This is a genomic window from Gottfriedia acidiceleris (assembly GCF_050457485.1).
GTDB classification, from domain to species: Bacteria; Bacillota; Bacilli; order Bacillales; family Bacillaceae_G; genus Gottfriedia; species Gottfriedia acidiceleris_D.
The window spans coordinates 1-115,343 of record NZ_JBCMJM010000012.1 but is presented as its reverse complement, the minus strand read 5'-3'; the positions used below and the strand labels follow the sequence as shown (position 1 = coordinate 115,343).

Sequence of the window (115,343 nt, the reverse complement as noted above, 5' to 3'; positions counted from 1 at the left end):
TTCAATATAAGTAATATTACAATCTATATTTTTACTCAATTCATTAACAGTTCTTTCTAAATCTGCTAATTCTTTTTTTGTAGATAATAAAAAGATAATATCCTTACTTTTGCCAATGATCTTGTTAAAAAGTTTTTCTGTAAACTCTAAACTATTAATTGAGCCTTTTAACTTTAGTTCGTCATAAAAATGACAAATAAAAATAGTATCATATTGCTCATTCTCTAATAAAAATTGCTCTTCATCCAAAAAGACGACCCTTGCATTTCTTCCGATTGAAAAGATTTTTTCTTCACTTATTAAATCACTTTCATTTCCTTTTTCCATCACAACGGCTGAAACATCGTTATATTCCATTAGTTGGCAAACCAACTCATATCCTATAAATCCACTGGATCCAATTACAGCACACTTTTTCATTATTAACCTCCTTCTTTTAGGAAATTTATTCAAAAAAAATATAGAGACTACAAAACATCCTGATATTTTTTTAAAAACCTTATTAAGTTTCTTCCACAGTCAAATTTTTTCTCTTCTAATGAAATCAAAATCGAAATCGGTAAATTATTTTTATGTCGCTCTTCTTCTAAAAGTCTAATATCGCTTTTCCATTTATAATGATTTCTTGTTGTGGTGTAAATTTTAATTGGTGAGATTGTTTCATAAAAAAAACATTCTCTATCTATAACCATATATATATCCGACGCTTTATATGCTCTTAAAATTTCATGAACTGTTCTTTTATAGAACAATTTATTTTCTCTTTCTAAATCTAATTCATTTTTTATATTTAACGAAGGATTTAATAATGAAATACTTCTGACTTTTCCCTTTAAGAGACCAAGTAATTTACAAACGACTAATGCACCAGTACCTTCCCCAATTATATGAATTGATGGATTCAAAATTTCTTTTCTCATAACTGAATGATATAAGCTTTCTGCTAAATCGACAGCGTCATCAGAACCCCAATTTTTTCCATATAAATTTGAAGTGAATACTGTGTACCCTTCATCTGTTAAAGTTGATAATAACTTTCTTTTATCAAAATGCTGCAATAAGCAACTATGTGCATTATCTACGTAATGAGTATTCCCACCGATATAGAGTACTCCGAAACCATTCGGTCTAATAGGTAGATGAATAACTGCATATTGATCCTCTTGTTTAAAAAATCTCTCAGTTACAGGCATTCCTATCACCTTATTATTAATGTAGTATTTTTGGGGAATTATAAAATAGGTATAAAAAATTCTTAAGTTACTTTTTTTAATTAAAACTTTTTAATTATAACTTCAATTATCAAATTTCTAGGTATATAATATGATAAGAACTAACTAGATAGGAGTGATTAGAGTGCGTTTTATTATGACATTGTTCTGGAGCTTTGTTTTATGCCAAATGGGAGCTTACGTTTTAAGTTCAATGACTGGCGGAGAGTATAATTTCACAACTGCTTCAGTTATGGCTGTAGTATTATCTTTAGCTATTTCAGTTCTTAGCGAAGCAATAATTCCTAACGAACCTGTTGCAAAACACCACTAAAATCTATATATAACATATGTTGTAGCACCCAAAAACGTTCAACTTGGTATATACATATGTCATCATTTATAGATTTAGATAATTTATAAAATACTAAAATTTTGATAAATACATTCAATATTTTGTATATTGTAAAAGCATAAAAGAGCGCCCTCGATCAATTAATCGAAAGCGCTTTTTTTATACCTCTTTTGTTTTTTATTATGTTTACTCTTCTATGATCCACAATTATTTAAATTTAGATTTATATGTCCATTTTCTGTTATGGTTTTGTGTATCTGGAAAAACTTCTCCTGCCTGAAGTTTAATTTGTTTTGGGCGAGTTACGTTACTTCCTGTTTCACCGATTTCTACGTATACCCCATTATTTGGTGCTTTGTCGCCTGGTCGAAATTGATGTGCTTGTCCCATAATCCATTCCTCCTTCTTTTTAGGTTCTTATTGTTCCTCTAAAAAGAAAGTTTTTTCTTTTAAAAAGATGGTATTATTAGTAATAATTGGCTTTTTATCCAATAATATTTTTTCTTAAAAAGATTAACATTAAAAAATAAAAGGTGATGAATATGAAAACAAAACACTTAATTGCACTAGATTTAGACGGCACCTTATTAACGGATGAAAAAACAATATCCGAACGTACTTTAAAAGTGATCCAACAGTTAAAGAATCAGGGTCACGAAGTATGCATTTCAACTGGTAGACCTTTTAGAGCTAGTAAAATGTATTATGACCAATTAAAACTTACAACTCCAATTGTAAACTTTAATGGTGCTTATGTTCATCACCCTCTAGATGATTCATGGGGAGTTTATCACGAATCATTACCTTTAGAAGTTGCAAAAGAGGTAATTAGTTCTTGTAGAGAGTATGAATTAAAAAATATGTATGCTGAAGTAATGGACGATGTATACGCGGATAAACACGAAGAGGAGATCCTCCCACTTTTCCACTACTTAAAAGAAGATATAATCCACGGAGATTTAGTGATAAATCTTTCTCAAGCGCCAACATGTCTTCTAATCGATAGTGAAGAGTCTCATGTTGCAAGTATTCGTGAACACCTTTCAAATGTCCACGCTGAAGTAATTGATCACCGTCGCTGGGCAGCACCTCATCATATAATCGAAATAGTTAAAGCTGGTATGAATAAGGCAATAGGTCTACAAAAAGTAGCATCTTTCTATAATATTCCTCGAAAAAACATTATAGCTTTTGGGGATGAGGACAATGATTTGGAAATGATTGAATATGCTGGTCATGGTGTTGCTATGGATAACGCAATTCATCAATTAAAGAATATTGCAAATCACACAACATTATCTAATCAAGATGATGGAATCGCGATTTTCCTTGAAGATTTTTTCAACTTAAAATAATAATTCTTCTTTGTCATTAATTTCAAAGATAACTAATAATAACCACTTATAACAATTTGCTAAATGAGCATTCTATTAAGGACTTCACCAAAGGGATTATCCACTTTTTGATATTGATCAATTACTATTGGAAATTCTTGAGAAGTCAAAAACAAAAAGCTTTCCTAATTTAGGAGGGAATCATAATGGGCAAAAGTAATAAGTCTAAGCGCTTTATTCAACAAAGTTCTGATTCTGTTACAAAGTACTCTGAAAAATTCCCTTACCACTTTACATTAGCTGAAGCAGAAGAGCGAAAAGCTAATAATAGACAAAACTTTAATGCTTAATTTAAAGCATTAAAAACAAAAAACAACCATTGGAATACTCCTTTGGTTGTTTTTTTACTAATTATAGTTCTCGGTTTCTGCTAGTTCTTTATTTACTGAAGAAGTTTTTGGTAAGAAACTATTTGGGTAACAGGTTTAATTTCTCCATTAAGATTCTTCTCATTAACCTTTGATGCAACGATATTTGCAGTTATTTCATAATTCCCATATGGAAGGTTTTTATTTGCAAAATTAACTTGCTCTTCCCAAACTTGTGTTTTTCCGCTAGGAACCGCAACATTTGTAATGACTTGTGCATATACCATTTCTCGGGAGGATTGATAAACTATTTGTCCACTTTCATCTTTAATTGTAAAATCAACTGTTTGTGATGAAGGGAATGTAAAATTTGCAGGGATTTTATTTTCATTACTTAATGAATATTTCATTTTTACAAGCCCGTTAGCTTCTGTAATTTCAAGTGTTGGTGAAAGCTTTTCAACGTCAATCTCATTACTTTGACCTACAGTTTGTTTTGTACTTGGTGTTGGTTTTATTTCCTTGTCACTCTTTGCACCACAACCAGAAAGAAGTAGTGAACAAGCTAGTAAGAGAATCGATCTCTTTTTCAAAATAATCTCCACCTTTTTAGTATCCTTCCCCTAAATTATACCAAAAATCTGAGAAATTACTTTAACAAAATATTAGTGATTAAATCACCTTCTCTTAAAAAAATTAAGTTCCTACTATTGCCACCTAATACATTTCCAATCATATTCCATTTTCTATTAATCATTAAAATTGTCTATAAAAAATAATAGAGCTTTATCAATGACATATGTACTCCTTACCCATAATTGAAAGGGAATTAATATGATGCACACTATTTTTCATTCATTTATACTAATTTTAGTTAGCATTTTACTTTTAAGAATAGCTGGAAGAAAATCATTTTCACAAATGACCTTGCCTCAAACGATTGTTATGATTTCGATTGGTACAATTATCGTTACTCCAATTATTGAAAAGGGCTTAACAAAAACAATTGTTGCTGCCACAGTTTTTGTATTAACTCTAATTGTATTAGTATATTTGCAGATGAAATCGAATACTCTTGAAAAATTTTTTACAAGAAAATCAAAAATCGTAGTAGAAAACGGGAAGTTGAATGTTAAAAATTTAAAAAAGTTACGTTTAACGGTTGATCAATTTGAATTGCGTATTCGAAATGAAGGAATAAATAAATTTGATGATATTAAGTTTGCTACAATTGAACCAAATGGCCTCTTAGGATTCGAATTAACTGAGGATGCAAAACCATTAACAATTAGAGAGATTAAACACTAATGGAGTCGTACGGATTTCAACTTAACAAAAATATTTTAAGCGAGAATACTCAAAGTTCTGCTTCAATTTTTAATGAATTAAAAGGAAAACAAAAACCCGAAAATCCTAAATTGAAATAATTCAAAAAAAGACTAGCAAAATTAAACTTAACTTTTTGCTAGTCTTTTTCTATTTAAATCTTTCTAAATTCCCCTAAAACATCAACGGTTTGTACCACATTCGTAAAAGCTTTAGGATCTACCCTTTTTATAATTCTTTCCAAATCATATAATTCATAACGAGATAAAACAATCATTAAAATATCTTTATCTTGTTTAGTAAATGCTCCAGTAGCATTCATTTGTGTAATTCCTCGGACAAGTTTCGCATGAATTTCTTTTCTAAGCTCTTCACCTTTTGTAGTGATAATCATTGCCGTTAGCTTAACATGACTTGTATGAACACTATCGATCACACGAGTAGTAACATATAAATTGATTAAAGTATAAAGAGCTTTTTCCATTCCATATAGCTGGCCAGCTGTAATGATAATAATTGCATTAAACAAAAAGAAATAAGTTCCAACCGGTTTCCCTTTTGATTTCGAAAGAACTAAGGCGATAATATCTAATCCACCTGTAGATCCGCCAAATTTTAATGTCATTCCAATTCCGATCGCAGCAATTAAACCACCAAAGACTGCATTAAGAAGAATATCATCAGAAAAAATCGGTTTAACAGGTAAGATTTCCAAAAATAATGTCATGATCCCTACACTAAAGAAACTAAAAAACGTAAAGGAACGTCCAACTTTTTTCCATGCTAAGACGATAACAGGAATATTTAATAACGCTAAAAGAATCCCCGTCGTTGCAGTAAACGGAGTGTAGTCAGTAATAATATTTGAAAGTAACTGCGCTAGACCTGCAAAACCACTTGAATAAACATTAGCAGGGATTAAAAAACAATTCATTGCAAATGCATTTAAGAAACCACCAATCATTACTACAACCAGCTTAAATAAAAGCTCTTTATTTCTTTCCACCAACTCTGCTTCCTCCTCAAAAAAATAAAACTTCTCTCTATATTAAAAAATTTGCCTCTGTAAAAACATCATAGTTGTTTAACAAAAGCCAAAATGTAAAAACGAACACACATACATAATTAAGGTAATAAAGGCAAACCTAACATTATCATTTCTTATAAAGGAGCTTAAATATGCCTACTAGTGATAATGACAAAAAAGCAAAAGATAATAACGCTATAAGAGAAAAGAAAAATGCACAAGAAAGTAAAAATGCACAAGCTGGTAAGAAATCTTTTTCTAAAAGTGTCGATCATCTTTAATATTTAAAAAACGTTTTAAACGATTCAAAAAACATGTAGAATTTCATCCAATAGTTTAAGTATATTTAAATCTTTCTGAAAGACAATAAGAACTTTCTAAACTTGAAAAAGCCTTATTATTAATAAGATTCAAAAAATAAAACTGTTCAACTTTTCCATTAATTTTGGTAAAAGTCGAACAGTTTTTTATGATTGTTTTAATAAAATTCCATTCTTAAAACTTCCTAAATTCACCAAATACATCAATTGTTTGAACGATATTTGTAAACGCCTTTTCATCAACGGATTTAATGACTTTCGATAGATAATATAGCTCATACCTTGATAGTACCATCATTAAAATTTGTTTATCTTGATTCGTAAAGGCACCTTTTGCATTAATCGCAGTAATTCCTCGCACTAGCTTCGAATGGATTTCTTTACGCAACTCGTCACCTTTTGTTGTTACAATAAAGGCAGTTACTTTAATATGACTAGTATGAATTGCATCAATGAATCTAGACGTTACGTATAGGTTAATTAGTGTATAAAGTGCTTTCTCCATTCCATATATATAGCCCGCTGTTAAGATAATTAACGCATTAAACAGGAAGAAATAGGTACCAACTGGTTTTCCTTTCGAACGTGATAATACTAGTGCAACAATATCTAATCCACCTGTTGAAGCACCAAACTTTAATGTATATCCAATCCCAACGGCAACAATTAATCCACCAAATACTGCGTTTAGTAAAATATCTTTTGAGAATAAAGGCGTTACTGGGATTACTTCTAAAAATAACGTCGTGATTCCAACGCTTAAAATCGTAAAATAAGTAAAAGATGGACCTATTTTTTTCCATGCTAATATGATGACAGGGATATTTAATATTGCAAGTAAAATACCAGTAGAAGCCGAAAAAGGTGTAAAATCATTTAATAAATTAGTAAGTAACTGAGCTAAACCAGAAAAACCACTAGAATAAACACTGACAGGAATTAAAAAACAATTCATAGCAAATGCATTCATAAATGCACCAAATATTACTACAAGAACTTTTATTAACAATTCTTTTTTGTCATTCACCTACAAGCCTCCTAAACATTCATATGTTTAGTATGCCTGTAAATTGTAAAAAAATAGCAAAAAACCACTTCACCTAGTGAAATGGTTTCAAAATCTAATTATTGCTCTTTCTTCTCAAAAAGTTCTTTTGCGTATGTCCAACCGTCTTCTTGATAGATTTTATTTTCCTTTAATAATCTTCCCATCGCTCGTTTGAATGAAGCCTTACTAATTTTAAATCTTACTTTAATATCCTCTGCGTCACTCTTATCCCAGTAAGGCATTGCCCCACCACGACTCATCATATATTCATAAATCTCATTTGCTTCTTGATCTAATCCTTCATGCACCCTTGGTAAAAGTGATACGTTAATACTTCCATCATCTTTAATATCAATAATACGTCCACTTACTCTTTCACCAATGCGAGGTTCAGTTTTTCTCTGTGATTCATGGATAAAACCTATGAAGCGTTCATCAGTTAAAATATAAGAACCCACTCTTAAAGTACGATAAATGATTCCTGTAACATTTTTATTAAGCATACTAGGTTCAGCCGGTACAGAGAACTCTCTCATGACTGGTTCAGTAGCAATTTTAATTAATAGCCTACCTTTGTTTGTTTGCTTTAAGGTACAAAAAATTTCATCGCCTTCTTCAGGCCAAACTTCTTGAAGAGGTGGAAGATCACCTTTTTCTAAAAGAATATCTTTTGAAATGCCGATGTTTACAAAAACACCCACTCCATCAAGTTTATCGACTACTTTTGCAAATCCATAACCTTCTGTTGTAATGAATGGCATTTCCATCGTTGCAGAAAGTCTACCTTTAGAATCATGATATAAAAATACAGTTACTTCTTGATCTATTTCAACTTCACCAGATGCCTCATTTTTATGTAAAAATACTTCTTCTTGATCTTGGACAAGCATATACCCAATATCTGTTTCTCGACTGCAAACTAAAGTTACAATCTCTCCTGCTTGTAAACTCATTCTTTGTTACATCCTCTCTAAACTTCCAAACTAAAAATTATTATATCATGCATAATGAAAGTTTGTTACTTCGTCTATCATACACTATAATACTAGTATTAACGAAATGGAGGGATTCTATCTATGTCAAAAGAAAGTTCATTTGATATTGTTTCAAAAGTAGACTTACCAGAAGTCTCGAATGCGATTCAACTTGCTACAAAAGAAATCGCAACTCGTTATGACTTTAAAGGAAGCAAGAGCTCAATTACATTAGAAAAAGAGGAACTAGTTTTAGTTTCTGATGACGATTATAAGTTAGAGCAATTAAAAGACGTATTAATTAATAAATTAATTAAACGCAATGTTCCTATTAAAAATCTAGACTACAGTAAAGTTGAAGGTGCTTCCGGTGGTACTGTAAGACAAAGAGCTAAATTAGTTCAAGGTATTGATAAAGATAATGCAAAAAAGATCAATACAATCATTAAAAATAGTGGATTAAAAGTAAAATCACAAATTCAAGATGATCAAATCCGTGTAACTGCTAAAAGTAGAGATGATTTACAAGCAATTATCGCTGCTGTAAAAGGTGCAGATTTATCAATTGATGTTCAATTTTTGAATTACCGATAAATATATACATAATGAAAAGAGGATGAAACTAGTCATCCTCTTTTTTAACTTTTATAACTTTAATTAGCTACTAACTAAAGTTAATCTTTCATTTTTTACACATGTACCACGGACTACTATTTTATATGGAACGATAATACTTTTTTCAGTACCATCTGGTTCTTCAATTTTTGTAATAATATTTTTTGCTGCTTCATTGCCTAATTGATAAATATTAATATCTACTGATGTTAATGGTGGATTTGCTAATTCTGCAAAAATTGCATTATTAAAGCTAATAATTGAAATGTTTTTCGGGACTGAAATGTTATGTTCGCTTAATACACTTATAATTCCTAATGCTAATACATCATCAGTTACAACAATTGCAGTCGGAAGTTCCTTTAGTTCTAGCAATTGATTTACTGCTTTTCTTCCACCGTCTCTCGTAAATGATGTAAATATAATTTCTTCTTCATTTACTGAAAGCCCGTTTAATTGCATTGAATCTTGGAATCCACGTAAACGGTTTTGAGTTACTAGAAGACTACTTTCTCCTCCAACAAACGCAATTTGTCTATGTCCATGATCAATTAAATAATTCGTTACATCTCTAGCAGCTGCATAATTATCGTTATCAATATATGTTATATCATCAATTGAATGATAAGGCTTTCCTACTAAAACAAAAGGAAAGTTATTTTCGTTCAAATAATCAATAATTTTATCATTTTCCTTAGAGTAAAGCAGAATAATTCCATCTACTCTTCTACCTCTAATTGTTTTAATCACAGTTTGCTCAACTTCATCTTCATTGTTTCCTGTTATAAAATAAAGAGAGTAATCTTTTTGATTCGAATACGCTGTTACACCTCTAATTACTTCTGCAAAAAAAGGATTATGAAATGATGTATCTAGTGCTGGTGGCAAAACTAATCCAATAGATTTCGTAGATCGATTAGCCAATGACCTTGCATTTAAATTTGGATGATAATTTAGTTCATCCATAACTTTTCTAACTTTTCTTTTTGTTTTTTCACTTATTCTTGGGTTGTTTGAGATAACTCGAGACACCGTTGAAGGCGCTACATTCGCTTTCTTCGCAACATCCTTTATTGTAATAGTCATTTTAATTCCCCTTATTTACGAATGAATGTAAACGTTATCATTTCTTCTTTAGATGTAGACTCTATTAAAAAAATTATTGAGTCTTGATACAATCCACATCTTCCTTCACAAGTCGATGTCCCTGGAATCTAGTGGATTTAAGCTTATTCTAATTTGCTTAGAATACTAAAAAAGACAGCCATCTTCTCAAGTATTCTAAGCTCAACTAACTAGTATTTATTTCTCTTCATTATGACGTCTTCTTGCAAACCATAAAAAGATGATAAATGCTACAAAAATAGATGGAATTGCAATAATCACTCCAATGTTTAAACTAGTTTTAGGTGCAACTGCATAAACATTTGAAGATTCTCTTTTAAGGACGATATCAAATCCTTTTTTATTTGGACGAACTAAATCATCACTTAACATCCCTCTTAGTTCATTAGATTTTTTAACGACATCAAAATCTAAATGAACCTTTTGATCAAGAGAAGTATTATTTATTGCTATGATTGTAGTTTCATCATTGTAATGTCTCTTAATTAAAGTCATACCTTTAGAATCATCATAAAGTACTTCAAAATCACCATCAGAAAGTGACGGTAAAGTTCTTCTTAATTCAGTCAGTTTTTTAATATATTTTGAAAAATCTTCATCAGTACGGAAATCCATTCCTTTTCGATTATCAGGGATGTTTCCACCATTTAGTGCAATTTCTGTCCCGTAATACGTCAACGGAATCCCTGGTGTTGTAAATAAATATGCAAGTGCCAACTTTAATCTTGAAGGTGGATACTGCCCTTTTGATACAGCTACTGAAACAAAACGCTTAGTCATTTCATCATCTACATAGTTAATCATTAATGTCGAGCCTAACTGCTTACTTAAATCCGCTTGTTGTTTCATTATGTCAGTTAATGATTGATTTTGTGAAGAAAACGTATTTGCTAAATCAGCTACTGAATCAACATTATAAATTCCATTAAAACCTAAATTTTTATATTTATTTAGGTCTATATCACTTGAAGCATTTAAATCAGCAAATAAAATGAAATTTGGATTTTTCTTTTTTATTTCTTTGTTAAATGATTCCCAAAATGAAACAGGTACATTATTTACTTCTTGTAAATTATATCCGTCAAAATTACCTTGATCCATCCAATACTTAGCTGTTTCGATTAAGTAATTAGCTACTTCATTGTTTTCTTGATTAAAATCAGGTAACCCATTTATCCATTTCTTTTCTGAACTTGTACTATTTTCAGGATTAAACCAATCCGTTTTTTTAGCAAGTTCACTATTTGGCGAAGCATTATTTGCAACAAAATCAATATAAACTTTTATATTACGTTTATGTGCTTCCTTTACCAACTTCTTAAGATCTTTATTTGTTCCGAACCTTGGATCAATTTTTCTAAAATTAACGACCGAGAATCCATCATATGAATTTGCGTCATTCTCAAAAATAGGTGAAATAGAAATAGCATTATATCCAAAATCCTTAAGATAATCTAATTTTTGGGTAATACCATCTAAATCCCCACCCTGAGATTTATTTAAATCTTTCGGGTCTGTATTTTTATCATTCATAGGATTACCATCAAAAAAACGATCAACTAAAATTCGATAAATCATTTCTTTTCTTAGATCAGTTGTATTTTTTTCTGCAAAACTAATACTTGGTAACGTACTAAAAAATAGTACAAACACTAGTATTAAAAAACCAAATCGCCTCATTTTTTCTCCCCCTGCAAGACACTCGCATGTACAAAAATTTCACTCTCTACATTATTTTGCAAAATATTACAATGAAATTCAAATGTTAAATTAAATTTCATAAAAATGGAAGCGATTGCACACACTATTTAATTATACTGTTACTAAATTAGATAGCAAGTTAATTCCTTATAGACATTAATAATAAAATTTTACTAAAAATAAAGGGTGGGATCATGCAAATTGAATCAATATATCATCAGCCATATGATCAATATGCTTTTTCAATAGATGATAAAACCTATCGTTTAAGAATTCGAACCAAAAAAGGTGATTGTACAGAAATTATTTTTTATTTCGGGGATCCATTCAAATTTAGTGATTCAGGTTGGCAAATTGAATCATCACTCTCCATGTATCTTGCATTTTCCACAGAACTATTCGACTACTGGGAAGTAAATGTAATCCCTCCAAATAAACGAATGAAATATCAATTTCTTTTAAAAAATGAGCAAGATTCTCTATTTTATGGTGAGGGCGGATTTTCAAACAATTTTAACCCTAATGATCAGTCAAACTGTTTTACATTGCCATTTCTTCATAAAAATAATTTAATATCACCTCCGAGTTGGATTAATGATACGATTTGGTATCAAATTTTCCCCGATCGATTTGCTAGTGGGAATAACAAGAATAATCCTATCAATTCGACTCCTTGGGGCTCTACTTTACCAACGAGTTCAAGCTATTTTGGTGGTGATTTAGAAGGTGTTATTCAAAAAATAGATTATCTTAAAAATTTAGGAATATCCGGAATTTATTTAACTCCTATTTTTGAAGCAAATTCAAATCATAAATATAATACAATCAATTATTTTAGAATAGATCCTACTTTTGGAGATGAAAAAGTCTTAAAAACATTAATCGAAAGATGTCATGAAAATAATATTCGAGTAATGCTTGATGCAGTATTTAACCATACAAGTGCATCCTTTCCACCATTTCAAGACGCATTGCAAAACGGAAGGGAATCCGCCTTTTTTGAGTGGTTTCACTTTTTTAAAGATGTACAAAACAATTTAGCGTATGAAACTTTTTCTTTTGTAAAGGAAATGCCAAAACTAAATACAGAAAATAAAGAAGTACAGAATTTTTTATTAGAAATAGGTTCTTATTGGATAAAAGAATTTAATATAGATGGTTGGCGTTTAGATGTAGCGAACGAAATCGATCATTATTTTTGGAAACTATTTAATAAAAAAATGAAGGAACTAAAAAATGATTTGTTTATTGTAGGTGAGATTTGGCACCATGCAATGCCATGGCTAAGAGGCGACGAATTCGATTCTGTTATGAATTATCCTCTAATGAAATCACTTTTTGCTTATTTCGGGTATCAATCAATTTCAAAGATACAATTCCAATATTCGATTAACGATTTAATAGCTCAATATCCATTACCTGTAATCAAAGCACTCTTCAATGTATTAGGTTCACATGATACACCAAGAATACTGACTCAATGTAATCAAAATGAAAAACGAGTGATACTATTATATGTCTTTTTATTTACCTTCTTTGGAACTCCATGTATCTACTACGGGGATGAAATTGGTCTACAAGGTGGAAATGACCCCGAATGCCGAAGCTGTATGCTTTGGGACAAATCAAAATATAATTTAAGTATCTTTAATTCAATAAAAAAATTGATTTCTTTAAGAAAAAAATACTCAGTTTTAGAAAATGACGGTGAGTTTAATTGGGTACAAGCTGAACAGCCCGACATTGTTATGTATGAAAGAAAGAATAATCAATTTCATTTTTTTATCATAATTAATAACTCCAGCGAAAAACAAACAGTTCAAGTACCAATAAATTTAAGTAAGAAAAGAATTACAAATGTATGGAATGGCGAACAGTTTGCAACTGAGTCTGATTCAATTGGTGTTGATTTACTTGAGACCGACTTTTTAATTTTACAAATAGAAGATACAGACTCTTTTAGTTGAGTCTGTATCTTCATGCTGTTGAAAAACAACCCTGTCAATTAAATTACCAAATTTTCGTAAAAGGAGTTTAATGATGTTGATTTCCACTACAGNNCGCTTATCCCATAGGAGTCGAACACCCTTTCGTTCCAATCAACTTATTCATCAAAAAAAGTCCGCAATAAATCCTAATCAAATAGCCTTTACTTAGAGTAACTTAACTAGTGTATATTAATCAGCTTGTATGTCAATTAAATCGAATTTGTTTGTCTAAAAATTAGCTCATAATATTTTTAACTTCTGAAAAAATCATTACTAGTATTATTGGAATCATGAAATTGCTCAAACATATTAACATTTAAAACCATTAATAAATCATCCAAAAAATGATAATTTCATCATTAAATAAATGTTATTTAATGTCCGTTTACCTTATTGACCATTTTATATTTCAACACTCTGAAGATACAGACTCATTTTGGGTCTGTATTTTTATTCATCCAGTTACGTTATGTTAGATTTTCTAACAAATTAGATATATGTTAGCGTTTTCATTATAATTTTATATATTTTTTTGGAATTTTCGTGAAATTATTATTGAATTTTGCATATATTCTGAATATGATAACTTATATAACATTTAATGTTATAAAAACTAACATTAAAGAAATGGGGAATGAAGATGAATGGTATTCAAGCTGCGGATAGTGTATTTCTTTTTATTTCAACAGTTTTAGTCATGATTATGACACCTGGTTTGGCACTTTTTTACGGCGGTATGGTTAAAAGTAAAAACGTATTAAGTACTACAATGCATAGCTATTCTGCTATGGCAATCGTATCAATCCAGTGGGTGTTAATTGGCTACTCTTTAGCATTCGGTCCAGATTTTAATCATTTGATTGGTAACTTTTCTTGGGCAGCATTAAAGGATGTTGGTTTTACTCCAAATGATAACTACAGCGCAACAGTCCCTCATAATCTTTTCATGATGTTCCAGCTAATGTTTGCAATTTTAACTCCTGCTCTTATATCAGGTGCCTTCGCTGAACGCATGAAATTTTCAGCATTTCTATTATTTACACTTTTATGGACAACATTTGTTTACGATCCATTAGCTCACTGGGTTTGGGGCGTGGATGGTTGGCTTCGTAATCTAGGTGCTTTAGACTTCGCTGGTGGAACAGTTGTCCATATTTCCTCCGGTGTTTCAGGTTTAGTTCTGGCTCTACTTCTTGGCAAAAGACGAGATTTCGGATCTACATCACCTCACCATTTACCACTAACTGTATTAGGCGCAGGACTATTATGGTTTGGGTGGTTCGGTTTTAATGTCGGTAGTGCCTTAACATTAAATGATGTGGCATTAACTGCATTCATTAATACAAATACTGCGGCTGCTGCAGCTTCAGTTGCTTGGGTGCTAGTGGAATGGTACGTAAATAAAAAACCTACTATTTTAGGTGGAGTTAGTGGTGCCGTAGCTGGATTAGTTGCAATTACACCTGCTTGCGGATTCGTCACACCTCTCTCATCAATCGTAATTGGATTTTTAGGTGGAGTCATATGCTTTTTAGCAGTAACATACTTAAAATATAAATTCGGATATGACGATGCTTTAGACGCATTCGGTTGTCACGGAATCGGAGGGACATGGGGAGCTATTGCAACAGGTTTATTCGCCACAAAATCAGTAAATAGTGCTGGTGCAAACGGACTTTTTTACGGTGACATATCACTTCTTTGGAAACAACTACTCGCTATCTTAGCAACCTATCTTTTTGCAGGAGTTATTACCTTTTTAATTGTGAAAGTTATAGGCTTTTTCATCCGCATCCGCGTCGATCAAGAGGAAGAAAACCTCGGCCTTGACTTAAGCATACACGGAGAAAAAGCATATCATGACGCAAGTATTTAAGGAGGGAAAAAAATGACTGCAAAATTAACGAAAATTGAAATCATTACTCGGCCAGATAAATTTGATGTTTTAAAAGATGCCCTTTCAAAGGTAGGAATCACTGGAATGACCGTAACGAACGTTTTAGGATGCGGAATGCAATCAGGCTATACGGAAGTGTATCGAGGAAAAAAACGAACGATCAATTTACATGAAAAAATAAAAGTTGAAATAGTCGTATGTGATGTACCTGTTCAAGCTGTTATTGATGAGGCAAAAAGAGTGTTAAAAACAGGAAAACCTGGGGATGGAAAAATATTTGTATACCCTATTGAAAACGCGATAAAAATCCGCACTGGAGAAGAAGGAAGAGACGCTTTACAAAACGATTATTAGATTTTTAAAACCTAGTCGTTAAATATGACTAGGTTTTTTATTTCTTAGTTCATGATATTCATTTGATACCGCTACTCCAAGAATTTTGTAGATATGGATGGTGGCTAAAATTTTTATTGAGTATTAGATTTTTTGTAAAAATAGCATTGATTTTTAATATAGGTGATTGGGCTTTTTCATTGCAATTATCAAGTTTTTAATAGCGCATTCTGACTTTTTAATTACAGCTCTTCCCTTTTATTTGCAGTTCCACTCTGCTATTTAACATACAAAAAAAGAGGTGAAAAAGATCACCCCTATAATTTAAGCTTTCACATTAATATTGAATTTTTTAAACCAAACATGAATTTGATATAAGTGAGCTAATAACTGAGGTCCAGACATTAATTGTCCGTACCATGGAACTTGAAATGCTTTTCCTTCACTTTCAACTAAACTATTTAATTGCTCTTTATCAAGAAACTCGTAAAGAGCTGAGCTTTTATCTTTTAAAGCTTCTTTTAATTTTTGAACAACTAATTTTGTATATACCGGGTTATGCGTCTTTGGATACGGGCTTTTTTTGCGGTATAAGATATCATCTGGTAACAGACCTTCAAGAGACTTTCTTAAAATGCCTTTTTCACGGTCTCCATACATTTTAAGCTCCCAAGGGATATTCCATACATATTCGACAAGTCGGTGATCTGCAAAAGGAACACGCACTTCAAGGCTCGCTCCCATACTCATCCGATCTTTTCGATCTAATAATTGCGCCATAAACCATTGACGATTTAAATAAAACAGTTGTCTTCTTTTAGCTTCTAATGGACTTTCTCCTTCAAGGATTGGCGTTTCTTTTACAGTCTCATTGTATCGATCTTGAACGTACTGAGCTAAATTCAACTTCTTACTCCATTCGTCTTTTAAAAGCTTTTGACGAAGTTCTGTTGATCTCATCCAAGGAAATGCTGGTCTGTTCAAATCATCTTCTCTGTGAAACCAAGGATATCCACCAAAAATTTCATCAGCACATTCTCCTGATAAACCTACTACAAAGTTCTGTTTAATTTTTTGACAGAACCATAATAATGAAGAATCGACATCCGCCATTCCTGGAAGATCACGACACTCTGTAGCCTCTTCTAAATATTGAACTAGTTCTTCGTTTGTAATGACACATCTTTGATGATTCGTATTAAATGTTGAGGACATTAACTCAATCCAAGGTGCATCTGAATTTGGTTGGAATACACTTGATGTAAAATATTTATCATTTTCCTCATAATCGATTGAATATGTGGTTAATTGTCCTTTTCCTTCTTTAGCGTAATGATTAGCAGCGATTGCTGTAATCGTACTAGAATCCACTCCACCTGATAAAAACGTACATAAAGGCACATCGGAAACCAATTGCCTTACGATTGCATCTTCAACATAAAAACGTACTTTTTCAATCGTTTCATCAACTGAGTCTGTGTGTATATCGCTTTTAACATCCCAATATTTCCATATTTTAAGTCCATTTCTTGAGAATGTCATAGCATGACCACCACGGAGTTCTTTAATTCCATCAAAAACACCATTTCCAGGCGTACGAGATGGACCAAGTCCAAATACTTCTGAGAGCCCTTCTTCAGTTAATTCAGCCTTTACCCCAGGATTTGCTAAAATTGCCTTTACTTCTGAAGCGAATAATAATCTTTTATAGTCCTCTTTATAAAATAAAGGTTTAACTCCTAAACGGTCTCTTGCAATGAATAGACTTTCCTTTTCTTCATCCCAGATTGCAAAAGCAAATATTCCATTAAATTTGTCTACACATGCTTCCTTCCACTCAATATAGCTTGTTAGTAGAACCTCAGTATCTGAATGACCTTGAAACGTGTAGCCTCTCTTTAAAAGTTCTTTTCTAATATCCTCAGTATTATATAACTCACCATTGTAGCAAAGCGTATACGTGAAGTTACCTTTCGTCTTACGCATTGGTTGTTTTCCACCTGCTGGATCAACTACAACTAATCTTTTGTGGCCAAAGCTACAATGATTCGACGTCCAAATATTCGTATCATCTGGACCTCGTTTAGACAATGTTTCAGCCATTTTTTTTGTCATTGAATTTACATTGGACAAGTCCTTTTGAAAATCTGCCCACCCAGTTATACCGCACATGTTTTTTTCTCCTTTCTGGGCTATTTCCCTATAAAACTAAAGTTAATTCTATATCGTATTATTCTTTTTAAAAATAGGTGCGTTAATCCTCAAAAAAAGTTTGTAACTTATCAATATTTGTCCATACGTTTTTTAAATTTTTGCATAGTTATAAAATAGTTAAGTTATGTCAATAAATGAAAAAAGTAGCAGCTTTATTAAAATCGAAATAAACGCAGCTATTATGATTTATAAACCCTAATACCGGTCGGAAAATAGAGTAAAATTTTTAATCCATTTAAACAATATTCGAGATTCAAAAAAAGGTTCGAACGAAAAAAAGATTCTATTAGATACTTAATTTTATGATTCAATAAAATGTCCAAATCACTACTTTTCACTTGAACCTATGTAATTAAACAATGAACAGCAGAACGCTTGTAACTGGAGGTTACTTAATGCAATTTAAGCACCGATCACAATTATTTCAAAAGCAACCTCGCGCTTTTACTATTGGAGCAATTGAAGAAATAAATGATGAATGGGTCTTTTTCGATGATGAAACTGATGAGGCATTTTTACTTGAGGATCTTATCGATGAAGATTTTGAAGTTTCTATAAATGAAGAGTGGGTTCCTGCTTCTTTAAAAAATGGTAATTTTCTTATTCAGTATTCCAAAAAGAAAAAATTACAAAATGGCGATATCCTTCGTATTCAAAGAAAGCTTTTATATAGCTTCGATTCACTATTGAAAAATTTGACCGATGAATCATTTTATACTTTAGCGTACCTACTAAATACGCATAGTTTTTCCCTATACGATTGCTTGTACTGTCACAACTTCCTTTCATTTCAACCTGAAGGTTCACCTTCAGAAGGAGTAAATTTCATTGTATTTGATAATGGAGAACTTGTTTGTTCAGTATATCACCAATTTAGAATTTCATCTGAAGAACAAAACCATCGATTTGAACTTACGAAAGCAACAGGTAACCGCTACCTATTAACTCAACTTTCATAAATACAAAAAAACTGTCACAAGAAATTTGTGACAGTTTTTTTATTAAGCAAAGAAGTGAAAACCTTGTGGTAATCTAAATCCTAAATATAATAAAGCTAAAATAAATACTGTAAAAATAGTTGCAGGAATAACCATTTTACGGTGTTTCTTAGAAGACACTGTGAAATATTCAAACACACCTAACATAAGAATACCAAGTGTCATTTTTACGTTATAAAGCATCATCATATTAGACGGCATATTTTCTTTATTTGAAATATGAATAAATAAATACAGTCCAGTTCCTAAAATAACGAAGTATAAAAGACGTAAAATCATATGAGCAACTTTCACATTCCAACCATTTTTGTATCCGTGCCCAACAAATAAAGCTAAAATAATAGCGATTACCCACGATGTAATATGTAAGTGAATCATTTCATTTCCTCCCAAATATATATTCTAAATAATCATAACATAAGTGCTTGAATAAGGAAAAATGTAGATGAAATGGAAATGGAAAAGATTTAAAAAAATTCACAAATTGTTCAAAATATAACCTATGATTTTATACCTATTAACCGTTATGAAAAGCATGGCTTAATATTCATTTTTAAAAATCATAAATTATATTAATCTAGGATTGTAATCTACTGTCGAAAATAAATTCAATATCATCTATAGCTCCTTACAATTCGACACTCCGTATAGTTTATCCTACAAAAACCTTTCAATTTCCACTATCCGAAGATGGAATGCAGATGAATATTGTAGTATTTTGTAAGTTTTACACTTCTTTTAGCGAATGTCTTCTCATATGAAAATGATTTTGTATAATAGCATTACATACATCGTGAGACCTAGACATAATTCCCTATTCTTGAACAAAGTTGGTGACTAAATTGCTGCTTCATGTTATAGAGAAAAAACGGGCCCGAATGGTATATTATGCGGGACGATATGGCTTTACGAACAAGAAAACAGTTTTATGTAGCCAGGAATTGGACAGGCTAATGAATATGATCTCGACCTTTACCTCTTCTAAAAGGAGAGCCTAATAGCTAGCATGCGATTAGTTTATTCTAATTGCAGCTAGTATTTTTTTTATTTCCCCTTCACCCTTTTCTTCCTATTATAAAAATTAATACTTCTTAACAATACATAGTCTACAATCACATTTTAGGTTAAATGGCCATATAATACATAATCATAAAAAGAACAAAGGGTGTACAGTCATGCCTGCTTATGTTGGAGTAATTAATATTGTCAGTATCGGTAGTAGTGGTGTAGTTAACGTGGGTGACGCATATAATATCATACCTAAAAGTAATGCTCAAACGTATGCCGGTGCTGGTTCGTTTAATACAGGTGATAATGTTACAGTTTATAACAACAAAAGTATTTCGAACGTATATGATCAAGATCAAGTTGATCAACCAATGGTTGGCAATATGTAAAGGAGGATGTCGTTTGAATATATATATACATCAAACAATTATTATTAATCAGCTAAAAACCGGTGGGATCGTAAACTCATCTGTTTTTCAAATTGGAACAACAGGAAATATAAATGCTAGAACGATTACGAATAATACTGGAGATTATTTAGAGCCAGCACCACCAATTACTGAACCAGGTCAAATCGTTCAAACTTCGCAAACGACATAATTTTATTCCTGTAGCAAATTGAAAGCGAGGGAATTCTATGAATCAACTAGAATTAAGACAGACTCAAATTGAGCAATTACTATATGAGCAGTCCCAAATAATTGAGGAATTAAAAGCTAAAATAGCTCATCTTGAAGTCACTGTTATTGAACTTTCTCAAAGACCTGAGACAAAGATTGATAAGATTGAATATAAATTTGACCAATTAAAAGTAGAAAATTTAAATGGTACGTTAACAATTGGCTTGAATCCACTTCAAGCTCCAACATTCGATGATTTAACAGTGGAAAACCAACAAATTGATATTAAACCTGACAATAATATAAAAGCTTTGAAATCATATATAGCAGATCGAATCAATTTCCATTTAAAAGAAGAAGCACTAGAAACCATTCTCCAATTAGAAACAGAGCTTAGAGTTGCAGTAGATGATTATTATCGCCAAATGATGATCGATGATATTCGGAATCAAATGGATATTAGGATTCCTTACTACATTGATTTATATAAAAATAAACCCAACTTCGCTGATAATCCTCTCCAATATTCAGAAGAAGTCGTTTTACACATGTTAAATGATATCCGAACTGCCTATAGTGCCTTTTTACAAAACTTACCGCATAATATCGGAAAGGAGAATAAAGGATGAATTTAAATGTAACAAATTGCAATTTACAAGTTGAAGACATAAAATTTACAGCTATTTCATCATCTTCATTATTTCTAATTGGAGATGCTCATAACATTTCACTATCTTCTATATTTGACACTCCACCAGAATCATTAATTATTGGACCATTTGTACCTTTATCTGTAAGTTAATGTTTAAAATTGATCCAAGATTTCGTTTAGCCGCAGTGGAACGGTACGATGTAAATACAGTCCTATTTTCAAGTGTTTTACAGTTTGGGGATGCATTTTCAATCAATGCAGAATCAAATGCTCTTGCATTACAAGAAGAAGGAAACATTTTAGCCGATCCAAACAGAGATGTATTTGAAATTTATCCTATTTATAAAGTAATTCCAACACATCTTCCATATATACCGAATGTGAAATTAAATCGAGTAAATCTTAACCCCACAATCCAGGTTGGTTCGATTAATTATAATGGGATAAGTTCGGCAAGTGCTTCCGTTATTGGTTCAGTTCATAGCGCTACAATGCTAGCACGGGTTCATCAAATACGACATTTCACATCATCACCTACTATACATTACCAAACGCCAGGCATTAGTCATGCTCAACCTACTTTTTCTCAACTTATGCAACCACTTATAGGCCAGCAAGTACAACCAATCCAATCAGATGTTCTTGTTCAGCCAACAGTACCAGTTTCACCGGCTGTAACAGCACACGCGGTAGCACCTGTAGCACCTGTAGTTCCGGTACACACAGTAGTACCAAGCGTGCCTTCAGTACCTGTAGTAACAAGACAAAAAAAAGAAACATCAGAAACAAAAATAAACGATTAAGTAAGGAGGATATTTCATGCCAACATTTCTTGGTGCAATTGTCATCACAAGCAATGAAGGAAATATAAATACAGGAGATCTTAATAATATCTCACCAAAAACGCAAACAAAATCATATTTCGGCTCAGGCTCAGGTAATACTGGGTTTATACCAGCAACAATAAGTGGTGCAAGTGCAACTAATACGTTAGATGCTGATTTAGTAGATCAAAATGAAGTAGCGACTCTATAATACACAAAAAAGCGATGCCTTAAGCATCGCTTTTTTCTATAACTCTACAATATGACCACCATCGAAAAAGTATAAATATTTAGCTTTAACTAGTTTATCCATCCCCGCCTCAATTGCCTTTGAATAAAGATCGAGTTGAACACCATATCTTCTAATTGCTTCTTGCTTCAAGGCATCGCTTGTTGCAAATGCATCAGTTCGATCGGTTTTATAATCAATTAATATAACATCGTCTCCATCAATTAAAAGTAAGTCAATGATCCCTTGGATTAATACAACTTCCTCTTCATCTTCCCAATCTTTATAAATTTCATTTGTTGAAACACCATAACTAAATGGTACTTCACGCAGATTTTGATTTGAGTTTGCCACTAATTGACCAAGCTGTGATTGACAGAATTCAAAAATCTCCAAGCTATTTACAGCTTTCCCTTGCTCTTGGGTAATTAATTCTTTTAAAACCATGCTACTTATTTGTTCTACGATTTCTTCATGAGTTGAAACAAATTGATAATCTAAATTTTGCATAACAGCATGGGTAGCGGTTCCTTTTTCAGCTGAGTTCATTTTTTGTTCTGACATAAATTTCGGTCTTTCAAGTGGAAAATCTTTTGTTTTAGTCGCTGTAAAACTTTGACTATATGGATCTTCCTCTTGCATTTTTCTTTTTAATTCGGTAACAGATTGTTTTGGTCGGTACAGAGTTGATTGTCTATGATGATATTGCCAGTTTAATTGATTCTCTAGTTTTTCATGAAGCTCGTCATTGTTAATTTGAATCGGTTCCTTTGACTGAAAAGCTTGGAATACTTCGACTTTATTATTTTCTACTTCCTCAGCTTCCAATGATTGAATTGTAGAAGCATCTACAATTGAATAATTCCAGCGACATGGGTAAAACTGAATTTCATTTTCTGTATGCCACAAATCATCTTCGAGTCTAATTGCATTACTAGAATCATGACGAATGATTGAAGGTCCAATCCAATCAAGATAACTTTTGGCACCACTAATAACATTTAAGGGCAGTAGCCATTCTTTATGGTTTTCAACTTCCTTCCAACTTTCGATCATTTTTTGCGCATCATTTACTTTACCTACTAAAATAAGCTTTTCTCTTGCCCGAGTTAATGCAACATAAAGAATTCGTAACTCTTCGGAAATTAACTCTTCATGTTCCTTGCGCTTGATTGTTTCCTTCAAAAGAGTTGAATTAGTCGTGCGATACGCAGGATGTACAAAATTCATACCTAGACCTAATTCCTTTTGTAAAATGAATTTCGCCCTTAAATCCTGCATATTAAATTGCTTAGATGAATTCACGACAAACACGACAGGATACTCTAATCCCTTACTTTTATGGATTGTCATCATTTGAACGACATTTTCTTGATCACTTAAAATACGAACCTCATCTAGCTTTTCATCTCTTTCTTGCATACGATCTAAAAATCTTAAAAACTGAAATAGACTTCTATAATTTGATTCTTCTAATGCTTTAGCACGATCAAATATCGTGATTAAATTTGCTTGCCTTTGTTTACCACCTGGTAAGCCTCCGACAAAGTCATAGTATGTAGATTCCTTTAATACCTTCCAAATAAAGATTGAAAGTGTCTCCCTTTTAACGAGTCGTTTCCATTCCTTTATTTGTGTAAAGAAATTTACTAATTTAATTGAAAGCTGTTTATGACGGTTTTCATAATTATTTAGATAATCTTGACATGCATCGTAAAAAGATCCATTTTTATGATTAAGTCTAATCAACGTTAATTCTGGTTCCGAAAGTCCAACAATTGGAGAACGTAGGACAGATGCAAGCGGAATATCTTGAATCGTATTATCGATTAGCTTTAGTAAATTTAAAAAGACGGCCACTTCAATTGTTTGAAATAAGTCCTTTGATTTCTCAGCATATAGCGGAATACCTAACGCTTTGCATTCTTCTATATACAAATCTGCATTTGATAATGAACGGCCTAAAATAGCAATATCATTATATTTTACAGGTCTCATTTCTCCAGTCTTTTCCGTTACTAAATATTCACTTTCGACTAAATCCTTTATTCTTCTTGCTACGTACCTTGCCTCAATTTGTTCAAGCTTTTCTTCAACAAGATCATCATTTTCTTGTTCACTGAACTCAGGTTCATTTTCTTCTTCATCCGAATTCGTTAATAAGATTAATTCAGCAGCGCAATCTGAGTATTCAGGATAGCTCGCACCTAGCTTTAGCATCGCATCTTCATCATACTCAATTCCACCAATTTCTCTTCCCATAATTTGTTGAAATATAAAATTGGTTGCATCTAATACTTCCGCTCTACTTCTAAAGTTTTTAGAAAGATCGATTCTTAAACCAGTTCTTTCATTTTTCTCTTTTTCATATAAATTGTATTTATTTATAAACAGCTGTGGTTCGGCTAATCGAAAGCGATAGATTGATTGCTTAACATCTCCAACCATAAAAAGATTGCCAGAAGCTCCCGAGCCTTTTGTGATTAATCTTAAAATCGATTCTTGTACATAGTTCGTATCTTGGTATTCATCAACTAATACTTCGTTAAACTTTTCTTGATAAACTCTTGCAACCGATGAAGGGACTAATACATCTTTTTCGTCTTTTTCCTTTAAAATATCAAGTGCATAGTGTTCTAAATCATTGAAATCTAAAATTCCATTTTCTAATTTTGCTTCTTTAAATAACACGATGAAACGATTAACAAGTTCAATTAACTTTTCAACTAGGGGCTTTAATTCACTTATTTGTTTTAATTGAACGTCAATACTTCGACTAAAATACTTATCTCTTATATCATCAATCTTCTTTTTAACATCTTTTCGGAAATTCGCTACTAATTCCTTTTTCTGTTGATCTCCCTCTGTCTTTTTAATAGTGGGCAATCGATTAAATACTATTTTTTGTAGACCGACATTAATTTCTTCCCATGATTTTTCTGAGGCATAAAATAAACATTCTAAATTACCATACTCCTCTTTAAACACATCAGCATACTTAATTGGACCATCAGGACTTTCAATTAAATATAATGCCTGTTTATAAGTATTTATACAAGCAATCAAATCATTTTGAATAAATTTCTTAAGCTCTTGAATAAAAGGGATCTCATCAACTGATTTACCCTCTACATTATATTGACGAATGAATGCATTTAAAAAATCACTTGGGTTTGGGTTAGAAATTGCATGACGATATAGCTTTAATATTAATTTTGGTAAATCATTATCATCTCGATCACTAGTATATCGATCAACTAAATCAAAGAAGACTAAATTAGATTCATCACTGTATTCTGACTCCATCAACTCTTCTAACACTTCATCCATCAGTAATTGAATCTCAATTTCTTCTGCAGTACGGAAGTTCGGATCTAACTCTACCATATAGTAATTTGATCGAATGACTTCCGTACAAAAAGAGTGAATAGTTGAGATTGAAGCTTTATTTAACAAAGAAGCTTGTTTCCTTAAATGATCAGATTCAGGATTATTTACAAGTTGTTTCTCTAACGCAATCCCGATCCTTTCTTTCATTTCCTGGGCACTTGCTTTTGTAAAAGTAACAACAAGTAATTCATCAACATTTATTGGGTTTTCATCACGAATGATTTTTTGAATAATTCGTTCAACAAGAACAGCCGTCTTTCCAGAACCAGCAGCAGCGGCTACAAGTATATCTGACCCTTCGAAATCGATCGCTTTTTGTTGGTCGACTGTCCATGTAGTTTTACTTGCGTTATTTTCTTCTTTACTCATCTTTATTCACCACCTCGATCATTTTTTGTAATGCTTCACTATCTTCTAAAGGAGGTAGAACACGATATTCATTTCCTTTTACATTCGCATCAAATTGACATACTGATTGATACGAACAATATGTACATGGTATTTTATCCTTTTGCTGATATGGATTTGCTTCTACAAAACCGTTGTATATTTGCTGACCAGCTTCCGTAAATTTTTGCTTTATATAATTCGTCATCATTGGGTATTGTTCAGGCTTTACCGTTTTTGAATATTTTGCCATGTACTCTCCGGTTTTTTTAAGCCTAATCGGCACAATTTTTGAAGAGCTTCCGTCTTGAATTAATGCTTCATCCATTAACGTATTACTTTCACGATTTTCTAAAAGTAATCCATTCATTTTAAACTTTTTAAAGATTTCATCCTGAATTTCATCGAGTTCGATATTATTTTTAACTTTAACAATCGGATTTTGTACATGGAAATAAAGAATACCAGCCGGGTCCGCGTGTTTTCCAAGTAATGTTGTTGAATTTGCTACAGCTATATCTAAATATGTTAGTAACTGTAAAGCAAGTCCGTAGTAAACATCTGATAATTTTAATTCCTTTTTGGTTGATTTATAATCCAAAATTCGTAAGTAATCGCCTTTTTCACTTGCTGCTTTGTCAATTCGGTCAATTCGGCCATTTAATACCATTCTTCTCTTCCCATCAATCGGAAGTTCATAAGAATTTAGCTGTTTACCTATACCAAATGGTACTTCTAAAGCAACAGGAACGAATTTACCTGCATGCTCTTGTTGACTTAAAATTGAGGATACTTTAGCAATAACATCCTTCATTTTTTTCTTTAAAAACATATAACGATTCGTACTTAGCAAAATCTCACGTTGAAACTTTGGCGAGATTTCATCTACTACTTTTGCTGCTAATTCATCACATTCTGAATTCGTTAAACTACTCCAGCTTTTCCCGGCCTGTAAAAGATTCTCTCCAATAATTGTTAAAGCACTGTGGAATAATTGACCCATATCAAATGATTCAAACTTATAAATTTCACGTTCTTGTAGCTTAAGACCATATCGTGCAAAATGGGCATACGCGCATTGATGGAAAAGCTCAATTCGCGAAACCGATCCACTCAATTCTTCCCCATATAATTCTGTACTTAAATCTTCTCCAAGATCTTTCGCAATATTGTTGTACATTACGCTACTTATCACTTTATACAGTTTATCTTTTGAATCAGAATTTTCTCGTAAGACATTATAAAGCGTCCACCATAAATCCATATTCGTTTCAGTTTCCTTAGTCGACCAAACTTGAAGCTGAGATACTAAATTTGTTAACGCTGTACCATAATTTGTAATAGATGTTAGCTGTTCTTCTACGGAACTAAATGTTAAGTCTCCACTTTCAAATCGTTGATGTATATTTGGAAAAATCGATTTTATCCTTTGAATGAGACTCGATGCGGCAAGACTTTTCCCATCATCACTTGCTAACGGATAACTAATGATTAACTCATGACTTGCTCGATTAATTCCAGTATAGATATTAAAATTTTCTACAAATAATTGGTGCTTACTTGTTGGTGCTACTTCCACACCAAATGATTGTAAAAACTCTCGGGCAGTATCGCCTAATAGTCCGTCTTCATTAGCCTTCCTTGGAATAACCCCTTCATTTACACCAATGATATATGCACACTTTACATTTTGTAATCTTGAATGATCAAAATCAGCTATGTTTACTTGATCTAATGATGCAGGAACATTCGCAAATTGAAGTGATTGAAAACCAGTTTGAAGAATTTCAAAAAATGTTTTACGAGACAGCTTTTCTTCTCCAATTAATTCAACGCACTCATCTAAAAGTTGAATAAACCCTTTCCAAACTTGCTCGTGATCTTTGCTTTCAATTAAATTGGATCGATTTTCAGCATCATCCTTTAAACGTTGAAGCTTCCTTGAAATATCTAGCGATTCAACAAATTCATACAATGCTACACACATTTCTCTCGCATTTTTTGCTTGCTTTAGATTGCTTTGAAATGCAAGTATTGGCTTTACTAATAAATCTCTTACTGAATTGATTAATGCCTCGAATTCTAATTCTTCATTTGTTATCCCTCTATCAATACCTTCAGTTGAGCGATACTTTCGATACTTCCATGGCTCTTCAATCGTCCACCTTTTTCCTTGCTTACCGTACGCTATGCAATAATTCTCAAATAACTCAAGCTGTTCACGATTCTTATCACGATTGCTTTCGAATGGATAAACTAATTCCGTTTTATACGCATTGAAAACTGATTCATATCTCCAATTTTTTTGAATGATATCGAAAGTAGCTTGTAAAAACGTAAATAATGGATGCGTTAGCATTGAACGCTTTTCTTCTATGAAAATGGGTATTTCGTACGCATGAAAAATAGTTGAAATCAAATGTGAATATGAATCTCCATTTCTTAAGAAAATGGCTATATCACGATATCGGTATCCTTGATCACGTACCTTATTAATAATATCTTTCGCAATCCCATTTACTTCAGCTCGACGATTAGATGCCGACATAATCTTAATTCCATCTGATTCGAACGAAGGCTTTACAGGTCTGTTATCAAAATTTGTTTCGAAATACGTCAAATCATTCGATTGATTTCTAAAGTTATGATGACAAATAACAGGTTGCTTTATTGTTTGCTTTGTATTTAAAGCAATCTCTTTAATTTGTTGATATAGAAGCGCTGGTTTATAAAATAAATTTAATTCATGTGGTAAAAAATCATCATATGGTCGGTCGATTGTTAGAGAGAAATTTACCTCACTACAATATCTCATTAACTCCTCAACTACATTTCGCTCTTGAGGTGCCAAGTCATAATATCCATCAATATAAATAATACTGTCTTTTATATAATCACTTTTAGGTAATTCTTGAATCAACAAATTTAAATAGTCTTCTGAATCAAGATACTTATCTTTCATATATGTATTAAAAGCATCAAACACTATTTGAATATCATTTATCTTTTGTTGAATAAAGATATGATCCTTTGATGAATCTTGCTCCATTTGTAAAATAACGGAAGATAATTCATCTGTAGAAACTTGAAAACCTTTAAACTCAGCAATAAGGCCCGTCAGTTCCTTATAAAATCCTTGTCGATCAGCAACCTGATGAAAAACTTTCAATTCTTCTTTCTTTTCCTCAATAATCTTTCTAAGAATCATAGAAATTCCAATTTCACCTATATGAATCCGACTGATTCCACCTGTTTCTTGTAAAACCTTCCAAGCTAATCGAGTAAAACTAAAAACTTGGGAATTAATAATTGCTTTTCTTTCCTGCCTTTTAACTAATTCATATTCCATCTGAAATGTCATTTGGTCAGGTACAATAAAGATGATATTTTTTGTTTCATTCTTTAATCTATCCGTAATTTCATTTAAAATGTGATGCGTTTTTCCACTTCCTGCACGTCCTAATATAAATTGAAACGACATATAACTCCCCCCTTAATGTATTAGAATAATGGTTATTGTTTAGTAAAAAAGTGTTTAAATGTGTACCTAATAAGAAAAGCCCCCATAAGGAGCTTATTTGTTAAAATTCGTATTCAAACTTGAAAGTGGCCAATAAAGTAGATCGACCTTCCCTACAATTTTATCAATTTTTACAAATCCAAACAAACGACTGTCATAACTTTTTGGTCGATTGTCCCCTTCAACAAAAACATAGCCTGGTGGAACTTTCGTTTTACCTGTTACTTCGTTTAAATTAAAATCAGGTGTAAAAGTTGTTCCTTTTAAAGAACTTTTGTAATCATTTAAATATGCTTCATTCCATTTTTTATCGTTAATATAAAGCTGATCATCCTTATATTCAATTGAATCTCCAGGTAAACCAATGACACGTTTAACATAATCTTCTTGCTTATTTGCATGAAATACAATTACGTCAAATCTGTTAATATCACCAATTTCATATCCAAATTTATTTATAACTAGTAAGTTTCCATCCTTTAAAGTTGGCATCATAGATTCTCCATCAACTACATATGTAGAAAATAAGAACGTTCTTACAATAAAAGCAATTGCGATCCCAATAATGATGGCTTTTCCCCAGTCTAATACTTCTTTTCTTAGCATAAAGTTGCTCTCTCCCTCCGTGAGTCATAATGCTTTATTGCTCATCAGATGATCGAGACGCACTCTTTTTCTCTGTTGTTTTATCTTTGATGTCCATACGTTTCTCAATCACTTTTCCAACAATCCATAATACGAAAATAAAAATTCCTATGTACAATGCTTTAATCGGTTTTTGAAACACTGAAGTTAAATCTTTCCCTAAATAACTAATCATCGCGATCATAGTAAATTTACCAAGTACTAACGCGATTAGAAATTGGGATATTTTAATACGGGACAAACCGGCTACTATATTTATTAAAAAAGATGGCGAAAACGGAAATGCAAACATAATAAAAATTGGACCAAATCCCCTTTTTTCAATCCACCCTATTGATGATTCTACTTTCTTATGCTTACTTACAAATGAAAAAAATCGTTTCTGACCAAATTTTCTAACAACATAGAATAGTAAAATGGAACCTAAGCAAGAACCAATCCATGAATATAAAAAACCTAATAAAGGACCAAATGCTGCTGCATTAGCAAATACAAAAATGACCAAAGGTAAAATTGGACAAATTGCTTCAATAAAAGGGATTGATATTCCAACTAGTGGACCATAATCTTTGTATTGTTGAATGAGATGTAAAAAATGTTCTTCTGTAAAAAAAGCCTTTAAGTCAAAAACGTTCATTTAAATATGAATCTCTCCTTAAGCCGTATTTCTAAATAGATATCCTTACTGTTAACATTATCACATATAACTATTTATTCAATAATAATAAATGATTCTAACTAGTATTTTTTGTAATAATTCAACTGATTATCTTATAAAATTTTTTTTACTAATTTGTTCCTAATGATACTTAATGTAATTCTAATAAACTATTTTTGAAATAAATAAAAAAACTACTTCACTGAATGGAAAAGTAGTTTTTTCATGCGTTGAAATAGAGTTTGTCGATTTTGAAGTGTTATCTTTTTCGCCTCAACACGAATTAGCTGTCCGTATTCATTTGTATAAGCCCAATATTCCCGTTTTCCAAATCCGATTTCTACGTTGACATTCGAGCGTCTATGTCCTGATATATCCCCGCCGTTTACTTCAATTAGACCTGTTACCTTTGAAGTGCTAGATGCAGGAACACTTTTGTTGGGTTCAATATTGCTCGTCGGTTTTTCTGTGTCACCATAAGATGAACTCTTCTTGGTTTGAACAGTCTTAGAAGCCGTGCTGGTTGGGTGGGGTCTGCACTTTTTTTGACGAAGTCTGTTCAGTGATTTTTCCGCAACCCACAGATTGGGGAAAATACAAAAATTTAAGGCATATAAATTTTGGAATAGTTTAACTATTAGTTATTTATACATGATATTATGAAAATGAAAGGTGGTGATATTGTGGTATGGTTTATTGTAATTGTAATAGTAATAATTGGTATAATACTTAAAATGAATAGCACTTCTAGCCATAACGAAGAAAAACATTCTCCTGAAGAAATCGTAGAAATTGCTGAATTCGAACTTAAATTCAGGTCAGAATTTGCAAAAAATAAAATGTTACTAAAGATTGGTAAGATAACAGATAGACAATCAATGGAATGGTCAAAAAATTTATTGGAAGAACACAGTGAAATTCAAAGAAGATACAATATAACAGAAGCAGAAATGTCTGAATACTATGAACTTGTATATTCTAAATCAAGCGTTTATCATAATTAAAATTATTTTAAATCCTTAGTAAAACTAGGGATTTTTTCATAGTCCCTAATTTCCGGACAAACAAATACAGATAGTAAAATCACAGTAAATAAATTCAAAAATATTCTTTTGTTCACACTTCTGCACACCTTCCTCATGTTTCTACTCTAGACAAACCATATTTAAACGATAACGCATTTTGATCTTTTGTTGGAATATATCTATCGTTGGTATTGAATCCTTATGTAACTAACCTGCCAGTTATTTGCATAAGAAATCTACAATCTACTTTAACAGCTCCTTCTTATTAAGAATCGAATGGACTAAATTTCGGAATTTCTCAATAATCTTTTCTTCTACAAATCTGTACAAATAAACCCCATAAAAAAACTACTTTACTAAATGTTAAGTAGTCAAATTTTAATCTTTTACTTTTATTTTTCGTGTATTGAAATTCCTTTTATATATGATGTAATTTCGTTATCAGGGATTAATTTATAAGATTTCTGTTGGGTATTTTCAGGATTGAGGCGATCTTCATAAATAGCCCTTAAATGTGCAGTTCGGTATAATTGGTTTTCAAATGAACCCCGAGATATTTCTAATGGAAGTTCAACACCATTGAAAAATTCAACAACTGATCGATTGTATTTACCGCCTCTGAAATTAGAAACATGATTGTAGGAGATCCAAGAACATTCTACTTTTAAAGAAGATGAAGTGGGGAAAAAGAAAATTTGATTCATTGAGCTAATCGCTATTGGTGGTTTGTGAGTGATGGAAATCATTTGTTTCGTTCCTTCACGCCTACCCCGGTAACTACTCCCGAAGTAAGCACAGCTTCTTTCAATAATTTCAATGGGTTTCATTAAAACATAAAAATTATCATCTGTTTCGAATACCTTTGAAATCACTACTAAATCGACCGTAAATTCTGGAATGATTGCCATTGTTGACTTATTAATCTCGTACTCATTTAATACTTTAACTTGTCCTTTCACATGATTCATCTTTACAACTCCTTCTGTTATTAGTATTGAAATGTTAAATTTTGTTGGCTTCAAGAACATTTTCTTAAATTAATTGAAGGCCAACAATTAAGTTTAACAAGATCAGATATAAAAATTTTTAACATGAAGTATAGTAGTTAACATTGATGTTAGAGAAATAATATCATAAAACATAATTTGTAAAATCATTTTTTAAATACTTTAACAAAAGTGTCATTGTTTACTAAATTTTAGGATAAAAGCCAATAGAAAAACCACCTTTCTCACAATTGAAAAAAGTGGTTTTTTACTAATTAATTAGATGAAAATTGTTGTTCTTCGGTAGAGCCTTTAAGAGCTGTTGTTGAAGAAGTTCCTCCAGTAATAATTTGAGCTACTTGATCAAAATATCCTGTTCCAACTTCACGTTGATGTCTTGTTGCAGTGTATCCATATTGTTCACTTGCAAATTCAGCTTGTTGAAGTTCTGAATATGCTCCCATTCCACGATCTTTGTAATTTCTAGCTAATTCAAACATGCCAAAGTTTAATGCGTGGAAACCAGCAAGGGTAACGAATTGGAATTTATAACCCATTGCTGCAATTTGTTGTTGGAATGTCTCGATTGTTTCGTCATCTAGTTTCTTCTTCCAGTTAAATGAAGGTGAACAGTTATAAGCTAATAATTTACCTGGGAATTTAGCATGAATAGCGTCTGCAAAACGTTTTGCATCTTCTAGGTTTGGCTCTGACGTCTCACACCAAACTAAGTCTGCATACGGTGCATAAGCAAGACCACGAGCAATTGCTTGATCTAACCCCGCTTTTGTACGATAAAAACCTTCAGGCGTTCTTTCACCTGTAATAAATTGTTTGTCGACGGGATCAATATCACTTGTAATTAAATCTGCTGCATCTGCATCAGTTCGTGCAACAATAAGGGTAGGAACTCCCATTACATCCGCTGCTAAACGAGCAGATATTAAGTTGCGAACCGCCGTTTGTGTTGGTAATAATACTTTCCCACCTAAATGGCCACATTTTTTCTCCGAAGACAATTGATCTTCAAAATGTACACCTGCCGCTCCTGCTTCAATCATACTTTTCATTAGTTCAAATACATTTAATTGTCCACCGAAGCCAGCCTCTGCATCTGCCATAATCGGTGCGAAGTAGTCGATTTCTTCTCCACCTTCAACATATTGAATTTGATCTGCACGTTGAAAAGCCTGATTAATTCGTTTTACAACTGCTGGTACAGAATTTGCCGGATATAAGCTTTGATCTGGGTACATTTGACCTGAAAGATTCGCATCGGCAGCAACTTGCCAACCACTTAAATAAATAGCCTTCAAACCTGCTTTTACTTGTTGAATTGCTTGATTTCCAGTTAATGCTCCTAGTGCATTAACATAGCTTTCTTCATTTAAAAGCTTCCATAATTTTTCCGCGCCTTTTTTTGCCAATGTTTGTTCAATATCAATTGATCCTCTTAATTTAATTACATCTTCAGCAGTGTATGTTCTTGTAATACCATTCCATCTAGAATCAAGTTCCCAGCTTTCTTGTAATTCAGCAATACGCTTTTCACGATTTTTCGTCATATTCAATTCCTCCTAATTTTATAAAAAGTTATATCCTTTTAAAGTCAGAAAGTCAGCAAATTCATCGTTGCTAATTAACTCATCAAATAATTCAATTGCTTCACTAAATCGTTTTGCTTGAAATTGTTCTTTCCCAATTTCTAGTTGAAGCTTCATCATTTCTTCATTTTTTAATGAATCCACTAATTGTAAAGTAATGTTTGTACCATCCTCTAAAACACCTTTTTCATGACGCACCCATTGCCAAATTTGCGCACGCGAAATTTCAGCAGTCGCAGCATCCTCCATTAAATTGTATAGTGGCACCGCACCTCGACCACTTATCCATGCTTCTATATATTGAATCGCAACTGTTATATTTGTTCTGAGACCTTGTTCAGTAATAACACCACTAGGAATCTCTAAAAGGTCCGCCTCAGTTACATTAACATCCTCACGTTTTCTATGAATCTGATTTGGTGTAGGCATAAATCGATTAAACTGTTCAAGAGCTACAGCTACTAAACCAGGATGAGCTACCCAAGTTCCATCGTGTCCATCCTTTGCTTCACGCTCTTTATCTTTTCTTACCTTTTCAAACGCAACTTCATTTCGCTCTTTATCATCTTTAATAGGAATTTGAGCTGCCATTCCTCCAATTGCCGGAGCATTTCTACGATGACAAGTTTGAATAACTTTTTGAGAATATGAACGCATAAAAGGTACTTCCATCGTCACAACAGATCGATCAGGTAAAATAATAGATTTGTCGTATCGCATCATTTTGATAAAACTAAAAATATAATCCCATCTGCCGCAATTAAATCCAGCTGAATGATCCTTTAATTCATAAAGTATCTCATCCATTTCAAATGAAGCAGCAATTGTTTCGATTAATACAGTTGCTTTAATAGTACCAACAGGTATATTCAATTCATTTTGAGCAAATAAAAACACATCATTCCATAATCTTGCTTCCAAATAACTTTCCATTTTTGGTAAATAAAAATAAGGTCCTGAGCCGTTTTTTATTGCTTGTTTCGCATTATGAAAGAAATAAAGTCCAAAATCTACTAAGCTACCAGACATATTTTCACCATTTACAGTGATATGTTTTTCTTCTAAATGCCAGCCTCTTGGTCGTACTAATAGTACAGCCGGCTTCTCTTTTAACTTATATGTTTTTCCATTTGAATGAAGTGAAATTGTTCGGTTCACAGCATCTCTTAAATTAACCTGACCCGAAATGATATTTTCCCAAGTTGGAGAAGTAGCATCTTCAAAATCAGCCATGAAAACAAACGCATCAGAATTCAATGCATTGATAATCATTTTCCGATCAACTGGTCCTGTTATCTCTACTCTTCGATCTTGTAAATCCGTTGGTATAGGTGCAATTGTCCATTCACTTTCACGAATGTGTTTTGTTTCCTCTAAAAATTGGAGCTTACCCCCATTTTGTAAAAAGCTCATTCTTTCTTTTCTGTTTAATAACAGCTGTTGTCTACGTTGATCAAATTTCAGATGTAATTGCTCTAAAAAACTTAATGCTTCGGTCGTAAGAATGTCAGTTGAACCCTCTACATGATTACCTAGAACTTTGATTTTTGAAAGCTCAGTTGTCATATGATCCCTCCATTCAGTTATATAACAGATATTGATTACTTATGTTATTATATAACAGTATATTCGGATTTGATATTAAATTCTGAAAATATTTCCAAAAGAATTTTCGACAGCTCAGCTATTTAAAGTATGGAAGTTTATTTCAATTAAATAAAAAAAACACCCTTAAGGATGTTTTTAGACGAGTGTCTATCTTATCTCGGTAGTCCACTGATACCCAAATTATTTTATATAAATCGAGAGGTCCCACCTATTTTCCATTTTCTGAGATTCTGCGACTTCAATTTGCGTACCATTGTCTTTAATAAAGTTTAGTAAAAGTATAATAAATTAATATGACACATTTATAGTAGTTGATCCTATTTACAATTAAGACATATGAAGAGCTTTTTTATAATACAAAAAAAGCTTGTAGATATTGGTACAATACCAATCAATCTACAAGCTACTTTTACCCTATTTATTATTGTTTCTTTTTTCAGCAGCTTCTAAATACTGCATTCTTTCCAACATTGTCGGATGATCATATCTAAACAATTTCACTAAAAATGGTGGATTTACTTGAGACAAACTGTTTTTGGATAACTTTTGAAATGCTATAATCCCTGCCTCCGGATCATGTGTTAGCTTAACTGCATATAAATCTGCTCTTTTCTCGGCAGTTCTTGAAAATGCATTTGAGATCGGATCAGAAATAAAGCCTACAATTCCACTAATGATCAAAAATAAGGTTAGGATGACGGCCATTTTTTCGGTTGAATGACTACTCCTACTCTTTGATAGTACATACTTCATTAATAAATGAATGATGTACAGACCGACTAAACTACCTGCTAGCATACCAAACATTGATTTATAGATATCTTTATGAACGTAATGTGACATTTCATGAGCCATGATGAACATAATTTCATCTTCTGTTAGCCCTTTAAGAGTTGTATCCCAAAGTACAATCCTAGCGTTTTTACCTATACCAGTAACATATGCATTATAAGTAGTTGTCTTAGTGGACATATTTACTTCATATACCCGATGTGCAGGAATATTTGCTTCTTTAGCTAGGGTAATAATTTTCTTTTCTAAATTTTTATCTTTTAATGGGTAAAAATCATTATATAAGGGATCAATTACTACAGGCTGAATAAACGTTAAGAAAATCGTAAAAGGAATACTTAATAGCCATGCAGTTAGCCACCATTTCTTTGGTTGTTTTTTGATTAACAAATACACAACATACATCACAAAAAACATCATTCCAAAATTTATCCAAAAACTAATCATTTCATCCTTCATCCACGCATTAAATGTTTGAACAGACAATCCGTATTTCGTCGATAATTTAAATCGATAGAAATCAATTGGAAATGAAACGATATATGTAGCGACCGATACAAAAAAGAAATATAAAAAAACTTGTATAAACTTAAATCTAGTCAATTTAGATAATGAGTCACCTAATCTTTCAATTGATCCACTTAATAATAAAAGTGATAATACAATCCAATCAATCGGTAAGGTAATAAAGTAAAGTACATTTTTTAAAGTGCTATAACTAGAGCTTAAATTAGCTTCCTTATGATTCATGAATGTATGTGGATCAACAAATGTTCCTTTATATTTTGAAGGTAGGTCAGAAGTCGTAAAAACATAAAAGTATAACAGGACTAAAATGATATAAACGAGATAGCCTAGACAGATGAATTTGGTTAATTTAGATTTAGTTGCTTTTTTCATAAAATCTCCCCCCATTCTATATTATCAACTTTGTCCAATTTTTTAGAACTTCAACCTATTATATTTTTTAAATACTTATTATCCGAAATGCAAAAAGAGAGAGCATCAAAAAGAGCTCTCTCCTCTATACTACGATTTATTGTGTAACTGAATCTTTCAATGCTCTTCTAAGTATTTTACCAGTTGCATTTTTTGGTAGCTCTGGAATGAACTCTATTGATCTTGGTACTTTATATTTTGCTAAGTGCGCCTTGCAGTATTCTGCCAAGGTCTCCACACTTAATGAAGGATTTTTTGAAACAACATAGGCTTTTACACTTTCTCCAAAATTATCATCTGGTAGCCCAATAACCGCACATTCAACAACATCTGGATGATTATAAATTACTTCTTCAACTTCACGAGGGTATACATTATAGCCACCAACAAGAATCAATTCTTTTTTACGATCGACTATATAGAAATAACCATCTTCATCAATTCTTGCTAGGTCACCAGTATATAACCAGCCATCGCGTATCGTCATTGCTGTTTCTTCAGGCATATTATAATAGCCTTTCATTATGTTTGGTCCGCGGACGATTAATTCACCTACTTCACCAACTGCTACTTCTTCACCAAGAGCATTTACAACTTTATTTTCTACATTGCTAATATTTGTCCCAATTGATCCTGCTTTTCTAGGACGATCTAATGGATTAAACGTCGTAACAGGTGACGCTTCTGATAATCCATAACCTTCAGAAATAATAACTTTAAATTTCTTCTCAAAATTCTCTAATAATGCAACCGGTAAAGAGGAACCACCTGAAACGCATAGTCGGATTGACTCAAAGTCTTCTGTTTTTCCTTCAGGGAATTGATATAAGAAATTATACATTGTTGGCACACCTGCAAATACAGTTGCTTTGTATGTACGAATAATATCAAATATTTCTTTTGGGCTAAATTTAGGCACTAAAATAACAGTAGCTCCATACATTAAAGGCGCGTTTAAAGCTACAGTTAAACAAAATACATGGAAAGCAGGTAAAGTTGCAATTACCTTTTCTGTATTTGAAAAGCTTAAGAAGTGTCCAGCATCCATTGCATTCGAATAAAGGTTTTTATGCGTTAACATAGCTCCCTTTGGTTTTCCTGTTGTACCAGAAGTATATAAAATGACTGCTAAATCATCATCATGTAATTCAGGTCCTTTGAAATCTATGTCTCCAATTCCAACTACATTTGTAAACGATTTCAATTTATTGTTCTCAAATTCATAAGGATTTTCTTGTTTTGTTTCACAAATAATGAAGTGATCGATATTAGGAAGAATCGGTGAAGCTTTTTCTACTAGTGGAAGAAATAAGTCTAAGGTGATAACTGCTTTTGCGTCGCCGTTTGTTAATATGTATACTAATTCATCTGGTGCATATAGAGGATTAACCGGTATTACAGCCGCTCCAACCTTCAACGCACCATATAGTGCTATAATAAAATGAGGAGAATTACCAACAACTAGAGCTACTTTATCTCCCTTTTCTATCCCTAATTTTGAGAGGCCACTCGCAAATTTTGTAATATAAGTATCTAGTGTTGAGTATGAAAATGTCTGCCCTTCAAAGATAATAGCAGAATGTTCAGGATGCCTTAAAGCTGATTGTGACAGTGTTTCAACTAAATTCAAGAAAAATTACCCCCTTTAAATATAAAAATTTAAAATATTCTAAATATATTATATTGCTAGAAAACAATTCTGACAAGTGAGAAAACTAGCACTTTTTAGACTTCTGATTTTTTAACAAACAAAAAAAGAGTAGTTTCCTACTCTTTTTTTAAAATAATAAACTCATAAATTCTTCTTTCGTTACATTACCAAAATAATGGGTAAAATTAACTTCATTTAACTTATTTTCAATCTCTTGTTGATCAAATTTACTACCAATCAGAAGCTGTTCTATATCAGATACATCTCCTACCCCAAAGAAGTCACCATAAATTTTAACATTCTCAATGATTCCTTTGTTTACATCTAAACGAAGATCAATCGAACCAGCCGCAAATCTTTTACTTTGTTGAATATTGCATTTAGGAGATTTTCCAAAATTCCAATCCCAATTACGGTATCTACTCTCAGCAAGTTCTTTAATATTTTTTATATCTTCATCTGTCCATTCGTATCGTTCTATTTTCCCATGTTCTTTAAAAATAGATTGTAAAATTAAATCTTTAAATTCTAAGATTGTTAAATCGTCTTTTAAAAATTCCTTAATATTTGCAACTCTACTTCGGACTGATTTAATTCCTTTAGATTGAATTTTTTCTAGCTTTACATTTAATGCATTTACAACTTCATCTATATCACTATCAAACAACAATGTACCGTGGCTAAACATTCTACCTCTAGTAGAAAATTGTGCATTACCTGAGATTTTTCTACCTTCTGCTAATATATCATTTCTTCCACTAAGATCAGCATTCACACCGAGTTCCTTTAGTGCCTCGATCACTGGCTCAGTAAACTTTCTAAAATTATGAAAGCTGTCACCATCATCTTTTGTAATAAAACTAAAGTTAAGATTCCCTAAATCATGATATACCGCTCCACCACCAGATAATCTTCGAACTACATGGATATTATGATCATTTACATATGAAGCATTAATCTCCTCGGCAGTATTTTGATTTTTACCAATAATGATTGATGGTTCATTAATATAAAATAAAAAGTATGTATTTTCAGGATCCAGGTTTTTTAGCGCATATTCTTCCATCGCTAAATTTAATGTTGGATCCGTTATTCCCCTATTATCTAAAAATAGCATGTGTATCCTCCTATAATTTCGATTTCCATTCAAAACCTGTATAAGCTAAATGAACAAGTCCATTATAATACTTTTGGGCTTCATTTATTAAATCTTTTGTATTTCCGCTATGAGGAAGATGTGATAATAATAATTCTTTTACATTTGCTTCATTTGCAATTGTTGCGGCATCTTTGCTGCTCATATGCCCCACTTTAGCACCATCTTGATTTTCATACATATTACAGTCACTAATAAGCAAATCCGCGTTGGAAGAAAAGGGTATGAAGTCTTCCATATAGCTTGAATCAGCTGTATAGACTACTGAGTGAGTTGCTGTTTCAATTCGCATTGCAAAACAATCTACCGGATGAACTGTCTTAATAAATCGAATAGTAAATGGACCTAGGTCGAGAGCTTCATTTGGATTATATTCATATCCTTTTGTTGCTTCTTTATATGTTAACGAATTAAATTTTACATTATCAAATTTATGTCCGTATATAGGTAAAGCAAACTTAACCTTTCCAGCATTTACAAGTTTGAAGTATTGTAGTACTCCTATATCTGCAATATGATCATGATGATAATGTGACAGGATTACAGCATTTAAGCTATTAGGATCTATGAAATTTTGTAATGTAGCTAATGCACCTGAACCACAATCAACCAATAGATTAAAATTTTTGGATTTAAATATATAACATGAAGTTGCTTCACCTTTACCTGGATAGCCTCCCCAATAACCAATAACGGTTACTTTCATAAAACAAACACACTCCTTTATACTTATTATTTCTATGAAAATTTAAATTTATAAGCTTGTCCTTACTGTTTTAAAAAAATAGGCGTTTAGATTATTTTAAAAAAATTGTACTAATACAGATTGACACAAAATACGTTGTAGTAATACAATACTAATAAGTTAACTAAAGGAGAGGGTAACATGCTTGTAAAAATGTCCGAATTTTTAAAACTATTACCAAAGAAATTATGTAAACACTGTAATTCGACGATTGAAGAACAACATGATTGCTACAGTAACACTTGTTCAAATTGTTTAAAAGATAGTTTTTAAGTGAAGTCTTTTAGGATCAGCAATTTTCTTAATGAAATTATTAAACATATTATTAGTACAGAGGCATAATAAAAAGAGCAACCTAAAAGTATCGATCTACTTTTTTGGTTGCTCTATTCTTTACTAATTGTTTTAAAAGCCTTAATAGCTTCGAACAGCTTGTTTTTCATGTGAGAACAAGTATTCAATTGTATCTGAAACTGCTTTTTCACCTTGATCTATACAGTCTGGTAAGCCGGACCCATAAAATGAGCAACCGATCACCGATACACCAGGCATTTCTTTTTGTAAATATTGTTCCATATTTTTCGTACGCTCTTTATGATTAATCGTATATTGAGGCATAGCATCTTTCCATCTTGAAACAATATAAAACTCTGGTTTTTCAGTTATATCCATCGTTTTTCTTAAATCTTCTAAAACAATTTCAACAAGTTCTTCATCGGTTTTATCGACTATTTCCTTATTGTAAGGTCGTCCAACGTAACAACGTAATAGAACTTTACCTTTTGGACATGCATGTGCCCATTTTTTATGAGTCCAAGTACAAGCTGTTATATTATAGTCATTATTACGTGAAACAACAAAGCCTGTACCATTTATATCCTTCTTAATTGCATGCTCTGGAAATGCAAGTGCAACATTCGCAACTGATGTAGAAGGAACTCTTTTGAAAGGCTCAAATACAGGTTTATTGTTAAATAGTTGTGGAATAAAACGATGAGGTACAGTAACGATAATTGAATCTGCTTCAATCTTTTCATTATTGCTAAGTACAATCTCATATTTTTTTCCAATTTTATTTATATTTACTACTTGTACACCTTTTAAAACTTCCTCTTGATCTAACTCTTCTTCAATTCGTTCAACAATTGTTTGAAGACCTGTACTTACAGTCTGGAAAATTCCTTTTCTAGGACCTTTTGATTTCTTCACAGGCATCTCTTTTTTCATTCCTAGAACAATACTTTGATGTTTTTGTTCAATTTGGAAGAATTGAGGGAACGTTGCCATTAAACTCATTTGGTCAATGTCACCTGAATAAATACCTGATAAAAGAGGTTCAATTAGATTCTCAACTACTTCATTACCAAGTCTTCTTCTAAAAAATTTACCTAGTGACATATCCCCTTGGACATGTGTTTTTGGTAATACAAAATCTAATCCTGCACGGATTTTTCCTGCTGGTGAAAATAGACCCGAAAAAATAAAAGGCTTGATTTGTGTAGGAATCCCCATGTTTGAACCTTCTGGCATACCATGTAATTTATTATGAGCTAATACATAGGATTTTCCAGAAGTGTTAAAAACGATTTGATCTTGGATACCTAAGTTTTCAGCTAATCGATATGCACTCTTTTTCCTTGCCAAAAATGAGTCAGGACCACGTTCAATAACAAATCCATCTTTTCTAATTGTTTGGATTTTTCCTCCAAGCCTTGATGAACCTTCAATTAATTGAATATCAATTGGAAGATTATTTTTTAATTTTTCTTGTTTTAAATAGTAGGCAGATGTCAATCCAGTAATACCGCCACCAATAATGACAACCTTCTTATTCACTTCTTTACCTCCTATTTCAAAACCATATTATTGTTCGTTTAATTTCCTTATTACAACCGTACTAAGCCCACTAATAAATAATGGATCTGTATTAGGCATCGGTGGACGAACATATGCTTTTTGAATTTCATCCGTTACTTGTTTACATTCTATATCATTGTCATACAGTACTTCTAAATGCTCACTTACAAATCCTAATGGTAAGTAGACGTAAGTTTCAAAATCATAATTTTCATCCAACTCACGTGTTAAATCTTGTACATCAGGTCCAAGCCAAGGGTCTGGTGTATTACCAGCACTTTGCCATCCTAGAAAATAATGACGAATATCAGATTGCTGAACGACTAACTCAGCAGTTTCCTTAAGTTGCTCGGGGTATGGATCTCCATAAGTAAGAATTTTTTCCGGTAAACTATGCGCTGAGAAAATAAATGCCGTTTTCACACGTTGCTCTTCATTCATTGGTTCAAGAATAGCTTCTACTTCACGAACCCAATATTGAATAAATCGTTCTTCTTTATACCAATCATCTACATGGATAATTTTTGGTCCATCAATTTTTTCTGAATGATTAGTAGCACGTTCGTTATATGACTTTACACTAAACGTAGAATAATGTGGTGCAAGTACGATACTCACTGCTTTTGTTATACCATCTTTTTTCATTTCATCTACTGCATCTTCAATGAATGGTTCAATATGCTTTAGTCCAATGTACATTTTGAATTCTACATTGTCTTGGATCTTATTTAAATCTTCTTCTAATGCTTTTGCTTGTTCAATTGTAATTTTTGCTAAAGGAGAGATTCCTCCAATTGCACGATATCGTTCTGTCAGTTCTTCTAGCGCCTCTTGTGAAGGCTTTCTACCTCTACGAATATCTGTATAATAACGCTCAATATCCGATTCTTTATATGGCGTGCCGTAAGCCATAACTAATAAACCGATTTTTTCTTTCATGTCATCACCATAGTCCTTTTATATTAAGCTTTAACCCTTGATGAATACTCATGTACAAAACTAGTTAATCGTTTAAGAGTATCAGGATTCACTTCAGGGAATACCCCATGACCTAAGTTGAAAATATGACCTGGATTTGCCATACCTTCATCTAATATTTCTTTCGCACGTTTCTCAATAACTTCCCATGGTGCTAATAAAAACGCAGGATCTAAATTACCTTGAAGTGTTTTCGTAATCCCTAAAGAGCGAGCTTCAGTAATAGAAGTTCTCCAATCAAGACCAATTACATCTACAGGCAGTTCATTCCATTCATGAATTAAATGGCTTGCTCCAATTCCAAACATAGTTGTTGGAATATGATCTGCTTTAAGTGCTGCAAAAATCTTTTCCATGCAAGGTTTAATATAAATGCGATAATCATTTGCATTCAAAGCACCAACCCATGAATCAAATAATTGAATTGCACTTGCCCCTGCTTTAACTTGTGCCTTTACGTATTTGATTGTCATGTCTGCTAAATGATCCATTAAAGCAAACCATGCTTCAGGCTCAGCGTACATAAATGATTTTGTTTTATTATAGTTTCTAGAAGGTCTACCTTCGATCATATAGCTAGCAACTGTAAAAGGTGCACCTGCAAATCCAATTAATGGAACAGAAAGAACCTCTGTTGTTAATAATTTAATCGTCTCATAAATATAAGGTAGTTGCTCTTCTGGATGAATTTCAGTTAACTTTTTTACATCTGCTAAAGAACGAATAGGATTGCTTATTACCGGTCCTACTCCTGATTGAATTTCTACGTCTACTCCAATTGCAGGAAGTGGCGACATAATATCTTTATATAAAATAGCTGCATCAACATTATATTGATCCACTGGTAGCGCTGTCACGTAAGCGCATAACTCAGGTTGATGAGTAATTTCAAATAAAGAATATTTTTCTTTTATTTTTCGGTATTCTGGCTGAGAACGCCCTGCTTGTCTCATATACCAAACTGGTGTATGCGTTACTTCTTCTCCTCTAATCGCTTTAAGAAATGTATCGTTAAAATCTTTTTTCATCCTTCAAAGTCTCCCTTTCACTTTTCCAAACTCTACTATTAAATATACTGATTGAACCATTAATTGTATAGAAAACTCGAATTTTGACACATAATGTTCACTGATTTTACAATTTTTCTCAATTAATAGGCCTATTTTACTACCAGACTTTTCCCATTAAAAATTATATCAAAATATGTCTAAAATATCGAATTAATAATCTTTATTTATTAATACTTTTTATAAAATAAAGGAGTTTTATCATTCTTTTTTTAATATTCGTTTAATCGTTATCTCATCGTTTAAACTTCTTAATCTCTTTACTATTCTTTTTTAAGAGATACAGTATTTATTTTTAATAGGAAATAAAAAACTCCCCTTCAAATCATTTGATAAGAAGGAGAGCCTTAAAATGTCTATTCCTTATTTCTTATGTTGGGTTTGACAAGTTTAGACCTATCACCTTCTTCTTTTGTTTGAGGATTGTACGGTACTACATAATAAGAAGGGACATTAAATACATTTACAAAAGAATCTTTGTACTCATCTAAACCAGTAACAGTATCTACTAATTTCTCTTTGCCATTCTTCACTCGATAGATTCGATATTGCTGTCTGTGGTCAGTAGGTGCATTCCAATTAATGACGACAGTGAATAATCCAAATGGAGAGAATGATACTTTTGATTGAACATTAGAAATAGGCTCTAAATTTATCGGTGATTCTAGATCGTCTATATTTTTTGGCTTTTTAAATTTGGTAGATGGTTCTCTTCCTGCTTCACTTAAAATCTTTTTAAATAAAATGGTTGGATATGTACTACCATTTCTTAAAAAATGTGTTGAATCTGTTTTATCATAGCCCATCCAAATTGCGCCTACAACGTCTGGTGTATAGCCTACAAACCAAGCATCTTTGTTTCCATTTGTTTGGCCAGGTATATTTGTAGATCCGGTTTTCCCAGCTAAATCGCCTGTAAAACTCCCTCTACTAGCTGTCCCTTCATTTACAACACCTTTTAGCATTTTTGTCATATACCAAGAGGTTTGTGATGAAAACACTTTATATTGCTTAATTTTCGCTTCGGCAACTAATTCATTGTTTCGATCATAAATTGCATTAATAACAAAAGGCTCTAATGCATCTCCATCATGATCAAAGGCACTATATGCTTTTACTAGCTCTAATGGTGTTAAACCAATCTTAAGTCCTCCAAGCGCCATACTTAAACCTTGATCGGGAATATTCAAATCCATTTTTTCTAAATACTCTTTTGCATTATCGATTCCAATATCATTTAATAACCAAACTGCCGGCACATTTGCTGACTGAATTAATGCATTAAACATCGAAATCGTTTTCGTATAAACTCCATTATAATTCTTCGGTTTATAGTCTCCTAACGCACTCTGTTCATTTGGTAATAAAGAATACGGATTGTAGTTTCCCGTTTCAAGCGCTGGCGAATAGACAAGTAAAGGCTTCATTGTTGAACCAGGCTGTCTTTTCACGTTAATACGATTTAAACCTTGAAAATAGTAATTCCTACCACCAATTGCCGCCTCTACACCGCCTGTTTCGGAGTTTATTAATACGAAGGCTCCTTCGGCATTTTGATCAGTTCCCGGAAAATAGTTTCCATTTTTAAAATATTTATAGGCGGTTAATTGTGTTTTTTTATGGATTGGAACGACAACTTTGTATCCACCATTTAAAAGTTGATCATAAGAAATGCCATATTTCTCTTTTGCTTCTTTTATAACCATATCAATATATGTAGCATATCCGTTTTCAAATTTTTGTTCCGTAATATGTAATACAGATGGTTTGCTTTTGGCTTTCTGATACTCAGATTCAGTTATATAATGCGTATCTAGCATTTTATAAAGAACAAGATTCCTACGTTCTAAAGATCGCTCTGGTTGTGAGACTGGATCATAATGTGATGGAGCTTTTAATAAGGCTGCTAACGAAGCACTTTCCTCAATAGACAAATTTTTAACATCTTTCCCGAAATAATATTTTGCCGCTCCGCCTATGCCATATACCCCGTGACCGAAATAAACCTGATTTAAATACATTTCTAGTATTTGATCTTTTGTATACTTTCTTTCTAGATTAATTGCTATAATTACTTCCTTTGTTTTTCTCATAAATGTTTTGTCGTTTGTCAAAAAAACATTCTTTGCAAGTTGTTGAGTAAGTGTACTCGCACCTTGTACTTTACTAAATGCTTTTATATCATTTACTATAGCCCGAAAGATTGATTGTGTATCAATTCCATGGTGCTTATAGAAACGTTCATCTTCAATTGAAACTACTGCTTGTTTAGTATAATCAGGTATATCACTAATTGAAACGATTTGATGATTTTCATTATATAGCTTTGATACAAAATTCCCCTCTAAATCTACCATTTCCGATGATGAATGGACGACTAACTTATCTTCATCTATAACATAATTACCTAAGAAAACGATTAGTAAAAATCCAACAAAGCTAATTAACAGGACACTTAACAGTCCTATTGCTAAATATCCCCATTTTTTCAATTATTTCACCTTCATTTCTCTTACCATATAACAAATAGTATATCCATTTATTCCCATGAATAAGTCATTATTTCCTTTTTTTCGATGTATATTTCCTTGGAAATACATTTTTCGCCATTTCTTAATTGAAGATAATTTTGAAGGATATCAATTACATTTCTTGAATAGGTTATATAGATAGTAAGTAGGAGGGTGAAATAATGTCAGATTTATTTTCTTTATTAGATTCATATTATCCGGAAATGGTATCTACACGTAGGTATCTACATGAAAATCCAGAGCTTTCATTTAAAGAATACGAGACAGCAAAATTCATTCAAAACTTTTATCAGCAATTAAATATTCCATTCAAATCAAATGTCGGTGGAAATGGTGTTGTTGCTACAATTAATGGTCGAAACCCTGGAAAAACAATCGCTTTACGAGCTGATTTTGACGCACTACCTATTCAAGATGAGAAAAATGTTCCTTACTCCTCAAAAGTACCAGGCGTTATGCATGCATGTGGTCATGATGGTCACACTGCTACACTATTATTTTTAGCAAAGGCACTTCATGAGCAAAAAGATTCATGGGATGGTAAGGTTGTCTTACTTCACCAACATGCAGAAGAATATGCTCCAGGTGGAGCAATTTCTATGATTGCTGATGGCTGTTTAGAAGGTGTTGATGAGGTTTATGGAACCCATTTGTGGGCAATTGAAGAATTAGGAACAATTGGTTATCGAAAAGGACCAATCATGGCAGCAGCTGATCGTTTTTCAATCACAATCCAAGGTCAAGGCGGTCATGGTGCAGAACCCCATCGAACAAAGGACAGTATTGTAATTGCTAGTCAGCTTGTGATGGCACTTCAACAAGTTGTTAGTCGGGAAACAAATCCAATTGACACAGTAGTGTTATCGATTGGAAGTTTCGAAGCAAAAAATGCTTTTAATGTAATCGCCGATCGAGCAACTTTAATAGGGACGGTTCGTACGTTCAAAAAGGAAACACAGGAAAAAGTAAAAAAACAAATAGCTAGAATCATTAAAGGAATTTGTCTAGCAAATGATGTTACATACGAATATAAGTACGATGATGGATATCCTCCAGTAGTAAATCATGAAAAAGAAACTGATTTATTAGTTAAAATAGCCGAATCCATTGATGAAGTTAGTCAATTAAAAGAAATGGACCCTAAAATGGGCGGTGAAGATTTCGCATACTACTTACAAAAAGTACCAGGAACGTTCTTCTTCACAGGAGCTAAACCTCCTCACGTTACAGAAGCATATCCTCATCACCATCCAAAATTTGATTTTGACGAAAAAGCTATGCTAATTGCAGCAAAAACACTAGGGTCTATGACATTAGCTTCATTAAAACAATCACAAAAATTAGTTGAGCAAAAATAAGAAAAAGGAGAACTTTTTAGTTCTCCTTTTAGTATGTAACTCCTTAAATCAGATCGTCCTTCTTCTTCATATACCTTAATCGATAAGCATTTTTAGCCGTTTCACCTAATTGTTCAAGAAGTTGATAATTTACATAAGCTCCAATCGGTGCTCCAATAATAGGGACTAATTGCAGAAGTTTTGCTAAATCGATATGATCTCGATATTCTAGTTGTAATTGCTCCCAATTGACTTGGGGATTCTCATCTACTTTATCTTCCCACTTTTCAATAACTTGAAATACTTTTTTCCGATGACTATCACTTGAAAAAGCAAGTTGAAAAATATACAGCATGAATTGTCTTTCAAGCTCATCTTTAGGTGAGTAACCATATATTTTTGCTGCCTCAACTAAAAATCTAATTTTTATGCCAAGTAATAATGGAAAATCGGCAAGACCGAGTAATATTCCACCCGCTCCTGTACCAGCACCTTCTACAGCTGAAATCTTTTTGTACTCGTTTAACTTTTTATCTAAGATTAAATCTCTTTCTCTAAGTGTTAATGCTTCATACTCTTCACCACTGCCATTAAAAACAGTAGACCCTCCCATAAATAAAACCATCATATTTTTAACGGTTTTTGTGAGCAAATCTTGGATTTGTTCTGGTAATAAAGATTGAAGCTTTAACTGAACTTTTTTTGCAGAAGTTTGAAAAACATTTGAATCGGACATTACTTTTTGTTTCCACCTAGATAGTTCGTACTGAATACGAAGTTCATAAGAATCCATTTTGTCCACCCTTTACAATTTTTGTGGCTTACTTAACCTTTTATGCACATAAAATTTAATTAACCACATTGAAAATAAAGTATACACAACGATTGCAATAATAAAGTTTAAAATTGACAAGCCATTTATTAAACTAATAATACTAAAAACTAGACTACATATTATCAGTAGTATATACAAAAGTGTCGAAATAGATTTTTTATTTTCTTCATTTGTATAAGGATAAATTTTCCACAACAAATGATAGTTATACTGTTTTAAAATTGACATATTCTGTAAGGAAATTACGTAAAGAAATAAAATGCCTATCAATATTTTCCCAATTGTAGTTGGCACCAAGTAAACTACAAATCCACCTACGAAAAGTTGTCTTAAAAACATACTTAAATAGTTACCATTTCGGATAAATGTACGAACTAGTAAATAATTCGCAGCATTTCTCATTTTAATTTTATTAATGATCGGATCGGCCCATTTTCTTCGCTTTACTTGTTGTTGAATAGATGGCACATCAGTAAACATATTCGCAAATCGATAAAAAGTCGCTAATCTTGAAGTATCAAGTTTAACATTTCTTTCCCATTGTACTCTTTTATTTTTACTACCTATTTGAATAGATAATGCATAAACAGCTAAAATTACGATCATTATTACAAGGAAAAAACTGCTCCATTTACTTAATAAACCATAAATAAATAAGAAAGTACCTAGCAACCTTAAACAATAATCAAAAACTCGATTTAAAACACCGCTATTTGTAAGGTGCAAGAGTGAAACAAAGAGATTGTATCCTTTTAATAAGAAAATTATGACCATAAAGACGATAAAACTTGTTGTTTGTCCTAGTGAAAATTTCTTATAAATTGGATAAATCACACCTAACATCATTATCATTAAATAAACTTGAACGATATACGTAATTAAAAAGGAGCGAATAAAGTAACTTTTCATCTTTTTTTCTAACGGTAGTAAATAATGTAAATCAGGTCCTTTAAAAAAAGTGGTTACTTGACCAGTTACTACAAGAAAACTAAAAAGAATAGCGATTAGTAAAATAACCGGAAAATCTGGAGAAATTGTTTTTAGCATTTGTTGATAATAATATGCTCCTCCTCCAAGCCCAAAAACAATTACAAATTTTATATGATCATTAAAAATATAACGACCATATTTACTCATTTCTTTTATGAAGCTCCTAAACCGTGCTAACCATAATTCTTTGATCGTACTCATATTTCTTTTTCCTTCGTTGCAAAAATATAAATTTCGTCTAATGAAGCATTTGGCATATTATATTGAGTTTGCAATTCGTTTAATGTACCTTTTGCAATAATTACTCCTTCATGCAAAATAATAAATGAATCACAATAAATTTGAGCAGTCGATAAAATATGAGTAGACATTAAAATGCCTGCTCCTTTTTCTTTTTCATTGTTCAAAATCTCAAGTAAATCATTTATCGCGATTGGATCTAGTCCTAAAAAAGGTTCATCTATTATGTATAGCTGAGGTTGGACAATAAGGGCACAAATGATCATTACTTTTTGTTTCATCCCTTTAGAGAATGTCGAGGGAAAATATTTTCTTTTGTCATATAATCTAAATGTTTTTAATAACTCGTCACTACGTTTTTTAAAATCCTTTTCAGGAATATTATATGCCAAGGCTGTAATTTCAAGATGTTCTTGTAAAGTTAATTCATCATAAATCATCGGCGTTTCAGGAACATATGATATGCTAGCACGATATGCAGTTGGATCTTTATCAAATGATTCACCATTAATTAATATATCACCTTTAGTTGGCTTCAAAAGTCCCAAAATATGTTTTATTGTCGTACTCTTACCGGCACCATTTAAACCGATTAACCCAACAAGCTCATTCCTATTAATCGTAAATGAGACATCTTTAATGACAGGCTGTCTAGTGTATCCACCTGTGACATCTTTTACATGCAATAAAGTCATTCTTTACAAATCCTTTCAAATGTACTTTTCCTATAAATTTTATTGTATCAAATAATAATGTTAACTTCCTTATTATCCTATTTATGGAATGCTAAAAAAAAATCCTTCTTTTTTTGAATACTATTTTAGGTTAAGGGTATTATAATTCTTGAAGGGAAAGCAACACACTTTCCAGTTCAAAATTTGAAATGAGGTGTGTGTTAAAGGAAATTTAATTTGCGTTCAAACCTAAGTCAGATAATTGTTTAAGTGAAATGAGGTATCTCCAAAGATTAACATCGTTGTCATATACAGCAATGCAAAAATCTAAGGAGATGGTGCGCTTGAACAGGATCTATAAAAACAAAGGTCATTAGTATACCAATTTGTAAATGAGGTGTCTCGAGCAGAACATATAATTTATTTATAGGTGTACCAATTTATTGAACATTAAAGCAAATGAGGTGTCTGTTAAAGACAATTTAACTTATTAACCTAAAATCATTTTCTAAAATCTTTCCCCTTCATCAAGGAGCAACTACTGGTTGCTCCTTGTTTTATGTTGAAAAACAATTTTTCAAATAAATTACTAAATTTCGTAAAAGGAGAACGATGACGATGATTTCCACCACAGGATATTCACTTTCCATAGGTCGAGATTCTTTATCCTGCTCATTAGGTACGTTCCTGTAGGGTCTAAGCCTTCACGCATATCCAATAGGAGTCGAGCAGTCGAACAACATCCGTTCCATTCAACTTATTCATATAAATATGTTTACATTAAAGCTACTACTTCCTTCTATTATCTATACTTTCATTTATCCATTTAACAAATTATTAAATTAACGCCCATTTCTTCAATCATGTCTTCTTTTCAAGTCCCTCTCTGTTTTCTAGCCTTTCCTCTCATCCTTTGATGCCTTTAAAATTTTCTTCTCCTATTAAGAATACTTTCTTTACCATAGGGCATCATAATTCTTGAAGGGAAAGCAACACACTTTCTAATTCAAAAATTTGAAATGAGGTGTGTGTTAAAGGTAATTTAATTTGCGTTCAAACCTGTGCAAGGTAACTGTTAAAGTGAAATTTCTCCCAAGATAAAGCATCGTTGTATAAACAGCAGTGAAAATATCAAAGGAGATGGTTAGCTTGAACATTATCACTTAAAAACAAAGGTTTTAGTATACCAATTTGTAAATGAGGTGTCTCGAGCAGAGCATATAAATTTATTTTAAGGTGTACCAATTTATTGAACATTTAAGCAAATGAGGTGTCTGTTAAAGACAATTTATAATTACTCCAATATTCTTTCCTCTTCATCAAGAAGCAACATAGGTTGCTTCTTGTTTTATGTTGGTGAAAAGAAGTTGTAAATTAAATAAATAATGGCATGTTGATCTCCATTCCTAGATACTCCACCTATTTTTCTTCCTTCGAGCGCTCCTCCTTCCCGTACCCCCTGTACTATACTTTTAATGATCATAATTAATTTAGTCTTAAACTGCTCTAATTGTTTTTATAGTTTTTGCATACTTTCTTTAATACAGGGCATCCTAATTTTTGAAGGGAAAGCAACACACTTTCCAGTTCAAAATTTGAAATGAGGTGTGTGTTAAAGGTAATTTAATTTGCGTTCAAACCTATAAAGGGTAGTTGTTGAAGTGAAATTTCTCCATAGATAAAACATCGTTGTATAAAACAGCAGTGAAAACATCAAAGGAGATGGTTAGCTTGAACATTATCACTTATAAACAAAGGTTTTAGTATACCAATTTGTAAATGAGGTGTCTCGACCAGAGCATATAAATTTCTAATACGGTGTGCCAATTTATTGAACATTAAAGCAAATGAGGTGTCTATTAAAGACAATTTATAATTACTCCAATATTCTTTCCCCTTCATCAAGAAGCAACATAGGTTGCTTCTTGTTTATTTTTTCCTATCCCCATTTTCCCTTTAATCTACGCCTATGTTAAAATAAGGAAAAAAGTGAAAGGAAGTATAAAAAATGGCACATGACGCTAATTGTATTTTCTGTAAAATTGTTGAAGGTAGCATTCCAGCTTCAAAAGTATATGAGGATGATGATATTTTAGCTTTTTTAGATTTAAGTCAAGTTACAAAAGGTCACACTTTAGTCATTCCAAAGGATCATGTTGAAAACATATTCGAAATGAGTGAAGAGACAGCTAGTACATACTTCCGAAAAGTACCGCACATTGCTAATGCAATGAAAGAAACTTTTAATGTCCAAGGTGTAAATATTTTAAATAATAGTGGTGAAGTTTCAGGTCAAACTGTATTTCATTATCATATGCATATTTTACCACGATACGGAAATAATGATGGCTTTGATGTAAAATGGCTTTCAAACCAAAATCAATACACAAATGAAACGCTTCAAGAGATTGCAAAATCTATCGAAAATAACATTATTAAAAAATAATAAAATCAGCCCATTTAAATACGAAAACAGGAGAATGAATTTCTCCTGTTTTTGTTTTTTTTATGTAAATTCCATCTAAAATCTGCATTTTATACTATATTTTTATAGATTTATATTATATATTTACTATATTACCAATAATGTTTTATCGACAATCACTCTATAGTTTAGTAAAAAATATTATATAAACATAATTTTTACGACCCATAACACTTAATTATAATATAAAAATGTAGAATTTTATCAACTACTTTGTGAAAATTTTTAAAAATTCTAACTAAAAGTTCTTTATTTCTTCACATATTATTGGCATAATAATAAATAGATAGTTAAATAGAAAAGAAGGTGAATTGATGAAAACTGAACAAAAATTATACACGATGAAAGAAGCTTTGATTTTTAGTCAAAGAATTGCCCAAATTTCTAAAGCATTATGGAAGTCAGTTGAAAAGGACTGGCAACAATGGATTAAGCCCTATGATTTAAATATCAATGAACATCATATTTTAATGATCGCCTTCCACTTAAAGGGTGCGTCTATTTCTGAAATTGCTAAATTTGGTGTAATGCACGTATCGACTGCTTTTAACTTCTCTAAAAAGCTAGAAGAACGTGGTTTATTAGTGTTTTCTAAAAAAGTAGAAGATAAACGTAATACGTATATTGAATTAACAGAAAAAGGTAAAGATATGCTATTAGAGATTCTAGGTGAATTTGATCCAGAGACAAATTCAGTTTTTCAAGGTACTTTACCATTAAAAGAATTTTATGGTAAATTTCCAGAAAATATGGAAATTATGGCTATTTTACGTAATATTTATGGAAAAGATTTTATGGATATATTTGAAACAACGTTAGGTAACATAGATAAAGAATTCATTGAAGAAGATAATCGTTTAATTAAGAAACCTTAATATCTTCTTTAAAGTTACAATTTCAGTTTATATGTCCTTGAAATTGTACAAATAAATAGAAGCGGGGCAAGATTAATTAAATCCTTCCGCTTTTTATTTCGGCCACTTTTGTTCAAATTTTCACATAAATACCTCTTTGAAACCTTCAGGCTCATTTCCTTTTCATTTATTTCTAAATTTCAATTAACAAAGCATAGGTATTTCATTAACTATTTTAATCTGGAATAAAAACTCAACCGGAGGTACAATACCTCCGGTCGAATATTTGTCTTATTTACAAATTAGATGCAAGCTGCTCCTACGATAATTAATAAGATGAACAATACAACGATTAACGCAAATCCTCCACCATGGAATCCTACGCCCATCATTCACACCTCCTTTTGCTACATATCTTATCTTATGCGTGTAGTAAAAAATGGTCTGGGCAAATGTATAAATAACCTTCATTTTTGAAGATTCATACTACTTATAAAAATGAACACCCAATAATGATTAACAAAATAAACAGGATCACGATTAATACAAATTCACGCGATGCTTTCCCCTCCATTTTTCCACCCTCCTAACAGTAATCCATAATAATATATAGACGAATGCCTTAAATGATTGGGCGAATGTCACGATTGACAAGTTTTTAATTTGCAGGATAAGCATGATTTTTAGGCAAAGCCAGGAGTTAAAATGTAAAAAAAATATCTACTTTCATTTATTACCTTACTCTCATAGTGCCTACATTTCATTTAAAACTAGTTCAAGTTTCCTTAAAATTAATTATATTTTAATTAAAAAGCATACCAAATTATTCTTTTTTTGGATAAACTTTGTCACATTGAAGAAAAATATGTTATATTAAGTGAAGTAATTTCCAGTAAAAGGTATGTCTAAATACAGGAAAAATTAAGATTTAAGCTCCATACTTTAATAAGTAAAATTTTTCTTTATAAGAAATCATTTTAAATTTTTATTAGGAGATGTTTAAATGAAAAAGTTAATCGTATCTGCAGTTTTAGCTACCTCAGTATTCGGACTAGCAGCATGTGGATCTGCTGGTATTAGTAACGATGTTGTTGCTACATCTAATGCGGGAGATATCACATCTAAAGACTTATATAACAAGATGAAGGATACAGCAGGATTAGCAATGCTTAAGCAAATGGCTATTGAAGATTATTTAAAGAAAAACTACAAAGTTAGTGATAAAGATGTTGACGCTAAGTTCAATGAGTATAAAACACAAAATGGTGACCAATTTAAAGCTTTCTTAGCTCAGTACGGATTTAAAGATGAAGCAGCATTTAAAGATCGTGTTAAAATCGATTTATTAACTGAAAAAGCTGCTGAAGCTTCAGTAACAAAAGCTGACCTTGCAAAATATAAACCAGAAATTAGAGCTAGTCATATTCTAGTAAAAGACGAAGCTACAGCTAAAAAAGTTGAAGAAGAATTAGCTAAAGGTGCAGATTTTGCAGCAGAAGCAAAAAAATATTCTACTGACACTGGTTCAAAAGATAAAGGCGGAGATTTAGGCTATTTTGGTGAAGGTGCTATGGTACCTGAATTCGAAGCAGCTGCTTATAAATTAAAAGTTGGAGAAATTAGCCAACCAGTTAAATCACAATTTGGATACCATGTTATTAAATTAACTGGTAAAAAGACTGCTAACGAAAAAGATGCTCGCAAAAAAATTGCTGAGTCTAAGCTAAGTCAAGAAAACTTCCAAGCATTCTCTGATGAACTTCTTAAAAAAGCTAAATTTAAAGTAAAAGATAAAGACTTAGAAAGTCAAGAGAAAAAATCATAAAAAAACCTGCCTAAATGGCAGGTTTTTTAATTGGATGAAATCTCAGAGTTAATAAGTAATTGCTCTCTTCGTTCTCTTTCTTCTTTAATTCTTTGTAAATAAATTTCTCCCTCTTTTTCAATGAATGCTTCATCAGCATCTCTTTCTTGTTTCGAGGTGTAAAGCACCATAAATCCACTTACAAAAATTCCTAAAATCACGATATACATCCAAAATGGTAAAATTGGCATTGATTTTCCTCCTTAGTAGACAAGCATTTGCTTCATTATATGGCTAATAAAGAGGAAGTATGATTAATTTAAAATTTTGGTTTGTAAAAACTACGATTTTCTAATGGGAAAATTCGCTCTGTATATTCTCCTGGTTCAACTCTTTCAAGTGCGCGGTCTAACATATTCATTTTTGCATCAATATTATCAATATAATGTAAAATTTCCGCTTCTTTAATTAAAGGTAGTTTTGGACTACCGTACTCATACTTACCATGATGACTTAAAATAAGATGCTGTAAAACAGTAACCTCTTCTCCCTCAATACCTAGTTCGATTGAGGCATTTCCAATTTCAATGGCCATAAGTGAGATATGACCTAACAAATTACCTTCGACAGTATACTTTGTTGAAACCGGACCAGATAATTCTCTTACTTTTCCTAAATCATGTAGTATGATTCCAGCATATAGTAAATCCTTATTGATCGAAGGATATAAATTCGCAATTGATTCACCTAATTTCAACATACAAAAAACATGGTATGCTAAACCAGAAACAAATTCATGGTGATTCTTAGTTGCCGCTGGATAATCAAGAAAATCCTCTTGATTTTTTAATACTAGATACTCTGTAAGCTTTTTAAGTTTTTCATTGGTCATATTATTAATATATGAAGTAATTTTCTCATATAATTCTTCTTTAGAAACTGGTGCTCTTGCGAAAAAATCTTCCGGATTAACTTCGTCTGTATCTTTAGTTGGGCGAATTTGGCGTAATTTAAGTTGAAGTTTTCCTCTATAATCGTGAAGCTCCCCTTCTACTTTTACAACTGTTCCTTCAACATACGCTTCTTCTTGCTCTGTAGAAATATCCCAAAGCTTCGCCTCAATATCTCCACTTTGATCTTGTAAAGTTAAAGATAAGAATGTTTTTTGATTACTTGCTACACCTTTAGTAACAGCTTTGACAAATAAAAATGTTACAAAACGTTCGCCAACTTCATGATCATATACTTTTTTATCCATAAGTACCTCCATATTGTATATGCTTCCTTAAGCTCTACTTAAGTAAATAGCTTAAAATATTTTGGAAAATTAATTTCACAAAATAAAAAAAGGAAAATCAAATTATGTATTAGTCATTTTACTTATCCTATTATACGTTAAAATAGATGCTTAGCCCAACAATGTTCATACAAAAAATTAAGACATATTCTAACAATTCTTAAAATCTATTCGAACCTACAAATGTCAAAATTTTAAATCTGCACTGAATTTTTTTATAATTCAAATTATTACTTTACACAGCTTTTCAATCTATGCCAAAATAGTAATATCGCAACTACTTTAGGGAGGTCTAGGACATGCCAACATATCGAATTACTGCTTTTGAAAAAAGTGGCGAATCAATTGTCGATGAACAATTTGAAGCTAATTCTGACTTAGAAGCAAAAAAAATTGGTACAGAAAAACTTACTACACTCGATGCACTTGATAAAACACACCGTTGCATTAACCAAACTGGTAAGCTTCTTTTATTTCATCCATAATAAAACAAGCTGCGAAAATTTATCGCAGCTTGTTTGTTTTTGATCTAAATTAGTGTTTAAAGTACCACTCAAAGTTTCAACATTTTCCAACTTCTGCTTGGCGCGGAACGGTCCTTTTAATGAAATAGCTGTCAGGAATTTCTCGACAGCCGTAGGATTACCTTTAAGTACATCCTATTTACATTTTATGAAGCAGGTTCAACTTTTGTAGCTTTATAGCCAGAGCCATCCCATATGAGATATACTCGATATTTTTGCGAGCCTTTTGTCTTTGCTGATACAGTCCCGACTGAGCCACCTGGGTTGCTTTTGTCACTTCCTAAAAACCATACAGTCATATTGCTTGAATCTATTCCAGCAGCAGAAGAGATTGTCTGTAGCATTGCCTGCCAGTCTTGAGAATTTCGATCATAGCTTGTAGCATGCTTCGCACCAGTTTGTGCACCCGTTTGTTCTGGTGTTTCCGGAGCAGTGCCATCTGAATCGTCATCATCAATTGTTTGAACCGTTGTTGACGTCTCTTTTACACCATTATCATCATTCTTTTCGCTATTTTTAGCCGATGCATAGTCACTTTTTTTAGATCCTGCCTTATTATCATTCGGCGAAAAAATGGAATACGAAATAAATGCTATTAGTATTAGTACGATTCCAATTGATCCAAATAAAATGAGTTTTGTTTTTTTTCTTTTCGCTCTTGAGGTTGTACGTGAATTGCTTTGAATCTTTTTCAATCTAACCACTCTCCCAAAACTGAGAATGTCAACATTCTACCACGAGTGGAGAAAAACTTATAGTCTTGTATTTTAAAATTAACCATTTCGTAAAACAACTGTTAAGTTTATCTTCATTGTCAGACACAATTTAACTAACAAAGACTAGTGCATAATAGAATATAAACAATCTAATTTTTAATGATTTATTCTTTTTTATATTAAAAACATAGGATTACAGAAAGAAAATAGCAGTGTGTTAGTCAATATTTATTAAAATATTATATCTACTATTTCAGGTTATTTAATTTTACTTTTGTTAATTTTGTTTGTACATCTTTTCTTTTCTTCTAATCAAAAAAATCGACCGAATCCAGTCGATTTCACAATCCTTATTTACCAGTAAAAACTGGCAGTCTCTTTTGTAAAAAGGCCTGTACACCTTCCTGATGATCTACTGTTTTTCTCATTGCACTTTGTCCTTCTTTTTCAAATAAAAGTACATTTTTTAAGGACTCTAAGTTACCGTTACTGTAGATTTGTTTTGTTTGGATCATCGCACTTACTGGTTTTTGAAGAATAGACTTCACACGTTCATTAATTTTTTGTTCAAAGTCCCCACTGATTACTTCATCAATTAAACCGATTTCTAGCGCTTGCGTTGCATTTAGTTTTTTACCTTCCCAAATCAGTTGCTTAGATTTTGTTTCACCTAGTCTTTTTTCTAAGAAATAATGTGCACCACCATCCGGAATTAAACCAATTCCGATAAAATTCATTGCCAATACACCTGATTCGTGAGCAAGAACGAAATCACTAGCAAGAGCAAAACTTAGTCCTATTCCAGCAGCTGGTCCATGAATCGCACTAATAACGATTTTAGGTAAAGTATATAATTTAACTACTACATCTGTAATTAAATCCATTACTGGACCAAAAGCAGACTCATCTGTGTTACTTAGCATTGATTTTAAATCTCCACCTGAAGAGAAACCTTTTCCATTTCCACATAGAACCACTACATCAACGTCTGAGCTAGCAATTTCATCCAGTACATCTCGAAATTGTCTGAATGTATCTTCATTCATTGCATTCAATACTTCAGGTCGATTAAATACAACAGTCGCAACTCGTCCCTCTTTTCTTAATAAAACATGTTCTGCCGTGTTTGAAATAGACATAAAAAAATCCCCCTTGTTTTCATGGTTAATTTAAACATTAAACATCGCAAGGGGAATATCCTTTATTTTTCATTAATTTGATTGATTACTTTTCGAAAATAACTCATCTAAAATCTTAATTTTTGCATTTGTATAATGCTCATAACCTTCATTATATGATTTAGGATCTTTTGCATTAGCAAAACGAGTTATTTGACGAGTTTCTGGATTTACAAACTTACTAGATGCACCACAACCTAAACCAATAATTGTTTGTTCTTCTTCCATAATTAAAATATTATACAAGCTTTCTTGACCATCAACAGAGTAACCAATGTTCTCAAGATTACCTAATATATTTTTTTGACGATATAAATAGTAAGGATGATATTTATGATTTTTTGTCCATACCGTTGCTTCATTCATCATTTGCTGCACTTCATCACGATCTGCAACTTTATATTTTTGTTTGTTTTGCGTCATTTCTGAGGCTCTTTTAAATGAAAGTGTATGAACAGTCAATGATTCAGGCATTAACTTTTCAGTTTCATCTAAAGTATATTGAAATTCTTTTAACCCTTCTCCAGGTAAACCAATAATCAAATCCATATTTATATTATTCATACCCATTTCACGTGCTAAATGGTACTTTGTTATTGTTTCATCCACAGTGTGATGTCTACCAATCGCTTTTAAAGTTTCTTGAATATAGGATTGTGGATTAATACTAATTCGATCAATATTCCATTTATTTAAAACATCTAATTTTTCGGGTGTAATTGTATCAGGTCTACCAGCCTCTACCGTAATTTCACGAACCTGCTTCATATTTGGAAATGATTCGTGCATCTTAGCATACAGTAAGTCCATTTCTTCTGCTGTAATACTAGTAGGTGTCCCTCCACCATAATAAATCGTAGTAATGTTAATTCCACGTTCCTTTAGAAATTCGCCGATTTTTTCCATTTCGTAATGTAATCCATATAAGAATGAATCGACTGCACCTTGTTTCCCTTGAATAGCATAAGCTGGGAATGTACAATAAGCACACTTAGTAGGGCAGTAAGGAATACCAATATAAAGACTAACTTCATTTTGCAAGTTATATAAATCTGGTATTACTTTTATTTGACGATCGACGATTGATTGCATTAATTCAATTTTTTCGTCATGGATTAAATAGTCATTTCGTAGCTCTTCATGCGCCACATTCTTTGACATACCAGATTTAAGTTTTGAATGAAGGAGCTTAGTTGGTCGTATACCAGTTAAGATTCCCCACTTTTGCTGAATTCCAGTATGCTCTTGTAGTAAGGATAAAAAGACAAAGTTAACTGCTTTCTTTTTAAATTTAAATGATTCTCGATCATCTTTACCATCTACATAGCTCGTATTTGCTTCGAAATTCGTACCTAACTTACCTGATACTTGTTTATTAACTTCATCTAGCACAAAACTTACTTCTATATCTGCACCTATTTTTTCTAACGATACATCACAGTCTTCAAAAAATAGTTGAGCTAATAGCTCTAACGGTCTTTGAAAACGAATATCCTCTAAGCCTTTAATATATATTTTCATTTTATTATCACCTTTTTAAGTTATCACTTAAGTATAAAATTAAAGAGTAACGAGGTCAATTATTTAAAATTCACTGAAAAAGCCTGGTTTTCGAAGAGAATTCTCTTGAAAGCCAGGCTTTTATTTATTTTTCGATTTTTAAATGTGTTTTTAAGAATGGCAGTGGGAATTGTTTCCTGAAATGCTCCTTGATCATATAAGGAACACCATTTTGATCATTTGATCTTGTAATCCAGTCTGCAACTTTTTTAATCTCTACAGGAGCATTTGACATAGCAACTCCTAAACCTGCATGCTCGATTAATGGTAAATCACTATAATTATCTCCGATTACAACCATTTCGTGATAAGAAATTCCTAGATGTTCACCTAATCGTTTTAAGCCTGAATATTTTGAAATTCCTTTTCGGACGATTTCAATTTTACGATCTTCATCGCATAAGTAATCAAGATGTGGATACTTTGCATCCAATTCTTTTTTCACTTTATTTTTCTCTACTTCATCAGAGAAATAACATTCGATTTTTAACGGTGATATTGAATTTTCCAGAATGCTATCTGAAAGTGATTCAACAAATTGGATTGGATAAAAGACAGGATCAGCATTTGATAAAACTGCTTTTGCCACTAAATTAGATTGTAATTTTTTTCGATTTCCAATTGAAAAATGTTCATGTGACAACCGAATATTACAATCATACTTTTCTAGTTTTTTAACGATTTCATAAGCTTCTTCCTCTTCAATTCTCTTTTCAAATAATGGTTCATCAAGCTTTGAAGAGATAAAGGCACCTGAGTGAGAGACCAAAAGGTTATTAACCTTAAGAGCTTTTGCGATTTTTTTTGTAGCTTGGAAATTTCTACTTGTATATAAGGTTACATAAATCCCTTTGTCTTGAACGTATTCAACAGCTTCTTTCGATTCTTTTGAGAGTTTTCCATTGGATTGCAATAAAGTACCATCTATATTAATTGCAAGTAACTTATAAATCACTTAATCTCCCCCATTTCGCGAAGAAATACCTTACTAGAATATATGACATGCTTCATTTAATTAGAACATTATAGGCTGTTATTATATCCATTCTTATACTAAAAAAGACTCCATTTAGTTGAAGTCTCTCTTATGGTAAAGAAGGGATTAAGAAAGGCAGGAAAAAGTAAAAGAATGAATGATCCTCTTCTTATCCTGCCTTTTAAATATTAAAATTAAAGTTCAAGTAAAGCTTTATAAAATTCTTCTAATGGACTCATGACAATTTTATTTACATCTTGGATGACTAGGTTTAGTCTTTGTTCCACTTGCATTAAGTTTGCAATTAAAGGATTTTGAGACACTCTTGCAACAATTTCTTGCCCTTTTGCATTTTCTTCAGGTGTAACTGCTTCACCTTGATACATTTTTTGTTGCATTGCCTTTTGGAAATTTTGAAATTCCATAAATAATGGTTTTGCATTTGGATCAGCTAATACTTGTGAGTATAGTGATTGTAAGTTTTTAAATTCTGGTTGCTCCTTAAAAGCGTTTTGTAGTGAGTATGCAATATCATAAATATTTACAGCCATGTTACTACCTCCTATAAACTTTTGTATCTCCACTATAGCAAACATTCTATTATATGTCAGTCTTTCTAAAACAAATCAAACTTTCTTCCCTAAAAATTTCCTAAAGGCATTCACCAACTAGGCGAATATCACATAGTATACAACGACAATTATTTTGGAAAGGAGGAGAATCATTGCAATCTTTTCCTAAAAATCAAGAACCCCAATCTTTTGTTGTAGTAACTGATTCGATAAATGAGGAGTCATTAAATCCGCTCGGTTCAATAACGACACTTTGTGAGGAACTATCAGAGTTATGCGGAGACTCTGATATTGATTTCTATGTAACTACATTTAAAAAGCTACTAACGAATGAATTAAAAGGATATAAGCGTTCAGAAAATGGCTGGACTTTAAAGAATGTACCTGCCCCTACCATCATTCATAATCGAATTCATTCAAGAAGACTTGAACGAACAAAAGAGTTTAAATTACTTAATTCTTCGCTAACAAGTCAACAAATACCTTTTTTTAATGCTCGCTTCTTAAATAAACTTGAAGTTTTTAAAGCTCTAATTGATTCAGCCTATATAAAGCCATACGTTCCATACACTGAGGAATGCTGCTCAGTCGAACAATTAGAGAATTTTATTCAAAAATATGAAACGGTTTTTATTAAACCAATTCACGGTAGCCAAGGTAGAAACATTTTTAAGGTTACAAAAGATAAAGATTTGTATCGTTTAAAAAACAGCCAAAATTCCGAAGTAGAAGTTGAATATAAATCAATTTCTCAATTATTTCATCCAATTAAACAGCAATTAAGTAAGCGGACTTTTATCATCCAAGAAGGCTTACCTTTAATCAGTAAGGATGATCGACTTGTTGATTTTAGATTTTTATGTCATAAAAATAAATTTAATAAATGGGAAGTAACTTCAACTGTAGCTAGGATTGGTCACCCTACGCAGTTTGTAAGTAATTTGGCCCGCGGAGGAGACCTTCAAAAAATTGATGAGTTTTTAAGTCAATATTTACCAAAGAAAGAGCGAATTCACTTTAAAAAATTATTGATTGAATTAGCCATCGAATGCTGTATATGTATAGACTCCTCCTTTGATGGATTATTCGCTGAGTTTGGAGTGGATCTCGCTATAGACAATCAATTTAACCCTTGGGTTATCGAAATAAATTCAAAGCCATCTAAGGATTTACATGTTTCAGACCCAATTCAAAAAATTAGACCTTCAACAAAAGCTATTTTTTCTCTTGTTCAATCATATTTATAAGTACAAGGAGTGAAAAGAATGAGAATAGGTTATTTATCTCTTAAAGAAAGACAAGAAGGTGAATACGTTCAGCATATGGCGAAAGAAGCAAGTAAACTTGGTTACGAATTCGTTCAATTTACCCCTTTTAATATTCAACCAGCTACTGAAGAAATTATGGGCTGGAAGTATATAGCAGAAACAGAACAATGGGAGAAAACAACATTTGAAATACCGAATTTTATTTATGATCGTTGTTTCTATTCCCCAAGTATTAAAAGTAAGCAGGCAAAGCCTATTGTTGACTGGCTAAAAAAACGTAAAGACATCACTTTTTTAGGATATGGACTGCCAGGAAAATGGGAAACTTATCAAGCTCTAGCAACTGATGAAAGTTTAAATCCATATATCCCTAAAACAAAGAAACTATTACACTTAGCTGTATTTTTTGAAGAACTTAGAAAAACGCGCAAGCTCGTCATTAAACCGATCCATGGTTCAAGAGGAATCAATATTTATTTTATTACGTTAAGTGCCTATTCAATTAGTGTTTCAACACAAAAACAAAAGGAAGTAATTGAAACTGTTTATGAAACACGAGATGAATTTTTTGAGTGGCTACAGCCGATTGTTGAATCAAAAGGATATGTTTATCAAAATTATCTAGACCTCCAAACAAAATCACATGAAGCATTTGATTTAAGGATCCTTTTACAAAAAAATGAAAAAGGTGAGTGGCAAGCTATTGGAAAAGGTGTTCGCATCGGTCAGCCTAATTCAATTGTTGCAAATTTAAGTGCGGGAAGTAATGCAGTTCCATTTGAAAAATGGATTACTCAATTTAATCAAAGAACTGCTTTAATATTACAGCAAGATATTGAAACAATATGCAAACAATTACCAGTCACCCTTGAAAAGAACTTTCTTCCATTATTTGAAATAGGTTTAGATTTAGGCATTGATTCAAATCAAGCCATCTGGATTTTAGATGTTAATTCAAAGCCTGGTAGAAAAGTTTTACTTCAAACCGACCCTTCTATCCAGCAAAAGCTTTACTCAGCACCAATTCAGTATTGTTTACATTTACAATCGAAATCTAAAAGTGAAAGAAGTGAAATTAAATAATGAATGAAGTTTATAAAATCGTTACTCATCGACAGAGTAAGAATCTAGTATGTATACCTGAAGAGCTTACTACTTCTAGAAATATTGAATATATTGCTTTTGGTCAAAAAAAATACCCTTGTCAACTAGTTACGATGAATACACTTCACAATATTATTTCGATATCAGAGCATTTAGTCGAAATGCTCTGTATACCTTTTGATGGTTCTATTGAGCCCATTATTATCGGAAATACATTACAGCTTGGGCCACTAGTCGGAATTTTCACCGCTGGCTTTACTGAGTCACTACTTCGCCCTATCGGTGATCGTAGCTTTATGTTTGCAAACTTAATTGCAGAAAATAATCAGAAAAATAGCTTTATATTTGTATTTGGTACTCACGGAATCGATTGGGAATCTGAAACCATTCAAGGTTATTTCTTTACAAATAAAAGATGGACCAAAGAAGTCGTTCCTTTTCCAACGGTTATTTATAATAGGTTACCTAATCGAAAAGTTGAGGTTCATAAATCAATTAAACGGGTACGTCATAAATTAGAAAAAGAATACAAAATCCCTTGGTTTAATCCTGGATTCTTCAATAAATGGGACTTATATGTAAAATTAAAAAATGAAGAATCAGTTGCACATTATCTCCCGAAAACAGTAAAGTTCCATAATTTTGACACGATTGAAGAATTATTATCGCAATACCAATTTGTATACGTTAAACCCGAAAATGGTAGCCTCGGTTCAAAAGTCATTTTAATTCGTTACCACCGAGAAGAAGGAATTTATTATTGTAGATATCGTGATTTTGAAACAAATAAACTTCAAAAATTCTCATCACTCCAATCTTTAATTAATCATGTTTTTCGTAGCACCAAGTTACATGACTTCATTGTACAACAAGGTATTTCACTAATTCGCTACGAGCATCAGCCTGTCGATTTTCGAGTTCATACAAACAAGGATGCTTTAGGAAAATGGCATGTAACGGTTATTGCCGCAAAAGTAGCAGGAAAAGGTAGCACAACTACTCACTTAAATAACGGTGGTCGAGTGAAAACTCTTGAAGAATTATTTGATCAGGAAAAAGCGAAAAGAATACATGATAAATTAACTACAGCAGCGTTAAAAATTAGTGAATCTTTAGATCGTCAAGTAGATGGTCATATCGGAGAAATTGGATTTGATATAGGTGTTGATAAGGATGAAAAAATTTGGCTTTTCGAAGCAAATTCTAAACCTGGAAGATCAATCTTTTCAAATCCTAGTTTCCAAGAAAATGACAAACAGATTAAAAAACTATTTTTGGAATATGCTACTCATCTTTCCAAAAAGGGTAATGAACTCGAGGTTTCAATGAAATGATCTCTGTTTTTTATCATCTTGATAAAAATACTTGGTCGCATGACCATAGTGAATCAAGATATTCCATAGGCCATAATCGGCTTACTATATTACCATCCCAAGACGATCGTTTAAATTCCATACAATTTCAGGTAAAAAAAACCGGAACACATTTAGGCCCTATTATCGGTATTTTAACAAACGAAGATCGGCTACCTTTTAGTGGAAATATTAAGACCTTTAAAAGAATTTGTAAGAAGGTATTAACTGATGGCGGTATACCTATCATATTAACCCCTACCGCCCTCTCTGGTAATTCGGTTAAATGTTATACGTTTTGTTTTAAAACAAAAAAATGGCTTAAGCTATATTCCCCATTACCAGACGTAATTTATAATCGCATCCCATCTGTACAGTACGAATCTAACGATGCTTATAAAAATTTCCGAGATAAAATCTCAGAACTAAACATTCCTTTTTTTAACGAATCATATCTCTCAAAAATACAAACAACGTCACTATTATCTTCAAACGACTTTTTAAAAAGTTATATACCAAAAACAGTCGATTTAACTAGCGAAAAAGATTTATATTTCTATTTAAAAAAATGGAAATTTCTATATATAAAGAAGCATAATTCTTCAAAGGGATTTGGCGTATTTAAGCTCTCCTTGAAAAGTGATAAAGAAGTCATAATCCGTAATGCATTTCATGTAGAATTGGTGAAATCAATTAGTGATTGTTGGAAATTTCTTTGTTCATTAAGCGAGGATTTTATTTGTCAACAAGGGATACTGAGCGAATTACCAGATGGAAGAAAGTTTGATCTACGAATTCTTGCACATAAAAATGAAAATAATTATATTCTTTCCGGTATCGGTGTAAGAGTAGGATCATTTAATGCTATTACAACTCATGTACCTAGAGGTGGTAGCATTATTACGATTGAAGAACTACCGATTGAATTAAATTTTTCATTATTACAAGAAATAGTCAGACAAACAGGAACTGCTTTAAATATGGACGATGCGCATTTTTATGAATTTTCAATGGATATCGGAATTCAAAACAATCATTACTATATTTTTGAAATTAACTCTAAACCAATGGTCTTTGACGAAATTGCGATAAAAGAACAAGGACTTGAAAACTTAATTCGACTATTTTATGAACTTTCGAATTTTAAACAGTAGTTACTCAGCTACTGTTCTTTTTTATTTTTTCCAACAGTGATAAACTAAAATGAAATAATGCGTCGGAAGGTAATGATTATGATCGATAAAATTAAGACATTATTTGGGAGTGAGTCTGTTTCAGTCACACCTGATGAAAGTACATATATGGATTATTCTTGGTTTTCTACTGAGAATCAAGAAATTTTCGGGATTAAAAAAAATACAATATCAGAGGAACAAAATAATCTATTGGAATGTCTTTTTACAAAATTAGAATCAGATGAAATTCTGATGCCATCTGCACAAAGCGAATGGTTTCAATATTTATTTTTCTGTAAAGGACATAATCCTTTCTCTTTCGAAACCGAGGTTTCTCTCCCTACTTCAATTCGTTTTATTCATTTTTATAGCAATCAGTTATTCTCTAGTAAAAATGAGTTTGAAGAAGCAATCAATGCATTCTTTCATAAAGAAGTAATAGTCGTTTGGAATTCTGCTAAGGAAGGCGTTATTATTGAAAAAATAATCGATCAACCATTTAACAAAGAATTTTTAGAACATATGCAAGAAATCATTGCAGCTGACTTGTACCATGATGTTACCTTTTTTGTAGGAAAACGCTATTCACCATTAGCGAATCTAAGTCTTTATTTTGATATTGAACATCAATGTTTTAAAAAAGCTTTATCCGTAAAAAAGCAAAAAAATATACTTTGGTTTTCAAAAGAAATGCTTTATTACATCCTTTCATTTTTACCAGATGATTTACAAAAGGAATTACCTAATTTATTTTTGAATGATATGAAAATTGATGATCCAATTCTTTCAACGGTAAAAATCTTTCTTCAACAAAATTTAAATGTTACTGCTACTTCAAAAAAAGCTTTTTTACATCGAAATACTGTCCAATATCGTCTTGATAAGTTTTCGGAACAAACCGGTATAGATTTAAAGCATTTTGAGGATGGACTAGTTATATTTTTAGCCATTCATCTACTTGAGATCGTGAATGAAAATTAATTAAAGCCTATTTTGTGCACCTTGTACAAAGTAGGCTATTTTTTTTGTGAACCTTTGCCATTGTTTAAAAACGTTTAAATGTTTACAATTTAATCAATGAAACCGATTACAAATAGTTGGAGGTAATACTAATGGCAGAATTAAAATTAGATCACATTTATAAAATTTATGATAATAACGTAACAGCTGTAAAAGATTTTAATCTTCATATTGAAGACAAAGAATTTATCGTATTCGTTGGTCCTTCTGGATGCGGTAAATCAACAACACTTCGAATGATCGCTGGTTTAGAAGATATTTCAAAAGGTGACTTCTTTATTGACGGCAAGCGTGTAAATGATGTTCAACCAAAAGATCGTGACATCGCAATGGTATTCCAAAACTACGCACTTTACCCACATATGACTGTATATGATAACATGGCTTTCGGATTAAAATTACGTAAGTTTGACAAAGCAGAAATTGATCGACGTGTAAAAGATGCTGCACGTATTTTAGGTCTTGAGGAATATTTAACTCGTAAACCAAAAGCTTTATCTGGTGGACAACGTCAACGTGTAGCTCTTGGTCGTGCAATTGTACGTGATGCAAAAGTATTCTTAATGGACGAGCCTTTATCAAACTTAGATGCTAAATTACGTGTTGCAATGCGTTCTGAGATTTCAAAATTACATCAACGTCTTCAAACGACAACGATTTATGTAACACACGATCAAACAGAAGCAATGACAATGGCAACACGTTTAGTAGTAATGAAAGATGGTATTATTCAACAAGTAGGTACACCAAAGGAAGTTTATGATCGCCCAGAAAACGTATTCGTTGGTGGATTTATTGGTTCACCTGCAATGAACTTTGTTTCTGGTAAAGTTGAAGATGGTCACTTTAACTTAGGTAGCAAAAAAGTTGCGATACCTGAAGGAAAAATGAAAACATTACGCGATAATGGATATGTTGGAAAAGAAGTTATTTTAGGTGTACGTCCTGAAGATTTACATGACGAACCAGTATTTATCGAAGCATCTCAAGGTACAGTTCTTGATTTAAAAATTGAAGTAGCTGAGCTTTTAGGAGCAGAATCAATGCTTTACACTAACTTTGAAGGTAATACATTAGTAGCAAGATTAGATGCACGTTCGACATTTACACATGGTCAAATAATTAAATTAGCAGTAGATATGAACAAAGTTCATTTCTTTGATAAAGAAACAGAATCTCGTATCCGATAATTCAATAATGAATTAAACATTAAAATAACGCGGTACCATTTTAATTGGTACTGCGTTATTTTATTTTCTCAATAATTTTAAGAAAACCTTCGTTACAATCTGGACAGTTAAACATATGAGTACAATACTGATTTGAATTATGCTCAGTTAATCCATCGGCTTTTGCTGAAATGTCATAATCTAAATATGGACTATATTTATCTTCGTAATCAACAGCTCTGCCTTTATCTTCACAATGATTTTCACAAATAGGACATTTTAATTTATAATGCTCAATTCCATTGCACAGTGGACAAATACCATCCATAAAAAACTCACTCCAATTCATTAAGAAAGGATGGAGATTAATCTCCATCCCTTATTGGCCATAGTTATTATTTTGTATAACCACCTAAGCTTTGTTCAGCCATTTGAACTAAACGTTTAGTGATTTCTCCTCCTACAGAACCGTTAGCACGAGCTGTAGAATCAGGACCTAAAGTTACTCCAAACTCAGAAGCGATTTCATACTTCATAGAATCTAATGCTTGTTGTGCACCATTTACTACTAAGCTGTTGTTGTTTGCCATGTTGTCTCACCTCCTTATGTAAGTGTAATGATAGTATGACTCTAATCGATTAACATATGTATGTTTAGCTAATGTAAATTTTGGAAAAAACAATTTAATTTATTTACCTCCTTTTTTACATAAAAAAAGCACTAGATCAACGTCTAGTACTAGTTTTTTACACTACTTTATAAAATATTTAATCTTGAATTACTGGATTAATTGTAAAAATTGTTTTGTTCTTGCATGCTTAGGATGCTCTAAAACGTCTTTAGGATGACCTTGTTCAACAATATAACCGCCGTCCATAAAAATGACTTCATCGGCAACATCACGTGCAAATTTCATTTCATGCGTAACGACAATCATAGTCATTCCCTCTTCTGCTAACTCCTTCATTACCTTTAGAACTTCTTGTACAAGCTCTGGATCTAATGCTGAAGTTGGTTCATCAAATAAAATGACTGTTGGTTCTAAGGCTAACGCTCTAGCAATCCCCACACGCTGTTGCTGACCACCTGAAAGTTGGTGTGGTAATAAATTTATTTTCTCTTCTAATCCTACTTTAATAAGTAGGTCAATTGCTTTCTTTTTGGCAACATCTTTTTTTATTTTTTGTACAGTTACTAGGCCTTCCATTACATTTTCTAACGCTGTTAAGTGAGGAAATAAATGATGTTGTTGAAAAACCATACCTGTTTTACTTCTTAAAGAAATAATTTCTTTTTTAGTAACCTTATTAGAAAAATCTAAAGTCTGTTCATCAATTGTTATTTTTCCATCAGTCGGATGCTCTAAAACATTAATACATCTTAAAAATGTAGTTTTCCCAGAACCAGAAGGGCCGATAATAGCAGTAACAGTACCTTTTTCTACATTTAAACTAACATCTTTTAATACTTCTAATTCCCCAAAACTTTTTTTAATATTTTCTAGTTTTATCATAAGTTCTTCCTCCATTACTTAGCAACATAGCGTTCAACTCGAGCTTCTAATCGACCTTGAATGACTGAAAGGAAGAAGCAAATTATCCAATAGATGAATGCAGCTTCTATATAGACAACTAAAAATTTATAGTTCGTTGCAGCTATTTCCTGGGCTGTTCTAAACATTTCAGTTACTAAAATTAATGAAGCCAAAGAAGTGTCTTTTACTAAACTAATAAAAGTATTTGATAACGGCGGTAAAGAAACTCTAGCCGCTTGAGGAATAATAATTCGTTTTAATGTTTGATTATATGTCATGCCGATTGAATAAGCAGCTTCCCATTGACCCTTATCAATCGACTGAATTGATCCTCTAATAATTTCAGATGCGTAAGCACCAACACTTAATGAAAAACCAATAATAGCAGAAATATAAGGTGATATTGTTACATGTATTGTAGGTAAACCATAAAAAATAATAAATAATTGTACTAAAAGAGGAGTCCCTCTAATGATTGAAACATAAAATTTTGCTACTCCATTTAAGAATTTATTACCTGACAGACGGAAAAGTGCGGTAATAAATGCTAATACAAGACCTACTACAAATGTAATAATTGTTAATGGAATAGTACCTATTAAAGCAGTTTTAACCATTGGAAGGAAAGAATCCTTCGCAATGGTTAAATTGTCAATCCACTCTGGACTGAGTATATTATTTAAGTCCATCTTTACCGAACCATTTTTGTACTATTTCATCATACTTCCCGTCTTTTTTCATATCTTCAAGTGCTTTGTTCACTGCTTTTACTAATGAATCATCATCTTTACGGAACATAAATCCACTGTTAGAAGCATCATTTTCTAAAGCAGCGATTTTTACTTTATTGTCGCCTGTTTCTTTTAAATAGTTTTGAATTGATAATTTATCGTTAATCGTAACATCAGCACGGCCTGTTTCAATTAATTGAATTGCTTGGCTAAAACCTTCTACTCCAACTAATTTAGCTCCATATTTTTTAGCTAAATCACCATAATTACTAGTTAAAGATTGAGCAGCATTTAAGCCTTTAATTCCATCAAATGAGTTAACTTTTGAATCTGATTTTACAACTAATGCACCTGATGATGTAATATATGGATCAGAGAAATAATATTTTTTCTCACGATCTGGTCTAATACCAACTTCATTTGCAATGATGTCAAAACGTTTTGCATCTAAACCTGCAAACATTGCATCCCATTGAGTTTCAAAATATTTTGGTTTTACTCCTAAACGTTTTGCAACTTCATTTGATAAATCAACATCAAAACCTGTTAATTTACCAGACTTATCATGGAACGTGAAAGGTGCGTATGTACCTTCAGTACCAATTTTTAACTCTCCGCTATCTTTCACTTGAGTTAATAAATCTTTTCCTTTTGCAGTTTCTTCTTTTTTATTTGTATTGCAGCCTGCCATAACACCTGCTGCTAAAAATAACGAACCTAATGTTAAACCAATTTTCTTAATATTCATTCTTTAATCTCCCTTAACCTTATCGGAATTGTTTGTTTTGAATTGTGTGTCTTAAATATATTGCATGTATTAAAAAATTACAACAAAAAAATCTTATATTTTTATTATTTTTCTTTTTGTCTTTTTAATTCTATTTTTATGATTGAAAATGAAAGTTGGAAAAACCGAGCGTCTAAGGAAAACAACTACTTATCATTATCCTAAAATTACCAAAATAAGAAAGTAAAAAACGTAGTCGACAAAGTACATATTGTCATGTGGATTTCTTTTAAGTCCAAACTGCATAACCAATTAAGTCCACAAACATAAAAAAACTCGGCTCCTAAGAACCGAGTTTACTTTGCAAATTTTGGTGGTTTATTTTTACAATTACACTTTGTATTCTTCTATTTTGAACTTCTTTAATGATGAAGGTTAAATTTTTATATTGAAGGAATTCTCCATTTTTTGGTATATGTTTAAAACTTTCAAATAACCATCCACCTAATGTTAAATATCTACTACTAGGTTTTTTTATGTTAAATCGATTAAAAAAACTCGATAAGTCAATTGCGGCTTGGAATTGGTATTCATTCTCATTTATTTGGAAAAAATCATCCTCTTGCTCGTCAAATTCATCTCTAATTTCGCCAACTAGTTCCTCTATTATATCTTCAAGCGTGACGATACCGGAAGTTCCTCCAAATTCATCCATAACAATAGCAAGATGTGCATTTTGTTTTTGAAGAATTTTTAGCACTGCAGAAATTTTCATTGTTTCCATAACAAAAATCGGCTCTCTAATCAGTTCATGAATATTAACTGTTTGTTTTTGTATTAATTGAGTTAAAAATTCCCTTTCAGAAATTACACCTATTATATGATCAATATCCTGCTCATAAACTGGGATTCTAGAATACCGTTCCTGTAAAAATAAATTACATATATAGTCCATAGATTCATTTATATCAATCGCTACCACATTTGTTCGGGGTGTCAAAATGTCATTTACTTTTTTTTCTTTAAAAGTGATTGTTCTTAAAAATAATTCATCTTCGTACAAGTTAAATTGATCTTCATCAACAACATCAAATAAATAAGTATGAGTTAAAAGATGTTTTTCTTTTGAATCTACATTTTTTCGATTCTTAGATTCCTTAAAAAAAAGTCGGTTAATAAAGTTTAAAAAATTTTTTATACCTTTACCCGAGGGAGCATCTGACAAGCACTTCACACCCCTATAACAAATTTTTAAATTATAAACTATCGACAATCCTTTACAAATATTTAATTTATATGTATTCAATAAAGGTAAAATTATGCAAAAAAAAGCCTCTTACTTTAGAAAAGTAGAGGGGGGAAAAATGAGGTATTGTACGAAACGATTAAAAAATAAGCTGATTGAAATAGTTAATAAAATAACTAGTAGAAGAATTAGAACCTCTGCTCAAATCAACCTTACAACCTTATTTTATAATAAAATGAAGTGTATTAGAGTTGTAAGTTGTTAACTTTTTGTGAATTATTGTACAAAGTATAACACTATAAGGTTTTAGTATTAATTTGTTTAAGAAACAAAAAAAGAAGGTATAAAAAATTATACCTTCTTTTTCATCTTATCTTTATAATTCTACTGCCTGAATTAACTCATTTTTTTTTATTTCAACTAATTTAACTTGGTGTGAATCTAATTCAACAACTTTGAATTCAAAGTCCTCAAATATGACAGATTCACCTTGTTGGATGTCGTGATTTTGAGTTAAGATCCACCCACCAATTGTATCAACATCATCTTCCTCAACATATAGACCGAATAAATCATTAATTTCAGTAATTAATACTTTTCCGTCTACAATCTTATGTGATTCTGAAATATGTTGAACTGCTGGTTTTTCATCATCATCATATTCGTCACGTATTTCCCCAACAATCTCCTCAAGGATATCTTCCATTGTTAATAATCCCGCTGTTCCACCATATTCATCATACAGTATTGCAAGTGGAATACGTTTCTTTTGCATTAACAATAATAAATCATGGATTGCGATTGTTTCAATTACCTGAATAACTGGGCGGGTATAGTTTGCGAAATCGTATGTTTTTTCAACTTTCCCATCAAGATAGCGAATAAAAAAGTCTTTTACATTAACCATACCTAATATATCATCTTTATCTTCACCAAAAACTGGGTAACGTGTATATTTTTCGTTTTTAATTATTTCAATTTGTTCTTCAATTGGGTCTTCTGCATATAAACCGATAATTTCAGTACGAGGGACCATAATTTCTTTTGCAAGTCGGTTATCGAATTCAAAAATATTATTTAAATATTTATACTCAGCCTGATTAATTTCTCCGCTTTCAAAGCTTTCTGATAAAATAATTCTCAATTCTTCCTCAGTATGAACTTCCTCTGATTCAGATGCTGGCTTAACTCCAAATAATCCTGTAAAAAACCTTGCAGAACTATTTAGTGCCCAAATAAATGGATAAGCTATTTTATAGAAAACAATAAGTGGAGTAGAAAGTATTAGTGTGATCGATTCAGCTTTTTGAATAGCAACCGTTTTAGGTGCTAGCTCACCAATTACAACGTGAATAAATGTCATAAATGAGAAAGCTAAAATAAACGAAATAGTGGTAGAGATTGTTCCGTTTAATCCAAGAAATTCTACGACTGGGTGTATAAGATGTTCAAACGTTGGTTCACCTAAATAACCTAATCCTAAAGCTGTAACCGTAATACCTAATTGACAAGCTGATAAATATTCATCCAAACTCGTCGTAACCTTTTTAGCAGCTACTGCACCTCGCTTTTTTTCGGCTACTAGTTGATCAATTCTACTTGATCTAACTTTCACTATTGCAAATTCTGCTGCTACGAAAAAAGCTGTAAGTGCGATTAAAACTGCAATCATAAACAAGTTAACTATGTCCAATGACGAACTCGAGTATATTACTCGAGTATTCACCTCCTGAGAATTTCAATCTACAAAAATATAAAATTATTATTTTACTTACTTAATAGATTACCATAATTTAGTAAAACATACATATTTTATAGCTTTAATAAATTGTTAAGTTTTAAAATTAATTTAGTCATTATTTTACAAAATGTTTCAATGTTTCAAATAACGGAAATGTATGATGTGACAATGAATCTACTAAAGCATTTTTTTCACAATCATTCATACCCGATATTACTGGTACTAATTGAGCTAATTTAGCTTCAAGCTCAATAATTTGATTTGATATTTGTTGAATTTGTTCAAAAACATAATTTTTTTGATTATAATTAGTTTGCAGTAAATCTTTTATCTCTTCTAAGGATATTCTCATTTTTTTACAATGTTCAATAAATCTGAGAGTCTCAATTGCCTCTGTGGAATAATATCGATAGTTTGATTCAGATCGTTTTGCTTCTAGTAACCCTAATTTTGTATAATAATCAATTGTTCTTTTTGAAACTTGAGCTATTTCAGCTAACTCACCAATGCGATACTCGATCCCAAGTGACAACCCTCCCCATTTTAAATAATATTACTATTATATAATTTAGAAAGTATACAGTCAAACGTTACAGTTCTACATAAATTTCGTTATATGTTATGTATAAAAATAAATATTATTATAAATTTTTTAGTAATCTTTGTTGTTTTTGGTGTTTGATTTCCGTTCCAGAATGCTCGCTTTCCATGGTGCGAAACCTGAGCCTCCTCGGCCAGCCTCCCCAAAAAATTAAGAAATAAACTTGGAGGTGTAATTTTGAAATTAAACGTTAACATAATTCAAAAGGTTCCATTTTTACAATCAGCAAATTCTATTTCGCAAGTAAAAAAGGGATTTTCATTTGAAGAAAAGTGGATGGTTAAAGGTAATATCGACGAGGATTTGTTTATTAAAATTTATGAATTTGATCGTACTGGTCATGCTAAATTGCTTAATTCATATCTTGAACACTTTTATGAAACAGGGTCAATTGTCCCAAAACCTGTACATTTAGTTGAAATTCCAGAAGAGGGCGTGACCATACATGCTGTCAAGTCTGTAGATGGAATTGATGGTGTGGAGTACTTGCAAACGATTTCTAAGAAACAACACTATAAATTAGGTATTCAAGCTGGAAATGAATTGCTTAAAATTCATTCTTTAACAAATCCAGACCAACATCAATCTTGGAAAGATATGAGACTTACTAAATACAATCGATACATAGATTTACTAATAGAATCTTCTATTTCATTTCCAGAACTTGATTTAATTCTTAATTTTGTTGAGGAAAACAAACACCTATTATTAAATCGACCAATTACATTTTTACACGATGATTTTCATCCATCAAATTTACTTTTTAAAGATGCGCAACTAAAAGCTGTTATTGATTTTGATCGATTTGAATAGGGAGATCCATACCATGATTTTCACAAGATTGCTCTTTTTACAAAAGATATAAGTACCCCGTTTGCAATAGGGCAAATTGATGGATATTTTTCAAACAATCCACCTGATGATTTTTGGACTCTGTATTCTTTATACGCTGCGATGATTATTCCATCAGATATAATTTGGTCTTATAAAACTACACCACATTTAGTTGATTCCATGTGGAAAAGGGTTCGAACGATATTAGATGACCATAATAATTTTAATGAAACAGTACCAAGATGGTATAACATTAAGAGTAGCCAATTTAAATAAGGCTACTCTCTTTTTGCTGATTTAGTCCTTTTGGATATCCTTTTCCATCGTATCGTTCATGATGGTATAAAACGATATCAAAGATGCCATTTTCATTAAAAATAGCAATATGCTTAATAATGTCATATCCAATCACAGGATGTTTTTTAATTGTATTATATTCATCCTCAGTTAATTTCTCATTCTTCAGTAATATATGCTCCGGAATTCCAATTTTACCAATATCATGTAATAGCCCCCCTTGATGGATGGCTGCACATAGCTTTTAGATAATTTCATTTTCTTTGCAATTTTATAAGCAATATTGGCAACACATTCTGAGTTATGTGCAGTGTAGTTGTCTCTGGAATCTAGTGCCTTTGATAGAGCTAATATTAACTCGATCGATCCAGTTTTAACTCTCTGATATTGTTTCATTAAACCGACTGATATGTACGTGATTAAGTAATATGTAAAAAAATAGCTAATAATATGCCATGTCTGGGGAATTAAATAGTATCTAGAAAGCACTATTATTGTAGAAACTAAGATGATAAACCAATTAGAACAGTTGTAAAAACCAAGCCAAATATTACAGTATCAAGCATGTACAGAAGGTAAAAACTATCATTTTTTTCAGAACAAATTAGATTAAATAATACACTCACCGCAAAAGAAATGTAAAAAGCATAACGAAATAAACTGGATCGTTAAACCATTTTGAAAACATTTAAACTCCCTTAAAAACAATATAATCATTTAAATTTTCCATAATCTTCTAAAACTATTCATTTTTAATTATTAATCAAATTATTAACCGACTTAATTTTTCATTTGTATTCATATAAACTTACTAATTTAAGTACTTCAATCAATTACATTCCCTTTTCATAAATGCGAAAATTAAAATTTTTTGTGAAATTTTTATTATTTTATTTCATCTTTTATTGACCAACGTATATCGGTGGTTTAAAGTTAGAATATTAAAAAAATAACTAGTGAGGATGATTTTTATGGAACGCGTTTTTAATTTCTCTGCTGGCCCATCTGTCTTGCCTGTTCCAGTATTGGAAAAGGTACAAAAAGAACTTGTTTCTTACGGTACTTCTGGTATGTCAGTTATGGAAATGAGTCATCGTTCGGCTGAGTTTGAAGGAATTATTAGGAAATGTGAAAGCTTATTGCGTGAACTTTTAGAAATTCCATCAAATTATAAAGTGTTATTTTTACAAGGTGGAGCATCAACTCAGTTTTCAATGATTCCATTGAACTTATTAAGAAAGTATAAAAAAGCTGCTTATATTAATACAGGAACTTGGTCAAAGAAAGCAATCTCCGAGGCGAAAAAATATGGAGATGTTGATGTTATTGCTTCTTCTGAGGATGAAAATTTTTCATATATTCCTAATTTAGAAGATTTAGCTCTTTTTGAACCTTACGATTATTTACATATTACAACGAATAACACAATTGAGGGGACAAAATACTCTACTTACCCTAAAACAAATTCTCCATTAGTTGCAGACTTTTCTTCAAATATTCTTTCTGAACCAATTGATGTCTCAAAATTTGGTTTAATATATGCTGGAGCACAAAAAAACATCGGTCCAGCAGGTTTAACAATTGTCATTATTAGAGATGATCTCATTGGGAATGCAGATAAAAATTGCCCAACAATGCTTGACTATAAAACACATGTAGAAGCTTCTTCACTTTATAATACACCTCCTACATTCAGCATTTATGTAGCGATGCTGGTTTTAGAATGGATTAAAGAATCAGGTGGTTTAAATCGTATTTATCAAACTAATCTTTTAAAATCTCAATTATTATATGATTTTATCGATCAATCTGACTTGTTCTCTTCACCAGTTAAGAAAGAGAGCAGATCACTTATGAATATTCCATTTACATCAACTTCTGATGAATTAAATAAGCAATTTCTTGCTCAGGCAAATTCTGCTGGCTTGGTGAATCTTGAAGGTCATCGATCAGTTGGGGGAATGCGAGCTAGCATTTATAATGCGATGCCATTAGAAGGCGTTGAGAAATTAGTTCATTTTATGAGTCAATTTGAAAAGAAAATAGTAGAGGAGATTGTAAGATGATAAAAATTCAAACATTAAATAATATTTCTGAGCACGGAATGAAAGAATTTCCTTTGGAAAATTATACGATTAACAATCAATTAAATGAACCGGATGGAATTCTTTTAAGAAGCCATAGTATGCATGAAATGAACATACCAAGCAGTGTTAAAGCAATCGCAAGGGCTGGCGCTGGTGTAAATAATATTCCTATTGATGAATGTACTTCAAGAGGAATTGTTGTATTTAATACGCCTGGTGCAAATGCAAATGCAGTTAAAGAACTAGTTCTGACAAGTTTATTCCTTTCTTCACGACGAATTATTGAAGGAATTGAGTGGACTCGTTCTTTATTTGGTGAAGAAAATGTTACCAAAATTGTAGAAGCTGGTAAAAAAGAATTTGCAGGAGCAGAGATTGCAGGAAAGAAATTAGGTATTATTGGTTTAGGAGCAATTGGTGCACTTGTAGCAAATGACGCTCTTGCGTTAGATATGGAAGTATATGGTTATGATCCTTATATATCAGTCGAAACTGCATGGCGATTATCTAGGAATGTACAACGAATCGATAATTTAGAACAGATTTTTTCAACATGCGATTATATAACAATCCATGTGCCTTTAACACCTGAAACAAAAGGATTTGTGAATGAAAAACTTTTATCAGGAATGAAAAAGGGAACAAGATTACTTAATTTTTCACGATCTGAATTAGTAGATGATGTTGCACTTGAATACGCGCTGAATAACGGGACTGTAGGAGTTTATGTAACAGATTTTCCAAATGAAAAAGTGATTGGTATGAAGAATGTCATTCCAATTCCTCATTTAGGAGCATCAACAACTGAATCAGAAGAAAACTGTGCCCGAATGGCAGCAAAACAATTAAAAAATTATTTGGAAACTGGTAATATTAAAAACTCTGTTAATTTTCCAAATGTAGAATTACCTTATACAGGGAAAAAACGTATTACGATTGCACATAAAAACATTCCAAATATGGTCGGTCAAATTACAGGATTACTAGCAAACTATCAAGTAAATATTGCTGATATGCTTAACCGAAGTAAAGGTGCTTTTGCTTATACAATGATTGACCTTGATGAAACAATCAATGGTCCAGTTGAACAGCTGTTAAGAGATATTGAGGGTGTTATTTCAGTAAGAATCATCTAACCTTCAGACTGTTGACAAGCGCTTGCAATCAGTCTGATAATCAATTTTTTTGAATTTTGATTAACACAATAAAGCGGTAGGTCTCATTACAAGAGTCCTACCGCTTTTTTCTTAATATTTATTCAAAACAATTTTCAATAATTGTCGCAACGCCTTCTCCGCCACCAATACATAGTGTTGCAAGACCGTACTGTGTCTCTCTTCTCTTCATTTCATGAATCAATGTAACTAGTATTCTAGTTCCACTTGCACCGATTGGATGTCCGAGTGCAATCGAGCCTCCATTTACATTAACAATATTTTCATCAAAACCGCATTCCTTCATGACAGAAATCGATTGCACAGCAAATGCTTCGTTTGCTTCAATTAAGCCTATTTCACTTAATTCAATCGATGATTTCTCAAGTGCTTTTTTAGCTGCAAATGCTGCTCCAATTCCCATTATGCTCGGATCAACGCCTGCACTACTATTTGCATTAATTTTTACTAATGGTTTAATACCTAGTTCTCTTGCTTTACTTTCACTCATTAATACAACCGCTGCTGCGCCATCATTTATACCAGAGGCATTTGCTGCTGTAACTGTTCCATTTTTTTCAAAGGCTGGTCTTAGTGATGAAATTTTCTCAACTGTAGCACCAAATTTTGGATATTCATCCTCCTTAAAGATGATTGGGTCCTTCTTCCTTTGTGGAATTTCAATCGCAACAATTTCATCTTCAAATTTACCGGCCTTAATTGCATTCTCGGCTTTTTGTTGGCTATTTACTGCAAACTCATCTTGTTTTTCTCTAGAAACTTCATAACGAACTGCTAAATTTTCAGCTGTGTTTCCCATGTGATAATCATTAAACGCACACCATAGTCCGTCTGCAATCATACTATCAACAATCTTTTGATCGCCCATTCTATATCCATCTCTTGCACCTTTAAGTAAATATGGTGCTTGACTCATATTTTCCATACCTCCAGCAACTATAATTTCAGCATCTCCTGCTATAATTGCTTGAGTCGCTAAATGGACTGATTTTAATCCAGAACCGCAAACTTTATTTATTGTCATTGCTGAGACAGTATTTGGGAGTCCTGCCTTTAATGCTGATTGTCTAGCTGGATTTTGACCTAAACCAGCTTGAAGTACATTTCCCATTATAACTTCATCAACTTGACTTTCTTGAATACCGGCTCTATTAATCGCTTCTTTAATAACTTTAGCGCCTAATTCTACTGCACTTACATCTTTCAATGTACCACTGAAACTTCCGATTGCAGTTCTAACAGCACTAACAATTACAACGTTCTCACTCATTTTATTTCCCCCTTTTTATTTCATCCTAATTAACCAAACGACATGAAATCTTTTAACTTTTTATGTTATAAGCTTTACATTTTTCATAAAAAGTTGACTTACTAATTTCTAATAATTTTGCAGCTTCAATTTTATTACCTTGAGATTCAATTAGAGCTCTCTTAATAGCTTCCTTTTCAGTCTCTTCAATCATTTCTTTTAAAGATTTTAAAGAATTTTGATGGTTTAATTGAGATGCATTTATTTCGAATTCGACTGTATTTTTTTGATTGGTTGGATTTTCATATAAATAAAGAGGTAATTGCTTTGGTGTAATCACTTTACCATTTAGGACATTTATGCATCTCTCAAGTACGTTTTCTAGTTCTCGAATATTTCCTGGCCAATGATGTGACTTAAGAATTTGAAAAACTTCATTTGAAATTTGAATTCCGTTTCGATGAAATTTCCTTTCGAGTTTTTTTATTAACGAATCTGCTATGAGAGGTAAATCATTTATCCTTGATCTAAGTGGAGGAATGTCAATTTTAATTACATTTAAGCGGTAATACAAATCCTGACGGAATTCTTTTAATACTACCATCTTTTCAAGATTTCGATGCGTAGCGGCAATGACTCTTACATCAATGGAAATAGGAGAACTTCCACCAACTCTTTCAATCTCTCTTTCTTGAAGTACTCGCAGTAATTTACTTTGCATATGCAAAGTCATATCACCAATCTCATCTAAGAAAATCGTTCCTCGGTTCGCAATCTCAAATTTTCCTTTTTTCCCGCCTCTTTTTGCACCTGTAAAAGCACCTTCTTCATAACCAAAAAGCTCTGATTCTAGTAAATGCTCTGGAATTGAAGCACAATTTACTCGTACAAATGGAAAGTTTCTTCTTGGACTAGCATCGTGAATTGCATGTGCAAACAATTCCTTACCTGTACCAGATTCCCCAAAAAGTAAGATTGCAGATGAACTTGCAGATACTTGCTCTGCCAAATTTTTTGCAGCGTTAAAGATTGGCGTATCACCAATTATTTGATTGAAGCTATATTTACTACCTAATTCTTTCTCAAATTTTCTTTTATAATAGTTTAATTCTTCTACTAAAGGTTCTACTTTTTTAGAATACTCAATCCAATCTTGCGCATTTCGGAACATTACCGTTCCGACAGCACCTACTAATTCATCACCTACATACAGTGGATAACGATTAGCTACCATTTCTGTATTTTTTATTGGATGGATCTCCGCTACCTCCGCCTGACCGGTCTTGGCGACTATATGCATTCTAGAGTTTTCAATTACTTCTTCTACTGGCATACCAATCACTTCATGAGCAGAACGCCCAACAAACTCACAATACGATTCGTTCATATACAAAACTTTTCCTTCACGGTTAACGACAACAATCCACTCAGTTGCAAGATTAATAATCTCGGAAATCCAATCAAAAGGCAGACTCTCTAACATACTATTCATACCAATCCTCGCTTAAAATAGCAGGAAGTAGAAAGGATAAGAGCAGGAATCTCCCCCTGCTCAAACAACCTTTCACTCTGATCCTACTGAACTGTATATCCTGCATCTATTACATTCGCTTGACCTGTAACCCCACCAGTATATTCACTAGCAAGAAATACTGTATAATTTGCAATTTCTTTTACTGTAAGTAATCTTTTTTGAGGTACTAATGGATAAATTACTTCTTCAATTACACTTCCAATTGGTACATTTCTTGATTTTGCTAAGTCAGCCAACTGGTTTTGAACTAAAGGTGTATCTACATAGCCTGGGCAGATTGCATTGACTGTAATACCGTCACTTGCACCTTCTAATGCAGCAACCTTTGTTAAACCAATAACGCCATGCTTTGCGGAATTATAAGCTGCTTTTCCAGCAAACCCTATTAACCCATTGATAGAAGCCATATTAATAATGCGCCCATACTTTTGCTTTTTCATAATAGGAAATACATGTTTGATACTAATAAAAGGTGCAGTTAACATGACCTTAATCAGTAATTCGAATTTTTCAGTAGGGAAATCCTCAATTGATGAAACGTATTGTAATCCAGCATTGTTTATTAAAATATGTAATTCACCAAATTGATCGATTACTTTATGAAACGTGTCAACTACTTGTTCTTCATTTGTAACATCACATGCATAACCGATCGCATTAAACCCTAGCTCTCGTAACGAAGTAGCTGACTTTTGAACATTTTCCTTATTTAAGTCGGTTAAGACAACTGTTGCTCCTTGCTCTGCAAAGGTTTTAGCAATTTCAAAACCAATTCCACTACCGGCACCAGTTATCAGTGCAACCTTCTCAGAAAGCATTTGCTGCATTTGTTTGCCTCCTTTTAAAGATTAGTTCACGTTATTTAATAGCTTCGGACTAATTGTAAATGTAGCCTCTGTTTTTTCAGTAATTTCCTGAATTGTTGCTCCACCAACACATTCTACTAAAACCATTCCATTTTCTGTAAAATCAAAAACTGCTAATTCAGTAATTAGTCTATTAACTACGCTTTTTCCAGTTAAAGGTAAAGTACATGCTTTTTTAACTTTACTTTCACCGTATTTATTTGCATGTTCCATCACTACGACGATTTTCTTAGCACCATTTACTAAGTCCATCGCACCGCCCATACCTTTTACCATTTTTCCTGGAATCATCCAGTTAGCAAGGTCACCAGTTTCTGAGACTTCCATCCCACCTAAAATAGCTAAATCAATATGGCCTCCTCTAATCATCGCAAAAGATTCAGCGCTATCAAAATAAGAAGCTCCTTTAGCCGCAGTTACTGTTTCTTTACCTGCGTTGATTAAGTCAGCATCTAGTTCAGTTTCTGTTGGGTATGGTCCAATACCTAGTAAACCATTTTCAGATTGCAGCATTACTTCAATGCCTTCTGGAAGATAGTTTGCTAATAAAGTAGGTAGTCCAATTCCAAGGTTTACATACATACCATCTTGAATTTCTTTAACCGCAGTTTGAATAATTAATTGACGAATATCTTTCATGTTATTAGCCTCCTATACTCCTGTAGTCATTCTACGTTCAATTCGTTTTTCGTATGTTTCACCGTGGAATACGTGTTGTACATAAATACTTGGCGTATGAATTGCATCAGCATCAAGTTCTCCAACCTCTACTACTTCTTCAACTTCTGCAATTGTGATTTTTCCTGCCATCGCTGCTAGTGGGTTAAAGTTACGAGCAGTTTTTCTAAAAATTAGATTCCCTTGCTTATCAGCTTTCCACGCTTTAACAAATGCAAAGTCTCCTACGATCCCTTCTTCTAATAAATAAGTTCTTCCATTAAATACTTTATGTTCTTTTCCTTCTGCGATTGGTGTACCTACACCTGTTGCTGTGTAGAATCCTGGGATTCCAGCACCGCCTGCACGAATACGTTCAGCTAGTGTCCCTTGAGGAACAAGTTCTACTTCAAGTTCTCCACTTAAGAACTGCTTTTCAAAAATTTTATTTTCTCCAACATATGAAGAAACCATTTTTTTAATTTGTTTATTTGCTAATAAAAGACCAAGACCCCAATCGTCCACTCCACAGTTATTACTTACGATTGTTAAATCCTTTGTCCCTTTATCTCTTAATGCTAAAATCATTTTTTCAGGAATACCGCAAAGTCCAAAGCCACCGACAATAATCGTAGCTCCATCATGAATTTGTGAAACAACCTCTTCAACTGAAGTAATTACCTTATTCTTGCCCATTATTTTGCTCCCTTCAAAAGTAAGATTAGTAGTTTAACATTCTTAAACAAGTCCTGTAAGTTTAAATACTGCAATGATTAAGAATACTGCAACTGTTTTAATAATTGTTATTGCAAAAATATCTTTATATGACTGGCGATGTGTTAAACCAGTTACAGCTAATAATGTGATGACTGCACCATTATGAGGCAAAGTATCCATACCACCCGATGCCATCGAAATAACACGATGCATTACTTCCGGCGGAATATTATATTTATTAATCGCCTCGATATATTTATCAGACATTGCACTGAGTGCAATACCCATACCACCTGATGCAGAACCTGTAATACCTGCTAAAGTTGTAGTTGTCACAGCTCCATTTACTAATGGATCCGTAAATGTATGAGAGATTCCTTTACTTACCATTCCAAATCCAGGTAAAGCAGAGATTACTCCACCAAAACCATATTCAGCACCAGTATTCATAGAAGCAAGTAGTGCTCCACCAATGCTTGCATTAATACCTGTCTTTAGATTTGTACGCATATTCTTATAGCCATAAATCATCGCAGAAAGAATCCCAATAACTAGAGCACATTCAACTGACCAAATACCAACAACTGCAGTTATATCAACAACCCCAAAAGATTCTAGTCCAATTGATTTAAAATCAAATCCATTTGGATACCATTTTGGGAACGAAACAACAAAAAATTTATTTGAAAATCCAACTAATAAAAGTGGAACAAATGCTAGAATCTGTTTTAAAACTGGTGTAGAAGTATTTGTCGTTAATGAAGGAACTTCTGTTTGAGTTTCATTTGCAGCAGCTAGTTCTCCATTAAATCCTAAATAACCTTCACCCGCTTTTTCTGCTTTTTTACGTCTTGATTCTAAGTACCAAAGACCGACTGCAAGTACAAAAACAGCAGCTAAAATACCTAGAAATGGTGCCGCATAAATATCTGTTTTGAAAAATGTAGTTGGAATAACATTTTGAATTTGCGGTGTACCTGGCAATGCATCCATCGTAAATGTAAACGCACCAAGTGCGATTGTTCCAGGAATTAATCGTTTTGGAATATTACCTTCACGGAATAAGTTTGCAGCAAATGGATAAATAGCAAACACAACAACAAACAAGCTTACTCCACTATATGTTAAAATAGCTCCCATTAATACAATCGCTAAAATCGCTCTTTTTGCTCCAACTAATTGAATAATTGTTTTTGCGATTGATTCAGCAATTCCGGACATTTCAACGACTTTACCAAAAATTGCACCAAGTAAAAATACAGGAAAATATAGTTTTATGAAACCAACCATTTTTTCCATAAAAATATTACTAAAGAATGGAAGAATATAGCTTGGTTCAGTTAAAAGTACTGCAAATAAAGCACAAATTGGTGCAAATAAAATAACAGAAAACCCACGATAAGCAACAAACATTAAAAGTCCTAATGCTAATAAAATAATTAAGATTTCCATAATAACCTCCTTGTTATCTTTACGTATTGGCACTTTTTGATAACGCTTTCATTCAAATTCATTTTTTAATTTGAATTCCACTATTTACTGTATTTTGCTCCTTTCAACAGATTGTTCTTCTGTTTTTAATACAAGCAAATAGTGTGCCAAGTTATTAACGGAAAGTTTTAAACTGGTTTGAATATTTTTAGGACCTTGTATTCACAATAAATATTTATTTTATAATACTAATAATATTAAGTTAATTTACAATTTTCAATATTTTTAATGTATTTTTTCCGAAATTTCGGAATTTCACTTCAATAAAATTCCGAAAACCTGGAAATTCCAGAAATTCGGAATTTTATTTTTGAACATTTTATGAACTTTTTATAGTTTACAATAATGATGAAGTAATTTTTTCATCCAATCATGTACCTCTATAAATTGAAACCCTTCTTTTTTAGCTTTCTCATTACTCAATGATTGATCGCTATAAGCATCAAATGGAGATTGATGTTCGACTGCACCATAAGAGTTAATAATAGCCTTTTTTCCAGTTTCCATTTCACAAATGTTTATAATTTCTTGAAATGTAATTTCACCATTAGAACACGCATTAAAAGGACCACTTTTAATCGATTCATTTTCCCCTAACCAAAGTAAAAACTCAGCGGTTTCATCAGAATCGATAAAGGTCATCTCTTTCTTTAAATCAGATATAATTATTTCTTCATTTCTTGAAACTTTATCAACATGGAAAAGTAATCTCTTCGTATAATCATCCTGTCCTAATACGATTGGGAATCTAGCCGCAAACACTGGAAAATTTGCTTCTTGATATAAAACAGCCTCACAAAGACGCTTCCCTTCCGCATATGAATATTCGTTATCTTTATTATACTCAATAGGATAATTATAAGGATCAAAGTCAGTTTCCACATGGTTTAATCCCGTATCATATACCGCTAAAGATGAAGTGAAAATATATCTTCCAACATGATTAGTTAATAGTTTAATAATTTCCTTCGCTTCATTTGGAGTATAACAAATATTATCATAAACAAGGTCCCATTTATGAGTACTTAAACTTGCTAATGTTTCAGGATTTCGTCGGTCGATTATAAATCTACTAACTCGATCTCCGAGGTCATCTTCTGTAAGTCCTCTCGTTGCAATCGAAACATCATAGCCTTTATCGATTAATTTATGAACAAGTCGTTTTCCGAAAAATCTTGTACCACCTAATACTAAAACCTTTTTCATTTTATAACCTCCAAACAAAAAAATACCCATATTACTAGTTCGCCATTAAACTTCAAAATACCTTTTTATATAGAAAACTTCTATTACTAAGTTCGTTTTTCTAGTAGTCTATTTATGCGATTTGGACGAAAAAAGAGAGCCTCATCCACAGAGGCTCCCCGTCTTTATTATTATTTGTTTAAAACGACTGTTTCAGTAGCAACACTCACATTTCCTGCTGCATCTTTTGCCGTTACAGAGATGACCAATCCAATGTAATCACCATACGATTTATGAGGTATTTCTAAACTGAAGTTTCCATTTTGATCTGCTTGTACTTCTGTCACTACATTGTTGAATTTTATAGCAACCGTTGCATTTGCTTCGGTTTTACCTGTAACTTTTTGATCTTTTTTCGTAACTGTATTAACGATTGGTGCGTCTGGTGCTGTACGATCTAATACAACAATCGATGCTGTTTCACTTTGGTTTCCAGTTGTATCATTTGCACTTACTGTTAATACACTGTCTGCTTTTTGTGGTTTAATTTGGATACTATAGTTTCCACTTGCATCCGTTTTTCCTGAACCTATTACAGTACTATTATTTTTCACAACAATATTGACATTAGCATTTGCTTTACCAGTAATTGTTGTATCATTATCATCAATTACATCAATAGTTGGTGTTAAAAGTAATGTAGTCATCTGAATAACATTTGAATAACCACCGTTAAGTGTACCATTCAACCCACCCATTACAACCAATCTAAAACGGTAGAATGTACTATCACTTAATCCTGTTACTTTCGCACTTGTTGAGCTAACTGTAATCGGTGTTTCCAGTTTTGCATCTGTCCAAGTATAGTTATCTGGCCACGTAATACCATCCTTGCTTGATTGTTGCTGAATTTTCACACCGCCCCATACTCCAGCAGGATCTACAGCTAGCCAGTTTAGTGTAACCGACGTACTATTTTTCGACGCAACTTTAAAAGTGTTTACATTGCTATATACTTTAGTCAAATTGAAGAAATCTGTTGCGTACATTTCTTTACCGTCAACTTTAATTACTTCTTTTGGTTTAGCAGTTACTTCTGGATTTTTTAGATAAATATTAGAAGCAACTTTCTGCATATCATTTTTATCGACAATGCCGTCTTTGTTAAAGTCTTCAATTAGGTAATTCGTATTATCCTGTTGACCCATTTTATCATATACTTGCTTTGCGTCTAGGACATCAATAATGCCATCGCCGTTAACATCTCCAGCTTTAGCTGTAGGTTGAGAACCTGCAACGTATTTAAGCTCTCCAATATCCTCGCCCCAAGTCGTTTTTGTACCTAGTTGTACTTTTAGGATGCTCTTTAAATATCCAGGTGCTTCGTACACAATATCGTATGAATCGTTTGAAAGCGGAATACCATGAATATCAATATAGTTATAGTCATCAATTGTACCTGGGTATTTGTTACCTTTAGAATCTTGCGCATAAGCACTTGTTACAAATTTCGAAATACCATTATTAGCGAATGGTGCTCCCACTCCCTCAAGACGCGCAAATGACGTTACATACGAATGTTTTTGCATAATCTGGAAGCTATTAATTTGGTTAAATGCCGGTATTTCTGTTTCCTTTGTTTCTCCTTGCTTTGTGTAGTTAAATGTTGTCGTATTTACGTCTGCATTTATTGTATTCCAGATGATGTTCCACTCATCGTTTACAACTTTGAATGTTACATCAAGGAATGGAATATCCCCACTAAAGCCTTCATCACCGCTTAAATGAGCGCCTACTTTTACTACATCTTGGCTGTTCGGTGTTTCAGGGTTTGGAGAAATTACTGGGTCGTCTACTTTTACAGTCATACCATGTACTGCTGCATATTCTTGGAATTTCTTATTGACCTTTACATCTACAAATTGAAGATAATCTTTGTAGAAACTAGCATCATATGAACCTGACATTAATTTTTCAACGTTATTCAAGCTTAATGTCATCGTAAGTGTATCATTTAAAGTTACTTTCTTTTTATCATAGGTAGGAACCATATATGGTGAACCTTCCTTAATAAAAGCATAATGATAAAATTCATTTAACAGATGGGCATTACCTGCTTTATCCATTGGGAACAAAGCAATGGTAGCTGGCCCTTTCTCTATATCTTGTTTTTCAATTGCAAATTTCCCATCTCCATTTGGATCAAGTGGAAAATCTCCGGTTGGGAAATATTTCTGGTTGTAATAATACCAAAGAGTATTAGCTGATTGTGAAATTCCAAGTGGTGCTAATTTACTTGTCCCTTCATCGTACACATTTGTATGAACCCAAAATCCATTATATGCTTCACCGTTCATCGTCTCTGTTGTGAAGTCTGAATCTTTTAATTCATACACGCCTGGAGCATGATCTTTAAATGAAAGTTTTGGTAAAGTATTATCAATCGTAAACAATTGTAGCGGTGTCTCGTATTTTGTTGTTCCGTCTACATCGATTGCTCTAAGTTTTGCATAATATTGACCTTCAGTTAATTTTCCATGAGGTGCATTTACATCAACTTTCTCATCTTTTGGATCACCAGCCCATGGATAATAATCTTGGGTAGCTATACCTACATTTATTTTTTGATCAAGTAATTTTGTTGCAGCATTAGTTTTTACCTCAAATGGAGTAGTTGTCCCAATTGGACGACCATCTTTGTCATAAAGAAATACTCTAACTGACTGCATAGGACTATTTAATATATATTGTAAATATGTTAGACCAGGTTGTTGCATAAACGGATGTGCTGGAATCCAACTAACTTGACTTGAAGCTGGGTTAACTATTGAATTATTTCCAATCCCTCTATCAACTACACGAACTGCGAATGGTAAACGATATTTCTCCTGTGGATTATCATGGTTTACAACATTCACATAACCTTCGTATCTGCCTGATTGAGCACTAGATGGAACACTAATAGTCGCTGTTAAATTTGAAGATGAACCAGCAGCAACTGAAACATTTTGTTCAGACGTCGTTATAGTTACATTATTTGTTACTGCATTAAGAACACCAGTTTTAGCCTTCGAATATTCGTAAGTAATATCAAATTGTTTTGATTGTGTTCCTTTATTTTTAATTATGAAATTTTTAGTGCCAGTATTCGAACCGGTTGCTTTTTTATAGATTGTACCAAAAACGAATGATCCTGTTTTATCATCAATCGGCTTATAACTTGCGCTTCCTGAATCATAGTTTAGCGTTTGGTTCAGAACTTCAAACGCCATATCTGAATGAACCGCTTCTTTCACATCGACTAATCCAGCTCCTACTTCGTATACTGAATAGTCATCTGTTAATTTATCAGCTGTATTCTGTAATGCCTCTTTTACATCAGAAGGTTTGTATTCTGGATGTGCTTGTAAAATAAGCGCTGCAATTCCTGCTACATGAGGAGATGCCATTGATGTACCAGAAATACGAGCGTAAGCTGACGAATAATCGATTCCATCTTCTGGGCTATGAACGTACTCTGGATAAGAAGAATAAACAGATACACCAGGTGCTACAATATCAGGTTTAACATCATAGCTTCCAGTCACTGGTCCTCTTGAGCTGAAACTTGCAAGATGAGTTCCTTCAGTGTTAATCGAACCTACACTTGTAACTTTAATAGAAGAAGTTGCAGCCGCAGCTTTTAAACGTTCTCCATCTGCTTTCGGAAGACGGTAAGTCGGTATTAGACCAACATCTTGTGCTAAATAATTGTCAATGTCACCGTCTATATTGTTATACATTACGACAGCCACTGCACCAGCATCTTTTGCATTTCTAATTTTTTCCGCTAGTGCATACGTTCCACGTTGAATTAATGCGACTTTGCCTTTTAAATCAATCTTTTGACCATTCGCATCTTTAAAATCATCAGCTCCACCTAAGCCAACATAGACAACAGGGTATGATTTGTCTACGAGCGTACTTACATCATCATTATATCCCATACCTAACATCTTCATATTAAATGATTCAGTTCCAACAGTAGCCGTTGCTGTAGGGATATTCATTGGAAAATCGCTAGCACCAACTGTAATTGCTAATGCAGCTGTTCCTGGAGAACCAAGTGTACCTTCTGATGGACCTGAGTTACCAGCTGAAATGACACAAGTTACACCAGCTAAAGTAGCATTATTTATTGCTATCGAAGTTGGATATAATGGGTCGTTTACTGTAGCACCAAGCGATAAATTAATGACGTTCATTCCATCTTTTACAGCTTTATCTATACCTCCTAGAATGGCATCTAAATATCCACTACCATATGGTCCTAATACACGATAACTATATAAGTCAACATCAGGAGCTACGCCTAACACCGGATATTTAACATTGTTTTTTCCTTGTCCTGCAATTGTTCCAGAAACGTGAGTTCCATGGTACGTAAAATATTCATGACCTTCAACAACTGGCGATCCAGCTTTTTTCCAATCATCTAAAGTCGTCTCCATTGGATCTGCATCATTATCAACAAAGTCCCAACCTTTTACTGTACTTAGGTCAATACTAGCTGGATCTACTCCATTTACTTTGCGATATCCTTTATATACGTCTATTAAATCTGGGTGGTTGTAATCAATACCTGTGTCGATTACTCCGACTTTAATTCCCTTACCTTTAATACCTTCTTTATGTAAGGGTTCAATACCTGGAAGTGGAATCGAATTCTCTTGAATTGTGTTCGGATAATCATTTGGACCTACTGTACTTTGTTGACTAACAGATGTTGAAGTTGATGTTGATTTTCCAGTAAAGTTTGTTGAAGTACTTTTGTCCGTACCACCTAGTTCACTTGGATCAAGCTTTACAACATCATCCTTAAAAACTTTACTTACTAAACCTGACTCTATTAATTGGTTCACATAAGTTCCTGGAAGTATCATTGATACTCCATTAAATGCGTTCTTATATTCATTTGTAATTTGAATTTCTGATTGATTAGTAGACTTAGATGAAGTGTTTTCATTAGGTGTGATTGAATAAGTACTAATAGCATTAGCTCCGGCTCTTGCTGGAACCATTTTTTCAACAAAATCTCTAAACAGTTTATGACTATCATTTACATCTTGAGTCGCTTCTTTTAATGATAGCTCATTGCCCGCTACTTGTTGTTGTAGGACTGCTACTTTTGCAGGAACCTGTTTAAATTGTACAATAACTCGTACTGGTGCAGCGTTGTTTACGTTGATTTTTGGATCGATTTTAATTTCACTTTCTGTACTGTAACTGTTCAGAACATTTATCTGTTCAGTCGTTAGTTTTGAAGCATTAGATTGATTACTTGTACTAGTTCCAGCAATAGTGTTTTGGACATTGTTTGCCGCCAAAACATTATAAGGAACCGCTGTAGAAAGTAATACACCACCAATTGTGGCACTTGCAAGCACTTTTCTAATTTTGTACTTTCCCAAGTTGTTGTCCCCCTTTAATTTTAGTCAGTTAATAAAACTATTTCTCTAAAACTATTAGAATCTTACAAATTTTCATAAGATTTAAACGTTACAAACATTTTACTAAAATCGACAAAACTCTTGTATTGGGGGAATTTCGCACTTTTTCCTTTGATATCCATTCTAAAAAACTTACAAAAACTACTTTAATTACTAAAAGTTTCTTTTATTACGTTGAATATACAGAAAATAATTAGGTTTTAAATTTGGGGGAATATGAGGATTTCATTAATTTTTTTTAACTATTTTTTTAACACTCCCAAATATTTACATTATTTTTAATCATTATTTAATAAAGTAAAAACAAAAAAGCTGTCGAAATTTTCCAAACAGCTTTAAAATTTTGTATTATATTAATAAAATAACTATCCAGAATAGTGATACATATTTTATATATTTTTAATTACTATATAATGAGTTTCAGGTCTAACACCTAATCTAAGTGGAATAGTCGTTGTTCCATAACCATTACTTATTATTTGGGTTATATTATTGCACACATGCGTTTTACCTTTTTCATAAGGACCATAACCAAAAATCCTTATTTGCCCTCCATGTGTATGACCACTTAAAACGAGAGATATCCCATGTTCTTTCTTTAAAAACTTCAAAATTCTTGGATTATGACTAACTACAAGTTTAAATGCATTTTGTTTAACACCTTGAAAGGCAAGGTCAAGATCCACCTTCCCAGTTTTCAAATCATCTACTCCAATTAATGCCCATTCTTTTTGTAAATGATTAACCGTAACAGATGAATTTTTCAATACAACTACATTCCATTTATTAAATATAGTCTCTAGTTCATTTTTTTCTATTTCGATATCATTATTTCCCCAAACAAAGTAGACCTTCCCAAGACTACTTAGCTTTTGAATATTTTGTTCTATTCTTTTAAGAGGTACTCCTTTCTCTAATAAATCTCCGCCAATTATGACCAAATCAACTTTGCTAGACATTCGCTTTATAATAGAAGAATTAATTTCTCTTCTATGAATATCTGAAATAAAAAATAGTCTAATTGGCTTTTCAAGTGGAGTATTTGAGAAAGAAAATTCATGTTTTCTTACTATATTCAGATGAGCCTCAATGAACATATAAACTAACAGCAGAAAACCTAGTAAGATACAAATGAAAAAATAAATCATACAGCCCTCCATTTCCAGCATTAAAAGAAATACCTACTCGCTGAGCTTTTCTAAAAAAGACTATTGCTTCTATTTCTTAATGTCCTTGATAATTCTCGCTAGATTACCTCATAGCGGTATGGCAGTTCCTCTACAGATGATCATTTTAGGTTTAACTTTTATGGTATTAACTCTCATTGTATTTTCAATTATAGCGATTTTTGCAGGCAGCTTGGGTGAAAAATTGTTACAAAATGAGAAATCATCTAAAATTATCAATCTAGCACAAGGCATTATTATTATAGGAATAGGTTTAGAACTATTTTTTATGGTTCGATAAAAGTGTACCCTTTTAAAATGACAATACAATGAAAAATGAGTACTTTAATTAGTACTCATTTTTCTATTTATAATATTTTTAACTCTCCAGCTTTAATTATATTTGCTTGTTTTAAGAATAAGTACATAATATATGAAACGATCCCAGGTACTAATACGTATGTAACAATCATCGGTATAATAACTGCACTTCCATAGGTAGCTAATAAATTCATTGGTGCAACAAGTGCACATAATCCTAAACCTGCAATTTCTTTTGGTGCTTCAATATGAAATAAGAATGCAGAAATCGGTCCAGCCACAGCACTTGCAACTATGGTTGGTATAAGTATCCTTATATTCCTAGTTACATTTGGCAGCTGTAATTTTGGCGTGATAATTAATAAACCAAGGATACTTCCTGGATCATTCTCTCGTGCAGAGATAACTGCTAATCCTACAAATTGTGCAGCACAACCCGCTAATGCAGCTCCTCCGGCTAATCCATCTAAATTCAATGCAATGGCTAATGCTGCAGAAGAAGCAGGTGAAACAATTAATATCCCCCACACTACTGCTAATACAATCGAAGCAATAATTGGCGAACCTTCAGTTGAACCTTTAATAAAATTCCCAACTGCTATTAAGATTGGTGAAATCCATTTTGATAAATATAATCCAACTAAACCTGAAATTAAGATGGCAAATAACGGCACAACCATTAAATCTAATTTCGTTTTCCCTTGAACGGCTTTTCCAATAAGGATTGCAACTAAAGCGGATAATAACGCTCCTACTGGTTCACCCATTTTAATGGTCATTGCAGTATCCACCATCAATAATGCCCCGGAACCGATTATTGCAGCAGCCATTGCAGAAAAAATGATTAACGTACTTGAACCCAATAAAACAGCTATACCTGCACCAATAGCAGGTGCCATTAATAACTTAGTCGAAAATCCAATCGTCATTAAAGATTCAAAATGAAAGATTTTCCCAATACTCTCAAGTAAAGAACCGATACCGATCATGACAAAAACAGCATGTGCTATACCTTCTGATGCTCTAAATATCCTACTTTTTTCTTGCGTGCTCATATGATACCTACCTTTTTTTAGTAACTACTTCTAGTATTTGCATAATGAATAGAAAATTATTAATAAATAGAAGCACAAAAAAACGTCCAAATAATTGGACGTTTTCAATTAGAAAATTATACCATATTTATTGAAAAGCTTAAACACTCTTCTGCCTTTGTAATTTGTTTCCAAACCTCATTCGTTGAAGTTCCACCTTCACTAATTCTTGCTTCCATAACTGTTTTTGGATTTAATGTATGATAAATATCTCCTTCAAACACTTCATTAATTCTCTTAAATTCCTCAAGTTTTAATTCCCCAAGAAATTTATGATTCTCTATAGCATATAGAACCGTTTTTCCAACGATTTCATGAGCTTGTCGGAATGGGATATTTTTTCGAACTAAGTAATCAGCAAGGTCAGTAGCATTTGAATAATCATTTTTAACAGCTTCGTACATACGTTTTTCGTTTACTTTCATCGTATCGATAATTCCCGAAAGTAATTGCAGGGCTCCTACGACTGTATAAACAGTATCGAACATACCTTCTTTATCTTCTTGCATGTCCTTGTTATATGCTAAAGGTAGTCCTTTTAAAACAGTTAATAACCCGATTAAACTGCCATAAACTCTGCCTGTTTTACCTCGAAGTAATTCTGGAACATCTGGATTTTTTTTCTGCGGCATAATACTAGAGCCGGTACAAAAAGCATCGTCTAATTCAATAAACTGAAATTCTTGACTAGACCAAATAACAAATTCCTCTGATAGTCTAGAAATATGTGTCATAAGTAATGACGAATCAGAAAGGAACTCTACGATAAAATCACGATCGCTTACTGCATCTAAACTATTATGATAAATATCGCTAAAACCAAGTAATTCAGCGGTACGTTGACGGTTAATTGGAAATGTAGTTCCAGCTAATGCACCCGCACCTAATGGTGAAATATCCACTCGTTTTAAACTATCTTTGAATCGACTTTTGTCACGCTCTAGCATCCAAAAATACGCAAGTAAATGATGTGCAAATGAAACAGGCTGTGCTCTTTGTAAGTGCGTATATCCAGGCATAATTGTATTTACATGCTTTTTTGCTTGCGTCACGATTTTATTTTGAACTTCTTCAATTAAATCAATAATGGAGGACGTATTATTTTTTAAAAAAAGGTGCATATCCGTTGCTACTTGATCATTTCGACTGCGTCCTGTATGTAGTTTTCCTGCTACAGGACCGATTTCTTCAATTAACATGCTTTCGATATTCATGTGAATATCTTCATTTTCAACGCTAAATTGAACCTCATTTTTCTCAACTTTTTTTAATATCTTATTTAAACCTTCTATTATTAGTTCAGCTTCACTGATTTCAATTATGCCACATTCTCCAAGCATCGTTGCATGTGCGATACTACCAGCGATATCTTCTTTAGCCATTATTTGATCAAATTCAATTGATGCCGTAAATTCTTCTACTAATTGATTTGTCTCCTTCGTAAAACGTCCGCCCCAAAGTTTTGACATAACTGCCTCCTTAATCCACTCTATATTTTATTTACTTAAAACTGTATTTTTCTGTGTAACTTCGCTATATACCTTTGTTGGTAATCCCCATAGTTTAATAAAGCCTACCGCTGCATTATGATCAAATAAATCACCCTTTGAATAGGTTGCAAGCTCTTCATTATATAAACTAGTTTCTGATTTTCTACCTACTACTGTATGAGTGCCCTTAAATAATTTCACACGAACAATACCGCTTACTGTTTCTTGTGTTGTATTTACAAACGCATCTAAAGCACCCATTAAAGGTGAATACCACAAGCCATCGTATAGCATTTTTGAAAATTGTTGTTCAATGCTTACTTTAAAATTTGTCACTTCACGAGGCAATGTAAGGAACTCTAATTCTTTATGAGCATTGATTAAGATTAGCGCTGCTGGATTTTCATATACTTCACGTGATTTTATACCTACTAATCTATTTTCAATATGGTCGATTCTTCCAACACCATGCTTTCCACCAAGTACATTTAATTGTTCAATTAGTTGAACTAGTTCAATAGGCTGACCGTTTAAGCTAACAGGTACACCTTTTGAAAATTCAATTTCAATATATTCAGGAACATCCGGAGTATTTTCAATAGCATTCGTCCAATCAAAAGCTTCTTCAGGTGCTTCATTCCATGGATTCTCTAATACACCTGCTTCACAAGCTCTTCCCCATATATTTGCATCAATTGAAAATGGATTATCTAAATCAACAGGAATTGGTACACCATTTTCATGTGCATATTGTATTTCCTCATCACGAGTCATGCCCCATTCACGAACGGGCGCCACTACTTTAAGATTCGGATCCAATGCCATTACTGAAACTTCGAAACGAACTTGATCGTTTCCTTTTCCAGTACAACCATGCGCTACTGCAACTGCACCTTCTTGCTTCGCTACATCGACTAATAATTTTGCAATTAAAGGTCTTGATAGAGCAGATGATAGTGGATACTTCCCTTCATATAATGCATTCGCTTTTAGAGCGGGGACAATATATTCATTTGCAAATAAGTCCTTAACATTGATCATATATGACTTAATTGCTCCTAAATTTAAAGCCTTTTGACGAACAGCTTCAACATCTTTTCCTTCACCTAGATCAAGACAAAGTGCAATCACATCGTAGTTATATTTCTCCTGTAACCATTTGATACAAACTGACGTATCTAAACCACCTGAATATGCTAAAACAATTTTTTCATTTCCCATGTTATTACCCCCGATTAGATTATTAAGAAATATAATAAATTTTTAGAATTATAAATTACCCATTAAGGCAACTAAGATTGCTTTTTGAGCGTGAAGTCGATTTTCAGCTTCATCAAATACTACCGAATGCTTACCATCAATTACTGAAGCAGTTACTTCTTCCCCTCTATGTGCAGGTAAGCAGTGCATGAATAAATAATCATCTTTAGCGTTTTCTAATAAGTGATCATTTACTTGATACGGGCTAAAATCTTTTAAGCGAATTTCAGCCTCTTCCTCTTGCCCCATACTGGTCCAAACATCCGTTATTACAACATCAGCTCTACTTACACCATCTACAGGGTTATTAACTACTTCAATAACACTTCCAGTTGTTTTTGCAACATGCTTCATCGATTGAATTACAACTTTATTCGGTTCATACCCAACGGGACATGCAATTGTTAAATAAACACCAAGCTTAGCTGCGCCTTCAATTAATGAATGACAGATGTTATTATTTCCGTCTCCTACATAAGCAATCTTCAAACCTTTTAATCTACCTTTATGCTCAAGAATTGTTAAGAAATCAGCCATGATTTGAGCAGGATGGTGCAGATTTGTTAATCCATTAATAACTGGAATTGACGAGTGTTCAGCAAACTCGCTCAACATATCATGAGTATTTGCTCGAATCATGACCCCATCTACATAACGAGAAAATACTTTCGATGTATCATGAACAGTTTCGCCTCTACCAATCTGTAAATCTTTACTACTCATAAAGATTGCATGACCACCTAATTGCATCATCGCAATTTCAAATGAAAGTCTCGTTCTAGTAGAATTCTTTTCAAAAATCATCCCTAGTACTTTGTCTTTTAAATACGGATGTGCCTCTCCCGCCTTTTGCATATTTTTCATCTCTAAAGATTTTTCAAGTAAGAATAATAATTCACTTGATGAAAACTCACTTATTGAAAGAAAATTTTTCCCTTTAAAATCCGACCATTTTACAGAGCTGAAATTTCCTTTTGTAACATTCCCTTTTGTCTTTTGAATATAACCATTTTTCTTTACATGATTTTCTTTCAATACTTTACTCATAAATCCATCCCCTTTTTTTAGAAGTTCAGATTCTTATATAATGAATGATTATACACAAATATAAATAATTATACAATTGGTTTTTTAGTTTTTTTTGGTAATTTTTTATAAATAATTTTAACGCATCACAAAAAACCTTATAAACACTCGTTTTATACTAATAAACAAGATAAAAAAAAACGGATAAAATAAAAAAAGATGAACTAACCAATCATATGTAATGATAGGTCAATCCACCTTTTTAAATATTTATTCATTTACCAAGAAATGACTTTAACATCCAAAGCATCTTTTCAATTTCAGCAATCTTACCTAGGAATAAATCAGCTGTTTCTTGATCATCACTTTCTTCAGCAATTGAGATTACATCACGCGATTCTTGTACAACTTTTTCATAGTCCTTAATCAGATCGGACACCATTTCTTCTGCAGAAAACGTATGATTACCTTCTTTAATCGTAGCCGTTTCTAAGTATTCACGAAGTGTAGCTATTGGTTTTGCGCCAATTGTTAAAATACGTTCTCCTAAATCGTCTACCATTACTTTTGCATCGTCATAATACAATTCAAATTTTTCATGTAGAGTAAAAAAATTCGGTCCTTTTACATACCAATGATAGTTATGTAATTTTACATATAACACATTCCAATTCGCCAGTTGTTGATTTAATAGACTTTCTAAATTTGCCAACTTCATTCACACTCCAATTTCTTTGTAACATACAAAGAAATTTTTCCCAAAAAGTGTGCAGTCTATTCTATTTTTCCCATGAATGTTCAATTGTAGTTCGAAATAGTTCGTTTAAGTTCTCAGTATTTACCTTGTTTGACTCAGAAATCCCCTTCACATACTCTTCAAAAAACTGAATTTTATTTTCAATAAAATCGTTTAATACTTTTTTTCTAGGCTCAAGATCTACTTCTTCACCTTGTTTTTTTCGGATTAATAACTTGTCTACTTCTTCTAAAAATTCCTGTTCTAACCCTTCCATCTCTAAAAGTTCATCAAACAAAATTGGGGGAATTTTATTGTATTTTTGGATCCATATACAAGCTAATAGTGGTCTTAATACATAAAAATACTTTTTAATCTTAACTTCTTCCCATTGCAAATAATCACGGTAATTCCCTTTGGCCATATGGAGATAATGGTAAATACATGCCTTTTTAGAAAGAATGTCATTACCGATTTTTCTTAATTCTACTGAAATCGTTAAATCATCATGATAAACAATTGGAGACCTTATCCATTCTAATAAGGCCGGGTTTGATTTTGCAAAAAGATTAAGTGCCTTTTTTATGTCCCACCCACTAAAATCAAGTAAATCATTGATAGGATATTCAATTACGTCACGTTTTTGGTCGATGCTTAAATACCAATCTTTTCGATGAACATAAACAAAACGTACATCATAATCGCTGTCTTTAGATGGAAATCCCCACGCTCTACTACCAGACTCAACTGCAAATAGTATTTTTACGTCATGTTCGGTTTCTATTTGTTTTAGTTTTTCTACAATTATTTCCTTCATATTTATCTCCTTACACCGCGTCATGAAATGCTATAGTATAACTAGTATAATAATAATTATTATATCTGCTCAAGGAGTTTCTTGAATTTATTATAAATTCGAACAGAAGGTTTAAAGTAGGCTCCGTATGACTTTTTAACGATATTTAAAGCTAAAACCGGATCATTAAATTCTGATTTTAAAATAAAAAAGACAGTTATAACTGCCCTTCAATTTAATAGTAATTTATATAGGTTGATATTGATTTTAACTTTTCTTCAAGCGAGGTAATATCTTCTGCTTTCAATTCCTCTAAGTAATTTACTTCTCCATCTTCACTATCAAAATGTAAATTATTATCATTTTTATTAAATGTAATAGATGTTCCGATCGGAACCCTATATTCATTTTCATTTTGAATTAACTCAAGTATTTCCATTTTAGGGTAAGTACTAAAATTATCATTAGTTACGAAAGATTTTATTTGATTAACTACTTCTGTGATTATCTCTAATTTTTCATCGCTATTCATCATTTATTCACCTCATTTTATATTTCCCAACTTTGGAGAAATTTTCTCTATAAAATAACTTGAAGGATGTTTCTCCAACTGTACATTAATATCTACTCCATCTTCTACTCTTGATTGTCTTAATTAAATTGCTCCAAATGGCATTTGTCAGATTTACTCCTTCGGTATATTATGAGAGAAAAATACAATGATTTAATTAGATTCCATCATTATTTTAACTAGTCTATCCGATAGGACGTGGCTTAAGTGGAAAACTTTATTTATGTTTTAAAACCAGTTCGATCAACTTTTTTACATGATTCAACGGAAGAAGAACGAAATATTGTATCAGAGCATTTTCATTATCTACAGAACTTAAATAAAGAAAAGACAGTATCATTAGCAGGAAGAACCGAACAAGCTGAATTTGGTATTGTCATCTTAAAAACAGAAAACTTACAGCACGCAAAAGAAATCATGCAAAATGATCCGGCTGTAAAAAAAAATGTAATGACTGCTGAACTATATCCATTTTTAATTGCATTAAATTAAATACAAAAAGTGCATCGAAAATTCTCGATGCACTTTTTATTGGTAATTACTTTATATTAAAAAATATATTTTCTAATTCTTTTAACGTAGTAGCTTTTTTAGCTACTTCAGACTTTTCTTGATAGAAACTAATATTACTAAAACGATGAAGTAATAAATAAGTCATTAATTCTTTTTGTAAGCCCTCGTTTAATTCGTTTTTCTTATAGCCATAGCTCTCTAGAAAAATTTTATTTAGTCCTTCAAATGGATAAAACATAAACGCTATTGGCCCAAGTAAATCATATTTTGAGTTTCCTACAAAGCAATCAGCAAAATCAATTAAACCAGTAAATTTCCACATACCATCCAATTTATTCATGATTAAATTAAATGGCGTGTATTCTCCTGTTAATAACACAATCTCCACATTTCCTTGCAATGTTTTATCATCTATATAGCTTGTTAATTGATTAAATAAATCATCATTCATTCCGTTATTTTTATGATGATTCTCTACTTGCTCTAATTGATTCGTAATAAAATGCTTCCAAAGATCATAATCATCTTGTTTTGTGGAGATCGTTGCGTCATGGATTTCACTTATGATTTTTCCTAAATCAAACGCAATTTGCTTTTTCTCCTCAAAAGTCAGGTCATCAAAGACATCAATTAAAAGAGTCCCTTTTAGTTCACTCATTACTAAATAGCTCCAGCCTTCAAATTGACCAGTTGAAATTAATTTAGGAACATCTACGGACAGAGTTCTCCTGTTTAAAAACTCAAGAACCTGCTTCTCCTTTATGAACTCGTCATTCACATAAGAAGGATATAATTTAATTACAATTTCACCATCTATACTAAAAACAATATTCCCACCGTACGAAAATCGAGTAAGCTTCTCATAATCGATCTTTTCTAACTCACAAATTTTACGAATCTTACCTTCCCAAAAACAATTTTTCTCGCGCATTATTTTATATTTTTCTTTTGTTATTTTATAAAGATAGGTCATCTATTCTACCTCAATTTTTAAATATTTCGTTTCTTAATTTTCCTTCTACGCAGAAAGATTTTGATTTAATACCGCTCTTTTTTTAATATTAAGTACAAATAATGTTGCAACTAAACAAAAGATACCTGCTGCAATAAAAATCGATTGGTAGGCATTTAACCAAGAATAAACTAAACCTCCACCATATGCTGCAGCTCCAGCACCTAATTGATGGGCGGTATAAATCCATCCATAGATTACCCCTACCTTCTCTTTCCCAAAATGATCCGTCGCTAGTTTAATAGTTGGAGGAACTGTAGCAATCCAATCCATCCCATAGAAAATGGCAAAAGCACTTAAATAAATGATTGAATTAGTAGATAAAGCAAAAGGAAGAATAAGTAATGATAATCCTCTTAAACCATAATACCAAAATAACAACCAACGATTATCAAAGCGATCGGAAATATATCCGGATAAAGTCGTTCCTATAATATTAAATATTCCCATGAACGCTAAAATACTAGCAGCCGTTACCTCTTTATATCCATAATCGATACAAAGTGAGATAAAATGAGTACCGATCAAACCACTAGTTGAAAAGCCACAAACGAAGAAACTTCCCGCCAATAACCAAAAAACTTTCGATTTAGCACCTAATTTTAACCCATCAAAAGCTGCCTTCACTGGATTTACATTTTTCGCTTGCTTCTGATTACTTTTTTCAGCCCCTAAAGGTAGAATCCCAACATCTGCTGGATCATTCTTCATAAAAATCCAAAGTAATACATAAATGAATACACCAAAAGAAAATATGGTTAAAACGGCATTTCTCCATGAATAATTTTCAACGATATAGGCCATAAGCGGCAAGAAAACAAGTTGACCGGCTGCTGAACTGGAGGTTAAAAGACCTAGCGCTAAACCACGCTTTTTTTCAAACCAAGTAGTGGCAACATACGCATTTAACACCGTCAAAAATGCCCCCGCACTTAAACCAATAATGATTCCCCAAATGATAAATAAATGCCAAATTCGTGTCATAATTGTTGTTAGTAAAATAGCAGCTAATAATGTTCCCATACCTACTAACAATACTTTTCTTACACTAAACTTTTGATATAAGCCAGCAATAAATGGACCAGAGAATCCAACAAGAGTTATACAAATCGCAAACGCACCAGAAATTGATGCTCTACTCCAACCAAATTCCTTTTCAAAAGGAATCATCATCACTCCAGACATCGTATTTGTTACTGCGGCAATAATGACGGATAAGAATGTAACAATTAAAATAATCCAAGCATAATGTATTTTTCCACTCTTCAATCAAACTCCTCCTTCATTATTAGACCATGATCTTTCTCTCATTTAATAACATTTTTTTAAGCTTATCTACACTACTAACAATTGCATTCGCTCCTGCATCAGTTAATTCCAATTCACTTCCATAACCATAAGTTACTCCAATTGCATCAATATTAGCGATTTTGGCACCCTTTATATCGTGAAGTCGGTCTCCAACCATTACCGAATCTTCCTTAGAAAGATTATTATTCATTTCAAAAATATACTCAATGATCTCGCCTTTATCGATTCTTGTGCCATCTAGTTCACTTCCAACAATTTGAATAAAATACTCATCGAGTTGGAAATGACTCAATATTTTCTTTGCGAAAATAGTTGGTTTTGAAGTTGCTACATATAATCTTTTTTTCTCTTTTTGCAAATCGCTTAGAAGTTCACGTATCCCATCATATACATTATTTTCAATCATACCACTCTGCGAAAAGTATTCGCGATAAAAACGAACTGCATTTAATATATCTTTTTCATTTAATTGGAAAATTTCAGAAAAAGATTGTTGAATCGGAGGCCCAATAAATTTTAAAAGCTCTGCTTCTAATGGAATAGCTATATTCAATTTCTGTAATGCATACTTTACCGAGTTCAAAATCCCTACTTTTGGATCCGTTAATGTACCATCTAAATCAAACAAGATTGTATTATAAGTCATTATTTTGTCCTCCATCATTATTACTCCACAAAAAAGCGTTAGCATTTTTAGCTAACGCAAATTTATCAATTTACTTTTTCCATTCATTTTTCAACATACTATAAACAGCAATATCATAAAACTTATCTCTAATTTGCTGAGCTTCCCTTTGAATACCTTCTTGTTTAAAACTTAAACGTTCAGGAATTGCCCTACTCTTTCCATTTTCAACAGCTGCTCTAATCACGACTCGATTCAGATTAAGTTCATCATAACAATATGAAACTAAACCTTCTACAGCACGAGTCATTATTCCCTTACCTTGTACATGTTCACTTAACCAATAGCCGATTTCAGTTGTTTGATTCGACCAATCTATATAATGTAATCCTACCATACCTACTAATTCATTTTTATAAAAAATGCCCGCTTCAAAACCATTATTATCTGCAAATTTTTGTAGCCACATAGGTATAATTGATTTTTGATAATCCTCGATCAATGGAATATTTTCAGCCCAAATCAACCATTCTTTTAAGGAATTTTGATTTCCCTTCAGTGCCTCTACTAATGTTGCTGCATATTTCGGTGTTAATAAATTGATTGATAAATCCTCACTAATTTGAACCTTAAACATGTCCATCCTCCTTTTTTTACTAAGACATTATTTCTAATTAGCTAATTACATTTCTTCAGATTTAGGAGAAGTATTGTAACCAAATCTAATTTCTGCTTTTATATTAATCTACTTTAATTCTCTACAAACGGATCTAAATCCTCTGACTTTCAAAAAAAATATTTTAATCCATTGTTCTCAAGACATAAAATCTACATTTTATTAGTTGTTTTTATATATATATTTTTGGAACAAGTTTCACAATTACTTGCCTAATTAATAGTTACATAGTATATTTTTTCAAAAGGAATATTAAAAACTTCTAATTATTTCTTAAAAATAAAAATCAATCTTGAGGTAATTTCATGCAAAACTGGATTATTGAAACAATGGATACATTTGGCTATTTAGGTATCTTTTTATTAATTGCATTAGAAAACATATTTCCTCCAATTCCTTCCGAAGTAATTTTAACGTTTGGTGGGTTCATGACTACTGAATCTTCACTATCTAAAATAGGTGTTATTTTCTTTTCAACTTTAGGATCAGTAATTGGAGCAATCATACTTTTTTGGATTGGTACATTACTAGATATAAATACGTTAGAAAAAATCGTAGAACGCTGGGGGCATTTTTTACGTTTAACTAAAAAGGATGTCCATAAAGCGGACGAATGGTTTTCAAAATACGGTGTTTGGACTGTCTTTTTCTGTAGACTGATTCCATTAATACGTAGTTTAATTTCTATACCAGCTGGAATGGCTAGAATGAATTTTTGGATCTTTTTGCTATTTACAACTTTAGGCTCATTAATATGGAATACAATTTTAGTTTTAGTTGGTGCATCAGTCGGTGCATCCTGGGAAAAGATTGTTGGGTATATGGATGTGTATTCAAGTATTATTTATGGATTTTTAGCGATTGGATTGGTCATTTTTATCTTCCTTTTTATCAAAAAAAGAAAACGTTCTGCCTAAATAAGAAGAAAAAAACTCAGACTAATTTCGTTTAGTCTGAGTTTTTTAGCTTTATTTATATCTAAGTACTCTCATCGAATTCAATACTGCCAATACAGTAACTCCAACATCTGAAATTACTGCTTCCCACATTGTAGCTATTCCGATTACACCTAGTAATAAGAAAAATCCTTTCACTGCTAAAGCAAAAAAGATGTTTTGCCATACTATTTGTCTTGTACGTTTAGCGATTTTAATTGCATCCACAATTTTTGAAGGTTCATCCGACATTAATACAACATCAGCAGCTTCGATCGCTGCATCGGAACCAATTCCTCCCATTGCTATACCTATATCTGCTTGTGCTAAAACTGGCGCATCATTAATACCGTCCCCAACAAATGCAATTTTTTCTTTCGATGATTTTATTTTTTCTATCAATTCAAGCTTTTCTACCTTCTGATGTGGAAGAAGCTCTGAATAAATATCATCTATTGCTAATTCTTTACCAATACTTTTCGCAACTGAGTTAGAATCACCGGTTAACATAACAGTCTTTTTAATTCCAACTTTTTTAAGCTCAAGTATCGCTTTTTTTGCATCATCTTTTAGTTGATCTGCAATGACAATTGATCCTATATAATGATTATTTTTTGCTAAATAAACTGTTGTGCCTACTTCTCTGGTTGGTTCATATAAAATTGAATGACTTTCCATTAGTCTTGAATTCCCTACTAACAGAGCATCTCCATTAATCGTAACGCTAATTCCATGTCCGGCAATTTCAGTATAGTTTGATAGCTTTGCTTCAACAATATCTTTACCATACTTTTGACGAATTGATAATGCGATTGGGTGAGTAGAATAAAACTCTCCATAAGCAGCTAATTCCAATAACTCCTCTTTCGAATGACCACGAGTAGGTATAATCGAGCTTACTTGGAATTGCCCTTTCGTCAACGTTCCAGTTTTATCAAACACAATATATTTCAAATCATTTAATGCTTCTAAATAATTACTTCCTTTTACTAATACTCCCGATTTTGATGCTGCTCCGATTCCTCCAAAAAATCCTAAAGGAATTGAAACAACTAGAGCACAAGGACATGAAATAACTAGGAAAATTAATGCTCGATATACCCAATCATAAAGTGTTTCACCTGGAATAAAAATTGGTGGAATGATTGCAATTATTGCTGCTGTGATTACAACTATAGGTGTATAAACCTTTGCAAATTTTGTAATAAAATTTTCAGTAGGAGCCTTTTTATTTGTTGCATTTTGAACAAGTTCTAATATTTTTGATACTGTCGATTCATTAAATTTCTTCGTGACTTCAATTTCAAGTAAACCTTGAACATTTATAAATCCACTTAATACTTCATCGCCCTCAAATATTTCTCTTGGTAATGACTCACCTGTTAATGCAGAAGTATCAACACTTGAAAATCCACTTTTTACAATTCCGTCTAACGGAACCCTTTCCCCAGGTTTAACGATGATCGTATCTCCAATTTGAATCTTTTCAGGAGATACTTGTTCAGTTTTATCACCATTTTTTAAATTAGCATAATCAGGACGTATATCCATTAATTTTGAAATCGAATTCCGTGATCGGTTTACTGCAATACTTTGGAACAATTCACCTAACTGATAAAATAGCATTACGGCAACAGCTTCAGGGTATTCTCCAATAATAAATGCACCAATTGTAGCTACTCCCATTAAAAAATTCTCATCAAATACTTGCCCTCTAAAAATATTACGAATCGCTTTTAAAACAACGTCCGCACCCGCTATTAAATAGGCAGCTATAAAAATAATCAATTGATAGAGCATAGGTACATTAAGTAATTGAGCTAAAATTAATAAAGTAGTACCGATCCCTAATTTAACAATAAGTTTCTTTGTTTCAGCATTCATTCCCTGCTGCTTCTCTTGCCCAAGTTTTGAATCCATTTTTGAAACAGGATTAATATGCGGTTCTAATACACGAATCTTATCTTTGGCGCTCTCGATAACTGATTCTTTTTGTTCTTCACTCGTCGTAATTGTCATCGTCAATGTTGCAAAATTTACTGAACATGCATCAACGCCTTCAAGTGTGGAAACTCCTTTTTCAATCTTCATTGCACAATTAGCGCAATCAAGACCTTCTAATTTTAATTCACTATTTACTTGTCTTTGTCCCCTACTCAACAAACTCAACTCCTCTCTTTAAGAAACACCTATTTTAATCCTCTAAAATATGTTCTAGTGCTTGGTTGAAAATTTGCGTAACATGCTCATCTGCTAACGAATAATAAACTACTTTACCTTCTTTACGATTTTTTACTAAATGCGCCTGTTTTAATACACGTAACTGATGTGATATAGATGATTGAGTCATTTCTAATAAATAAGCTAGGTCACATACACACATCTCAGATTGACTAAGTGCATGTAATATTCTCGTTCTCGTCTTATCTCCAAGAACTTTAAAAAGTTCTGCTACTCCTGTCAGTGTTTCAATATTTAACATGCTTTCTTTTACTGAAAGAATTATATCCTCATGCATAACCGTTTGTTGACAAGCTTCATCACAAACTTCGTCAACTTTCTTCTTTTCTTCAATCATAAACTGTCCTCCTATGAATACATGAACAATCATTCATATGTTTTCTATATGTATATTATATGAGTGATTGCTCATATGTGTCAAAATATTATTTGTAAAATTTAAAGGAATATTACATATGATAAAGAAATGATTAGTAATGCATACAAAAGGAGAAAATTTAATGACTCTAATCGGATATCTTTTTTGGGGAATTTGCTTAGTAGCCGTAATATTTACCTTTTTAATCGAAAAAAAATTAGGAACAACTCCTCCTTATAAAACTGAACATCAAGCATTATTTGAAGAAATTACGAAGATAGATCGAGCTTTAGTACAGGAATAAACTTTAAAAATACAAAAGTCAGACAGTTACCGGAATTTCTCAGTAACTCTCTGACTTTTAATTTTGTCTTATATCCTTATCCCTGTTCTTTTGGCATAGGGGTATTTGTCGGCTTGGCATATCCTTCTTTGTATTTATTATCAATGACTTTTCGAATTTCTAAAGGTGTTTTTCCTTCTTGCTGTAATTTCGCTGATTCAACTGCAATTTCCATACAGTTGACACACGAAGTTGCATGGCTATCCCACACGATTGAACCATCTTCTTTTACTTCATGAATAAAGCAATCTAAATTACTTTTATGTCCTACACTTTCACCGCAACCACAATAACACGGAATATTTTTAAGTAAATCAGCATGCTGTGCTGCCACCATATAAATTTGTTGAATCTGTTGTTCTTTATCGCCTAAAAACTTCGGCAAAGTTTCTTTATTGATTGTTTGTTCTCTAATATCGCTTGTTTGAATATGTTCGGCATGATTTTCATGTTTCTTTGTAGTATTCGTTTCAGCTTGTTGATTACTGCATCCTGTAAATAAAATGGAAATCATTAAAGCTGAAAGTACATTATGAATTGTTTTCCGTTTCATCTATTTCCTCCAATATATACACGTTAATCATATTTTAATAATTATTGGAGTGGAAAACAAATGATATTTAAATCTGATACCAATGATTGAACCTAACTATGAATAAAAAACTGAGTCGATCTGCGGTTGCAATAAACTTGTAAGTAAAAAGAAAAATCTTATCAAAAAACCAGCCCATGCAAAACGTCTATATTTTTCCCATCGATCCAGATTATCATTACGTTTACAGATCCACATTAAAATCCAGAATCCAAGTGGTAAAATTGGTATTTCAATACGGTATTGATCGAAATTCAAATTAATACTAAATACAAATAAACCAATAAGCATTGCAAGAATAGCCTTCCATACTTCAGGCTTCAAATCATTTGTCTTATAGACCCTATAAAATAAAATGCCAAGAGTAATATAATTTACTAGCGTAATAATGATGGTAGAAACAAAATGATATTCATCAAAATGGGTATTAACGTCCATTAGATTCTCCTTTTAGATAATTTGATGGTTTCTAATAATTATGACGGTCTTTACGATAATATTTAGTTAATTCACCATTTTCCTCATCAATTGATTCTAAAATTAAATTAAATCCTTTTTTCTCCAGGATTTTTACTGAATAGATGTTTTTTGCTTCAACAGAAGCTACTATAAAATTTAACTTTCTAAATGAAAAACAATAATCTTCTATTAAACTAGCAATTTCAAAACCAAAACCTTTTCCCCATTCTTCTTCAACTAATCGATAGCCTATTTCAAACTCATCCGCTTCATTTTTTATGACAGCACATGTTCCAATCAATTGATTAGTCTCATTTTTACAAACTGCCATCACTTCAAAATCAGCATTTTTCTCTTTATATATTTGAAGTATCTTATTTAATTCATTTTCAGTTTCTTCTAGTGTTTTGGGACGATTTGTTATGTATCTCATTACTTCCGCATTAGATTGAAGTTGGTGTAAATGCTCTAAGTCTTCCATTTTTAGCTTTCTTAAATATAGTCTATTTGATTTCATAATCATGGTTATCTCCCGTTTCTTTCTAATAAAAAGTCACCTATTAATATAGGTGACTTATCAAATTAACAAATACATGTTTTTTTCTTAACCCCAAGCTTTCCCCTAGCTTCGACCTTTTCAATATAATCAGTCGCTAGAGGTACCTTACAAGCAGTATCTCCTACGTCCACGTGTACTTTTCCAATCTTTTGACCAACCATCATTGCTTCAACTGTAAGACTTGGAACAAAACTACCTACTGAAATTACAAACCCATTCATTGTATAACGAACTCTATTTTTTGAAGTATGTATATTATTTTCAACATAATTAAGTAATTCACGAACTTCTTCCTTATCAATCTCTTCGTCTGGTGCAATTGATAAATAATGACTATAAGTACTCCATCCACAATTTTCAATCAATTCATCATCTGACTTCAACCATTCTCTAGCTAATTCGATTGCATACTGGCTTTCTGCTGCAACAGCACCTACAATACTTTCAGAAATCATATACCAGTGAGCTTCTTTCGCCCATTTTTGAAGTTGTTCTTTTGTCATTAATTTCGGATTGATTGATAAACCCGCTAAATACATCGCATCTGAATTTCCTGTATGAAAAAGTGATAATGCTAATTCTTGATCCTTTTTAACATATTTAACAAGCTTTTTCATATCACCAATTTTAACCCCAAAGAATGGTTCCTTTGCACCATGACGCAAAAAAGTTTTTTTCGTTTGCTCAGTTCCCATTTCCTCTAATGATTTCATAACTTCTTCTAATGTCATCATCTTCTGCCCCCTTAATAAAGGTTTGTTCCGTAACATCGTTGTCTAAAATGTATCCTATCATACATATCAAGGAAGGAAAGTATATAATGAACTATTTTTTTCTATTCATCATACTATTCAGTTTTACACTCTCAGCTTGTTCAAATAATCAGATCGTACATAAGGTTCATCAAAATAAAACAACAGTTGCAACTGCAAGTAATGAAGACTGGTCTTACACAGGAAAAACTGGACCAAATTATTGGAGTACAATCAATAAAAAATATGCACTTTGTTCAAATGGGAAACAGCAATCTCCAATTAATATTGATCAAGCTATAAAAAAATCACTTCCTTTAGGAATAAACTATCATAATGATCTTTTTAAAATAGAAAGGTCGGAGTACACGGTAAAATTCATTCCAGTTAATCACTCCAACTCAATTAATTTAAATGGAACAAACTATACATTACTACAATTTCATTTCCATACTCCAAGCGAGCATACAATAAATGGGAATCAAAGTGATTTAGAGATTCATTTTATAAATGAAAATAAAAATAAATCTATTATTACAATCGGAGTACTTGTTGATAGTGGGAGATTAAATAAAGAATTCCAAAAAATCCTAAATGCAAATCCTATAGATGAAGATCTTGGGGGAAAGGTTGTAAAAATAAGCTTGCAGTCATTTATTCCGTATACTAGTAAAAAATTTTCATACACTGGCTCTTTTACAACTCCTCCATGTACTGAAGGGATTAAATGGATAATCTTTAACAAACCTATACAATTTTCTGAAGAACAAATCCATTCTTATCAAAATTATTTCGAACCTAATAGCCGCCCCGTTCAGCCATTAAATGGTAGAGATTTATTTGAATCTTGGTAAACATAATGGGGTCATGAGGTACTATTATTGCTCGTTTTCGTAAATTCCTTCCTCATAACTGGTTCATGAGGTACTATAACTGCTCGGTTTCCAAAATTACTTCCTCATAACTGGTTCATGAGGTACTATCTTTGCTCGTTTGCGTAATTTACTTCCTCATAACTGGTTCATGAGGTGCTATTATTACTCGTTTTCGTAATTTACTTCCTCATAACAGCTTCATGAGGCACTATCTTTGCTCGGTTGCGTAATTTACTTCCTCATAACAGCTTCATGAGGCACTATCTTTGCTCGTTTGCGTAATTTACTTCCTCATAACTGGCTCATGAGGTACTATAACTGCTCGGTTTCCAAAATTACTTCCTCATAACTGGTTCATGAGGTACTATTATTGCTCGTTTTCGTAATTTACTTCCTCATAACAGCTTCATGAGGTACTATCTTTGCTCGTTTTCGTAATTTACTTCCTCATAACAGCTTCATGAGGTACTATCATTGCTCGTTTGCTTAATTTACTTCCTCATAACATCCTGTAGTGGAAATCAACATCACTCTACTCCTTTTACGAAAATTTGGTAATTTAATTGACAAGGTTGTTTTTCAAAAACATAAAAAAGTTATCCTACTTAAAGGATAACTTTTTTGTTTAAATCAT

At 32.3% G+C, this 115,343-nt stretch carries 111 protein-coding genes (1 of these 111 running past the window's edge); 38 read left to right on the top strand and 73 right to left on the bottom strand.

The features are described from left to right. Positions 1–420 carry the 5' portion of a hypothetical protein gene (locus ABEY15_RS13645; protein ID WP_429890649.1) on the bottom strand. It extends 387 nt beyond the left edge of the window, so 420 of the gene's 807 nt are visible here — the first part of the coding sequence; its start codon is at positions 418–420; the stop codon falls past the left edge of the window. A gap of 47 nt (positions 421–467) precedes the next feature. Then, positions 468–1,193: an alpha/beta hydrolase gene (locus ABEY15_RS13640; protein WP_429890648.1), complete on the bottom strand. Its 726-nt coding sequence runs from the start codon at positions 1,191–1,193 to the stop codon at positions 468–470. A gap of 163 nt (positions 1,194–1,356) precedes the next feature. Here ABEY15_RS13640 and ABEY15_RS13635 point away from each other — a divergent pair, with 163 nt between their 5' ends. Beyond that, positions 1,357–1,545: a YjzD family protein gene (locus ABEY15_RS13635; RefSeq protein ID WP_069032973.1), complete on the top strand. Its 189-nt coding sequence runs from the start codon at positions 1,357–1,359 to the stop codon at positions 1,543–1,545. 228 nt (positions 1,546–1,773) lie between these two features. On the opposite strand, the gene ABEY15_RS13630 is transcribed toward ABEY15_RS13635, so the two are convergent. After that, complete coding sequence (locus ABEY15_RS13630) at positions 1,774–1,956, bottom strand: YjzC family protein (RefSeq protein WP_056473610.1); 183 nt, start codon at positions 1,954–1,956, stop codon at positions 1,774–1,776. Positions 1,957–2,108: 152 nt separating this feature from the next. Here ABEY15_RS13630 and ABEY15_RS13625 point away from each other — a divergent pair, with 152 nt between their 5' ends. Then, positions 2,109–2,921, top strand: a complete 813-nt coding sequence (locus ABEY15_RS13625) for a Cof-type HAD-IIB family hydrolase (RefSeq protein WP_429890646.1) — start codon at positions 2,109–2,111, stop codon at positions 2,919–2,921. Between the two features lie 185 nt (positions 2,922–3,106). Beyond that, positions 3,107–3,250 carry a hypothetical protein gene (locus ABEY15_RS13620; protein WP_429890645.1) on the top strand — a complete coding sequence of 48 codons (144 nt, stop codon included), beginning with the start codon at positions 3,107–3,109 and terminating at the stop codon, positions 3,248–3,250. A gap of 92 nt (positions 3,251–3,342) precedes the next feature. On the opposite strand, the gene ABEY15_RS13615 is transcribed toward ABEY15_RS13620, so the two are convergent. Then, positions 3,343–3,861 carry a BsuPI-related putative proteinase inhibitor gene (locus ABEY15_RS13615; RefSeq protein WP_429890644.1) on the bottom strand — a complete coding sequence of 173 codons (519 nt, stop codon included), beginning with the start codon at positions 3,859–3,861 and terminating at the stop codon, positions 3,343–3,345. A gap of 241 nt (positions 3,862–4,102) precedes the next feature. Between ABEY15_RS13615 and ABEY15_RS13610 the strand changes: the two genes are divergently transcribed. Then, the gene (locus tag ABEY15_RS13610) at positions 4,103–4,576 is read left to right on the top strand and encodes a DUF421 domain-containing protein (RefSeq protein WP_429890643.1); all 474 of its coding nucleotides are present in this window, start codon (positions 4,103–4,105) and stop codon (positions 4,574–4,576) included. Between the two features lie 172 nt (positions 4,577–4,748). Here the strand turns inward: ABEY15_RS13610 and ABEY15_RS13605 are convergent, their stop codons facing one another. Next, a complete protein-coding gene (locus tag ABEY15_RS13605; RefSeq protein ID WP_429890768.1) occupies positions 4,749–5,558 on the bottom strand; it encodes a YitT family protein in 810 nt (269 codons plus the stop codon). Between the two features lie 215 nt (positions 5,559–5,773). Here ABEY15_RS13605 and ABEY15_RS13600 point away from each other — a divergent pair, with 215 nt between their 5' ends. Further along, positions 5,774–5,902 carry a DUF3941 domain-containing protein gene (locus ABEY15_RS13600; RefSeq protein WP_097973689.1) on the top strand — a complete coding sequence of 43 codons (129 nt, stop codon included), beginning with the start codon at positions 5,774–5,776 and terminating at the stop codon, positions 5,900–5,902. 214 nt (positions 5,903–6,116) lie between these two features. On the opposite strand, the gene ABEY15_RS13595 is transcribed toward ABEY15_RS13600, so the two are convergent. Together ABEY15_RS13595 and ABEY15_RS13590 are read right to left on the bottom strand one after the other, a co-directional pair. Continuing rightward, on the bottom strand, positions 6,117–6,968 hold the full coding sequence (locus ABEY15_RS13595; protein ID WP_429890642.1) for a YitT family protein: 852 nt from the start codon (positions 6,966–6,968) through the stop codon (positions 6,117–6,119). A 98-nt stretch (positions 6,969–7,066) separates the two neighbouring features. After that, complete coding sequence (locus ABEY15_RS13590) at positions 7,067–7,942, bottom strand: CvfB family protein (protein ID WP_429890641.1); 876 nt, start codon at positions 7,940–7,942, stop codon at positions 7,067–7,069. Between the two features lie 123 nt (positions 7,943–8,065). Between ABEY15_RS13590 and ABEY15_RS13585 the strand changes: the two genes are divergently transcribed. Continuing rightward, the gene (locus ABEY15_RS13585; RefSeq protein ID WP_069032968.1) at positions 8,066–8,557 is read left to right on the top strand and encodes a YajQ family cyclic di-GMP-binding protein; all 492 of its coding nucleotides are present in this window, start codon (positions 8,066–8,068) and stop codon (positions 8,555–8,557) included. Positions 8,558–8,620: 63 nt separating this feature from the next. Here ABEY15_RS13585 and ABEY15_RS13580 read toward each other — a convergent pair whose 3' ends face one another. Further along, positions 8,621–9,664, bottom strand: coding sequence for a LacI family DNA-binding transcriptional regulator (locus ABEY15_RS13580; protein ID WP_429890640.1), 1,044 nt, complete (start codon positions 9,662–9,664; stop codon positions 8,621–8,623). Between the two features lie 216 nt (positions 9,665–9,880). Continuing rightward, a complete protein-coding gene (locus ABEY15_RS13575) occupies positions 9,881–11,383 on the bottom strand; it encodes an alpha-amylase family glycosyl hydrolase (protein WP_429890639.1) in 1,503 nt (500 codons plus the stop codon). A gap of 215 nt (positions 11,384–11,598) precedes the next feature. Here ABEY15_RS13575 and ABEY15_RS13570 point away from each other — a divergent pair, with 215 nt between their 5' ends. From ABEY15_RS13570 to ABEY15_RS13560, 3 genes are all read left to right on the top strand, one after another. After that, positions 11,599–13,371, top strand: a complete 1,773-nt coding sequence (locus ABEY15_RS13570; RefSeq protein ID WP_429890638.1) for a glycoside hydrolase family 13 protein — start codon at positions 11,599–11,601, stop codon at positions 13,369–13,371. 670 nt (positions 13,372–14,041) lie between these two features. Next, positions 14,042–15,268 (top strand): ammonium transporter, encoded by a 1,227-nt coding sequence (locus ABEY15_RS13565; protein ID WP_098948512.1) that lies wholly within the window; start codon positions 14,042–14,044, stop codon positions 15,266–15,268. Between the two features lie 12 nt (positions 15,269–15,280). Then, positions 15,281–15,643 (top strand): P-II family nitrogen regulator, encoded by a 363-nt coding sequence (locus ABEY15_RS13560; RefSeq protein WP_069032963.1) that lies wholly within the window; start codon positions 15,281–15,283, stop codon positions 15,641–15,643. A 303-nt stretch (positions 15,644–15,946) separates the two neighbouring features. Here ABEY15_RS13560 and asnB read toward each other — a convergent pair whose 3' ends face one another. Then, positions 15,947–17,794, bottom strand: coding sequence for an asparagine synthase (glutamine-hydrolyzing) (gene asnB / locus ABEY15_RS13555; protein WP_429890636.1), 1,848 nt, complete (start codon positions 17,792–17,794; stop codon positions 15,947–15,949). A gap of 437 nt (positions 17,795–18,231) precedes the next feature. Between asnB and ABEY15_RS13550 the strand changes: the two genes are divergently transcribed. Further along, positions 18,232–18,795 carry a DUF2777 family protein gene (locus tag ABEY15_RS13550; RefSeq protein WP_176526030.1) on the top strand — a complete coding sequence of 188 codons (564 nt, stop codon included), beginning with the start codon at positions 18,232–18,234 and terminating at the stop codon, positions 18,793–18,795. A gap of 42 nt (positions 18,796–18,837) precedes the next feature. Here ABEY15_RS13550 and ABEY15_RS13545 read toward each other — a convergent pair whose 3' ends face one another. Then, positions 18,838–19,212: a DUF1516 family protein gene (locus ABEY15_RS13545; protein ID WP_429890635.1), complete on the bottom strand. Its 375-nt coding sequence runs from the start codon at positions 19,210–19,212 to the stop codon at positions 18,838–18,840. 464 nt (positions 19,213–19,676) lie between these two features. Here ABEY15_RS13545 and ABEY15_RS13540 point away from each other — a divergent pair, with 464 nt between their 5' ends. The 7 genes from ABEY15_RS13540 (at position 19,677) to ABEY15_RS13510 (ending at position 22,149) form a co-directional block, all read left to right on the top strand. Continuing rightward, a complete protein-coding gene (locus ABEY15_RS13540; RefSeq protein ID WP_088012099.1) occupies positions 19,677–19,832 on the top strand; it encodes an aspartyl-phosphate phosphatase Spo0E family protein in 156 nt (51 codons plus the stop codon). Between the two features lie 177 nt (positions 19,833–20,009). Then, positions 20,010–20,231, top strand: a complete 222-nt coding sequence (locus ABEY15_RS13535) for a spore germination protein (RefSeq protein ID WP_429890634.1) — start codon at positions 20,010–20,012, stop codon at positions 20,229–20,231. Positions 20,232–20,244: 13 nt separating this feature from the next. Then, entirely contained in the window at positions 20,245–20,442 is a 198-nt protein-coding gene (locus ABEY15_RS13530) for a spore germination protein GerPB (RefSeq protein WP_429890633.1), read from the top strand. 37 nt (positions 20,443–20,479) lie between these two features. Beyond that, on the top strand, positions 20,480–21,091 hold the full coding sequence (gerPC, locus tag ABEY15_RS13525) for a spore germination protein GerPC (protein ID WP_429890632.1): 612 nt from the start codon (positions 20,480–20,482) through the stop codon (positions 21,089–21,091). Beyond that, positions 21,088–21,264, top strand: coding sequence for a spore gernimation protein GerPD (locus ABEY15_RS13520; protein ID WP_429890630.1), 177 nt, complete (start codon positions 21,088–21,090; stop codon positions 21,262–21,264). The genes gerPC and ABEY15_RS13520 overlap by 4 nt, the downstream gene beginning before the upstream one ends. Then, the gene (locus tag ABEY15_RS13515; RefSeq protein ID WP_429890628.1) at positions 21,264–21,917 is read left to right on the top strand and encodes a spore germination protein GerPE; all 654 of its coding nucleotides are present in this window, start codon (positions 21,264–21,266) and stop codon (positions 21,915–21,917) included. Before ABEY15_RS13520 ends, ABEY15_RS13515 begins: the two co-directional genes overlap by 1 nt. Before the next feature lie 16 nt (positions 21,918–21,933). After that, positions 21,934–22,149, top strand: a complete 216-nt coding sequence (locus ABEY15_RS13510) for a spore germination protein (RefSeq protein WP_129690388.1) — start codon at positions 21,934–21,936, stop codon at positions 22,147–22,149. Between the two features lie 36 nt (positions 22,150–22,185). Here ABEY15_RS13510 and addA read toward each other — a convergent pair whose 3' ends face one another. The 4 genes from addA to ABEY15_RS13490 form a co-directional block, all read right to left on the bottom strand. After that, positions 22,186–25,926, bottom strand: coding sequence for a helicase-exonuclease AddAB subunit AddA (gene addA / locus ABEY15_RS13505; protein WP_429890627.1), 3,741 nt, complete (start codon positions 25,924–25,926; stop codon positions 22,186–22,188). Further along, entirely contained in the window at positions 25,919–29,425 is a 3,507-nt protein-coding gene (gene addB, locus ABEY15_RS13500; RefSeq protein ID WP_429890626.1) for a helicase-exonuclease AddAB subunit AddB, read from the bottom strand. The genes addA and addB overlap by 8 nt, the downstream gene beginning before the upstream one ends. 93 nt (positions 29,426–29,518) lie before the next feature. Continuing rightward, positions 29,519–30,070, bottom strand: a complete 552-nt coding sequence (gene lepB, locus ABEY15_RS13495; protein ID WP_429890625.1) for a signal peptidase I — start codon at positions 30,068–30,070, stop codon at positions 29,519–29,521. Positions 30,071–30,104: 34 nt separating this feature from the next. Beyond that, positions 30,105–30,746 carry a TVP38/TMEM64 family protein gene (locus tag ABEY15_RS13490; protein ID WP_429890623.1) on the bottom strand — a complete coding sequence of 214 codons (642 nt, stop codon included), beginning with the start codon at positions 30,744–30,746 and terminating at the stop codon, positions 30,105–30,107. A gap of 704 nt (positions 30,747–31,450) precedes the next feature. Between ABEY15_RS13490 and ABEY15_RS13485 the strand changes: the two genes are divergently transcribed. After that, positions 31,451–31,771, top strand: a complete 321-nt coding sequence (locus tag ABEY15_RS13485; RefSeq protein WP_429890621.1) for a hypothetical protein — start codon at positions 31,451–31,453, stop codon at positions 31,769–31,771. A 413-nt stretch (positions 31,772–32,184) separates the two neighbouring features. Here ABEY15_RS13485 and ABEY15_RS13480 read toward each other — a convergent pair whose 3' ends face one another. The 7 genes from ABEY15_RS13480 to ABEY15_RS13450 form a co-directional block, all read right to left on the bottom strand. Further along, on the bottom strand, positions 32,185–32,760 hold the full coding sequence (locus ABEY15_RS13480; RefSeq protein ID WP_429890620.1) for a competence protein ComK: 576 nt from the start codon (positions 32,758–32,760) through the stop codon (positions 32,185–32,187). Between the two features lie 293 nt (positions 32,761–33,053). Beyond that, positions 33,054–34,343 carry an isocitrate lyase gene (gene aceA / locus ABEY15_RS13475; protein ID WP_098234710.1) on the bottom strand — a complete coding sequence of 430 codons (1,290 nt, stop codon included), beginning with the start codon at positions 34,341–34,343 and terminating at the stop codon, positions 33,054–33,056. Positions 34,344–34,361: 18 nt separating this feature from the next. Continuing rightward, positions 34,362–35,948 carry a malate synthase A gene (gene aceB / locus ABEY15_RS13470; protein ID WP_429890618.1) on the bottom strand — a complete coding sequence of 529 codons (1,587 nt, stop codon included), beginning with the start codon at positions 35,946–35,948 and terminating at the stop codon, positions 34,362–34,364. 456 nt (positions 35,949–36,404) lie between these two features. Further along, positions 36,405–37,682, bottom strand: coding sequence for a M48 family metallopeptidase (locus tag ABEY15_RS13465; protein WP_429890617.1), 1,278 nt, complete (start codon positions 37,680–37,682; stop codon positions 36,405–36,407). 136 nt (positions 37,683–37,818) lie between these two features. Further along, positions 37,819–39,351, bottom strand: a complete 1,533-nt coding sequence (locus ABEY15_RS13460; protein ID WP_429890616.1) for a fatty acid--CoA ligase family protein — start codon at positions 39,349–39,351, stop codon at positions 37,819–37,821. Between the two features lie 148 nt (positions 39,352–39,499). Further along, the gene (locus ABEY15_RS13455; protein WP_429890614.1) at positions 39,500–40,489 is read right to left on the bottom strand and encodes a lipoate--protein ligase; all 990 of its coding nucleotides are present in this window, start codon (positions 40,487–40,489) and stop codon (positions 39,500–39,502) included. A gap of 10 nt (positions 40,490–40,499) precedes the next feature. Continuing rightward, positions 40,500–41,234: an MBL fold metallo-hydrolase gene (locus tag ABEY15_RS13450; protein ID WP_429890613.1), complete on the bottom strand. Its 735-nt coding sequence runs from the start codon at positions 41,232–41,234 to the stop codon at positions 40,500–40,502. Positions 41,235–41,414: 180 nt separating this feature from the next. On the opposite strand from ABEY15_RS13450, the gene yhfH reads away from it, so the two are divergent. Beyond that, positions 41,415–41,546 carry a protein YhfH gene (gene yhfH / locus ABEY15_RS13445; protein WP_084006798.1) on the top strand — a complete coding sequence of 44 codons (132 nt, stop codon included), beginning with the start codon at positions 41,415–41,417 and terminating at the stop codon, positions 41,544–41,546. A gap of 141 nt (positions 41,547–41,687) precedes the next feature. On the opposite strand, the gene hemY is transcribed toward yhfH, so the two are convergent. The 4 genes from hemY to ABEY15_RS13425 all read right to left on the bottom strand — a co-directional run bounded on the left by hemY (position 41,688) and on the right by ABEY15_RS13425 (position 47,667). After that, positions 41,688–43,109, bottom strand: a complete 1,422-nt coding sequence (gene hemY, locus ABEY15_RS13440; protein ID WP_429890612.1) for a protoporphyrinogen oxidase — start codon at positions 43,107–43,109, stop codon at positions 41,688–41,690. 27 nt (positions 43,110–43,136) lie between these two features. Next, positions 43,137–44,069: a ferrochelatase gene (hemH, locus tag ABEY15_RS13435; protein WP_429890611.1), complete on the bottom strand. Its 933-nt coding sequence runs from the start codon at positions 44,067–44,069 to the stop codon at positions 43,137–43,139. Between the two features lie 23 nt (positions 44,070–44,092). Then, the gene (hemE, locus tag ABEY15_RS13430; protein ID WP_429890610.1) at positions 44,093–45,136 is read right to left on the bottom strand and encodes a uroporphyrinogen decarboxylase; all 1,044 of its coding nucleotides are present in this window, start codon (positions 45,134–45,136) and stop codon (positions 44,093–44,095) included. 395 nt (positions 45,137–45,531) lie between these two features. Next, a complete protein-coding gene (locus ABEY15_RS13425) occupies positions 45,532–47,667 on the bottom strand; it encodes a transglycosylase domain-containing protein (protein WP_429890608.1) in 2,136 nt (711 codons plus the stop codon). A 197-nt stretch (positions 47,668–47,864) separates the two neighbouring features. Between ABEY15_RS13425 and ABEY15_RS13420 the strand changes: the two genes are divergently transcribed. Next, a complete protein-coding gene (locus ABEY15_RS13420; RefSeq protein ID WP_429890766.1) occupies positions 47,865–49,064 on the top strand; it encodes a M20 family metallopeptidase in 1,200 nt (399 codons plus the stop codon). A gap of 43 nt (positions 49,065–49,107) precedes the next feature. Here the strand turns inward: ABEY15_RS13420 and ABEY15_RS13415 are convergent, their stop codons facing one another. The 3 genes from ABEY15_RS13415 to ABEY15_RS13405 are packed head-to-tail and all read right to left on the bottom strand — an operon-like array spanning position 49,108 to position 51,803. After that, positions 49,108–49,836, bottom strand: a complete 729-nt coding sequence (locus ABEY15_RS13415) for an EcsC family protein (RefSeq protein ID WP_429890607.1) — start codon at positions 49,834–49,836, stop codon at positions 49,108–49,110. Between the two features lie 12 nt (positions 49,837–49,848). Further along, the gene (locus ABEY15_RS13410) at positions 49,849–51,069 is read right to left on the bottom strand and encodes an ABC transporter permease (RefSeq protein WP_429890606.1); all 1,221 of its coding nucleotides are present in this window, start codon (positions 51,067–51,069) and stop codon (positions 49,849–49,851) included. Beyond that, on the bottom strand, positions 51,066–51,803 hold the full coding sequence (locus ABEY15_RS13405) for an ABC transporter ATP-binding protein (RefSeq protein WP_429890605.1): 738 nt from the start codon (positions 51,801–51,803) through the stop codon (positions 51,066–51,068). Before ABEY15_RS13405 ends, ABEY15_RS13410 begins: the two co-directional genes overlap by 4 nt. A gap of 1,987 nt (positions 51,804–53,790) precedes the next feature. Here ABEY15_RS13405 and ABEY15_RS13400 point away from each other — a divergent pair. Next, on the top strand, positions 53,791–54,228 hold the full coding sequence (locus tag ABEY15_RS13400; protein ID WP_069033845.1) for an HIT family protein: 438 nt from the start codon (positions 53,791–53,793) through the stop codon (positions 54,226–54,228). A gap of 353 nt (positions 54,229–54,581) precedes the next feature. Next, positions 54,582–55,142, top strand: a complete 561-nt coding sequence (locus ABEY15_RS13395; protein WP_097973757.1) for an HTH-type transcriptional regulator Hpr — start codon at positions 54,582–54,584, stop codon at positions 55,140–55,142. A gap of 281 nt (positions 55,143–55,423) precedes the next feature. Here ABEY15_RS13395 and ABEY15_RS13390 read toward each other — a convergent pair whose 3' ends face one another. After that, positions 55,424–55,513 carry a YjcZ family sporulation protein gene (locus ABEY15_RS13390; RefSeq protein ID WP_097973758.1) on the bottom strand — a complete coding sequence of 30 codons (90 nt, stop codon included), beginning with the start codon at positions 55,511–55,513 and terminating at the stop codon, positions 55,424–55,426. 98 nt (positions 55,514–55,611) lie between these two features. Further along, positions 55,612–55,695, bottom strand: a complete 84-nt coding sequence (locus ABEY15_RS13385; RefSeq protein ID WP_098234279.1) for a YjcZ family sporulation protein — start codon at positions 55,693–55,695, stop codon at positions 55,612–55,614. Positions 55,696–56,124: 429 nt separating this feature from the next. Between ABEY15_RS13385 and ABEY15_RS13380 the strand changes: the two genes are divergently transcribed. Further along, positions 56,125–56,946, top strand: coding sequence for a peptidylprolyl isomerase (locus tag ABEY15_RS13380; RefSeq protein WP_429890603.1), 822 nt, complete (start codon positions 56,125–56,127; stop codon positions 56,944–56,946). Between the two features lie 26 nt (positions 56,947–56,972). On the opposite strand, the gene ABEY15_RS13375 is transcribed toward ABEY15_RS13380, so the two are convergent. Both ABEY15_RS13375 and yhaM read right to left on the bottom strand, forming a co-directional pair. After that, the gene (locus tag ABEY15_RS13375; RefSeq protein ID WP_056472082.1) at positions 56,973–57,176 is read right to left on the bottom strand and encodes a sporulation YhaL family protein; all 204 of its coding nucleotides are present in this window, start codon (positions 57,174–57,176) and stop codon (positions 56,973–56,975) included. A gap of 68 nt (positions 57,177–57,244) precedes the next feature. After that, on the bottom strand, positions 57,245–58,183 hold the full coding sequence (yhaM, locus tag ABEY15_RS13370; protein WP_429890601.1) for a 3'-5' exoribonuclease YhaM: 939 nt from the start codon (positions 58,181–58,183) through the stop codon (positions 57,245–57,247). A 338-nt stretch (positions 58,184–58,521) separates the two neighbouring features. Here yhaM and ABEY15_RS13365 point away from each other — a divergent pair, with 338 nt between their 5' ends. Beyond that, positions 58,522–58,707 carry a YhzD family protein gene (locus ABEY15_RS13365; RefSeq protein WP_429890599.1) on the top strand — a complete coding sequence of 62 codons (186 nt, stop codon included), beginning with the start codon at positions 58,522–58,524 and terminating at the stop codon, positions 58,705–58,707. 185 nt (positions 58,708–58,892) lie between these two features. On the opposite strand, the gene ABEY15_RS13360 is transcribed toward ABEY15_RS13365, so the two are convergent. The 5 genes from ABEY15_RS13360 to ABEY15_RS13340 all read right to left on the bottom strand — a co-directional run bounded on the left by ABEY15_RS13360 (position 58,893) and on the right by ABEY15_RS13340 (position 63,727). Beyond that, positions 58,893–59,441, bottom strand: a complete 549-nt coding sequence (locus tag ABEY15_RS13360) for a DUF1510 family protein (RefSeq protein WP_429890597.1) — start codon at positions 59,439–59,441, stop codon at positions 58,893–58,895. Positions 59,442–59,812: 371 nt separating this feature from the next. Beyond that, positions 59,813–60,601: an enoyl-CoA hydratase gene (locus ABEY15_RS13355; RefSeq protein ID WP_429890596.1), complete on the bottom strand. Its 789-nt coding sequence runs from the start codon at positions 60,599–60,601 to the stop codon at positions 59,813–59,815. A 72-nt stretch (positions 60,602–60,673) separates the two neighbouring features. Continuing rightward, a complete protein-coding gene (locus ABEY15_RS13350) occupies positions 60,674–62,161 on the bottom strand; it encodes a coproporphyrinogen III oxidase (protein WP_429890595.1) in 1,488 nt (495 codons plus the stop codon). Positions 62,162–62,285: 124 nt separating this feature from the next. Continuing rightward, positions 62,286–63,155 carry a Cof-type HAD-IIB family hydrolase gene (locus tag ABEY15_RS13345; RefSeq protein WP_429890594.1) on the bottom strand — a complete coding sequence of 290 codons (870 nt, stop codon included), beginning with the start codon at positions 63,153–63,155 and terminating at the stop codon, positions 62,286–62,288. A gap of 215 nt (positions 63,156–63,370) precedes the next feature. Beyond that, positions 63,371–63,727 carry a YlbF family regulator gene (locus ABEY15_RS13340; protein ID WP_097973772.1) on the bottom strand — a complete coding sequence of 119 codons (357 nt, stop codon included), beginning with the start codon at positions 63,725–63,727 and terminating at the stop codon, positions 63,371–63,373. Positions 63,728–63,900: 173 nt separating this feature from the next. Between ABEY15_RS13340 and ABEY15_RS13335 the strand changes: the two genes are divergently transcribed. The 6 genes from ABEY15_RS13335 (at position 63,901) to ABEY15_RS13310 (ending at position 70,857) form a co-directional block, all read left to right on the top strand. Then, positions 63,901–64,995 carry a YheC/YheD family protein gene (locus ABEY15_RS13335; protein ID WP_429890593.1) on the top strand — a complete coding sequence of 365 codons (1,095 nt, stop codon included), beginning with the start codon at positions 63,901–63,903 and terminating at the stop codon, positions 64,993–64,995. An 18-nt stretch (positions 64,996–65,013) separates the two neighbouring features. Further along, on the top strand, positions 65,014–66,099 hold the full coding sequence (locus ABEY15_RS13330) for a YheC/YheD family protein (protein WP_429890591.1): 1,086 nt from the start codon (positions 65,014–65,016) through the stop codon (positions 66,097–66,099). Further along, complete coding sequence (locus ABEY15_RS13325; protein WP_429890590.1) at positions 66,099–67,454, top strand: YheC/YheD family protein; 1,356 nt, start codon at positions 66,099–66,101, stop codon at positions 67,452–67,454. The genes ABEY15_RS13330 and ABEY15_RS13325 overlap by 1 nt, the downstream gene beginning before the upstream one ends. Beyond that, a complete protein-coding gene (locus ABEY15_RS13320; RefSeq protein ID WP_429890588.1) occupies positions 67,451–68,626 on the top strand; it encodes a YheC/YheD family protein in 1,176 nt (391 codons plus the stop codon). Before ABEY15_RS13325 ends, ABEY15_RS13320 begins: the two co-directional genes overlap by 4 nt. 78 nt (positions 68,627–68,704) lie before the next feature. Beyond that, a complete protein-coding gene (locus ABEY15_RS13315) occupies positions 68,705–69,628 on the top strand; it encodes a PucR family transcriptional regulator (RefSeq protein WP_429890587.1) in 924 nt (307 codons plus the stop codon). 131 nt (positions 69,629–69,759) lie between these two features. Next, on the top strand, positions 69,760–70,857 hold the full coding sequence (locus ABEY15_RS13310) for an ABC transporter ATP-binding protein (RefSeq protein ID WP_429890585.1): 1,098 nt from the start codon (positions 69,760–69,762) through the stop codon (positions 70,855–70,857). A gap of 55 nt (positions 70,858–70,912) precedes the next feature. On the opposite strand, the gene ABEY15_RS13305 is transcribed toward ABEY15_RS13310, so the two are convergent. The 8 genes from ABEY15_RS13305 to ABEY15_RS13270 all read right to left on the bottom strand — a co-directional run bounded on the left by ABEY15_RS13305 (position 70,913) and on the right by ABEY15_RS13270 (position 77,348). Then, positions 70,913–71,164: a hypothetical protein gene (locus ABEY15_RS13305; protein WP_056472046.1), complete on the bottom strand. Its 252-nt coding sequence runs from the start codon at positions 71,162–71,164 to the stop codon at positions 70,913–70,915. Between the two features lie 67 nt (positions 71,165–71,231). Then, a complete protein-coding gene (locus ABEY15_RS13300; RefSeq protein ID WP_088012142.1) occupies positions 71,232–71,426 on the bottom strand; it encodes an alpha/beta-type small acid-soluble spore protein in 195 nt (64 codons plus the stop codon). 189 nt (positions 71,427–71,615) lie between these two features. Then, entirely contained in the window at positions 71,616–72,350 is a 735-nt protein-coding gene (locus ABEY15_RS13295) for an amino acid ABC transporter ATP-binding protein (RefSeq protein WP_429890583.1), read from the bottom strand. Positions 72,351–72,364: 14 nt separating this feature from the next. Continuing rightward, on the bottom strand, positions 72,365–73,060 hold the full coding sequence (locus ABEY15_RS13290) for an amino acid ABC transporter permease (RefSeq protein ID WP_429890581.1): 696 nt from the start codon (positions 73,058–73,060) through the stop codon (positions 72,365–72,367). Next, positions 73,047–73,844, bottom strand: a complete 798-nt coding sequence (locus ABEY15_RS13285; RefSeq protein ID WP_429890764.1) for an amino acid ABC transporter substrate-binding protein — start codon at positions 73,842–73,844, stop codon at positions 73,047–73,049. The genes ABEY15_RS13290 and ABEY15_RS13285 overlap by 14 nt, the downstream gene beginning before the upstream one ends. A 328-nt stretch (positions 73,845–74,172) precedes the next feature. After that, complete coding sequence (locus tag ABEY15_RS13280; protein ID WP_429890580.1) at positions 74,173–75,054, bottom strand: hemolysin family protein; 882 nt, start codon at positions 75,052–75,054, stop codon at positions 74,173–74,175. A 397-nt stretch (positions 75,055–75,451) separates the two neighbouring features. Then, entirely contained in the window at positions 75,452–76,768 is a 1,317-nt protein-coding gene (locus tag ABEY15_RS13275; RefSeq protein ID WP_429890578.1) for a hemolysin family protein, read from the bottom strand. A 163-nt stretch (positions 76,769–76,931) separates the two neighbouring features. Then, positions 76,932–77,348: a MerR family transcriptional regulator gene (locus ABEY15_RS13270; protein WP_429890576.1), complete on the bottom strand. Its 417-nt coding sequence runs from the start codon at positions 77,346–77,348 to the stop codon at positions 76,932–76,934. Positions 77,349–77,594: 246 nt separating this feature from the next. Here ABEY15_RS13270 and ABEY15_RS13265 point away from each other — a divergent pair, with 246 nt between their 5' ends. Next, the gene (locus tag ABEY15_RS13265) at positions 77,595–78,230 is read left to right on the top strand and encodes an aminoglycoside phosphotransferase family protein (RefSeq protein ID WP_429890575.1); all 636 of its coding nucleotides are present in this window, start codon (positions 77,595–77,597) and stop codon (positions 78,228–78,230) included. 289 nt (positions 78,231–78,519) lie between these two features. On the opposite strand, the gene ABEY15_RS13260 is transcribed toward ABEY15_RS13265, so the two are convergent. Beyond that, a complete protein-coding gene (locus ABEY15_RS13260) occupies positions 78,520–78,777 on the bottom strand; it encodes an HD-GYP domain-containing protein (protein WP_429890762.1) in 258 nt (85 codons plus the stop codon). Positions 78,778–79,519: 742 nt separating this feature from the next. Here ABEY15_RS13260 and serC point away from each other — a divergent pair. Together serC and ABEY15_RS13250 are read left to right on the top strand one after the other, a co-directional pair. Next, complete coding sequence (serC, locus tag ABEY15_RS13255) at positions 79,520–80,614, top strand: 3-phosphoserine/phosphohydroxythreonine transaminase (protein WP_429890574.1); 1,095 nt, start codon at positions 79,520–79,522, stop codon at positions 80,612–80,614. Further along, positions 80,611–81,771, top strand: a complete 1,161-nt coding sequence (locus ABEY15_RS13250; protein WP_429890573.1) for a phosphoglycerate dehydrogenase — start codon at positions 80,611–80,613, stop codon at positions 81,769–81,771. The genes serC and ABEY15_RS13250 overlap by 4 nt, the downstream gene beginning before the upstream one ends. Positions 81,772–81,889: 118 nt before the next feature. Here the strand turns inward: ABEY15_RS13250 and ABEY15_RS13245 are convergent, their stop codons facing one another. The 9 genes from ABEY15_RS13245 to ABEY15_RS13205 form a co-directional block, all read right to left on the bottom strand. Beyond that, positions 81,890–83,080, bottom strand: coding sequence for an acetyl-CoA C-acetyltransferase (locus tag ABEY15_RS13245; RefSeq protein WP_429890571.1), 1,191 nt, complete (start codon positions 83,078–83,080; stop codon positions 81,890–81,892). A gap of 52 nt (positions 83,081–83,132) precedes the next feature. Next, on the bottom strand, positions 83,133–84,551 hold the full coding sequence (locus ABEY15_RS13240; RefSeq protein ID WP_429890569.1) for a sigma-54 interaction domain-containing protein: 1,419 nt from the start codon (positions 84,549–84,551) through the stop codon (positions 83,133–83,135). A gap of 83 nt (positions 84,552–84,634) precedes the next feature. After that, complete coding sequence (locus ABEY15_RS13235) at positions 84,635–85,411, bottom strand: 3-hydroxybutyrate dehydrogenase (protein ID WP_429890760.1); 777 nt, start codon at positions 85,409–85,411, stop codon at positions 84,635–84,637. A 30-nt stretch (positions 85,412–85,441) separates the two neighbouring features. After that, the gene (locus tag ABEY15_RS13230; protein WP_429890568.1) at positions 85,442–86,098 is read right to left on the bottom strand and encodes a 3-oxoacid CoA-transferase subunit B; all 657 of its coding nucleotides are present in this window, start codon (positions 86,096–86,098) and stop codon (positions 85,442–85,444) included. Positions 86,099–86,110: 12 nt separating this feature from the next. Then, the gene (locus ABEY15_RS13225; RefSeq protein ID WP_025568519.1) at positions 86,111–86,812 is read right to left on the bottom strand and encodes a CoA transferase subunit A; all 702 of its coding nucleotides are present in this window, start codon (positions 86,810–86,812) and stop codon (positions 86,111–86,113) included. A 42-nt stretch (positions 86,813–86,854) separates the two neighbouring features. Next, complete coding sequence (locus ABEY15_RS13220) at positions 86,855–88,285, bottom strand: GntP family permease (RefSeq protein ID WP_429890567.1); 1,431 nt, start codon at positions 88,283–88,285, stop codon at positions 86,855–86,857. A 369-nt stretch (positions 88,286–88,654) separates the two neighbouring features. Continuing rightward, on the bottom strand, positions 88,655–89,530 hold the full coding sequence (locus tag ABEY15_RS13215; protein WP_429890565.1) for an NAD-dependent epimerase/dehydratase family protein: 876 nt from the start codon (positions 89,528–89,530) through the stop codon (positions 88,655–88,657). A 170-nt stretch (positions 89,531–89,700) separates the two neighbouring features. Continuing rightward, the gene (locus tag ABEY15_RS13210; RefSeq protein ID WP_429890564.1) at positions 89,701–94,959 is read right to left on the bottom strand and encodes a S8 family serine peptidase; all 5,259 of its coding nucleotides are present in this window, start codon (positions 94,957–94,959) and stop codon (positions 89,701–89,703) included. Positions 94,960–95,387: 428 nt separating this feature from the next. Continuing rightward, positions 95,388–96,146, bottom strand: coding sequence for a metallophosphoesterase (locus tag ABEY15_RS13205; RefSeq protein WP_429890562.1), 759 nt, complete (start codon positions 96,144–96,146; stop codon positions 95,388–95,390). Between the two features lie 79 nt (positions 96,147–96,225). Here ABEY15_RS13205 and ABEY15_RS13200 point away from each other — a divergent pair, with 79 nt between their 5' ends. Continuing rightward, positions 96,226–96,465 (top strand): LysE family transporter, encoded by a 240-nt coding sequence (locus ABEY15_RS13200; protein ID WP_429890561.1) that lies wholly within the window; start codon positions 96,226–96,228, stop codon positions 96,463–96,465. Positions 96,466–96,532: 67 nt separating this feature from the next. Here ABEY15_RS13200 and ABEY15_RS13195 read toward each other — a convergent pair whose 3' ends face one another. The 7 genes from ABEY15_RS13195 to ABEY15_RS13165 all read right to left on the bottom strand — a co-directional run bounded on the left by ABEY15_RS13195 (position 96,533) and on the right by ABEY15_RS13165 (position 103,422). Continuing rightward, a complete protein-coding gene (locus ABEY15_RS13195) occupies positions 96,533–97,540 on the bottom strand; it encodes a PTS sugar transporter subunit IIC (protein ID WP_429890559.1) in 1,008 nt (335 codons plus the stop codon). A gap of 116 nt (positions 97,541–97,656) precedes the next feature. Continuing rightward, complete coding sequence (gene argH / locus ABEY15_RS13190) at positions 97,657–99,048, bottom strand: argininosuccinate lyase (RefSeq protein WP_429890558.1); 1,392 nt, start codon at positions 99,046–99,048, stop codon at positions 97,657–97,659. A 27-nt stretch (positions 99,049–99,075) separates the two neighbouring features. After that, positions 99,076–100,290: an argininosuccinate synthase gene (locus ABEY15_RS13185; protein WP_429890557.1), complete on the bottom strand. Its 1,215-nt coding sequence runs from the start codon at positions 100,288–100,290 to the stop codon at positions 99,076–99,078. Between the two features lie 48 nt (positions 100,291–100,338). Further along, positions 100,339–101,376 carry an ornithine carbamoyltransferase gene (gene argF, locus ABEY15_RS13180; RefSeq protein ID WP_429890555.1) on the bottom strand — a complete coding sequence of 346 codons (1,038 nt, stop codon included), beginning with the start codon at positions 101,374–101,376 and terminating at the stop codon, positions 100,339–100,341. Between the two features lie 253 nt (positions 101,377–101,629). Continuing rightward, complete coding sequence (locus ABEY15_RS13175) at positions 101,630–102,073, bottom strand: Dps family protein (protein WP_069033875.1); 444 nt, start codon at positions 102,071–102,073, stop codon at positions 101,630–101,632. Positions 102,074–102,134: 61 nt separating this feature from the next. Further along, entirely contained in the window at positions 102,135–102,908 is a 774-nt protein-coding gene (locus ABEY15_RS13170; protein WP_429890554.1) for a nucleotidyltransferase domain-containing protein, read from the bottom strand. 214 nt (positions 102,909–103,122) lie between these two features. After that, on the bottom strand, positions 103,123–103,422 hold the full coding sequence (locus ABEY15_RS13165) for a hypothetical protein (RefSeq protein ID WP_429890553.1): 300 nt from the start codon (positions 103,420–103,422) through the stop codon (positions 103,123–103,125). 243 nt (positions 103,423–103,665) lie between these two features. Between ABEY15_RS13165 and ABEY15_RS13160 the strand changes: the two genes are divergently transcribed. Next, positions 103,666–103,950, top strand: coding sequence for a YciI family protein (locus ABEY15_RS13160; RefSeq protein ID WP_429890552.1), 285 nt, complete (start codon positions 103,666–103,668; stop codon positions 103,948–103,950). Positions 103,951–103,996: 46 nt separating this feature from the next. Here ABEY15_RS13160 and ABEY15_RS13155 read toward each other — a convergent pair whose 3' ends face one another. The 4 genes from ABEY15_RS13155 to ABEY15_RS13140 form a co-directional block, all read right to left on the bottom strand. Beyond that, complete coding sequence (locus ABEY15_RS13155) at positions 103,997–104,944, bottom strand: aminoglycoside phosphotransferase family protein (protein ID WP_429890551.1); 948 nt, start codon at positions 104,942–104,944, stop codon at positions 103,997–103,999. 45 nt (positions 104,945–104,989) lie between these two features. Continuing rightward, positions 104,990–106,252: an MFS transporter gene (locus ABEY15_RS13150; RefSeq protein WP_429890550.1), complete on the bottom strand. Its 1,263-nt coding sequence runs from the start codon at positions 106,250–106,252 to the stop codon at positions 104,990–104,992. Positions 106,253–106,271: 19 nt separating this feature from the next. Next, on the bottom strand, positions 106,272–106,940 hold the full coding sequence (locus ABEY15_RS13145) for an HAD family hydrolase (RefSeq protein ID WP_429890548.1): 669 nt from the start codon (positions 106,938–106,940) through the stop codon (positions 106,272–106,274). 70 nt (positions 106,941–107,010) lie between these two features. After that, positions 107,011–107,556 (bottom strand): GNAT family N-acetyltransferase, encoded by a 546-nt coding sequence (locus ABEY15_RS13140; RefSeq protein WP_429890546.1) that lies wholly within the window; start codon positions 107,554–107,556, stop codon positions 107,011–107,013. Positions 107,557–107,900: 344 nt separating this feature from the next. Here ABEY15_RS13140 and ABEY15_RS13135 point away from each other — a divergent pair, with 344 nt between their 5' ends. Further along, a complete protein-coding gene (locus tag ABEY15_RS13135; protein WP_429890544.1) occupies positions 107,901–108,512 on the top strand; it encodes a DedA family protein in 612 nt (203 codons plus the stop codon). Positions 108,513–108,563: 51 nt separating this feature from the next. On the opposite strand, the gene ABEY15_RS13130 is transcribed toward ABEY15_RS13135, so the two are convergent. After that, positions 108,564–110,690 (bottom strand): heavy metal translocating P-type ATPase, encoded by a 2,127-nt coding sequence (locus ABEY15_RS13130; RefSeq protein ID WP_429890542.1) that lies wholly within the window; start codon positions 110,688–110,690, stop codon positions 108,564–108,566. Positions 110,691–110,724: 34 nt separating this feature from the next. After that, positions 110,725–111,108: an ArsR/SmtB family transcription factor gene (locus tag ABEY15_RS13125; RefSeq protein ID WP_429890541.1), complete on the bottom strand. Its 384-nt coding sequence runs from the start codon at positions 111,106–111,108 to the stop codon at positions 110,725–110,727. Positions 111,109–111,271: 163 nt separating this feature from the next. Between ABEY15_RS13125 and ABEY15_RS13120 the strand changes: the two genes are divergently transcribed. Next, complete coding sequence (locus tag ABEY15_RS13120; protein ID WP_165347033.1) at positions 111,272–111,433, top strand: hypothetical protein; 162 nt, start codon at positions 111,272–111,274, stop codon at positions 111,431–111,433. A 76-nt stretch (positions 111,434–111,509) separates the two neighbouring features. On the opposite strand, the gene ABEY15_RS13115 is transcribed toward ABEY15_RS13120, so the two are convergent. From ABEY15_RS13115 to ABEY15_RS13100, 4 genes are all read right to left on the bottom strand, one after another. Beyond that, positions 111,510–112,025 carry a PCYCGC motif-containing (lipo)protein gene (locus ABEY15_RS13115; RefSeq protein ID WP_429890539.1) on the bottom strand — a complete coding sequence of 172 codons (516 nt, stop codon included), beginning with the start codon at positions 112,023–112,025 and terminating at the stop codon, positions 111,510–111,512. A gap of 96 nt (positions 112,026–112,121) precedes the next feature. Further along, a complete protein-coding gene (locus ABEY15_RS13110; protein ID WP_429890537.1) occupies positions 112,122–112,502 on the bottom strand; it encodes a hypothetical protein in 381 nt (126 codons plus the stop codon). A 31-nt stretch (positions 112,503–112,533) separates the two neighbouring features. Next, complete coding sequence (locus ABEY15_RS13105; RefSeq protein ID WP_429890535.1) at positions 112,534–113,040, bottom strand: GNAT family N-acetyltransferase; 507 nt, start codon at positions 113,038–113,040, stop codon at positions 112,534–112,536. A gap of 65 nt (positions 113,041–113,105) precedes the next feature. Then, on the bottom strand, positions 113,106–113,813 hold the full coding sequence (locus ABEY15_RS13100; protein ID WP_429890759.1) for a DNA alkylation repair protein: 708 nt from the start codon (positions 113,811–113,813) through the stop codon (positions 113,106–113,108). An 89-nt stretch (positions 113,814–113,902) separates the two neighbouring features. On the opposite strand from ABEY15_RS13100, the gene ABEY15_RS13095 reads away from it, so the two are divergent. Then, a complete protein-coding gene (locus tag ABEY15_RS13095; RefSeq protein ID WP_429890533.1) occupies positions 113,903–114,688 on the top strand; it encodes a carbonic anhydrase in 786 nt (261 codons plus the stop codon). The last annotated feature ends 655 nt before the right edge of the window (positions 114,689–115,343 follow it).

Bases quoted from the DNA above. Each gene is read 5' to 3' on its own strand.
- ABEY15_RS13640 (WP_429890648.1), bottom strand. From the start codon at position 1,193: ATGCCTGTAACTGAGAGATTTTTTAAACAAGAGGATCAATATGCAGTT.
- ABEY15_RS13630 (WP_056473610.1), bottom strand. From the start codon at position 1,956: ATGGGACAAGCACATCAATTTCGACCAGGCGACAAAGCACCAAATAAT.
- ABEY15_RS13625 (WP_429890646.1), top strand. From the start codon at position 2,109: ATGAAAACAAAACACTTAATTGCACTAGATTTAGACGGCACCTTATTA.
- ABEY15_RS13620 (WP_429890645.1), top strand. From the start codon at position 3,107: ATGGGCAAAAGTAATAAGTCTAAGCGCTTTATTCAACAAAGTTCTGAT.
- ABEY15_RS13610 (WP_429890643.1), top strand. From the start codon at position 4,103: ATGATGCACACTATTTTTCATTCATTTATACTAATTTTAGTTAGCATT.
- ABEY15_RS13605 (WP_429890768.1), bottom strand. From the start codon at position 5,558: ATGATTGGTGGTTTCTTAAATGCATTTGCAATGAATTGTTTTTTAATC.
- ABEY15_RS13600 (WP_097973689.1), top strand. From the start codon at position 5,774: ATGCCTACTAGTGATAATGACAAAAAAGCAAAAGATAATAACGCTATA.
- ABEY15_RS13590 (WP_429890641.1), bottom strand. From the start codon at position 7,942: ATGAGTTTACAAGCAGGAGAGATTGTAACTTTAGTTTGCAGTCGAGAA.
- ABEY15_RS13585 (WP_069032968.1), top strand. From the start codon at position 8,066: ATGTCAAAAGAAAGTTCATTTGATATTGTTTCAAAAGTAGACTTACCA.
- ABEY15_RS13580 (WP_429890640.1), bottom strand. From the start codon at position 9,664: ATGACTATTACAATAAAGGATGTTGCGAAGAAAGCGAATGTAGCGCCT.
- ABEY15_RS13575 (WP_429890639.1), bottom strand. From the start codon at position 11,383: ATGAGGCGATTTGGTTTTTTAATACTAGTGTTTGTACTATTTTTTAGT.
- ABEY15_RS13570 (WP_429890638.1), top strand. From the start codon at position 11,599: ATGCAAATTGAATCAATATATCATCAGCCATATGATCAATATGCTTTT.
- ABEY15_RS13560 (WP_069032963.1), top strand. From the start codon at position 15,281: ATGACTGCAAAATTAACGAAAATTGAAATCATTACTCGGCCAGATAAA.
- asnB (WP_429890636.1), bottom strand. From the start codon at position 17,794: ATGTGCGGTATAACTGGGTGGGCAGATTTTCAAAAGGACTTGTCCAAT.
- ABEY15_RS13550 (WP_176526030.1), top strand. From the start codon at position 18,232: ATGCAATTTAAGCACCGATCACAATTATTTCAAAAGCAACCTCGCGCT.
- ABEY15_RS13545 (WP_429890635.1), bottom strand. From the start codon at position 19,212: ATGATTCACTTACATATTACATCGTGGGTAATCGCTATTATTTTAGCT.
- ABEY15_RS13535 (WP_429890634.1), top strand. From the start codon at position 20,010: ATGCCTGCTTATGTTGGAGTAATTAATATTGTCAGTATCGGTAGTAGT.
- gerPC (WP_429890632.1), top strand. From the start codon at position 20,480: ATGAATCAACTAGAATTAAGACAGACTCAAATTGAGCAATTACTATAT.
- ABEY15_RS13520 (WP_429890630.1), top strand. From the start codon at position 21,088: ATGAATTTAAATGTAACAAATTGCAATTTACAAGTTGAAGACATAAAA.
- ABEY15_RS13515 (WP_429890628.1), top strand. From the start codon at position 21,264: ATGTTTAAAATTGATCCAAGATTTCGTTTAGCCGCAGTGGAACGGTAC.
- ABEY15_RS13510 (WP_129690388.1), top strand. From the start codon at position 21,934: ATGCCAACATTTCTTGGTGCAATTGTCATCACAAGCAATGAAGGAAAT.
- addA (WP_429890627.1), bottom strand. From the start codon at position 25,926: ATGAGTAAAGAAGAAAATAACGCAAGTAAAACTACATGGACAGTCGAC.
- addB (WP_429890626.1), bottom strand. From the start codon at position 29,425: ATGTCGTTTCAATTTATATTAGGACGTGCAGGAAGTGGAAAAACGCAT.
- lepB (WP_429890625.1), bottom strand. From the start codon at position 30,070: ATGCTAAGAAAAGAAGTATTAGACTGGGGAAAAGCCATCATTATTGGG.
- ABEY15_RS13490 (WP_429890623.1), bottom strand. From the start codon at position 30,746: ATGAACGTTTTTGACTTAAAGGCTTTTTTTACAGAAGAACATTTTTTA.
- ABEY15_RS13480 (WP_429890620.1), bottom strand. From the start codon at position 32,760: ATGAATCATGTGAAAGGACAAGTTAAAGTATTAAATGAGTACGAGATT.
- aceA (WP_098234710.1), bottom strand. From the start codon at position 34,343: ATGACGAAAAATCGTGAAAAGCGTATTGCTGAATTACAAGAAAGCTGG.
- aceB (WP_429890618.1), bottom strand. From the start codon at position 35,948: ATGACAACTGAGCTTTCAAAAATCAAAGTTCTAGGTAATCATGTAGAG.
- ABEY15_RS13465 (WP_429890617.1), bottom strand. From the start codon at position 37,682: ATGAAAAAAGCAACTAAATCTAAATTAACCAAATTCATCTGTCTAGGC.
- ABEY15_RS13455 (WP_429890614.1), bottom strand. From the start codon at position 40,489: ATGCTATTTTTAGATAATAGGGGAATAACGGATCCAACATTAAATTTA.
- ABEY15_RS13450 (WP_429890613.1), bottom strand. From the start codon at position 41,234: ATGAAAGTAACCGTTATTGGTTATTGGGGAGGCTATCCAGGTAAAGGT.
- yhfH (WP_084006798.1), top strand. From the start codon at position 41,415: ATGCTTGTAAAAATGTCCGAATTTTTAAAACTATTACCAAAGAAATTA.
- hemH (WP_429890611.1), bottom strand. From the start codon at position 44,069: ATGAAAGAAAAAATCGGTTTATTAGTTATGGCTTACGGCACGCCATAT.
- hemE (WP_429890610.1), bottom strand. From the start codon at position 45,136: ATGAAAAAAGATTTTAACGATACATTTCTTAAAGCGATTAGAGGAGAA.
- ABEY15_RS13415 (WP_429890607.1), bottom strand. From the start codon at position 49,836: ATGGATTCTTATGAACTTCGTATTCAGTACGAACTATCTAGGTGGAAA.
- ABEY15_RS13410 (WP_429890606.1), bottom strand. From the start codon at position 51,069: ATGAGTACGATCAAAGAATTATGGTTAGCACGGTTTAGGAGCTTCATA.
- ABEY15_RS13405 (WP_429890605.1), bottom strand. From the start codon at position 51,803: ATGACTTTATTGCATGTAAAAGATGTCACAGGTGGATACACTAGACAG.
- ABEY15_RS13400 (WP_069033845.1), top strand. From the start codon at position 53,791: ATGGCACATGACGCTAATTGTATTTTCTGTAAAATTGTTGAAGGTAGC.
- ABEY15_RS13395 (WP_097973757.1), top strand. From the start codon at position 54,582: ATGAAAACTGAACAAAAATTATACACGATGAAAGAAGCTTTGATTTTT.
- ABEY15_RS13390 (WP_097973758.1), bottom strand. From the start codon at position 55,513: ATGATGGGCGTAGGATTCCATGGTGGAGGATTTGCGTTAATCGTTGTA.
- ABEY15_RS13385 (WP_098234279.1), bottom strand. From the start codon at position 55,695: ATGGAGGGGAAAGCATCGCGTGAATTTGTATTAATCGTGATCCTGTTT.
- ABEY15_RS13380 (WP_429890603.1), top strand. From the start codon at position 56,125: ATGAAAAAGTTAATCGTATCTGCAGTTTTAGCTACCTCAGTATTCGGA.
- ABEY15_RS13375 (WP_056472082.1), bottom strand. From the start codon at position 57,176: ATGCCAATTTTACCATTTTGGATGTATATCGTGATTTTAGGAATTTTT.
- yhaM (WP_429890601.1), bottom strand. From the start codon at position 58,183: ATGGATAAAAAAGTATATGATCATGAAGTTGGCGAACGTTTTGTAACA.
- ABEY15_RS13365 (WP_429890599.1), top strand. From the start codon at position 58,522: ATGCCAACATATCGAATTACTGCTTTTGAAAAAAGTGGCGAATCAATT.
- ABEY15_RS13355 (WP_429890596.1), bottom strand. From the start codon at position 60,601: ATGTCTATTTCAAACACGGCAGAACATGTTTTATTAAGAAAAGAGGGA.
- ABEY15_RS13350 (WP_429890595.1), bottom strand. From the start codon at position 62,161: ATGAAAATATATATTAAAGGCTTAGAGGATATTCGTTTTCAAAGACCG.
- ABEY15_RS13340 (WP_097973772.1), bottom strand. From the start codon at position 63,727: ATGGCTGTAAATATTTATGATATTGCATACTCACTACAAAACGCTTTT.
- ABEY15_RS13330 (WP_429890591.1), top strand. From the start codon at position 65,014: ATGAGAATAGGTTATTTATCTCTTAAAGAAAGACAAGAAGGTGAATAC.
- ABEY15_RS13325 (WP_429890590.1), top strand. From the start codon at position 66,099: ATGAATGAAGTTTATAAAATCGTTACTCATCGACAGAGTAAGAATCTA.
- ABEY15_RS13320 (WP_429890588.1), top strand. From the start codon at position 67,451: ATGATCTCTGTTTTTTATCATCTTGATAAAAATACTTGGTCGCATGAC.
- ABEY15_RS13315 (WP_429890587.1), top strand. From the start codon at position 68,705: ATGATCGATAAAATTAAGACATTATTTGGGAGTGAGTCTGTTTCAGTC.
- ABEY15_RS13310 (WP_429890585.1), top strand. From the start codon at position 69,760: ATGGCAGAATTAAAATTAGATCACATTTATAAAATTTATGATAATAAC.
- ABEY15_RS13305 (WP_056472046.1), bottom strand. From the start codon at position 71,164: ATGGATGGTATTTGTCCACTGTGCAATGGAATTGAGCATTATAAATTA.
- ABEY15_RS13300 (WP_088012142.1), bottom strand. From the start codon at position 71,426: ATGGCAAACAACAACAGCTTAGTAGTAAATGGTGCACAACAAGCATTA.
- ABEY15_RS13295 (WP_429890583.1), bottom strand. From the start codon at position 72,350: ATGATAAAACTAGAAAATATTAAAAAAAGTTTTGGGGAATTAGAAGTA.
- ABEY15_RS13290 (WP_429890581.1), bottom strand. From the start codon at position 73,060: ATGGACTTAAATAATATACTCAGTCCAGAGTGGATTGACAATTTAACC.
- serC (WP_429890574.1), top strand. From the start codon at position 79,520: ATGGAACGCGTTTTTAATTTCTCTGCTGGCCCATCTGTCTTGCCTGTT.
- ABEY15_RS13250 (WP_429890573.1), top strand. From the start codon at position 80,611: ATGATAAAAATTCAAACATTAAATAATATTTCTGAGCACGGAATGAAA.
- ABEY15_RS13245 (WP_429890571.1), bottom strand. From the start codon at position 83,080: ATGAGTGAGAACGTTGTAATTGTTAGTGCTGTTAGAACTGCAATCGGA.
- ABEY15_RS13240 (WP_429890569.1), bottom strand. From the start codon at position 84,551: ATGAATAGTATGTTAGAGAGTCTGCCTTTTGATTGGATTTCCGAGATT.
- ABEY15_RS13235 (WP_429890760.1), bottom strand. From the start codon at position 85,411: ATGCTTTCTGAGAAGGTTGCACTGATAACTGGTGCCGGTAGTGGAATT.
- ABEY15_RS13230 (WP_429890568.1), bottom strand. From the start codon at position 86,098: ATGAAAGATATTCGTCAATTAATTATTCAAACTGCGGTTAAAGAAATT.
- ABEY15_RS13225 (WP_025568519.1), bottom strand. From the start codon at position 86,812: ATGGGCAAGAATAAGGTAATTACTTCAGTTGAAGAGGTTGTTTCACAA.
- ABEY15_RS13220 (WP_429890567.1), bottom strand. From the start codon at position 88,285: ATGGAAATCTTAATTATTTTATTAGCATTAGGACTTTTAATGTTTGTT.
- ABEY15_RS13215 (WP_429890565.1), bottom strand. From the start codon at position 89,530: ATGAAAAAGGTTTTAGTATTAGGTGGTACAAGATTTTTCGGAAAACGA.
- ABEY15_RS13205 (WP_429890562.1), bottom strand. From the start codon at position 96,146: ATGATTTATTTTTTCATTTGTATCTTACTAGGTTTTCTGCTGTTAGTT.
- ABEY15_RS13200 (WP_429890561.1), top strand. From the start codon at position 96,226: ATGTCCTTGATAATTCTCGCTAGATTACCTCATAGCGGTATGGCAGTT.
- ABEY15_RS13195 (WP_429890559.1), bottom strand. From the start codon at position 97,540: ATGAGCACGCAAGAAAAAAGTAGGATATTTAGAGCATCAGAAGGTATA.
- argH (WP_429890558.1), bottom strand. From the start codon at position 99,048: ATGTCAAAACTTTGGGGCGGACGTTTTACGAAGGAGACAAATCAATTA.
- ABEY15_RS13185 (WP_429890557.1), bottom strand. From the start codon at position 100,290: ATGGGAAATGAAAAAATTGTTTTAGCATATTCAGGTGGTTTAGATACG.
- argF (WP_429890555.1), bottom strand. From the start codon at position 101,376: ATGAGTAAAGTATTGAAAGAAAATCATGTAAAGAAAAATGGTTATATT.
- ABEY15_RS13175 (WP_069033875.1), bottom strand. From the start codon at position 102,073: ATGAAGTTGGCAAATTTAGAAAGTCTATTAAATCAACAACTGGCGAAT.
- ABEY15_RS13170 (WP_429890554.1), bottom strand. From the start codon at position 102,908: ATGAAGGAAATAATTGTAGAAAAACTAAAACAAATAGAAACCGAACAT.
- ABEY15_RS13165 (WP_429890553.1), bottom strand. From the start codon at position 103,422: ATGATGAATAGCGATGAAAAATTAGAGATAATCACAGAAGTAGTTAAT.
- ABEY15_RS13155 (WP_429890551.1), bottom strand. From the start codon at position 104,944: ATGACCTATCTTTATAAAATAACAAAAGAAAAATATAAAATAATGCGC.
- ABEY15_RS13145 (WP_429890548.1), bottom strand. From the start codon at position 106,940: ATGACTTATAATACAATCTTGTTTGATTTAGATGGTACATTAACGGAT.
- ABEY15_RS13140 (WP_429890546.1), bottom strand. From the start codon at position 107,556: ATGTTTAAGGTTCAAATTAGTGAGGATTTATCAATCAATTTATTAACA.
- ABEY15_RS13135 (WP_429890544.1), top strand. From the start codon at position 107,901: ATGCAAAACTGGATTATTGAAACAATGGATACATTTGGCTATTTAGGT.
- ABEY15_RS13125 (WP_429890541.1), bottom strand. From the start codon at position 111,108: ATGATTGAAGAAAAGAAGAAAGTTGACGAAGTTTGTGATGAAGCTTGT.
- ABEY15_RS13120 (WP_165347033.1), top strand. From the start codon at position 111,272: ATGACTCTAATCGGATATCTTTTTTGGGGAATTTGCTTAGTAGCCGTA.
- ABEY15_RS13115 (WP_429890539.1), bottom strand. From the start codon at position 112,025: ATGAAACGGAAAACAATTCATAATGTACTTTCAGCTTTAATGATTTCC.
- ABEY15_RS13110 (WP_429890537.1), bottom strand. From the start codon at position 112,502: ATGGACGTTAATACCCATTTTGATGAATATCATTTTGTTTCTACCATC.
- ABEY15_RS13105 (WP_429890535.1), bottom strand. From the start codon at position 113,040: ATGAAATCAAATAGACTATATTTAAGAAAGCTAAAAATGGAAGACTTA.
- ABEY15_RS13100 (WP_429890759.1), bottom strand. From the start codon at position 113,813: ATGACATTAGAAGAAGTTATGAAATCATTAGAGGAAATGGGAACTGAG.
- ABEY15_RS13095 (WP_429890533.1), top strand. From the start codon at position 113,903: ATGAACTATTTTTTTCTATTCATCATACTATTCAGTTTTACACTCTCA.